Raw genomic sequence first — 114504 nt, forward strand, 5'->3', positions numbered from 1 at the left:
CGCCGCCGGCGTTGGCGCCGAGTCTCACGCCGGTCACGGGTTGGCCGTCGGCGCCCACGACCGTGTTGTGGATGGTTGGCGCGCTGATGTCGAGGGCGTGGCCGGCGCTCAGGTGCGCATCGGCACCGGGGCCGACGGCGTAGGTGAGCCAGCCGGGCATGTGCCCGCTGCCCAGCGCGAGCGTATCGGTCAGCGTCTGGCTGCCGTAGCTCATCCACGGGCCGTCGATCCATTCGCGATGGGGATCGTTCACCAGTTGCTGCGTCGCCGATTGGTCGTCGAGGGTGGTGAGGACCGTGCCGGTGGGCACCCAGGCGATGTTCTGCACGGTGTCGGGGCCGACGGCGCCGCCGCCCGCGTTGCCATCCTGGCCGTTGATGATCAGGTCGTTGCCGGCGGCGATCGTCGATTTATCGTTGAGCACCGAACCGTGGAGCGTGATGCTGCCACCGGCCAGCAGGCGACTTTCGGCGCTGGTGGCGGTGATGTGCGTGACGGACGTCAGGGTGGTGGTGTAGACGCCCTGGAAGGTGTCGGGGTAGCCCACGCCATGGGGATAGCCGGCGCAACGCTGGGTGTCGGTGCTGGCGTTGAGGTGGTCGCAGAAGGCGTGGGCGAGGTCGGCTTCCTGGCCGTCGATGACCTGGCTGGCGTCGACGTAGGGCGGCCGGTGGGTGGGATCGGTGTCGTTCCACAGATAGCGCGCGAGCGTCGTGGTGAGGGTGTTGTGGGCTTGTTCTTCCGGCGTGAGGTCATACACGTCCGTCTGGAACACCCGCCGCTGGTTGGTGAACTGGTTCGTGGCGATGACGATATCGCCGCCGGCTTCGATGTCGCCGGAGCGGTTGGTGACCGAATCGCTGCGCGTACCGGCGGCATCGGCGGCGAGGGTGAGGTCGCCCAGGCTGTAGAGCAGGGCGTCGCGGTTGAGCAGGTCGCCGCTGACGTAGAGGTTGAGCTGGGTGACGGCGGCGATCAGGCCGCTTTGATAGGGGGTGTTGTCGGTGGCCGTGCCGAGGTCGGCGCCGTTGGTGAGGGTCCTCGCATGTACCGTGATGGCATTGCCGATCACGGTGCCGGTGTTGGTGAGGTCGCCGGCGTTGAGCGTGACGGTGTCGCCTTCGATGCGGCCTTCGTTGGTTTGGGTGGCGGCGGTGAGGGTGGTGGTGGCGCTGTTGATCGCGGCGCCCGCCTGGTTGTCGAGGCTGTTGGCGGTGAGGGTCAGCGCACCCGCGCTTTGCAGGGTGGCGCCCGCGGCGTTGGTGAAGGCGCCGCCGAGGGTGACGGTGAAGTCGTTGTTGGCGAACAGGGTGTTGCCGGCCGGGTTAATGTAGTCGCCCGCCAGGGCGAGCGAGAGGTCGTTGCCGGCGCGCAAACGGCCCACGCCATCGAAGTGACCCAACTGCGCGGCGACGTCATGGTTGGACGCGAGATCGCCGCCGTCGTTGTGCACGGTGTCCAGGGTGAGGGTGAGATCGCCGCCCGCGCCGATCGAGCCGTGGGTGTTGTCCAGCGTGGCGGTGGCGGTGGTCCAGGTCAGGTGGCCGGCGCTGTAGAGCGTGCCGCTGTTATTGCTGAGCGCGTCGCTTTGCAGCGCGAAGCTGCCGCCGCTGACCAGGGTGCCCCCTGCGTTGACGACTTGCGCGGCGTTGAGCGTGACGTCGCCCTGGCCGCCCAGTGTGCCGCGGGTATTGTCGAGGCTACCGGTCACGTTGACGGTGGTCGTGCCGTTATCGGTATTGGCGATACGGCCGCCCTGGTTGCTGAGCGATGCGGCGTCGAGCGTCAGCGTGGCGTCGCCCTGGCCGGTACCGGCTTCGAGCGCGCCGTTGTCATTGGCCAGCGCGCCGCCGAGGTGGGCGTTGAGGCTTCCTTGCGCGTGCATGGCCCCCGTGTTGCTCGCATCGCCTTGCGTGGTGAGGGTCAGGTCGCTGCCGGCATAGACCTGTCCGGCGTTGCTGAGCGTGCCGGCATGGAGATGGACAGCGGCGTTGCTGCCGAGGAAGCCACCGATACCGTTGGTGAGCGCTTGCCAGACCGTAAGATCGAGGTTGCCATCCAGCGCCTTGATCTGGCCGTTGCCGTTATCGAGCGTGTTGGCGATCAGTTGCGCCTGATGGGCTTGCAGCACACCGTTTGGATTGATGAGCGATCCGGTGAATTGCCCTTGCAGACGCTGGGCCACCACCGTGCCGCCGGTGTTGTCGAGATCACTGCCGGCAAGCGTCGCGTTGCCCGCCACGCTGAGCGTGCCGTCCTGGTTGCGGGCTGTTCGCGCGGTGAGGGCGAGGTCGCCATTGCCGAGGATTTGCCCTTGATCGTTGGTGAGCGTACCGGTGGTGATCGCCAGCGTGCCGGTGCCCGCCTGCTCGATCGCCCCGCCGGTGTTGTCGATGGCATGGGCGTTGATGGCGACGGTATCGGCATTCGCTATCCAGGTGCCGTGCGTGTTATCCAGCAGGCCGCCGATCCGCACGCTCATCGGGCCGCTGCCGGTTTGCATCACGCTGCCGTAGGCGTTGCGCCAATCGCCCGCCGCTTGCGCATCGAGCTGGGCGGCTTGCAGCGTGCCGCCGCTGTTGTCCACGGTGCCGGCGCTGTGCACGGTGAGCGCACCGTCCGTGGCGAGGGTGGCCTTCGCGTGATCGATATCGCCCGCGGTGCTGACGAGGGCGACGTCACCGCCGGCGCGGGTTTGCGCCCCGGACAGGTCCAGCGCGCTGCCTTGCAGGGTGATCGCGCCGCTGGCGAGATGGCTGCCGGTGGACGACAGCGCACCGGCCGTGACGACGCTCAACGCCGCGTTACCCTGCAGGGTGCCGTCGCGGGCGACACCGGCACCCAGCGTGCCGGTGGAGGCCAGTTGCTGCGCGCGCACGCTGGCCTCGTTGGCGGCGGCGATCACGCCGGCATGACTCACCGCGCCGGCGCTTTGCATCGCAAGGTCGCCGCCGCTGTAGACGGTGCCGGTGTTGGTGATGTCGCCGGTACTTTGCACGGTCATGCTGCCGGCCGATTGCAGCGCGCCGCTGTTGTTCAAGGCGCTGCCGGTGAGGGCGAGGTGGCCGGCCGAAGAGGTGGTGCCGGTCAATTGCAGCTGGCCGGCTTCATCGATGGTGAAGTCGCCGCTTTGCGTGGCCAGTTCGCCGGCATTGCGCATGCCCAGGCCCGCTTCGGTGCCGATCAGGTGGATGGTGTTGGCGTACATGCCGCCCAGCGTGGCCACGTCGATGCTTACCGTCGGCGCCTCGCCGGTGCCCGCTATCGCCTGCGTGGACAGATCGCTATAGCCGACCTGGTTGGCGCCGGTGATGACGTTGAGGTGATGGGCCCACACCTTGCCGCTGACGCTGAGGCTGCGCGTGATCAGGTCAAGGCGATCGATGTGGGAGGCATTCAAGCCCTCGCCGTCGATGCGGATGTGGCCGCCACCGGTGCGCAGCCCGCTGAGCGATCCATCGGCGCCGAAGCTGGGCGTACCGGTGGTCAACGTCGCACGGTTCGTGTTGATGAAGCCGCCGCCGTTGACCGAAATCCCGTTGGGATTGGCGATGATGACATCGGCCGCCTGGCCGGCCACTTCCGTATAGCCGCGCAGGGAGGTGGGCTGGAGCGAGGTGACTTCGTTGACGATCACCTTTGCCGCCTGGCCGGCCCGGTAGTGGGGATTGCCGACGATATAGCCGCCCAATTGCGTGGCCGAGACGCCGGCGGCGTTGTTGAGGATCAGGCCCTGTTTGTCGACGTTGAACTGCTGGTAGGGGTTATGCGACACGCCCGCCGCCGAAGGCGCCACGAGGTTCACCACCGGCACGCCGTTGCCGGCCGCACCGATGCCGGGGCGGTGCGCGCCGGCGTTGGGGTCGGCGACGACCTGGGCCTGCACGGTCCACGGCGAGCCCAGCAGGGCGGCGATCACAGCGGCACTGAGTGCGCGCCGGGAAAGGGAGAACGAGGAAGCCTGCGTAAAGGGGCGGTGCATGCTGTCTGTCCTTGACGGTAGGGCCGGCGTTGCTCGTGACCGGAGCGCTTATCCCCCATGGATAAGCCCGCATCATCCAAGACCTGCGGCGTCGTTTGTCTCGCATCGGCTTGCCATACCCCGCGCAAGCCGTGGGTCAACACCATAGTGGCAACCACGGTTGCTGACGCACGCCTGACAGAAAGATAGACGTTACTTACATACGCTTGAGAGTTCTGCTGGCAACCAGGCTTGTGCGGTGCATGACGGCGCACGGAGTGGTTGCTCATGGCACGTGTTGAACGGCCTGGAACGCCGCACACATGCGCTTTCCGGCATTCGCGACTTAGTCGGAGCAGCCACGGTGTGCGTCGCGAATCGCTTGCAACAGCGTTCTCCCAGCATCGGCGAGGCAGCCCTCGTTGCGAATCACCATGCTGCCTGCGGGTGTCGGATAAGCGTGCATGCGGATCAGGCGTTCGGCGATATCCGCTTCGCTTTCCCGCCCGCGCGCCGCGAGCCGGCGGGCGATGGCTTGCGCACCGGCGGTGATCAGCACCGGCGTCAAGGCGGGAAAGCGCTGGCATGCCTGCGGGTATGCACCACGCGAACCGTTCACCAGCACATCGGCACCGCGGGCCAGCCAATGCGTGACTTCGCTGCCGATGCCGTAGTGCAGTCCGTGCGCCTGCCAGGTGAGCGCGAACAGGCCGCGCTGTTCGCGCCATTGGAATTCCAGCTCGCTCAATGCCAGGTGGTTCTCGCCGCCTGCCTGCGCGGGACGGGTGATGTAACGATGCGCGCACAGCACGCCATGGGCGAGGCCGTGTTCGCGTACCCAGCCAAGCACGCTGTCCTTGCCGGCGCCGGACGGGCCCATGACGTAATACAGGCAGCCCGCGCTCATGTCGTGCGTCCCAGCGGCACACGCTCGACCGGTTCGAACGCCGCGCCGGGTTCGCGTTCGCGGCAGAGGGTAAGCGCGTCGATATGCGCGCCGTGCAGCGACGCCAGCCTGGGTGAAAGCCATTCCCGCAGCGCTTGTTCTTCGATGCTGTCGGCAGGCGCCGACAAGGTCATGTGGAAACGATAGCGATCGAGCACATAGGGATAACCGAACTGGCGAAACAGTGCGAGCTCGACTTCATCCAGCCCGGTCGCCCGACGCTGCCATGCCGATGCATCCAGTGGCGCACGCAGTGGCGCCAGGCTGCGCACGCAACGTTCGGCCAGCGCCGACATGGAGCCCGTATCCGTCGAGGGACGCAAGGCAAGAAAGCCAGCCAGGCGCTTGAGCCGCAAGGACAGCAGGAAGGGCGCGGACTGGTGCGCGATATCGACGACGCGCTGGCGAAAGGCATCGTAACCCACGCCGTCGACCAGCGCGCCGGGCGCCACGATTGTCGCGTGCCATCCGTAGCGCCGCACTGCCGCCAGCAAACTGTTGAAGCGCCCCGGCGCAATGCCCGGTATGCATGCGGTAGCCAGCCACTCGCGGCCGAAGGCAGCCAGCTCGCTGTCCGCGGCGGGGCAGTAATACACGGCGTAACGCATCAATGATCCGCCATCAGCACGAGTTGCACCCAGTCGCCGGAGAAGCGCGTGATGCCATATTGCACCGGCGCGCCACGCGGATCGGCATTGATCGACTGTACGTAAAGCACTGGCCGGTTCGCCGCCTGCTTCATCAAGCGCGCGGTGGTCGGATCGGGCAGGCGTGCGGACACGCGGGTGTGCTTGCGCTCATAGTCGGTTACGCCGAACTCGCTGAGCGTGCGCGTCACCGATTGGGTACGCCGATAGACCGATGGCAGGCCGGTGAAGCGCGCAGCCGGAAAATAGGCGGTGCTGTAGTCGACGATGTGTCCGTCGGCACGGCTCAGCGTTTCGATGCGATAGGCATATTCGTGGCGGTTCAGCCCCAGTGCCTGCGCTACCTGCGGCGGCGGTATCTCGCGGGCGTCCTCCAGGTATTCGATATCGGCCTCGACATTGAGGTTGCGCATGTTCTGGGTAAAGCGGGTGCGCCGGCTGATCGGATAATCCAGCGTGTGCTCTTGCACGAAAGTACCGCGGCCCTGTTCGGTGCGGACCAGGTTGCGCTGTTCCAGCGCGGCGATGGCACGGCGCACGGTGTGCCGGTTGACGTTGAAACGTCCGGCCAATTCTTGCGCGGAAGGCAGCTGTTCGCCCTGGCGCAGCAGTCCCTTGAGGATGTCCGCCGCGAGGATGCCGCTGATCTGGCTCCACAAGGCAACACCCCGTCCTCGTTCGATCTCGCTCATACCGCGTCCTCAACCTGTCTATTCGCCGTCATGGCAGCGGCACGGAGGCCTGCTGGAATGGTTTCCCGACGGGCGTCCCCGCACGCCCGGGTCTGTCTAGATAACTAGACATTTGTGACAAGCCTAGGAACACCCATGGACACCTCCCCTCACTTGGCGCGCGCGCAATGGATGTCGCTGCTGGCGCAGGCCGATCCGGCCGAGCTGGCCGCGGCGATGGGCGCCTTCGCGCCGTCCGCCGACGCGGCCTGGCTGCGACCCGCGCAAACCGGCCTCTACATGCTGCGCTGCCGCATCGGCGGCAGCGGCCCGCAGTTCAATGTCGGCGAGGTTACGGTCACCCGCTGCAGCGTGCAGCTTGGCCAGCACATCGGCCATGCCTGGGTGCGCGGCAGTCATTCGCGCCACGCCGAACTGGCGGCCCTCGCCGATGCGTTGCTGCAGGATCCCGCCCGGCACGCACACCTGCGCATGCAGGTGATCGAGCCGCTGCGCCGTTCGCTGCACGCGCGCCGTGACGCGGCCAGCCGCAAGGCGGCCGCGAGCAAGGTGGAATTCTTTACCGTGGTGCGGGGCGAGTGATGCTGGCCGCCTTTGCCGATCCGGTCTTCGACAGCCAGCGCGTCTTCCGCCAATTGCTGCAGGCGATGGCACGCCCGGCCCTGCCACGCGCGCTGCCGGTGCTGCCGCCCGCGCCCGCGCCGGTAACCTCGGCCGCGATGGCAATCGTGCTCACGCTGTGTGATGCCACCACTTGCATATGGCTGCAGCAGCCGTCCGACGAGGTAGCGCGCCACCTGCGCTTCCATGCCGGCGTGAAGCTGGTGGACAACCCGCAAGACGCCGACTTCGCATTGATTACCGATCCCATGGCGATGCCGCCGCTGGCCGCCTTTGCACGTGGCGAGCTGCGTTATCCGGATCGTTCCGCCAGCCTGATCGTGCAATTGCCCGGCTTTCGTGGCGACGCGGGCCTGCGCTTTGCCGGCCCGGGCATTCCCGATATCCGCACGCTAGCCCCCACCGGCTTGTCCGCGAACTTCTGGACGCAACGCGCCGCGCTGTCGGCGCAGTTGCCGCTGGGGATCGACTTGTATTTCGTCACGGCGGAACACGTGGCGGCGCTGCCGCGCACCACCCGCTGGCTGGAGGACTGAATGTACGTAGCCGTGAAAGGCGGCGAGCAGGCGATCGCCCGTTCGCTGGAACTGTTGGCCGAGGCGCGACGCGGCGATGTCGCCGTGCCCGCGCTCGAACTCGCGCAGATTCGCGAGCAGTTGCGCCTGGGCGTGGCCCGCGTGATGCAGGAAGGCTCGCTGTACGACGAAGAACTGGCCGCCCTGGCAATCCGGCAGGCCGCGGGTGACATGCTGGAAGCGATTTTCCTGTTGCGTGCCTATCGCACCACCCTGCCGCGCTTCGGATACAGCCAGCCGCTGGACACCACCGCGATGCGAGTGCGGCGCCGCGTATCGGGCACATTCAAGGATATTCCTGGCGGCCAGGTATTGGGGCCGACCTACGACTACACCCAGCGCCTGCTCGATTTCGATGCCCGCCAGCCGGCGCAGGTCGCCTGCGCCGATGCGCCGTTGCCGGCGAACATGCCGCGCGTGCTGGATTTGCTCGATGCCGAAGCACTGATCGAACCCATCGAGCCAGGCAACGATCCCGAACCGATCGACTTGACCCGCGAACCGCTGACGTTCCCGGCCGATCGCGCCGCCCGTTTGCAAAACCTCGCGCGCGGTGACGAAGGCTTCTTGCTCGGCATGGCCTATTCCACCCAGCGCGGTTATGCCGAGAGCCACCCATTTGCCGGCGAGATCCGCATGGGCGAGGTAGACGTGTGGGTATGTCCCGAAGAACTGGGCTTTGCGATCGAGATCGGCAGCATCACGCTCACCGAATGCCAGATGATCAACCAGTTCCAGGGCGGCAACGGCGTGCCGCCGCAATTCACGCGCGGCTATGGCCTGGCCATGGGCGAAGGCGAGCGCAAGGCCATGGCGATGGCACTGGTGGATCGTGCCCTGCGTTGCGATGAGTTGGCCGAGTCCAACGATGCTCCGGCGCAAAACCAGGAATTCGTGCTGTCGCATTCGGACAGCGTGGAAGCCTCCGGCTTCGTGCAGCATTTGAAGCTGCCGCATTACGTGGACTTCCAGGCGGAACTGTCGCTGTTGCGCACGCTGGCCGCGCGGCATCACGAGGACACGGATGACACGCCGCTTTGCAAGCACGGAGGCGCGCGCCCATGAACCGACATTACAACTTCGCTTTCCTGGACGAAGACACCAAGCGCATGCTGCGCCGCGCACTGTTGAAAGCCGTGGCGATTCCCGGCTACCAGGTGCCGTTTGGCAGCCGCGAGATGCCGCTGCCTTATGGCTGGGGCACCGGCGGCATCCAGGTGACCGCGGCCCTGCTCGGCCCCGACGATGTGTTGAAGGTGATCGACCAAGGTGCGGACGACACGACCAATGCGGTGAATATCCGCCGATTTTTCGCGCGTGTCGCCGGCGTGGCCACCACCGAACGTACCGCCGACGCCACCCTGGTCCAGACCCGCCACCGCATTCCTGAAACACAGCTGCGGGATGATCAGATTCTGGTGTTCCAGGTGCCCGAGCCCGAACCGTTGCGCACCCTGGAACCCCGCGAAGCCGAGACGCGCACCCTGCACGCCCTGGCCGACTACGGACTCATGCACGTGAAGTTGTACGAAGACATTGCCCAATACGGACACATCGCCACCAGTTATGACTATCCGGTCATGGTTGACGGACGGTTTCTGACCTCGCCGTCGCCGATTCCGAAGTTCGACAATCCCAAGCTGGATAACTCGCCCGCCTTGATGTTGTTCGGCGCGGGGCGCGAGAAACGCCTGTACGCGATTCCGCCCTACACGCGCGTGGAAAGCCTGGCTTTTGACGATCATCCGTTCGAGATCCAGCGCTGGGAACATCAATGCGAACTGTGCGGTTCGAACGAAAGCTATCTGGATGAAGTGGTCGTCGACGATCGCGGCAAGCGCATATTCGTCTGCTCCGACACTGATTTTTGCGGTAGCCGCCGCACGGAGGCTCAACCATGAGCGCGCTGAAATCTGCCGCCTCTCCCCTGTGGGGAGAGGGTCGGAGTGAGGGGCTGGTGCTCGCGGCATCGCCTAATAACGCAGCGGGTGCAGCTTTGGCAGTTGCGCGATCTAGATGGTCGCGAACAAGTGTTTCCCGCTCCGCTCGACCCCTCACCCCAGCCCTCTCCCCAGAGGAGAGAGGGGATAAGGGCAGCGTCTGTTACCAACCATTCCTGCGCAATACGAGGTCCGCATGAGCGCGCTGCTGCAAGTACGCGGCCTTAGCCGCCATTACGGGCAACGCATCGGCTGCGAGGATGTCAGCTTCGATCTGCATCCGGGCGAGTTGCTGTGCATTGTCGGCGAGTCGGGTTCGGGCAAATCCACCTTGCTCAATACGATCGCCGCGCAATTGGCGCCCACTGCGGGCAGCGTGCGTTATCGCCAGCGCAATGGCGAGTGGCTGGCACTGGAAAGCCTGGACGACGCCGGCCGCCGGCACCTGGTGCGCGAGGAATGGGGCTTCGTAACGCAGAATCCGCGCGATGGCCTGCGACTGAATGTGAGTGCCGGCGCCAATGTCGCCGAACGCCTGATGGCCCTTGGCATGCGCCATTACGGCCAATTGCGCGGCATCGCGCGCGGCTGGCTGGAACGTGTGGAGATCGATGCCCATCGCATCGACGATGCGCCCGCCGGATTTTCCGGCGGCATGCAACAGCGCCTGCAGATTGCGCGCGCACTGGTAACCCAGCCACGGCTGGTGTTCATGGACGAGCCGACCGCCGGCCTCGATGTCTCGGTGCAGGCACGTATTCTCGATCTGCTGCGCCGGCTGGTGAACGAGCTGGGCCTGGCTGCGGTGATGGTGACGCATGACCTGGCCGTGGCGCGGCTGCTCGCCGCGCGCACGATGGTGATGCAGGGTGGCCGCGTGGTCGAGACCGGCCTCACCGACCAAATTCTCGATGACCCGCAACACCCCTACACGCAATTGCTCGTTTCTTCGGTGCTGACCACATGACTGCCGCCCTGATGCTGGAACTGCGCGACCTCAGCAAGTCGTTTGAACTTCATCACCAGCATGGCGCGCGCCTGAACGTGCTGCATGGGTTGAACCTGCGCCTGCACGCGGGCGAATGCGTGGTGCTTGCGGGGCCCTCCGGCGCCGGCAAAAGCACCTTGCTGCGGGTGATCTACGCCAATTACCGGCCGAGCTACGGCGCGGTGCATGTGCGTCACGATCATCGCTGGCTCGATCTGGCCAAGGCCACGCCGCATGAAGTGCTGGAAGTGCGTCGCCGCACGCTGGGGTACGTCAGCCAGTTCCTGCGCGTGATTCCGCGCGTGCCCGCGCTGGATATCGTGGCCGAACCATTGCTGCAGACCGGTGCGCAGCCGCAGGAAGCACGGCAGCGCGCGGGGGAGCTGCTGCGCCGCTTGAACGTGCCCGAACGCTTGTGGCATCTGCCGCCCGGCACGTTTTCCGGCGGCGAGCAGCAGCGCGTGAATATTGCGCGTGGCCTGATCGTGCAGCGCCCGGTGTTGCTGCTGGACGAGCCGACCGCATCACTGGATGCGGACAATCGCGTGGTGGTAGCGCAGCTGCTGGCCGAAGCGCGCGCAGGCGGTTCGGCCGTACTCGGTATTTTCCACGACGAGGACATGCGCGATCGCGTCGCCACGCGCCTGTATCCGATGCAAGCGCTGGAAGCTGCCTGAGCGGCGCGCTCCATCTGTCCCCATCAAGCCCTCTCTGCATCGAGATGACCATGAATGATTTAGCTCTGACCAATGCACGCATCGTGCTCGACGATAGCGTCATGCACGGCACCCTGATCGCCCGCAACGGCCTGATCCGGCGCGTGGAGGAAGGCTCCACGCAGGCGCCCGGCGCCATCGATTGCGACGGCGATTATCTGGTTCCCGGGCTGGTCGAGTTGCATACGGACAATCTGGAAAAGCATCTGATGCCGCGCGCCGGGGTGATCTGGCCGTCGATCCCGGCGGTGCTGACGCATGATGCGCAAGTCGTAGCGGCCGGCATCACGACGGTATTCGATGCGCTCTCGGTCGGCGACCTGGAAGAAGAAAGCGTGCGCATCGAAACCTTGCGCAGTACCTACGATGCCATTCTGCAAGGCCAGGGCAGCGGCGCGCTGCGTGCCGATCACTGGATCCACCTGCGCTGCGAGCTGGCCTATCCGCGCCTGATGACGGCACTGGAGCCGCTGATGGACCACGCCAGCGTGCGGTTGCTTTCGTTGATGGACCATACGCCCGGCCAGCGCCAATACCGTGACCTGGCGCAGTACCGCAAGTATTACAGCAAGCATCATATGAGCTGGACCGAAGACGAATTCGCCGAAGTGGTGAAGCGCCGAACCGAGCAGCAGGCCAAGTACAGCGCCGCGCATGAGCAGGCGGTACTCAGCCTGTCGCGGGGTCGCAACGTGGTCCTGGCCAGTCATGACGACACCGACGTCCGGCAGGTGGAACACGCGCATCGCATCGGGGTCACGATTTCGGAATTTCCCACGACGCACGAAGCGGCGGATGCGGCACATGCGCGTGGCTTGAGGACAGTCATGGGCGCGCCGAACGTGGTGCGCGGCGGTTCGCACTCGGGCAATGTCGCGGCACTGGAGCTGGCGCGCACGGATCGTCTGGACATGTTGTCGTCCGATTACGTGCCGGCGAGCCTGCTGCATGGGGCATTCCTGCTGCACACGCAGGCGGGCTGGTCGATGCCGCGGGCGATGGCGACCGTAAGTCGCAATCCGGCCAGGGCGCTTGGTTTTGAAGACCGCGGACAACTGCAGCCCGGCATGCGCGCCGATGTCGTGCGCGTGCGTGCGATGGGCGATCTGCCGATCGTGCGCAATGTGTGGGTCAACGGGCAGCGTTCGTTCTGATACCCGCGGTTGGTGAGCCCCCTCGTACCTGTGGGCCAGGCCTGTTCGCAGCAGGCTGGCGTCGCCGTGGCGTGGCGGCGTCCGGCCAGCCCGTAGAGATAGCGCGCAAGCCACGCGCATTCATCGCGGCCGCAGGAACAGCGCGCCGTGTCGCACGGACATGCGAGTAGACAAGTCCGTCTAGACAAGCGACCGGGAATGTCACATTCGCGAAGGCAATGCGTCATGTCGGCACAACGTGGATGCAATCAGCTTTGGTTGAAATGGCAGGTGCCGTTCTTTGCAAGGCGCGCCGAGGGGAGCGCCTGTACCTATCCATGCCACAGGGCCTTGTTTATGACCGTGCTCAGCAATCGGCTACGTATTGCGCAGCCTTTCGTTCTTCCGGCGCATGCGCAAACCCATGACTCCATCACCGCCAACAACACCCACGCCGCTGCCTTCGGCGTCCGTGGCTGACGCCGCACGTGGCGACACCCGGCTACCGCCCATCTGGAGAGAGAGCTTTGAAAATCAATAAGATTGCCTTCGCGGTGCTGACAGCGCTCGTCGCGGCTCGCGCTACGCATGCCGCCGACGACAACAGCCCGACTGCCAACACGCCCGCGGCGGCCTCGCCGGCCGCCAGCGCGTCCAATGCCAGCACGCTCGGCACGGTGACGGTGACGGCACAACACACCGTGCAGGATGTCCAGGACGTGCCGATCACGGTCCAGGCGTTCACCGGCACCACGTTGCAGCAGTTGAACATCACGTCGTTCGATGACCTGATCAAGTACTTGCCGAATGTGACGTTCGCCGCGAACGGCCCGGGCCAGGGCAACATCTACATGCGCGGCCTGAGTACCGGCTTCCTTGGCAACCAGTCCAGCGCCACCATCGCGCCGTTCCCGAACGTGGCCGTCTACCTGGATGATCAGTCCATGCAATTCCCGGCGCGCAACCTCGATATCTATATGGTCGATATGGATCGCGTCGAAGTGCTCGAGGGTCCGCAAGGGACACTGTTCGGCGGCGGCGCCGAGGCCGGTGCCGTGCGCTACATCACCAACCAGCCGAACCTCAACCGGGTCAGCGGCAGCGCCGAAGCGAGCACCGGCGTCACCGCCGGCGGCGGTCCGAACAATTCGGCCAATGCGGTACTGAACCTGCCGATCATTCCCGGTACGTTCGCCGTGCGTGGCGTGATCTATAACGATCACCAGGGCGGTTACATCGACAACGTACCGAGCACGTTCACGCGCCAGCCCACTGATGGCGGCGGTGCCATGGCGCCCTACGTGGCGGCTGGCGGCACGTCGGTCGCCAACAATTATTCCGTGGCGCAGAGCAACTGGAATCCGGTCGATACCCAAGGCGCCCGCCTGTCCGGATTATGGAAGATCAACGACGACTGGGACTTCCTGATTGCCGAGAGCTACCAGAACATGGATGCGAACGGCCAGTCCTCGACCTATCCGATCGGTGCCGATGGCCAGACGCTAGGCACCCATCAGATCACCGCGTTCGTGCCGGCCTGGAATAATGACCATTTCACCAATACCGCCTGGACCTTGAACGGGCAGATCGGCGACCTGTCGCTGGTCTACGCCGGCGGCTATACCAACCGCCGCATCAGCGAGCAGCAGGATTACACCAACTACGCGCGCAGCGCTGGCGGCATGTATTACCAATGCACCGGCACGCCGGCCGGGATCTCCAGCGCCGGCAAGCCGACCTGCTATTCGCCGGCCGGTTACTGGAATGACCACGTCAGCAGCAGCCACCAGAGCCATGAGTTGCGCCTGAGCACGCCGGAAGACGATCGCTTGCGTTTCATCGGCGGCTTGTATTACGAGGACTTCAACATCGACGACCACATGGCCTTCGATTACTTGACCATTCCGTCGTGCACACCGGGAAATCTCGCGGTCGCGCTAACCGGTGGCGCACCCTGTGTTGCGAACGCGCAGGCCTCGCCGGGTGTCAACATGCCCGCCGGCACGGCGTTCGGCGAAAACGCGCAGCGCGGCTACAAGCAGGAAGCGGCGTTCGGCTCGATGTCCTATGACATCCTTCCGGATGTGCTGACCGCGACGGTCGGCACCCGTTATTACCATTACTCGGAGTGGCAGACCGGTACCGAGTTCTATACCACCAGCGCCCAGGTGAACGTGCCCAACGGCACTTACGTCGGCGATGACACGGCCATGGATTATCACAAGACGTACCATGGCTTCAAAAGCCGCGCCAACCTGCTGTGGCATATCACGCCGGACATGATGGTGTATTACACCTTCTCGCAGGGCTTCCGTCCGGGTGGTTTCAACCGCACGTCCTCGGGTGTGGCGAAGCTCGATGGCGAGCCGCAGTACCAGAAGCCGATCAGCTACGCGCCCGATACGCTGACCAACAACGAACTCGGCTTCAAAGGCACGTTCCTCGACGACCGCGTGCTGTTCAACGCTTCGCTCTATGACATGCGTTGGGACAACGTGCAGATGCAGTTCTTCAATCCGCTGGTGCTGGGTAACACCACCTTCGCGGTCAACGGTCCCAACTACAAGGTGCAAGGCCTGGAGCTGCAATGGCAGGCGCGCATTACCGATGGCCTGTCCGTGATCGGCGCGGGGTCGCTCAATCACGCCAAGCAGACCAACTCGCCGTGCCTGATCAACAATATCCCGGGCTCGGCCGGCTATAACTCGTGCATCGTCGAAACCGGCGCCATAGGCGACGTAACCTCGTTCGCCAACCCGTTCGGCAACGTCGGCAGCACGCCGGCCTTCTCGCCCCGCTCGCAGTACAACCTGCGCCTGCGCTATGACTGGACCTTCGGCGCCAACTACAAGGCGTTCTGGCAGGTCGGCGCAAATCGTACCGGCTCGATGTACAACCAGCCGGCTACTTACCCGAGCGGCGCGGGCGTGACGGATATCACCACGGTGGAACTGCGTTACCTGCAGGCCAGCTATACCACGGTGGATGCCTCGATCGGCGTGGCCAGGGACAACTGGGACGTGTCGCTGTACGGCACCAACTTGAACAACAGCCATGCCAGCGTGTTTACGTCCTCGGCCGAGTTCATCGAGTCGCAGGTACCGATTCGTCCGCGCGTGCTGGGAGTGAAAGTAGGCTACAAGTTCTAAGCATTCGGCCCGGTACAAAGTCCAGGCACATAGAACGGGGTGGGCCACGCGCCCACCTCCATTTGATGGTTCCCGTTATCCGCATGAACGCCATGGCAACCGATTCCACTACCGCGCCGCTGGAGCGGCGCATCCGACGTGTCCATCAGTTGCATGCGGACGGGCAGCATGCGCAAGCCTTGCAAGCCGTCCAGAGCTTGGCGGCGGAGGCGCCTGACCATGTCGAGGTGCTCTACCTCATGGCGCGCAGCCAGCGATACCTGGGGCAGATCGATGACGCGCTGCATACGCTGGCGCGCCTGGAGCAGGTCCGTCCTCACTACAGTCGCCTGCATGAAGAGCGCGGCCATTGCCATGTGGTGCGGCGCGATGCGCCGCGCGCGATCGACGCGCTGCTGCGTGCGGTCAACATCAATCCGGCGTTGCCTTCGAGCTGGAAGCTGCTCGAAGGCCTGTATCGCATGACCGGCGATGACGCCAACGCGGCGATGGCTGCCTCGCATGTCGCCACGCTCAAGCGCCTGGCGCCCGAGGTCGTGCGCGCGACCGGCCATTTTTCGGACGGCGAGCTTGAACCCGCCGAGCAGATCATCCGTGCCTATCTGCTCAAGGCCGGCAACGATGTGGAAGCGATGCGCCTGCTTGCCCGGATCGGGCTGGCGCGCGATGTGCTGGAGGATGCCCAGGTCCTGCTCGAAGCCGTGCTGCGGATCGTCCCGGATTATCGGGCGGCACGCTACGACTATGCGTGCGTGCTGCTTGAGCGGCATCTGTACCGGCACGCCTGCGAGGAAGCGGAGAAACTGCTTGCCGTTGAGCCCGATCAGCTCGACTACCAGGCGCTGTATGCCAGCGCCAGCGTCGGCTTGGGCGAACACGACCGCGCCATTTCGCTGTACCGGCAACTCCTGCAAAAAATGCCCGATGGCGCGGACTTGCATCTGTCGCTGGCCCATTCGCTGAAGACGCAAGGCAAGCAGGCCGAAGCCATCGAGGCGTATCGCAACGCTATCGCGGCACGTGCGGATTTCGGCGATGCGTACTGGAGCCTGGCCAACCTCAAGACCTACCGCTTCAGCGATGATGAGATTGCCCGCATGCGCACGGCGGAAGCGGCATCTGCCACGCAAGCCGTGGATCGCTGCCATTTGTGTTTCGCACTCGGCAAGGCGTTCGAAGATCGCGGCGATTACGCCGAGTCGTGGCGCTATTACAGCCAGGGCAACGCGCTTAAGCGTGCCCAGAGCCGGTACCGTGCCGAAATCATCGAGATCAACACGCGCAAGCAGATCGAAGTCTGCACGCGGGAGTTCTTCGCCAGCCGCGCTGGCACCGGCGATCCCGGCCCGGACCCGATTTTCATCGTCGGTCTGCCGCGTTCCGGCTCCACGTTGATCGAACAGATACTGGCATCGCATTCGTGCGTCGAGGGCACGCATGAGCTGGGCGAGATTCCGCGCATGGTGCTTGACCTGCAAGGACGGCAACCTGATTTCGACCATCCGCGTTATCCAGGAGTGCTGGCGGACCTGACGCCCGGGGAACTGCTGGAACTGGGTAAAAAATACTTACGCGATACCCGCATCTATCGTGGCGACAAACCGTACTTCATCGACAAGATGCCGAACAACTTCCGGCATCTGGGGCTGATCCGGCTGATCCTGCCGAACGCGAAGATCATCGATGCCCGGCGCGAACCGGTCGCCTGCTGTTTCAGCAACCTCAAGCAGCTCTTCGCCACGGGCCAGGAATTTACCTATAGCGTCGAGGACATCGCCCGTTACTACCGCACGTATCTCGATGCGATGGAACATTGGGACCAGGTGCTTCCGGGCCGGATCCTGCGCGTCCAGCATGAGGATGTCGTCGACGATCTGGAAGGCAGCGTGCGGCGCATCCTCGATTTTTGCGGACTGCCTTTCGAGACTTCCTGCCTCGAGTTCCACCAGACCGCGCGCAGCGTGCGCACGGCCAGTTCCGAGCAGGTGCGCCGTCCGATCTTTCGCGATGGGCTCGATCAATGGACCCGATTCGAACCGTGGCTGGGGCCGCTCAAGGAGGCCCTCGGCGACGCGCGGCAGCGCTATCGCTGAGCTTTCGCACCGGGCTGGCGCGCACAACGCTACCGTTTCATCGCAGCGAATGCTTGTCTTCGTCATAATTTCGATATATCTTTTCGCCGCACATTTAGATATATCGGAGTTATATCATGCACAGACACCACCTGTTCCACCGGTTCATGCATCGCCATCATGGCGCGCGCGACATGGGCTGGGACGAGGGCAGCGGCTTCGACGGCGAGGCTTACGCATTCCACGGCCGGCGCGGCGGACGCCATGGTCCATTCGGCCCTCACGATGGCGACGTGTTCAACGATTGGAATGGCTTGCAGGGCGGCGGCCGGCGCGGCGGCGGGCGCATGCTCGGACATGGCGACCTGAAGTTGCTGTTGCTCGCCCTGATCGAGCAGCAACCGCGCCATGGTTACGAATTGATCCGCACCATCGAAGAAATGTTCCATGGGCATTACTCGCCCAGTCCCGGCGCGGTCTATCCCACGCTGACCATGCTGGAAGAGCTCGGTCACGCATCGGTGGTCAATGAGCAGGGTGGCCGCAAGCTGTATGCCATCACTGACGAAGGCCGCGCCTTCCTTGAGGAAAACCGTGCCGCGGTCAATGCGATGACCGAGCGCACCAGGCACACCGCCCGCTTGATCGCCAAGCTGTCGCTGCCGATGTCGGTGCGCAAGGCGATGCATGCGCTCAAGCATGCCGTGCTGATGCGCGGAGCCGATTGGAACAAAGCCGAAGCGCAGCGGGTGGCGACCATCCTTGAACGTGCCGCTGCGGATATCGCAACAGGCCGGGCGGATGAAAGCTGAGGCGATCGAGGAAGTATTCGGCGATTGGCAGCAACGCTGCAAGGCACAGGGCCTGACGCTGACGGTGTCGCGCCGGGCCATGCTGCGCGCATGCGTGGAAGCGCAAGCGGCCTGTGATGCCGTGTCGCTGCTGGTCGCGGCACAGCGTTACCATCCTGGCGTCAGCATCGGTTCGGTCTACCGTTTCCTGCGCGAACTTAACCGGCGCGGCTTGCTGCAAGCGCAGGCACAACCACACGCGCGCACGCTATGGCAGTTACGCCATCCAGCTTCAACAGATGCTGCGCAAGACGCCGGCGATATTCGCCGCCTGCTATTGCAGGTACAGGATTTGCTGCACGCGCTGGAACATAGGGGTCTGCACGAGCAGACTGACGCTGGCGGCGCATTGCCTGCGCCGGATGCTGGCCATGGCGATGCCGCTTACACCTTGCTGCAAGGCATAGCTGCCCAGTTCGGCTATCGGCTGCTCGCTGCGCCGCGCACTTCGGTTCAATCCTCTTTCGACAAGGTTCGGGCATGACTGAGCATATCCATCACACGCTTCGTCACGCGACAAAGTTGCGCACGATCGACGTGCACAGCACGAAGCGCATGACGCCGCATATGCAGCGCATTGTTTTTACCGGCACCGAGCTGCACGGATTTTTCAGCGCCGCACCTGACGATCACGTCAAGCTGTTTTTCCCGAACGCAGACGGCGAACTCGTACTGCCGACGCTCGGGCCGAACGGCCCGGAGTTTGCGGCTGGCTTGTCGCCATCGCCAGCGCGCGATTACACGCCGCGCGACTACGATCGGCAGCGCAATGCATTGACTATCGATTTCGTGATCCACGGCGATGGCCCCGCATCGACGTGGGCGGAGCGGGCGCAGCCGGGACAACGCATCGGCCTGGGCGGTCCGCGCGGGTCGTTCATGCCCGCCCGCGACTTCGATCACTACGTACTGATCGGCGACGAAACGGCGTTGCCGGCAATCGGTCGGCAACTGGACGAGTGGCCGGCCGGCATGAACGTATACGTCATCGTTGAGATCGCGGAAAAGGCCGATCGCCTGCCGCTCGGTTCCCAGGCGGATTTCCACGTCACCTGGCTGGAACGCGACGGCACGCCGGCCGGGCAAAGTACGTTGCTGGAACAGGCGCTTCGCCAATGGCCCTTTCCGCCGGGAGATACCTTCTATTGGATTGCGGCCGAATCGCATCGCACCCGCGCGATGCGCAAGTACCTATCCGACGAGCGGCACATCCCTTCCGACTGGATTCGCGCCAAGGGTTATTGGAAGTCTGCCGATGCGCAAGATCGAGATGACTGATCGAGTGTTCAGTCCAAGGGCCCGGCCATGATCAGCTGGTCGACTGGATAGCCGCGTTGCCGCGCGCGTTCGAGCAATTCGGAAAAGCGCATGCGCGACATTGCCGGCGTGCGGGAAAGAATCCATAGATATTTGCGGCTCGGACCGCCGACCACGGCCCATCGATAGCCGGGATCGAGATCGATCACCCAGTAATCCGCCCACACCCACGGTATCCACGCCAACCAATCCGGCGCGAAGCGTACTTTCAGGGCGCCAGGTTCTCCGTCCACGCCGCGTGCGACGCCGTCGGAGTGGTCCATCGCGCCGTCTTTCCTGCGGCACGCATTGCGCACGTAGATGGTTCCGTCGGGGTTCTTGCCATACGTGGCGGTGATGTTGTCCGCGCACTGCCGCTGGAAGAACATCGGCAAATGCGCGATCTCGTGCCATTGGCCCGCGTAGCGATCGAGATCGAGCGCGGGCACCGGACGATTCGGCAGCGATACCACCGCTTGCGGTGCGGCGACAGCCATCGAGGCGAGCGTCATGAACAGCATATCGCTATCTCCATTGCCTTTGGGCTAGCGTGCTGGCGATGCTGTTGTAGTGCCGTGGGTTTGTCGTCACGCCAGGGTGAAGCCCTCCCCCGCGTTGCGCTGGGGAGGGGTGATGGCGGCTTACGGCGCCGGGTTGGGCTTGACCCATGTTTCGAACAGTTCGTCGATGCGGCGATATTCGTCGTACCAGGAATCGGCATGCTCGAATTCGTGGCGTTCCAGCGGATAGACCGAGATCCAGAAATTCTTCTTGTGCAGTTCGACGAAGCGCTCGTACAGGCGCAGCGAATCGCTGGCCAGCACGTTGTCGTCGATCAGGCCATGATTGATCAAGAGCGGATCGCGCAGGTTGGCGGCGTATGCGATCGGCGAGCTGATCTTGTACGCCTCCGGATCGAGTTGCGGATCGTTGAGGATGTTGGCGGTGTATTGATCGTTGTAAGTGCTCCAGTCCGCCGGTGGGCGCTGCGCGGCGCCGGCGGCGAATTCGCCCGGCGCGCGCAACAGCGCCATTTCGGTCATGAAGCCGCCATAGCTGCCGCCGTAGATGCCTACGCGCTTCGGATCGACGCCATGGTTCTTCACCAGCCATGCCTTGCCGTCGAGCAGGTCTTCCAGTTCGGGATGGCCCATCTGGCGATAGATGGCCGTGCGCCAGGCACTGCCGTAGCCTTGCGAGGCGCGGTAGTCCAGATCGAGCACCACATAGCCTTGCTGCACCAGCAGGTTATTGAATAGCTGTTCGTGCTGGTAATAAGTGGCCGATTCGGTCACGTCCTGCAAGTAGCCGGCACCGTGCACGAAAATCACCGCCGGGCGCGATGCCGCCGCATCGTTCTCGCCGGCCGGCCCGTAATACTTGGCATAGATCACGCCGGCGCCGTGCGAGGACGGCACTTGGACGATCTTCGGCGCGATCCAGGCGTGCGCGGTGAACGCCGGTTTCATGGTGTGGGTGAGTTCGCGCGGCGTGCCGCCCTGCGCACTCTGCACGGCCAGCTGCGGCTGTATGTAGGCGGAGGAGTGCAGCACGGCCAGCCGCGTGTCGTCTGGCGACAGGACGAACTGGTCCATGCCGCCGTACTGCGTCACGCGGCTCAGCGCGCCGCCGTCCGAGGGAACGCGGTAGACGTCATAGCTGTAAGGGGCGGTGCGATTGGTGCGCAGGTAGAACCATTTGCCGTCGCTGGAAAGTTGCGGCTCGCTGACTTCGAACTTGCCCGACGTCAGCGCTTTCGCCGCGCCATCCACCGGTTTCACATAAAGCTGCGAGTAGCCGCTTTCCTCGCTCAGGTACCACAGCGTGCGGTTGTCCTTGAGCCAGCCCAGGTCGTTGAAGATCCAGTTGATCCAGGCATCGTTGTGCAGGCGATGCTGGGGCACCAGCACGTGCTTGCTGAAATCGAGCGTGGCGATCCAGCGGTCCTTGCTGTCGATGGACAGGAATTCCAGCGCGGCGTTGCGGCCATCGTCGCTCCACACGATGCCGGCGCTGCCGCTGTCCATGCTGTACATCGTCACCGGGCGCACGTCCGGTGCCTTCAATGCCCTGGCTTCGTCGTCCTTGCCGGCCTGTTCGAGCGCGGCGACGGTCTTGGCGCGAATCGCCTTGAGCGGATCGTCCTTGATGCCAGGCAGGTTGTCGGTGGCAATCGGATAGGACTTGTGCGCGGCCAGGTCAAGCAGCCAGATCGACTGCGGCGCGGGATCGTTACGGCCTACGTAGGTGCGCGCGTCTTCGGTTTCGGTATAGCCCGAATCGGTAACGTAGTGGATTACATACGGCGCCTTGCCGTCGTCGTGATGCGCTGGCTGCGTGACCAGCAACATCCAGTGGCCGTCCGGCGACAGTTCGGTATCCACCGGCTGTATCTTGTCGCCCAGATAGAACGGCTGCGGTGCGCGGGTGGGATCGGCGGCGGCCAGTTCCTGCTGATTGGCGTGCTGGGCATCCTTTTCCTGCTTGTTCTCGCGCAGCTCCTTGAACAGGTCCAGTTGCTGCTGTTCGAGCGTATCGGGTTTCCTGGCCTGCGGATCGTCGGTGAATTTCAACACCGCGGCGGGCGAAGTCACACCGCTGGCGAGGTCGTAGACATACCAGTTGTTGCTCTCGCGAAATTGCAGCGAGCGGCCGTCGGCGGAAAAGCGCGGCGCCGACTCCGGCTGCGGGCTGCGCGTGACCTGGGTGCGGCGGCCGCTGCCCAGGTCGACCAGGAACACGTCGCCATGCAGGATATACGCCGCATGCCGGTGCGCGCGGTCGTAGACCGCCGGCCCTTCCGCCTGCGCCCTGCTTGCAGCGTCGAGCAGCATGCCCTGGCCGGTGGCCGGATCGACGCGATACAGGTCGTGCACCTCGCTGCCGTCACGCTTGAGGCTGTAGTAAAGATCACGGCCATCCACGCTCCAGTACGGGTTCTCCACCGCATGGCCCATCCAGTCCGGATCGGCCATGATGGTTTCCAGGTCGAGCGGTCGCGTGCCCGATGCGGTTTGTGCCGCCGCTGGCAAGGTGGCAAGGGCGATGAGGCCGGCGAGCAGCAATCGGCGCATGGTGGATGGCTTCCTGGTCGAAACCGACCAGCATAGCCAAGCAGGTGAAGCTGGCAAGCGCCATGGGTCCCGTTCCATCCGGCGCCTGGCGCGCGTTAACCTGGGCGACCGGCCGCATGTGTCGTGCGGCGCCGAACCATGGATATCCGCCCATGCACCTGTTTCCCCGTTGCCTGCCTGTGCTTGCCCTGGGCGCCGCCGTCGCCGCGCATGCGGCCGTCGCATCGAAACCGCCTGCTTCGCCGGCGCATCCGGCATCCAGCAGCTTGCATGGCACGACGGTCGATGATCCTTATCGCTGGCTGGAAAACCCGCAGGACCCGGCGGTGCAGGCGTGGATCAAGGCGCAGAACGAACACACCGATGCGGTGCTGGCGGCGATGCCCGATGGCAAGGCGATGAATGCGCGCGTGCAGCAGCTGGCGATTACCTCGACCACGCGGTCCTCGCCAGAGTTGGCGGGCGGCACCTTGTTCTATATGCAGGAAACACCGCCGCAACCGCAGCCGCAGTTGATGGCGCAGGCATGGCCTGGTGGCAAGGCGCGCGTGCTGGTCGATCTCAACGCCGGCGACGGTAATACCGCGATCACCGGTTACTGGCCTTCGCCCAGCGGGCGCTATCTCGCCTACGGCACTGCCGAGGGCGGCAGCGAATTGACCACGCTGCACGTGCTCGACGTCGCCACCGGCAAAGTGATGGGCGATGCGCTGCCTTATGCCGGTGGCGGTACCACGCCACAAGGCGTGGCCTGGGATGCGGACGAGCACGGCTTCACCTATGTGCGCTTTCCCTTGCCGCCAGCGGGCGACGAAGTGCGACAGTTCGATGCGACGCTGGTGCATCACGCGCTCGGCCAGGACGGGGCTGGCGACAGCGTGGTGTTCGGCCAGGGCTATTCCAAGGTCGCCGAATATCGCCTGCTCAGCTCACCCGGCGCCACGCAGCTGGCCGTGCTCGCCAATATCGGCGACGGTGGCCCGGCCGAGGTGTATCTGCGCGAAGGCACGCATTGGAACAAGGTGCTGGGCGCCGACGCGAACGTGCGTTCGGCGGCATGGGTGGGCCAGCGGCTGTTCGTGACCAGCTTTGCCGATGCGCCGCGCGGCAAGCTGCTGGCTGTCGACGCGCAAGGCCACGTCGCTACCGTGCTTGCGCAACGTGCCGGCGCATTGCAGGACGTCGTGCCGATCGCCGAGGGTTTCCTGGTGACGCGCAGCTGGGGTCCGGATGGGTGGGTGGAGCAATACGATCAGCGAGGCAGCCTGGTGCGCCGCCTGCCGCTGCCGCAGCAAGGCATCGGCATCGAAGGTATCGCCGGCGAACAAGGCCAGCGGCATGCGCTGATCGCCTATGGCGGCTGGACCCTGCCGGCGCGCTGGGCAGACTACGATGCGAAGACCGGCAACCTGCATACCGTCTTCCAAGTGACGCCCGCCGCTGATTACGGCAAGGTCGAGATGCATCGTATCGACGGGGTTTCGAAAGACGGCACCAAGATTCCGGTAACGGTGTTGTCCCTGCGCGGTATCACGCCCAACGGCCGACGTCCGGCCATTCTCTACAGCTATGGCGGTTTCGATATTCCGATCGTGCCGCATTTCATCGGCCCGGAGCTGGCATGGCTTGAACGCGGCGGCGTGCTGGCGTTCGCGAACATCCGTGGCGGCAACGAGGACGGCCAGGATTGGCACGCCCAGGGCCAGAAACTGCACAAGCAGAACGTGTTCGACGATTTCCACGCCGCGGCGCTGGCGCTGTTCGATACGCATTGGACCGACCGCGAGCATCTGGGCATTCTCGGCGGCAGCAACGGCGGACTGCTGATGGGGGCGTCGCTGGTACAGCATCCGGGCGACTATCGCGCGGTGGTGTCGATGGTGGGCATCTACGACATGATCCGGCATGAAACGGATTTCGCCAATGGCGCTTACAACGTCAGCGAATACGGCAGCGTAAGCGATCCGGCGCAGTTCAAGGCCACGCTGGCCTATTCGCCGTTGCAGAACGTGAAGCCACGCACCGCGTATCCGGCGGTGTTGATGACCACCGGCGCCAATGATCCGCGCGTCGCCCCCTGGCAGTCGCGCAAGTTCACGGCGGCGCTGCAGAACGCCACCACATCCGATCAGCCGATCCTGCTGCTGACGCGCATGAATGCCGGGCACGGCATCGGTGCGCCGTTTAGCCAGCGAGTCGGGAACACGGCGATCATGCTGACCTTCTTCGCACAGGAACTGGGTTTGCCGCAGCAGTGAGGATCGGCCTGGCCCTTACTCTCCCTGCGAGGAGGGGCCAGGCGACCGGCGCTGGGCGAAGCATGGCCGATCCGGCTGTTACGATGCGGGTCCGTCTCCCCTCCCCGATCGCCCATGAGCCTGCTCCCGACTGTCGAAAACGAAACCGCCGCCGATCCCGTCTATAGCGTTATCTGGCTGCATGGCCTGGGCGCGGATGGGCATGATTTCGCGCCGATCGTGCCGGAACTGGTATCGCCGCAGTGGCCAGCGATCCGCTTCGTGTTTCCGCACGCACCGGTGCGCCCGGTGACGATCAACAACGGCATGGCCATGCGCGCCTGGTACGACATCTACGGCTTTGACTTGCTGTCGCGCCAGGATGAAGCCGGCACGCGCGAATCCATTGCCCAGGTGGAGGCCTTGATCGCCCGCGAGCAGGAACGCGGTGTGCCCGGCGAACGGATCCTGCTGGCCGGCTTTTCCCAGGGGGGCGCGATCGCCCTGGCGGCCGGCCTGCGCCATGCGCAGCAGCTTGCGGGCATCGTGGCGCTTTCCACCTATCTGCCCATGGCCGGTTCGCTTGCTGCCGAGCGCAGCGCCGGTAATGCCTCCACGCCGATTTTCTGGGGACATGGCTCGTTTGACCCGGTCGTGGCACTGCAGCGCGGGATCGAATCGCGCGCCGCCTTGGAAGCGCTGGGCTACCAGGTCGACTGGCATACCTATCCGATGGCGCACGCGGTGTGCCCGGATGAGATCGCCGACTTGCGCCGCTGGATCGAGCAACGGCTGCGCTGAAAGCTGTCCGGCCTGCGGGCATACTGACGCGCATGCCAGATCCCGCCGCCAAAGCCTCCGCCCAGCCGCATGATCCATTGCCGGATTTCTGCAGCTTGCCGGTGATTTCCGCGCTGCTGGTGGTTGGCGCATTGTGCGTAACGCTCGCATGGCTGGCACCGGAGAGCACGCGCGGCTGGCGGGGCTACAGCGTCGGCATGCTGTTCGTGGAATGGCTGGCGACGTTGATTGGCGTGGCGCTATGCACGCTGCGTCCGTGGCTGCTGCGCCTGCCGGGTTTACTGCCTTATGCGGGCGTATGGCTGGCCATGGTGCTGATCGTGACCGTAGGCAGTTTCCTGGCACAGTGGATGGATCGCATGCTGGCGATGCAGCTGATCACTTCCGCGTCCAACGCCTTCGTCCGCGACAATGCGGCGATCGCCGCCTTGCTCGGTGCGGCGATGCTTCGTTATTTCTACGTGCTGGCGCAATGGCAGTCGCGCCTGGCCGCGGTGGCGCACGCGAAAGTCGAGGCCTTGCAGGCACGGATTCGCCCGCACTTCCTGTTCAACAGCATGAATACCGTGGCGGCGCTGGTGCGCCTGGACCCGCAGGCGGCGGAACGCACGGTCGAGAACCTGTCCGAACTGTTCCGCGCCGCGCTCGGCCAGGACGACACCCACAGCGGCACGCTAGGCGAAGAATTGCAGCTGGTTGATCGCTACCTGGCGATCGAGCAACTGCGCCTGGGCGAACGCCTGCGAGTCCGGCGCGAGCTGGACGATTTGCCGATGGAGGCCTCGCTGCCGCTGCTGCTGCTGCAACCATTGGTCGAAAATGCCGTGCGGCACGGCGTCCAGCCGCTGCGCGACGGCGGAGAAGTGATCCTGCGTGGCACGCGCGACGCCAACATGATGCTGATCGCGATCGACAATCCGCTCGCCGACCAGCCCGCCATGGGCGGCAGCGGCCACGGCTTGAACAATGTGCGCCAGCGCGTCGCCTATCACTACGGCCCGCGCGCGCGCATGGAAGCTGGACCGCGTGCTGGACGCTTCGTGGTGAAACTGCACCTGCCCATAGAGGTACGTCATGCGCGTGATGATCGTCGATGACGAACCGCTCGCGCGCGCGCGCCTGGCGGCGTTGCTGCAGGAATGCGAGAACGTGGAGCTGGTCGGCAGCGTGGGCGACAGCGAAGCAGCCTTGAGCGCGCTGTCCGAGGCACATCCTGACTTGCTGCTGCTGGACATCAACATGCCCGGGCTGGATGGCAAGGCACTGGCCGCGAGACTTGCCCATCGTACCCGGCCACAGATCGTGTTTTGCACGGCCTACGAAGCGCATGCCGTGCATGCATTCGATCTCGGCGCCGTCGATTATCTGCTCAAGCCGGTACGGGTGGAGCGCCTGCGTGATGCGCTCCGGCGCGTGCGCCAGCGCCTGGAAGCGCAGCCACGCGAACCCGCCGGCTGGCTGCATGCGCGGGTGCGTGGCGAGCCGATCCGCATGGCGCTCGACGAGGTGGTGTACTTGCTGGCGGAAGAAAAATACGTGGTGGCGCACCGTAGCGGCGATGCACTGCTGCTGGACGATTCGCTGCGCCAGCTGGAAGAAACCTACCCCCAGCAACTGATCCGCCTGCATCGCAATTGCCTGGTGCCCGCGCATCGCCTGATCGGGTTGAAAACGCTGCCCGATGGCCGCGTGCTGGCACGGCTGGCCGGCACCGAGTTCAGCCCCGAAGTAAGCCGGCGCAACCTTCCGAATCTGCGCAAGCTGCTGCGCGTGGGCTGAGCGGTGCGACAATACCGTCATCCCCATTCCTGGAATCGCCATGTCGCCTACTGCCCTGCGCATCGCCACCCGCAAGAGCGCGCTTGCCTTGTGGCAGGCGGAACACGTTGCGGGCTTGCTGCGCGCCGCACATCCGGGACTTCGCGTGGAACTGGTGCCGCTCTCCACGCGCGGCGATGAAATTCTCGACAAGCCGCTGGCGTCCGTTGGCGGCAAGGGCCTGTTCCTGAAAGAGCTCGAGGTGGCGATGTTGGAGGGCCGCGCCGAACTGGCGGTGCATTCGCTAAAAGACGTGCCTGCGGAATTGGAACCGGGCTTCACCCTGCCCGCCATGTTGCCGCGCGCGGATGCCGCGGATGCGTTCGTGAGCAACGATCATGCCGGACTTGCCACGTTGCCACACGGGGCAAGGGTAGGCACTTCTTCGCTGCGCCGGCAGGCTCAGCTGCGCGCCATGCGGCCTGACCTTACTTTGCTGGACCTGCGCGGCAATGTCGGTACCCGCCTGCAAAAGCTCGATGCCGGTCATTACGATGCCATCGTGCTCGCCTGTGCAGGCCTGGAACGCCTGGGCTTGCACGATCGCATCCGCGCTCGCTTGAGTGCACCTTCCTGGTTACCCGCGCCCGGCCAGGCAGCGATTGCCATCGAAGCATGTGCCGACCATGCCGCGATACTTGAATTACTGGCCGTGCTGGACGATGCCGAAACACGGCAGGCGGTTACCGCCGAGCGTGCGATGAACCATGCCCTTGGCGGCAGTTGCACGGTTCCGGTCGGCGCATGGTGCACTGTCACCGAGCATGGACTGCACCTGCGTGGCATGGTGGGTGACGTTGCGAGCGGACGCCTGTTGATTGCGGAAGCAGCTGGTGACAGCGCCGAGCCAGTGCCCTTGGGCAAGCAAGTCGCTGAACTCTTGTTCGCCCAAGGTGCCGCGGCCTTTCTCGGAAGCTGAGTGCGCAAGACCGGCGGGTTATACGTCCGCCGGTCTTCATCATCTCACGCCGCGTACCTAGAACTTCTGGCTGTATTGCACGTAGAAGTAACGATCAAGATCGAACTGCGGGTTGTAGGGTGGACTGCCGGTGCCGGAAAAGGACACGTTGTAGTAGTACGGCCCTTTCTTGTTGAAGATGTTGTTTACCCCCACGGAGAGGGTGGCATCCCACGGTGTCTTGTAGCGAAGCTGCGCGTCGTTGAAGGTTGCCGAACCTTTTTGCGCCATACCTTGGCCGGGGAAAACCGGATTGGGATAGTTCGGATTGTCGCATTCGACACCGACATCCCAGCAACTGTCCTTAAGGCCGGAATAATAGCGTACCGTCCAGCTCGCACCGAACTGCTTGTAATCCCAATCCACTTGCGTATTGGAGCGTATGCGATACAAGGCTTGCGTGCCGTTCATCCAGCCGGCCAGGTTTTTCATTGTTGAACCGGGACCATTGCTGGTTTGATACTTGCTCAGATAGTTGCCGTCAACACCAATGCGGAACTGGCCGAACGATGTGGTGGGCAGGCGATAATGGATGCCGAAGTCAAATCCACTGGTACTGGCGGCACCCAGATTTACGGGGCCTTCGTTCAATGAGGTGATGAGACCGGTACTGCTGCGGGTAATGTTCTTGCAGTAGTCGGCGAGATTGTCGACATAGCAGTAGTTCAGGATATCGCTGGCGTCGAGATAGGTGATCGCCTGTTTTAAGCGAATATCATAGAAATCCAGCGTGATATCCAGACCATCGACATAGTGCGGACTGTAGACCAGACCCAGGGTACGTGTGCTGGAGGTTTCCGGCTTCAGTTTTGGATTGGAGACCTGGGTAAAGGGAATGGTTGTCTGTCCACCGCCACCATTGACGGGTCCAGCTTGACTCACCTGCCGATAGCCCTCCGGTACGCCAGCGGCCGCACAAGATGCCGCCACCTTTGCATTGCTCGCCGCAGTACCGTAGATGCTGTCGCATGGATCCAGGAAGCTTTCAAAGCTTTGCGCATTGCCACCATAAAGGTCCTGCAACGCCGGTGCACGGAAGCCCTTCGCGTAGGTGCCCCGCAGCAAGAGGTCGGTGATAGGCCGCCAGCGCAGGCTGTATTTGTTGTTAGTGGTGCTACCGAAGTTGCTGTAATACGAATAACGGCTGGCGACGTTGATGCCCAACTCCTGTGCGCCGGGCAGGTCACGCAGTAGCGGCACGTCCAATTCCAGATAGGCTTCGTTTACGTAATAGCGACCCTTGCTAGGATCGCTCGCGAGATTGGTGGTCTCGCCCGCCGAATCGGGCCCATAGGGTTGGAAGTAGCCTTTTTCGCGACGATGTTCCAGGCCGCCAGCGATATTGACCGTGCCGCCTGGCAAATCGAACAGGCCGCCGCCGGTGTTTACACTGACGTCATCGGTTTGGCTTTGCTGTCGTGCCGTACCCACAGAATTGAGGTACGGCCACAATGAGGAAGGCGTATAGCCGGGACCAGCCAGCACGTTCCACGGCACGCAGCCGGTGGCGCGCGCAGCAGCATCGGCGCACGCGAGTTGCCCGTTGATCAGTGCAGTTGGACCGATCGCATTGAGAACATTGGGCAAATACAGATTGCCGGTGGTGATCTGGCGGAGCTTGGTTTGCGAAAAAGTATAGTTGGCATCCCAACTCCAATCGTGATGGAGGAAGTTGAAATAGCCCTGAGCGCCAAGATCCACGTGTGCCAATCGGGAATTGGCCCAGGTGATGCGCGGTAATTCGACGGTACGCCGCATGAACTCGGTTTCATAACCGGGGAAGGGGTTATAGGCGTTACTCGGGTCAATGACCAGGTTGGCGGTGCTTATACCCGATGTCGAAAGCGGATAGCCCGCCAACTGACTGCTGGTATCGCGGGTACTGTAGGACGCTGTGCCGGTCAACGTGATGTCGTCCGTCAGCTTGTAGCGTTCCTGCGCAAACAGGGTTTTCAGCTTGGAACCAGCACGGAAGGTCGTGTCCTGGTTGGTGTTGTACAGGTCTGCCGGATTACTGTTGTAAATATGGTAATTGCCGATATCGCCGGTGTCCGCGTTGCCGTGGTTGATCACGTACTGGTTTGGTGTCCACTTTCCTTGATCGTTATATGCGCCAGCTCCCTCCGTGCCGGCAGCGCGGGGATCGATCACGCGCCCCCAAGGCCCCGAACCCAGGCCGGTGATGGGATGGCGCGGGCCATAACCATAGCGAGTGATGGCGCGTGTCCGATCCCACATCGGCGATTGGTCCTGATAGGAGGCGCTGATAATGGTGGAGGACTTGGACGTGCTGTGCCCCCAGGTGAAGTCGGCATTTTTCTGCTGGCCGTCGCCCTGTTGGTTCGATCCGTAATAGACGTTGGCCTCGGCGCCTTCGAATTTTTCGCGGGTGATGATGTTGACCACGCCCGCGATGGCATCGGAACCGTAAACGGACGAGGCGCCGTCCTTCAATATGTCGATGCGTTCGACCATGGAGGTCGGAATCGTCGACAAATCGGTCAGGCCTGAAAGGCTTGTGCTCCAACGATGGCCATTGACCAGCACCAGCGTGCGGTTGGAACCCAGGTTGCGGATATCGACGTAGCGGCCACCGACATCCATGCCGCTGGACAATGTGTCCTGCGGAGTGATGTCGGGCGTGCCGATGGAAGTCAGGCTCGCCAGCACATCGTTCAAATTGGTCAGGCCCGTCGCCTTGATCGCCTGGCGGTCCATGGTGAAGACAGGCTGCGATGTCTCCACGTCCACGCTGCGGATATGCGAACCGGTAACCGTGATGGCGTCAAGCCGCTTGGCGTTACCCGCGTTGGCCTGGTCACTGGATGCCTGGCTGGCGTCCTGCGCCGACGCCGTCCATGTACAGGCTATCAGCGCTGCGGCAATGGCCGACGCCATCAAAGTTTTTGTCTTCATGTCTACGTGCTGCTCCTGCTGTTCCCCATCGCCAGCGCTTGGCTGGTATTCGACTTTTTACGAATGGCGCGCCGAGTTCTGCGAGAAGTCGGCACGCCGCGAATCGCCAGGCCACGGAGCAATCGGCGTAGCGAATGTCCGGCAAGTGATGGCGTTCGGTAAGTTTTTCGTAACGGCGCAGGAGCAGCTAGCAGCAAATACCCGTATAGCGAGTGATCCAAAACTGACACTGGCGAAGGGGAACACTTTGCACGCGGCAATAAAACCGGATGAAAGGAGTGGCGGCCTAGCTCGCAAGCGTGCCCGGAGCAATGTCCGTAGACCACGGCAGAGCTGCGGCGATCATCCAGCAGTACAACAATCCAGCAGTACGACAGTGAATTGTCTAGGTATTGACGCTCGCCCTACATCAACGACAAGGCGCGCGTATCGTCACTAGCCGGCGTTCAAGTCCAAGGCAGCCTTGATGCAACTCAACGGCAAGAACATGTTGGCCGAGCGGGTCCGGCAATGCACCTGGGCTGGCGTACATAAAAAAACCCCTCCGTATTCGGAGGGGTCTGGGTTGACGTCGATGCGCGAGCGACAGCGCTATCAGAGGTTGTAGACGAGATTGGTAGTAGTCAGCGTGTCGGTACGACGGATGCCTGGCAGTACTTCGCTGTTGTGGCGCACCTGGAAGCCGACCTTGATCGAGAGCTTCTTGGTCATGCTGACCGCGAGACCGGCATCGTTCTGCAAGTAGGTGTTCTTGCTGCCCGCTTCCATCAGGAAAGTGTCGTCGAACGCGGTGTTGTCGGTGAGTCGATATTTGTAAGTCACCAGGCCGCGCGCCACCACTTCGCTCTGGCGCGACGCGATATATGGCACGGTGATGCCGTTGATCACGACGTTGCCCGTGGCGGGCTGATATTCGGTATAGCCGGGGCCGATTTCGAAGGAAAGTTGGGTGCGATCGGTTTTCAGCGCCATGTAGCCATAGCCGATCGAGACCGTACCCTGCCAGCGGTTGGCGGCGAAGTCGTCATGGTCGTAGCGGCCAGCAGCCACGATGTAGCTGCGCGGGTCGAGCTTGTAGCCGGCCGACGCGCCGAAATCATAGCGATCCGCGGTGGTATCGAATTGCTTGGCGGTGCTGCCGTTGGGATTGGTTATCGTCACCTGGCCCTTGGAGCGCAACGCATCCAGGAAGAAGTTGTTCTTCCATTGGTCGGTCTCCTGGTTCAAGGTGAGCTTTGCGTTGACGTTCTGCGACCGCGAGTTGCCGGTGGTCGATGCGAAGCCTACCTCGCCCGAGCCGGTCCAGTTCCCCGAGCTGGTCTGCGTACCGGAAGAAGTGTCCTGGGCCTGGGCGGTGAATGTGACCAGGGTGGCAAGCGCCAGGCCAGTCATCAGGATGTTTTTCATCGCTCGTCGTCCTACACGTTAAAAAGCCGTTGAGCGCGCCACTTTAACGGTACGGCTTGAATGCTTAGTGAATATTTAGAACGATCCTAAACCCGTTAACGTTCTTCTTGTGCGGCGGACTGCGAGAGCGCGAAACGTGTCAGCGCGAAATCGTAAAGCCATAATTCCAGGCTTTTGCCGACGACACAGGCCGACGCGGCGCCCAAGGAAAGCCAGCGTCCTGCGGGAAACACCGGAACCAGCAGCAGGCTCAGGCAAGGCACTGCCCAGATCAGCACGGCGGCAAGGAAGCGCCGCGATTGCAAGCCATAGGCGCGCTGGCGGTATTGGCCGAGGCTGGGTTCGCGCAAGGATTGCCAGCCAAGCCCGTCCACCAGGCCCAGCAGCATGGCCATCAGCAGCAGCCCGATCGCCCAGGGCCATGGCTCTACCGCATCGCCGGTGAGATTCGCCTGGAAGATGACACAGACCCATAACCACAGCCCGCCGCCATACCAGGCCGACAGCACGCGGCTCACCGGCAATTGCATCGCCACCCCGGCCTGGCACGCGAGCCGGCGGGTGCGGTAGCCGTAGGCGCTGGTTACCAGGCAGGACAGGCTGCAGAACATCAATGCCATGCTGAGCAGGCGTGTGGCCCAGAACGCTTCGTCGCCCCGCACCAACCCGGCCAAGCCCAGCATGGGCAGGTAAGTGGCCAGCGCCAGCAGGGCTTCGCGGGTAGGTCGGTGTGCCGCTCCGATGCGCCAGCCGTGCCATTCGGGCATCACCCGCAGGCGCAGGCAGGCGGCGAGCAAACCGGCGCTGACGAACACACAGCCCAAGGCCAGCGGCACCAGCGCATCACCCCGCCCGGCACTGTAAATGCCCAGCGCCAGCGCCAGGCCAAGCAGCATCCACAGCCCATAGCCGCACAGGGCCAGGACTTCCAACAGCATAGGCGCCAGCCCCATCGAAGGGGTTTGCAGGTCGCCGCTAACCGATTGCGGTGGAGGAGACGATATATCCATGGGACCGGGGAAAGTCCGCACGCACGCTTGCGGGCGTCACGTAGCATGCTCATGCTACACAAATCCCATTGCCGAACGTCGAGATGGACCGCTACGAGCGCATTCTTACCCTGCACCGCCTGCTGAAGTCGGCCCATTACCCGGTGCCACTGCCCAGGCTGATGGACGAGCTTGAGTGTTCGCGGGCCACGCTGTACCGCGACATCGCCTTTTTGCGCGATGCGCTGGGCGCGCCGATCGAGAGCGCCGGCGGCGAACATGCCGCCTTCCGCTATGAAGCCACCGAGGGCCAGCGCTTCGAGCTGCCCGGCTTGTGGCTGACGTCAGACGAACTGGCCGCGCTGCTGGCGTTGAACGAACTGATCGGACGCAATGGCCCCGGAGTGCTGGCCGGCGCGCTGGCTCCGTTCAAGACCCGCATCGAACACTTGCTGTCCGACCGCGCCAGCGGCAAGGCGCTGCCGGTGGAGCGCATCCGCGTGATTCCGTGGGGCGAACGCAAGCTTGACCAGCAGGCTTTCCGGATTACCGCGGGTGCAGTGCTGGATCGCCGGCAACTGCGATTCCTGTACCGTGCGCGCACCACCAATAACGAAAGCCGCCGCACGGTTTCGCCGCAACGGCTCACGCACTATCGCGACAATTGGTACCTGGATGCCTGGGACCATGATCGCGAAGCGCTGCGCAGCTTCGCGGTGGATCGCATCGCCGAACCCCATACGCTGGAAGCGGCTGCCGTCGACGTGGCGGAGAACGAGCTCAACGACCTGCTGGCATCGAGCTACGGCATCTTCGCCGGCAAACCGAAGGCGTGGGCAACCATCCGCTTTTCCTCGCACGCCGCGCGCTGGGTAGCCGACGAGCATTGGCATTCGCAGCAGAAAGGCACATGGCTGTCGGACGGGCGATATGAGCTGCAACTGCCCTATTCCAACTCGCGCGAGCTGCTGATGGATGTGCTCAAGTATGGGCCCGACGCGGAAATCGTCGCGCCGCTGCCGCTGCGCGAAGAGATGAAGATCATGCTGCAGCTGGCGCTGGGCGGCTATCAGTGAACGGGTCATAGCGAGCCACCTCATGCCGGCAACACCATCAACGGACATCCGCTCGCAAACCGCTCACGAGGAATCGGTCCGCAAACCGACCGTCGCGCTGGCGCTTGGAGCCGGCGGCGCGAAAGGGCTGGCGCACATCGGTGCGATCGAAGAGCTTGAAGCAAACGGCTTCCAGATCGTTGCCATTGCCGGTTGCTCGATCGGCGCGCTGATCGGCGGCATCCATGCCACCGGCAAGCTCGACGTTTATCGCGACTGGGTCTGCTCGTTGGACAAGTTCGACGTGCTGAAACTGGTCGACTGGTCGTTTTCCTTCGCCGGCGGCGGGTTGATCAAGGGCGAGAAGATCATCGGTGCGATGCTGGATTTGATCGGCGACGTGCGCATCGAGGAATTGCCGATCGCCTTTACCGCCGTGGCTACCGATATCGAGCGCGAGCGCGAAGTCTGGCTGACGCGCGGCTCGCTGTTCGATGCGGTCCGCGCATCGATCGCCATCCCGACCCTGTTCCGGCCGCATGCCATCGAGGGACGCTTGCTGGTGGATGGCGCGCTGCTCAATCCGGTTCCCGTGACGCCGCTGATCCGCGAGCCGGCCGACTACGTGGTCGCGGTCAGTATCGACGGCCCTGCCGAAACCAACGTTCCCGTGGAGATTTCCGCTGGCGAGCCAAAGCGCGGCCTTGGCCACCTGCTGGGACGCCTGCTTCCGGGTAGTAGCTCGGCGAAAGCCGACGAAACCAAGGCGCGCGAACCAGGCGCGCTGGAATTGCTGGGGCAATCCATGGACCTGATGCAGGCCAATCTCTCGCGCTTGCGGCTGGCCGCGTACCAGCCGGATATCCTGGTGCAACTGGCGCGCAATGTATCGACCGCCTATGAGTTCTATCGCGCACGCGAATTGATCGAACTGGGTCGCGAAAAAACCCGGCAGGCGATCGAAGCATGGAAGCACACCCATCGCTAGGGCATGCCTTGCGTGCACGCTTAGCGCAGGCCGTTGGCCTTCATCCAATTGTCGAGATACATCTTCAGCGCCACCGCCTGGTTATGTTCCTCGTCGCTCGCGCTGTAGAGCAAGGTAAGGCGATGCCGCTCGGCCTGGGTGACCAGTGGTTGCCAGAAGATTTTGCGCGCATCCAATTCGCTGGCATAGCGATGACGGAAACCTTCCCAGCGGGAGGGTTCGTGGCCGAACCATCGACGCAACGCCGTAGTGGGCGCCAGTTCGCGGGCCCAGATATCCAGTGCGGCATCTTCTTTCTTGAGGCCGCGCGGCCATACGCGATCGACCAGCACGCGATAGCCGTCCGATTTGGCCGCGGGCTCGTAGACACGTTTGACGGCAATACTCACGGACGGTCTCCCGCACGGCGCTACGGCCGCCAAGCATACGCCGCGGACATATATAGCCGACGTGATGCCGCTCAGAGTTCTTCGACGCGCGTCACCTTGGCGCGACGCATCAGCCACGCGACTCCGCGCAAATCGGCAACACCGACCCAGAGACGGTCGAGCATGCCGTACTTGGAAGTACCGGCGGTGCGCGGGCGATGGCCGACCGGTACGCTCTGGCTGCGATAGCCGGCACGTTTCACCAGCGCCGGCAAGTAGCGATGCATGTGATCGAAGTACGGCAAGCGCAGGAATACATCGCGCTCGAACAGTTTCAAGCCGCAGCCGGTATCGGGTGTGTCATCGCGCAACATGCGCGAACGCACCGCATTGGCGACCTTGGACGAAATGCGCTTGTTGAAGCTGTCCCGGCGGGTGGTGCGCCAGCCGGCAAAAAGCTTGACCTCCGGTTGCGCATCCGCGCGTGCGGCGAGCAGCCTGGGAATATCGGCCGGATCGTTCTGGCCGTCGCCATCGAGCGTGGCGATCCACGGCGCGCGCGCGGCACGGACCCCATTCCACACGGCCGTGCTCTGGCCGCTGCGGCTGACGTGATGCAACACGCGCAACTCTGGATAGCTGGCCTTTTGCGCGTTCAGGACCGCGCGGCTGTCGTCGCTGGAATCGTCGTCGACGTAGACGATCTCGAATTCCAGCTTGCCACGCAGCGCGGCGGCGATTTCGGCAAGCAGCGGCGGAATGTTGTCGCGTTCGTTGAAAACAGGCACGACCACGGAGAGCTGAGGCATGAATGAGGCCTTCCAATACAAATCGGTATGAACGGGCGATGTATTTTTCGCCCGCCATGCCGGCATACACCGGCATACAGTGTTCCTACCATGCAAAGCATTCGAAACGATGTCGTGTGCGTTACACGGGATACTTCACGATCCAGGCGGCGGCAGGGCGGCCACGGTCTAGCGCATCTTGCCCAGGATCCCTTCCAGCTCGTCGTTGCTGTGGTAATGGATCACCAGTTTGCCGCGTCCGCCACGGCCGTGCGCGACTTCCACTTTGGTGGCGAAGCGTTCGGCCAGCTCGCGCTCCAGCGCATCCACATTAGGGTCCCGCGCCGGCGCGCTTTTGGCTTTGCCCTTGGGCGCGGTCTGCGCCTTGCGCGCGGCGTCTTCGAGTTCGCGCACGCTCCAGTTGTTGCGTGCCGCTTCCAGCGCCAGCGCCTCCGCATCGCGTTCGGGCAAGGTGAGCAGGCAACGGGCATGGCCCATTTCCAGTTTGCCGTCATCGAGCAAGCGCTTGATCGAGGCCGGCAGTTCGATCAGGCGCAGCATGTTGGATACCGCGGCGCGCGAACGGCCTACCGCGTCGGCAGCTTGTTGGTGAGTGAGGTCGAAATCGTCGATCAAGCGCTTGATGGCGTCGGCTTCTTCCAGCGGCGTGAGGTCCTGGCGCTGGATGTTTTCGATCAGCGCCATGGCCGGCACGGCGACTTCGGGAACGTCCTTCACCAGTGCCGGAATATCGCTGAGCTGGGCGCGCTGCGCGGCACGCCAGCGGCGTTCGCCGGCGATCAATTCATAGCTGTTTTTGCCGATTGCCCGCACGACCACGGGCTGGATCAAGCCTTGCGCCTTGATTGAAGCGGCCAGTTCGTCCAGTGCTTCGTCATTCCAGTGGCGACGCGGCTGGTATTTGCCGGGCTGGATGTACTGGATCGGCAAGCTGCGCAGTTCGCCTTCCTGTTCGATCACCGATGGCGTACCGGCATCGCCGCCGCCCAGCAGGGCGTCGAGCCCGCGTCCCAGTCCGCGTTTCTTCGGGGCTGCCATGCTTACTCCTGATCCAGATGTGAGGCTTCCAGCGATTCCTCGGGCGCATTGCCGTGCATGGCGTGCAGCGCCGCCACCGCCGCCTGCGAACCACGCTCGCGGCGGATGATCTCGCCGGCCAGCCCGATGTATGCAATGGCGCCGCGCGAACTGCGGTCGTACAGATGGATGGGCTGGCCGTGGCTGGGGGCTTCGGCCAGGCGCACGTTGCGCGGGATGATCGAGCGCAGCACCTTGTCGCCGAAATGCTGGGTGAGCTGCGCGGAGACTTCGTTGCCGAGGTTGTTGCGCACGTCATACATGGTGCGCAGCAGGCCTTCGATCTCCAGTTGCGGATTGAGGTGCTGGCGCACGGCCTTTACCGTGTCGAGCAGGCTGGAAAGACCTTCCAGCGCGAAATACTCGCACTGCACCGGAATCAGCAGGCCATGGGCGGCGGTGAGCGCGTTGACGGTGAGCAGGTGCAGGGTCGGCGGACAGTCGACCAGGATGATGTCGTATTTGGGTGCGATCTTCGCCAGCTGTTCCTTGAGCCGGTTTTCGCGCGCAAGCGCATCCATCAGCTTCAGTTCGGCCGCGGTGAGGTCGCCATTGCCCGGCAGCAGGTCGTAGTGTGCTTCGGTGGCAACGATGACCTGCTCGATCGGTGCTTCGCCCAGCAGCACTTCGCAGCCATTGGGAGTGGCCTCGTGCTTATTCACGCCGGATGCCATGGTCGCGTTGCCCTGCGGGTCCAGATCGACCAGCAACACTTTGCGCTTCGCCGCGGCGAGCGCCGCGGCGAGGTTGACAGCGGTCGTGGTTTTGCCGACGCCACCCTTCTGGTTGGCGACAGCGATGATACGGGCCATGTCTCGTCCGGTACCGTGCGTGTTCGAAAGGACGGCTAGATTAGCAGGATGTGGGCTGTAACCTGGAAAAACCGGGCATGCCGGTGGACTTCAGGGCAGCTTTACTGGCTGGTGGCGCGGCGGCCGAGCACGACCAGGTGGCGCTCCGCCGATTCCAGCCCGGGTACCTTGAGGGCGTGCATGCGGCGCACCTCGAAGGCAGCCGGCACGCCAGGCAACTCGTCGTCCGGCGCCTTGCCTTTCATCGCCAGCCAGATGCCGTGCGGCGCCAGCAGATGCCCGCCCCAGCCCAGCATGTCGGCGAGGCTGGCGAACGCCCGGGCGGTGATGCAGTCGAACTGGCCCTGCACTTCCTCCACGCGCGATTGCACGGCGCGCACGCCTTCCAGCTTCAACGCGCGGATCGCCTCGCGCAGGAAGCGCACCTTCTTGCCATTGGAATCGACCAGCAGGATCTGCCGGCCGGGCGCCGCGATCGCCAGCGGAATACCCGGAAGACCCGGGCCGGTACCCAGGTCCGCAAGGGTTTCGCCCTGCAGGTAGGGCAGGATGGTCAATGCATCAAGCAGGTGGCGGGTGACCATTTCGGCCGGATCGCGGACGGCCGTGAGGTTGTACGTCGCGTTCCAGCGCTCCAGCAAGGCAAGGTAATCGAGCAGGCGTGGCACTGCATCGGCCGGCAGCGCCACTCCGAGCGCATCGATGCCCTGTTCAAGTCGGACTTGCAGGACGGCGCGATCGGTCATGGAACGTTCCTTCGGGACAGGCCGCGCAGTATCGGCGCGGATGCTCCCGGATGCCAGAATCGAGTAAAAAAAGAAGACCCGCCGTAGCGGGTCGATGCTTTCAGGATCCCCTGGACCGGTGCTTCTCGGGCAGCCTGGCCAGTTCGTATTTTGCTCAGGCTGCTTCCAGTTCCACGCGCGTGACCATGACGCCGCGTTCGCGCAGATGGCTGTTGAGGTTGGACTTGAGGCGGGCGGCTACTTCGCGACGTTGTTCATCGCCGGCTTCCACCTCGGCATGCAGAGCGTCGAGTACGCGGTTGCGGATCAGCTGGTCGGCCTGCTCGATCACCGCATCGGCACGCTCCGGCTCCAGCACCTGCCAATAGACCGTTCCATGCATGGGCTTGGTTTCCACCAGCGAAGCATCGAAGCTCAAGGTGCGGCCGCCAAGATCGATGCGATGACCGACACGGTCCAGCAACGGCAACACGACGTGGGTTCCGGGCTGCAGCAGCCGCACGGGCTTGCCGTGGCGGTAGAGACTGTGGACCTGTCCTGTCGGCACGCGCTTCACGGCAACCGCCGCGAAGGCGCATACCAGCATGATCAATGTAAGGGTCAGGACGGTCATGGTCTTTTAAAACAACCTGTTATGGTTTATTTCTGAAAGTTTTACGAAGCATCATTGTACAGGCACATGAAGCCGCTTGGATTAATCTTTATTTAACGACGAAAAAGTAGCCCGGGCCATCTTGCTCTCGAGCAGCAGACTTAACAATTGCCAGCATCGACCCTGAGCATCAGTCGTGCCACCGCCCCTGAAAGAAAACGCCCCACCGATATCGCTATCGGCAGGGCGGCGGATGGACTGAAGCGGCCGGTCTAGAACTTGCCGGCACGGAAATCGGCAATGGCCTGGTGGATCTGCTCCGGCGTATTCATGACGAACGGGCCGTAGCGCGCGACGGGCTCCTGCAGGGGCCGGCCGGCCACCAACAGCACGCGGGCCGGGGTTTCGCGACCGGCGATGCGCACGCTGCCACCCTGGGACAGCACCGCCAGCTCGCTGCGCGAAAGCGTTTCGCCGCCAACCTGGGCATCGCTGCCGTCAAAGACGTAAGCGAAGGCGTGGTGCTCCTGCGGCAAGGGAATATCGATTCCGGCGCCCGCCTCGACCGCAATATCCAGGTAGACCGGGGCAGTGGCGATACCCGCTACCGGACCGCTGGCGTCACCCAGGGTGCCGGCGATGACCTTTACCGTCACCCCGTCAGCGGGACGAACAACCGGTATCCGCTCCGGACCGATGTCCTGGTAGCGCGGTGCAGTCATCTTGTCCCCGGACGGCAGGTTCACCCACAGCTGGAAACCCCACATCAGGCCATTTTCCTGCTGCGGCATTTCCGAATGCAGGATGCCGCGTCCGGCGGTCATCCATTGCACGCTGCCCGGGGTGAGGTTGCCACGATTGCCGTGGTTATCACCATGCTGCATGTGGCCGGCCAGCATGTAGGTGACGGTTTCGAAACCGCGATGCGGATGCTCGGGAAAACCGGCGATGTAATCGCCCGCCTGGTCGGAGCGGAATTCGTCCAGCAACAGGAAAGGGTCGAGCATGTCCAGCCCAGGCTGGCCGATGATGCGCTTGAGCTTGACGCCCGCCCCGTCGGATGTGTCGATGCCGCGAATGCGGCGAAGAATGCGGCGCTCGGTCATGCCATGCTCCGATAGAAGGTCTGCGCCACATGATGGTTGCGCTACGCCGCACACCCAAGCAGAGCAAAGTGAACGGAGTGTTTCCCGCATCCACGCAGTTCGATCGGCAGGCCAGGGAGCTGGCCTCCGATGCCCTGTTCTTTGTTTAGTGCACCCAGTGCCCGCTGCGCTGGCGGGGTGGTGCCGCATGGTCATTACTGGTATCGCCGGTTTGGTTGAAAGCGTCGATTTCCGCCTCGGTGGCCGGATGTTCGTACCAATAATGGCTAACGGCCCCGAGCACCGCGGGCAGTTGCGCCAGGCACTCGTCGTATTCCTCGTCGCTAAGCTTCTCGAATTCGGTTTCCGCGCTCAGGATGCCTTCGTCGACGGCCAGTGCCATGACTGGCCCGAGCATTTCCATCAGCGATGGATCGTCGGCCAGGCGCTTTTCCCACAGTCCTGCACGCAGGTCGATGCCGCGACTGAAACCTTCGCACCAGCCTGCGGCCGACAGCATGGGACCGGTATCGGTATCCATCTCGCCAAGGATCGGCTCGTAAGCATCGACATCGAGCTCGGCGCTGATCGAATCATTAAGCTTGGCCAGCAGCGCCAACATGCGGTTGCCTTCCGCTTCATCGGCAAACGGCTCATGCAACACTTCAGGCAGCCATTCTTCGGGAAGCACTTGCACGGGCCCGACGGAAAGCGCGCTCAGCAGGCCATGCACGCCATCGAGCAGCAAATGACCGTCCCGGGCATGCAGGCGCAGATAGTTGTCGAGCTCGTCGAGCTCGTTGTCGTCCAGGGAACTGGGCCAGTCGGTCTTGATGTCGCTCATCGTTATCAAATATCCAGGTCTACCGTGACCGGGGTGTGGTCGGAAGGTCGCTCCCAGCGACGCGGTTCGCGGTCGATAGTGGCCGTTCTGGCCGATGATTTCAGGGCATCGCCAAGCAGGATCAAGTCAATGCGCAGGCCCATGTTGCGCCGGAACGCGCCCTGCCGGTAGTCCCACCAGCTGTAGTGGCCGGCATCGGCTTCGAACAGCCGGAAACTATCGTGCAGGCCCAGCGCGGTGATCGCTTTGAGGGCAGCCCGTTCCGGCGGCGAGCACAGCACCTCTTCGCCCCAGCCGGCGGGGTCGTAGACGTCGCGATCGTCCGGCGCAATGTTGAAATCACCGAGCACCACCAGCTTCGGATGCCGCTGGATCTCTTGTGCAAGAAAGTCGCGGACTCGTTCCAGCCAGTGCAGCTTGTAGATGTATTTCTCGTCGCCTACGGCCTTGCCATTGACAACGTAGAGATCCACCACTCGCACGCCGCCGACAGTGGCCGCCAGGACGCGCCGCTGCGGGTCGTCCAGGCCGGGAACATCGGTAAGTATGTCGTCGAAACGCAGGCCGGTGTCATTGCGCGCCAGGATGGCTACGCCGTTGTAAGTCTTCTGTCCGGCATACACCGCCTGGTAGCCGGCGGCGGCCAGTTCGTCGACCGGGAACTTGGCGTCCTCCAGTTTGGTTTCCTGCAAGGCCACTACATCCGGCCGCGCATCAGCAAGCCACTGGGTGAGGTGTGGCATGCGCACCTTCAGCGAGTTTACGTTCCATGAGGCGATTTTCATGCCGGAATTGTAAGCGATGCCGGTGACGGCGACCGCCAGGAATCTTGGTCCACGCACTTTCAGAGCACATGCGCTGGACCGCCGGGATTGCCAAGCCAACACACGCGAGGAACCGGGCCCATGCCCTGCCGCGATGCATCCAGCTGCCGTGCTCGCATCACCCAGGGAAAGCTGGCGCGCTATGCCGGCTGCCGCGCACTTGAGTCCGCTATGAAACGCTTCGCCCTAGGCCATCGCATCCTGCTTCAGGAAACGGTTGCTGTCCTGCGCGGGTGGCCTCACTTGTAGGAAGGCATAGGTGATCGCCGTTGGCGCAGCATCAAGCACTGGGCGCATTCCTTGCTGCCATGGACAATGCCTTCATGCACATGGGCATGGACCCATTGAACTGTTAGCGTTAGGGGCTTCCCGTACCTGCGGAACACCCGCCATGCCCAAGACACCCCACCTGTTGCTGCCATTGCTGGCGGCCCTGCTCGCTCCCGCGGCGTTTGCCGACGCGCCAAACGCCACTGATCCGCGAATCAGCACACTACTTACCCAGCTAGGCAAGGTGCGTGACATCGATGCAGTGGCGTTATCGCCGGATGGGCAACAACTGGCCTGGGTGGTGGAGACGAATGACAAACCGGGCATCATGTTGGCCGATGCGCACGGTCAGCACGCGCACCGTATCGGCCTGGCCACCAAGCCGGGCGACTGCAGCGAATATGGCCTGGCTTGGGCGCCGGATTCGCACCGCCTCGCATTTCTTTCCAATTGCGCCAGTTCGCGCGCCGGCATAGGCGGCAAGCAGCCGGATGTGTATGTGCTGGACACGCAAGGCCAGGACCAACCCGTGCGCCTATCTTCCGGCCTGCGCGGCTATGTGCATGCACTGGAATGGTCGCCGGACGGCAAGACCGTGGCCATGCTCTATGTGGAAGGCGCCACCCGCCGCGCCAGCGCAGTCGCGGCAGCGAAGCCCGCGATTGGCGAGATCGGGGTAGAAGGTATCGAAGTACAACGTGTTGCCACGCTCCCCGCGCAAGGTGGCTCACTGCAGCAAGTCACGCCAGCAGGCAGCTATGTCTACGAATTCAGTTGGGCACCCGATAGCCAGGGCATCGCCTACGTGGCAGCACCGGCACCCGGCGACAACAACTGGTGGATTGCGCAGCTGTACGTGCAGCCAGTACAACCCGGCGCGCCGCGCACGGCACTGGTCGATCCCGCGACCGTAAGCGGATCCCTACATGGATTGCAGATCGCATTGCCGCGCTGGTCGCCGGATGGTTCGCGCATTGCTTTCATCGGCGGACTGATGAGCGATGAGGGCTCGACCGGTGGCGATATCTACAGCGTGCCTGCCCGTGGCGGCGCCCCGATCAATCTTACCCCCGGTATCCGCGTGTCACCGTCCTGGTTCAGCTGGAGTGGGCCGGACTCCATGCTGGTCGACCAAGTGCACGATGGCCAAGCCGAGGTGGCGCATTACACGCTCAGGGACAACCATGCGCAACAGCAGCGCGTGCTGTTTACGGTACCCGGTTACATCGGTGATGGAACGGCACTGCTGGCGCTCTCCCTGTCGGCTGATCATCGTTATCTTGCTTTTAGCGGATCGTCTTTCGAAACGGCGCCGGAAGTCTACGCCGGTCCACTCGACGGTCAGGCTCCCGCCCCGGTCACCACGATCAACGCCGATCTGAAGCCAAGCTGGGGCAAGGCCACGTCGGTGGAATGGGACAACGAGGGTTTCCATGTACAGGGATGGCTGCTGTATCCCGCTCATTACGATTCCCATAAACACTATCCGATGATCGTCAATATCCACGGCGGTCCGTCGGCGGCCGTCCTGCAGCATTGGCCCTCGGTGGGTTACGGCGCCGTGCCTTTTTCCACGCTCGGATATTTCGTGTTCATGCCCAATCCGCGTGGCAGCTTCGGCGGGGGCGAGGCGTTCGTGCAGGCTAATCGCAAGGATTTCGGCTATGGCGATTTGCGCGACACGCTTGCCGGCGTGGATGCGGTCGAAAAGATGGTGCCAGTGGACGACCATCGGCTTGGCCTGACCGGCTGGAGCTACGGTGGCTTCATGAGCATGTTCGTGCCGACCCAGACACAACGTTTCCGCGCCGTGGTGGCGGGTGCAGGCATCGCCAATTGGCAGAGCTACTACGGCCAGAACTTGATCGACCAATGGATGATCCCGTTCTTCGGCTCATCCGTGTATGACGATCCAGCAGTCTATGCGAAAAGCTCGGCCATCAACTTCATCAAGAAAGTAAAGACGCCAACGCTGATCGTAGTGGGCGAGCGCGACGCGGAATGTCCCGCACCGCAATCATTTGAATATTGGCATGCATTGCGTGCGCTGGGCGTGCCCACCTCGCTGGTGGTGTACGCCAACGAAGGCCATCATTTCTATAACCCGGCCAACCAGCGCGATGTTCTGCAGCGTGCGTTGAACTGGTTCGAGAAATATTTGCCCGCCGGGCAGTAAGCGCTCCGCAGATCTTCCGTCCGCGCAGCCACGCCGGGCGGAAGATTCAAAACAGTTTGCCTGCAGTGATTGCCTGCGTGGCGGTGGCGTGAAGCATCCCATTGCAGTCGGCCTTCTTTTCGAAGCCGTGATGCTGCCTTCACTATGTTTCTACCGCACGAATTCCAAGATGCATAGGTCGTGTTGTTGCGGCATGCACACTTCCTGTGGAAGGCGAACCTAGCGATGCGGACAAGCACGGTTCTTGCAACATACGATTCGCGCGATGCAGACGATATCTGCCTCTCACGCCGGCGTTTCCTCGTGTTGACGGCCTCCACACTACCCGTACTGCTTCTTGGCGGGTGCACGACTTCGCGTTCCGCCCCCACAACAAAGTATTTCACCGCTGGCGAAATGCGCTTTGTTCGTGCTGCGGTAGCCCGACTGATACCCGCGGATGAACTGGGCCCAGGCGCATTGGAAGCTGGAGTCGCAGAGTTCATCGATAGCCAATTAGCCGGAAGCTTCGGGCGGGCCTCTAGCTGGTATATGGAAGGGCCCTGGCAACTGGGAACGGAGCAACAGGGCTATCAGCTCTCGCTGACACCCTCCGAGCTCTATCGCAGCGCCATTCCGTTCGTTGAGGCACATTGCAGGCAACTTTACGGCGCCATCTTTGCGGTATTGCCGTCTTCGAAGCAGGATGACGTCCTGCATGCGCTGGAAAAGGGAAACGTGCCCATGACGGGTATTCCCAAGGACACTTTCTTTGAAGCCCTGCTGCAGAACACCATGGAAGGCTTTTTTGCCGATCCCATCTATGGTGGCAACCGCGATTTCATCGGTTGGAAATTGATCGGATTTCCAGGGCCCCGGTACAACTACCTCGAAGAAATCGGCAAGTTTGGCCAACCTTATAACCAACCTTTCGTGAGTTTGGGCGGCCGCGTTCCCAAGGTAGAAGCATGACGCCGGACAAGCGCATGCCCGCTGTCGATGTGGTCCTGGTTGGATTCGGCTGGACCGCATCGATCCTTGCGCAGGAATTGACCAACGCAGGCCTACAAGTGCTTGCGTTGGAGCGAGGTGCATTTCGCGACACCGTGCCAGATTTTTCTACGGCGCAAATACAGGACGAGTTGCGCTATGCGGTGCGCAAGCAAGGGTTCGAGCAAACTGCACGCGAGACGCTGACGTTCCGAAACACGACCAGCCAAGTTGCATTGCCGATGCGAAAGCTAGGGTCCTTCTTGCCTGCCGCCGGTGTCGGGGGTGCGGGCGTGCATTGGAACGGACAGAACTGGCGATTCCTTCCCACGGATTTTGTCGCGCGTAGCCATACCGAACAGCGCTACGGTAAAAAATTCATACCGCCAGGCATGAACTTGCAAGATTGGGGCGTCACCTACGATGAGATGGAGCCTTATTACGACCGCTGGGAATATCTATGCGGCATTTCTGGGCAAGCTGGCAATATCGGCGGCAAGATTCAGCCAGGCGGTAACCCGTTCGAAGGGCCGCGACGCCGCGATTTTCCGCTTCCACCGCTGCGTCGCAGTGCTTCTACCACGTTTTTCGATCAGGCGGCCAAGGAACTGGGACTGCACCCGTTTCCCTGTCCTGCTGCAAATGCATCGCGCCCCTACGTTAATTCGCTGGGCGTACAAATGGGACAATGCACCTTCTGTGGCTTTTGCGAGTGGTTCGGTTGCGGCAATTACTCCAAGGCGAGCCCGCAGACCACCATTTTGCCGGTGCTGTTGAAGAAGCCAAACTTCAGCTTCCGCACCTATTGCGACGTTACACGTATCAACACTGACTCCACCGGAAAGAAAGCCACTGGCGTAACGTATGTCGGTGCCGACGGCAAGGTATACGAGCAGCCTGCAAATATCGTCGCCTTGTGCGCATTCGCATATCACAACGCACACCTATTACTGCTGTCGAAGATCGGCAAACCCTATGATCCCGGCACCGGCCAGGGAGTGGTCGGTCGCAACTATGCCTATCAAATGAGCAGTACCATTGGCGTAACGTTCAAAGACATTATCAATCCTTTCATGGGCGCCGGTGCCCTCGGACAGGTAGTCGATGACTTCAACGGTGACAATTTCGATCATGGTCCGCTGAATTTTATTGGCGGTGGTTATATCTGCCTGTGGAATACGGGAGGCCGCCCAATCCTGCAGGAGTATCTGCCGGACCAAACACCCAAGTGGGGTTCGGCTTGGAAGAAAGCGGTTCACGAGGATTATCTGCGCTCGACCTGGATCCAGGGACATGGCAGCGTGATGAGCTATCGGTCCAATTATCTTGATCTGGATCCGACCTACACTGACGTCTATGGCAATCCACTATTGCGTCTCACGTTCGACTTTCAGCCGAACGAGCATGCGATGTCCAAATACATCACCGACCAAGGCGCACGCATTGCCCGCGCGATGCCCATCAAGGGACTGAAGGTGGAGCAACGATCGGGCGACTACTCCATCGTGCCGTATCAGACCACGCATAACACGGGCGGCGCTGCCATGGGTACGGATCCGAACACTAGCGTGGTAAACCGCTACCTGCAGTCGTGGGACGTACCCAATCTGTTTGTCCTGGGATCAAGCGTATTCCCGCAAAACCCCGGCTATAACCCGACCGGCACGGTCGGCGCGCTGACCTTCTGGGCAGCAGAGGCCATTCAACGCTATATAAAGAATCCTGGATCGCTGATGTAGCCATGAAACGCATCGCACTCATCGTGGCCATGCTTGCCTGTACGATCGTCCCTTCATTTGCGGCACAAGATCGGCTCGGTTCGCATGACTTCGTCAGTGTGTCGCATGGACGATACCTCGTGAAGGCAGGTGATTGCGAAGCCTGCCATACCGTGCAAGGTGGCGCAGCCTTTGCAGGTGGTCGCCCAGTGCCTACGCCATTTGGCATCATCTATTCCGACAACCTTACGCCCGATCGCGATACCGGTATCGGCACGTGGACGGGCGATGATTTCTACCAGGCGATGCACAATGGAATCGATCGGCAGGGAAAGCATCTGTATCCGGCCTTTCCTTATCCGTGGTTCACCCGGCTCAGCCGATCTGACGTACACGATATCAAGGCTTATCTGGACACCCTGACGCCGGTTCGCCAGGTAGATCGCGAACCGATGTTACCTTGGCCCATCAGTAATCGGCATGCGATGGCGGCATGGAATGCACTTTATTTCCGTGCAGGCACGTATGCTTACCGCGACGACAGATCTCCCCAATGGAATCGCGGAGCATATCTGGTGCAAGGCGCAGGTCACTGTGGCGCATGCCATTCGGACAAGAACATCCTCGGCGCGGCCAATCACAAACATCCCTTACAGGGCGGCTTCGCCGAAAATGTGTATGCACCCAATCTGGGCCAGGGTGAAGAAGATGGTCTCAGCCGATGGAGCGAGCAGGATATCGTCGACTATTTGAAAACGGGGCGTAGCCGGCAAGCCACTGCCGCCGGCCCCATGGCAGAAGCGGTGGAACAGTCCACACAGTACCTCACGCAAGCTGACCTGCAAGCCATCGCGCTTTACTTGAAAGGTGTTGAGGGCCCGAGACCTGACCGAATAGCTGTCCCCGATGCCCATGTCATGCGTGATGGTGCCGGCATTTACGAGGACGAATGCACAGGATGCCATATGGAAGATGGCAACGGCGAATCCAGTGTATTCCCAGCATTGCGTGGTAATAACAGCGTAACCACTTCCGAGCCGGATACCGTTATCGCTACGGTACTGCAAGGCGCGAAGCTGCCCGCAACGAAAAGCTCTCCTACAGCGTTGGCCATGCCTGCCTTTGCAGAAAAACTCGACGACGCGCAGATCGCTGCGCTGGTGACCTATATACGAAACGCATGGGGAAATCGGGCGAGCGCCATATCCACATCGGATGTCAGCTCGCTACGTGAACGATTGAAAAAGTCTCCAGAGTGATGTGCCAGGGAGTTCGCATCCCTTTGCTCGCTCCCAGCGACTGCCGGCTTGTCAGCGCCAATCTCTCGCAGGGCATGCATACTCAGGCTGTGCTTGCTGCGGCCGAGCACGCAATGGCTCTATCTCGGGCCACGCTACGCTTAGCGACGTCCTGCCTGTTGCAGTCGCTGTGCCAGCCATGTTGCCATCGCGGACATCGGATAATTTTGTTCGAGCTGCCGATGCATTTCCTCGAACACGGATGGCGAGATCGTCCAACCCAGCGGCAGCGGGTAATTGCCGGGACAAAGCCGCATATGCCACAGCACGTCGCCCTCACCCGCATCGGTCGGATCGATGCGCAACGCCGCCAATAACCCGGCCCGGGCGAATTCGCCGCGTGCATCGCGCGTATCCAGCAAGGCCACGATCGGCGCCGTGGCCTCGCCATAGTTCGCGCGCTCTGTCGGACTGGGCGTGCGTGGGCATGCCGCCGAATAATACGGCAACGGTTGCTTGGGATCGTGCGCATCGACGAAATCCTGCAAGCTCGGATCGTTGCTGATATGCAGCACCACGAACTGCAACGGCTGCGCCTGCTTCGCAGCGATCTGGCGCAGGCGATGCATCAGTTCACGCAAGGTGGTGGCGCCGGAATTTTCGAAATAACCGCCGTCCACCAGTTGCAACGCGGCCGGTGCCGCCGAAGAGTTGGAGCTGGTGGCGGTCTGCAGCGTGCCGGCGGGGCTCAGGTAGGTGAAACGTGCGCTGTTGAGCGCCACTTCGCTGAGTGGTACGCGCGGATCCAGCCAGTTGGAGGCGTCGTAAGCGGTGGTCCAGGGGCTTTCGGCGAATGGCCGAAATGGATCCTGGATGAATCGCCAGCCTTCCCCAACCGTCGTGCTGTTGAGGAACAGCGCGGGGGCATGGGTGTTTACACGGCCGCTTCTATCTTCATAAAGCTGGGCAAAAGGTTGGGCAAATGCTGCCATTCCTTGTGCTTGTGCAGCCTGTTCCCAGGCGCGCGTCAGCGCCCGGCCACGATCGTCGAACCACGCACCTGGCAACCAACGCTGCGTGAAGTCGACAAACCATGCGTTCGCCATGACCGGTGCGAGGAAATCGTGGTCGAGCATGTTTTCGCTGCGCGCCTGCGCGGCCAGCCCGGTTTGCGGCGCTACCTGCAACGCGGCGACATAGGTAGCCAAGCCAAGGCTTCCGCCTGATACGCCACTTGCCGCAAATAGATATCGCTCGAACTGCGGTTCGCCGCCGTCGGGCGGCAACGATTGATCGACCAGCGCGGTAAACCGGCTCAGTACCATCGCGGTCCACGCAGCGCTGCGCAGGCCACCGCCTTCGGTGGATACCATGATCACGGGACAGGCACGTTGCCGGTTGCAACGGCTTTGCAGCCAGGCCTGGGCATAGTCATCGAAGGCCGGACGCTGGTCGGGAGGTGGAACGCCCGGCCGTTGATGCGTGCTCATGGCCGGATACTGGCGCACGCGGTGATTGTCATTGAGGTGCAGCGCATGCAGGCTCATCGCCAGTACTGCCAGCAAGGTCAGCAGCGGGATACCGCGGCGATCGGCCAGCATGCATAGAAATCCGCCGCTCATGCAGAAGAAACTGCCGGCTATCAGAAGTACGGCCAACGAACCCATGCCGTCGAACTGACGCGGCTGTATCAGCACCAGCACCGTGATCAGCACATTGAGCATCAATACGGCGATAAACAGACTGATCGGTACGGTGCCCAGCACGGTAATCGATTCGGCCCTGGCTTCGGCCGGCGGCACGCCTCCGGCGTGATTTTCTGTCGCAGCCAGCCATTGTTGCCGGCCGATAAAGAAGACGACCATCGCCGCGGCTTCCACCAGCAGGCCGGCGGTGCGCAGATTGCGCCGATGGCATTGCAAATCGGTCGTGCAGGTTGCGTGCGGAATGCTGCGCAATGCCATCAGGTAACCGAACAGCAGCAGCAGGGGTACCAGGATGCCCAGCACGCGAGGTAGCCACTGCCGCAAACCCGCGGCGCGGGGATCCTGCAACGCCGGCCAGCGCGGGTACACCAGCCGGTAGGCGTTATGGGTCGTATACCAGATGGCGAGACCGGCCAGCGCACTGGTGGCAAGCAGGAACAGATAGCGGGTGCTGCTGGGATCCGCCCACATGGCGATCAGGAACAGTTCGCTGGCCTGGTCCACGTTGCTGATCACCAGCGCCGCCAGCAGCAGCACCAACAGTGAAACACGGATGGGCTTGCAATGGTCCAGGCCGATGGCCAGCCAGTCGATGACGGCGCCCAAGAAAGCGAAACGCTTGCGCTGTGGTGCCGATGTGGATGGATTCTGGTCAGCCATCGTTTCCCTCCCTTGGCACGCCTGGTCGATGGTCCATCATAAGATCGGAGGCGTAGCGAGGTGGTGGTGGTGATCATGCTCTCCACATGGACCCGGCATTATGCTCGCCAGTTCTGTACTTGGGATGACGACCACCCGTCATGTGCGGATTGCTCCTGATCACGCCGCTGCTTGCTTGGATGCTGCGCTTCATCCGCCATGGCGCGGGCACGATGGCTGTTCGTTGGCGTTGTCGGCCCATCGTTACAGTGCTGGCCTTTGCGCAGGCTCGTATCGAAATCCCATGCGCAGCCGGAACCGGGGATCAAGCGGCAAGCGCCTGGCGTGGCCCGGGCAAGCCGTCGCAGGATTGATGCCAGAACTTACCTTTGGCAGTTTAGCCACCTAAACGCTACACTCGAGCGGTTGACACGACGCGAAGGTGTCCTGCGGTTTTCACGAGTGTGCTCCCGGTAGACGGTGAGCAGGAGGCAAGCATGTCCAAGGTCTATCCGGTTGATTCCGCATTCGCCGCCAAGGCGCTCATCCGCAAGGCCGACTATGCGCGGCTGTACGCCGAGTCGGTGAAGGATCCCGATGGTTTCTGGGGCCGCATCGGGGAACGCCTGGAATGGTCGAAGAAGCCGACCCGGATCCGCGATGTCTCCTATGATCCCAGAGATCTGCATATTCGCTGGTACGACGACGGACAGCTCAATGTCGCGGCCAATTGCCTGGATCGCCATCTGGCAACCCGGGGCGACAAGACGGCGATCATTTTCGAGGGCGATGATCCGGCTGATTCGCGGCGCATCAGCTATCGCCAGTTGCATGCGGAGGTCTGCAAGTTCGCCAACACACTCAAGCACCTGGGCGTAAGCAAGGGCGATCGCGTGGCGATCTATCTGCCGATGATTCCCGAGGCTGCGGTCGCGATGCTGGCGTGCGCGCGCATCGGCGCGGTGCATTCGGTGGTATTCGGGGGATTCTCGCCCGACTCGCTGGGGGGCCGCATCGCCGATTCCACCGCCAAACTGGTCGTTACGGCCGACGAAGGTGTGCGCGGCGGCAAGAAAATTCCGCTCAAGGCCAATGTCGATGCCGCCCTGGAACGGCCTGGCACCCACAGCGTGGAAACCGTAGTCGTAGTGAGACGGACTGGCGCGGCCGTGCCGATGCAGTCGCCTCGCGACCGCTATTACCACGTGCTGATGGAAGGCCAGTCTGCCGACTGCCCACCGGAACCCATGGATGCCGAGCATCCACTGTTCATCCTGTATACCTCCGGCTCCACCGGCAAGCCGAAGGGTGTACTGCACACATCCGGCGGTTATCTGGTCTATGCCAGTTACACGCATGAACTGGTGTTCGACTTGCGCGAAGACGATGTCTACTGGTGTACCGCCGACGTAGGTTGGGTAACCGGACACAGTTATGTGGTTTACGGCCCGCTCGCCAACGGCGCGACCACCGTGATGTTTGACGGCGTGCCGAACTATCCCGATTTCAGCCGTTTCTGGCAGGTGGTGGATAAGCACAAGGTCAGCCTGTTCTACACCGCACCCACCGCCATCCGCGCGCTGATGCGCGAGGGCGAAGCGCCGGTGAAGAAATGCTCCCGCGCCAGCCTGCGCCTGCTCGGCTCGGTAGGTGAGCCGATCAATCCGGAAGCCTGGGAGTGGTATCACCGCGTAGTGGGCGATGAACGCTGCCCGATCGTGGATACCTGGTGGCAAACCGAAACGGGCGGCATCCTGATTACACCGTTGGCGGGCGCCATCGATGCCAAGCCTGGCTCGGCCACGCTGCCGTTTTTCGGCATCAAGCCCGCGGTGGTGGACGCAAGCGGCACCGTGCTGGAGGGCGCCGCCGAAGGCAATTTGCTGATCACCGATTCCTGGCCTGGCCAGATGCGTACCGTCTATGGCGATCACCAACGTTTTATAGACACCTACTTCAAGGCTTATCCCGGCAACTATTTCACCGGTGACGGCGTGCGTCGTGATCAAGACGGCTATTACTGGATTACCGGCCGCGTCGATGACGTGATCAATGTCTCCGGCCATCGCATCGGCACCGCGGAGGTGGAAAGCGCGCTGGTGTCCCATCCGAAGGTTGCCGAAGCGGCCGTGGTGGGCTGTCCGCATGAAATCAAAGGCCAGGGTATCTACGCCTATGTCACGCTGGTGGCGGGTGAACAGGGCAGCGATGGCTTGCGCAAGGAGCTGGTTGCCTGGGTGCGCAAAGAGATCGGTCCCATTGCTACACCCGATTACATTCAGTGGGCGCCGGGCCTGCCTAAGACTCGTTCGGGCAAGATCATGCGCCGCATCTTGCGCAAGATCGGCGAGAACCAACCCGACCAGCTTGGCGACATTTCCACGCTTGCCGACCCAGGGGTGGTGAAGAGCCTGGTGGATGAGCGTCTGATTCGCTGACTTCTCGGCTCAGCATCCCAAGGCGGGGAATGCCGCGTGCTTGTATCATGCCGCGGCGTTCCGGCAGCATGCCCGGATGCGAACGATCCATCGCCACGAAATCGCCGGGATCGCTTCCGAATTGGACAGCGACACGATCCACGTCTGGCTGCTCGATTACCAAAGATCGACGCGACGTGGGCCGCTGCTTGCTTTGCTCGGTTCGTACTTGGGCTTGCCTGCGGATGACTTGGTTCTGGTGACTGGTGAATACGGGCGTCCCGAACTTTCCCAACCACGGAGTCAGGTTCTCCAGTTCAACTGGTCGCATAGTGCGGACAAGGCAGCTATCGCGATAGCACGCGACGTCGTTCCCGGTATCGATATGGAACGCATCCGCGCTCGGCCGCGTGCAGCGCAGCTCGCCGAACGCTTCTTTCATGCAGAAGAAACGTTGGCGTTGGCGGCGTTGGACGATACGGCGCGCGAACTGGCCTTTTTTCGATTGTGGACGGAAAAGGAAGCCATGCTCAAAGCACTGGGCCGGGGCTTGGCCTTCGGGCTACATCGATTACGGCTTACCGTAGCGCAGGACTCAACGCGCCTGCTCTGGCTGGATGGAGATGATGCAAGCGAATGGCAGATACGGTCACTGGATCTTGCAGCAGGATATGTCGCCAGCCTTGCCTGGCGGGGAAAGCCGAAACAGATCCGCGTCTGGACACTTGCCGGCGGACCATGAACGGCGCACTGTGTCCGGCCCACGAATCAATTCTTGCCATCCATGACCCTGCTCAGCGTCAATCTCAACAAGATCGCCGTATTGCGCAATTCGCGCGGCGGCAGCGAACCGGATATTTCTACCGCTGCGGCAACCTGCATCGAGGCAGGCTGCGGTGGTATTACCGTGCACCCGCGACCGGACATGCGGCACGTCCGTCCGGATGACGTGCGCAGCCTGGCCGCATTGCTGCGTGGGCGCGTGGAGTACAACATCGAGGGAAATCCATTTGCCGGCCCACGCGGTGAATACCCGGGATTGATCGCCTTATGCCACGAAGTACGTCCTGCGCAAGTGACGCTGGTGCCTGACAGCGACGGCCAGATCACTTCCGATCACGGCTTTGACCTGATCCAGGATGCCAAACGCCTGCGCCCGTTGGTAGCGGAACTGCGGGAATTGGGTTGTCGCGTAAGTCTGTTCGTCGATCCGGGTGCGGGTGGCTTTGAACACGCCGTGGATATCGGCGTACAACGGATCGAAATCTATACCGGCCCTTATGCGGAAGCATTTGCGGAAGGCGACGCCGCTGCGCAACTGGCCCTATGCGTGGATACCGCGCGCCGCGCGCAGCAGGCTGGCCTGGCGGTCAATGCAGGACACGATCTCAGCCAGGCGAATCTGGGCACCTTGCGCGCCGCTATTCCCGGGCTTGCCGAAGTCTCGATTGGCCATGCCCTGATCGGCGAAGCCCTTTATGAGGGGCTGGCCAATACCGTGCGCAATTACCTGCAGATATTGCGCTGACAACGGCCGTCTGGACGGCCATTCGATGGCTACTCGATGCACGCCATGCGTGAAAGCAGAACCCCCGCATAAGCGGGGGTTCTGTGGGTAACGCTGGCAAGCTATACGACTGAACTGTTCCGATTCTGTCGCTGCCGTTACTGCCCGTTGCTATCGGTAAAGCCGATCTTGTTCAGCCCGTAGCTCTTCGCATCAGCCAACACGCGCGCAACGGTCTGATAAGGCACTTCGTCAGCCGCGTCGATCTGCACCTCCGGCTGATCCGCTTCGCTCTTGGTCGCAATGACCGCGATCTGCGTTTTCAGCTGTTGCTCGTCCACCGGAGTATCGTTCCAGTAGAACGCGCCGGACTGATCGATCTTCAAGTGCACCGGTTCCGGCGGATTGCTCGGCGGAATGATGTTCGGATTCGGCTGCGGCAGGTCGATCTTGATCTTGTGCGTCATGATCGGCGCCGTGATCATGAAGATGATCAGCAACACCAGCATCACGTCGACCAGCGGCGTAACGTTGATGTCGGCCATCGGGCCTTTGCCACTTCCACTACTGAATGCCATGGCTCATTACTCCTTGCCGGTCGTCATGAAGCCGACATGGACCATACCCGAGTCCTTGGCGTCACCAAGCACCTTGCGGACTGTCTTGAACTCGGTGTCCTTCGCCGCGCGAATCTGCAATTCGGGTTGTGGCGACATCGACGCAAGAACCACGAATTTCGATTTCAGTTCGGCATCAGAAATCGGATTCTGATCGTCGTTGAGGTACATGCTGCCATCGTCCTTGATGGCCAAATCCACAGGTGGAGTCAGCGGCGGCGTATCCGTGGTCTTCGGATTCGCCGTGGGCAGCTTCACCGTAATACGGTGCGACATCAGTGGAGCGGTGATCATGAAGATGATCAGCAGCACCAACATCACGTCGACCAGCGGCGTGACGTTGATTTCCGACATCGGCGAGCCGGATTCGTTTCCGGAGCTCATCGCCATGGGTCAATCCTCACTTCTGGGTCGGAGCGACGCCTTCGACACGCGCGCCGGTAGCGAAGAAATCGTGCAGGTCATGCGCGAACTCATCGAAGCGGGCGTAGGTCAGGCGGTTCGAACGGGTAAAGAAGTTGTAGGCGAGCACGGCCGGGATAGCGGTGAACAGACCGAACGCGGTCATGATCAACGCTTCACCCACCGGACCGGCCACTGCTTCCATCGAGGCGTTACCGGAGGCTGCAATGCGAATCAAGGCGTGATAAATGCCCCAAACCGTACCAAGCAGACCGATAAAAGGTGCAGACGAACCCACCGTAGCAAGCAGCGTCATACCGCCTTCCAGGCGCAGGCTCTCCCGAGCGACGGCCTGACGCAGAGCACGATCGATGAACTCCGAACGGCTGAGCGATTCTGCGAGACGACCACCACCGGCGGCAGCCTGCTGGTGATGCGCCACCGCAGATGCGGCGTCCAGGGCGATCTTCGAGAAGGGTTCACCCTTGGGCTGAGCTTCCAGCTCGCGAATTGCATCCTGGGTGGAATTATTGGACCAGAAGCCATTGATCACGCCGTCAGCGCGACCGCGGACCATCGAGTTACGGATGGCATTGGCGATGATGAAGTACCAAGAGGCAAAGGACATGATGACGAGCACCACGAAAACAATCCAACCCAAGAAATCGAAATTCTTGAGTAGGTCGTGGAAACCCATTTGCTGCATGGCCATTGCATTGGCGTTGCCACCCAGAGCCGGAGCGGCGGCATCGGAAGCAGGAGTCTGTTGGAACATAAACGCTACCCTTGGAAGTCAAGCGTGAACTGTAACTGTAATAGGTATTACAGCTGATTGAGATTGAAGTTGACGGGTACGCGCACGTAACCTTCAACCTTCTTACCGTTTTTCGTTTCCGCATTGAAGCGCCATTTCTGGGCCGCTTCAATTGCCGCGCGATCCAGTTCGCGGAAGCCGCTGGACTGGTCGACCTTGATGTCCTTCGGCGTGCCATCCACGGCCACCAAAATCAACAATGTCACCGTGCCTTCATGCCGTTGGCGGATGGCCTGCGGCGGATATCTCGGCTGCATACGGCTGTTGTAACTGATGTCCTGGCTTGCCGTGATGTCCGCCGGTGGCGCCGGTGGTGCTGGCGGTGCTGGCGGCGGCGAAGGAGCCGGGTTGGTCGACGCTTCTTCCACGGCCGGCGGTGGTGCTGGCGGTGGCGGAGTCGGCGGCGGTACAACTTGCTTGATGATCTTCGGCGGCGGCTGCTTCGGCGGCTCCGGCGGCGGCGGCGGCGGTGGTGGTGGTGGTGGTGGCGGTTCGATGAAATTAACCTGCACGGTCTTTTCTTTCTGAACTTCCGCCGTCTTCGGGGGGGCCATTGGCGCGATCAGTATGAGGAAAGCAAACGCATGCAGCGCAATGGCTACCGCCAACGCCCATGTGCGCCCCCAACTGAACGGCTTAGCGCCGGTATCTTCGTTACTTGAGGCCATCTGTCGCTTTCAATCAGGAGCTAGTCAATTGGAATGACGTGGTCGCAGCACCCTGCGGCAAAGCCGTTCCCAAGAGGGTGACATTTGCCACTGGACAATGCGGGAAAAGTCCAACGGTACAACAGCACATAGCGTTTGTATAGCTTTCGTGTAGGCGATGGATGGCAATCCTTATGGACGTCCATCCGTCCCGCTGATACACACGCCTTAGTGCGGTGATTTTCAGCTGCCTACTCCAGCCTTTTGCAACCAGGCCTTAGCTTGCGCAGCAGTTTCGGGATCCTTCTCCGCGTCCATGACTGCTTCGGCAGCAGCGGCTTTATCCTTTAGGCCGGCATTCGCTTGCGCCAATGCCATGTAGGCTTTGCCCTTATGCTTCACGCCCTTGCTGATGGCCTGTTGCAGCAGCGACTTGGCCGCACTGTATTTGTTATCCATCAACAGCGCCACGCCAGCCTTGTATGAAGGCTCGCCATCGGTAGCAAGCGGGATGGCCTTTTGGTAAGCGGCGGCGGCAGCATCTGCGTCGCCGCCGATCATATGTGCATCGCCCAGCAGCGTGTAGTTTTCGGCGGAAGGCTTTACCGCGCCCTTGCTCATGCCTTCCTCCAGCACCGCCACCGCCTTGCTCGAATCCGGGCCTGGATCCGAAGTCGAGGAATCCTGCGCGGAGTTCATGTAGAGCTTGGCCATCGTCGTATAGTCACCTTCGGTAGTGACCATGCCATTCGTCTTGGCCTGTTCCATCAGCTTGAGTGCATCGGCGTAGTTCTGCGATTGGATATCGAGACTGAGCGCATTGTGGAAGCTGGTCGGATCGGTCGGCGATGCACTGACCTGCTGCTTCGCCAGCGCTGCGGCCTTATCTTTCTGCCCGGAGTCGCTGTAATCGAGCATCAACAGCTGGTTCCAGCGCGGGTCCGGTTTGTTGGTCATCGATTGCGCTTTCTGGATGGCTGCAATCGATTCCGGATATTTTTGCAAACGGTAGTAGGCTTCGCCTTCCAATGCATAGGATTCAGGCGTTTCCTTCTTGCCTTCGGCGCGCCACTTTTCCACGGTGTCGATCGACTGCTGATATTGCGTGTTGAGCAGATAGAACGTGGCGAGCTGGTATTCGAGCTGGAAGTACGCATCGTTTGGCAGTACGCCGTTATCGAGTGCGCGCTTCAGCAGCTCAATGCCACCTGGCAGATCGTTGTTGGTGGCATGGATGCGTGCCAGTCCCTGTAGAGCCATCGCTTGCGCGTATTTGCTCTTGCTACTGTCGACGATCGGCTGCAACAACTGCGTGGCCTTGTCCTTGTCATTGGCTTGCGCAGCATCGAGGCCTTCGTTGAGCGTCTTCTGTTCCTTCGCATCGGTAAGGTCGAGCTTGGGTTCCTTGCGGGTCGCATCGGGATACAGCGGCGCCGCCTTCTGCTGATCGCTCGACGACGAGTTGTCGCTCGCTAGCGCCGGAGTGCTTGCCAACATCAACGCAAAAGCTGCGCCGGCCAGCATCTTCAGGGAAGCGTGTTTCATGGCGTTCCTCAAATGGGAAGAAGTCGGATTTCACACACAAGCTGTGCGGGGGATCACTGAGATTAACCCGAGCCGACTATCGATAACAAGCTGCAATGCGGCATGAAAGGCCCATTTAAATCAATAACTTATGCGAGCGCATCCATACGCCGCCGCATTTTCCTGCTAAAGCGCGGATCGCGCTCGCAGGCAGAATGTTGGGATAGCCGTGAGGAGAGCGTATAGACCCATAGGTCTGTATTAATGCGTTAGCGCAACAATGCAAAACGATCCGGTTACGGCTCCATGCCGTAGCCGGACCGCTGGATCAGATATCCAGGTTCGCGACTTTGAGCGCATTGGCTTCGATGAAATCGCGGCGCGGCTCGACTGCCTCGCCCATCAACATCGAGAACATCTGATCAGCCGCGATAGCATCCTCGACGCCTACCTGCAGCATGCGGCGAGTATCGGGATTGACCGTCGTTTCCCAAAGTTGCTCCGGATTCATTTCGCCCAAGCCCTTGAAGCGCTGGATAGAGCGTCCCTTCTTGGCCTCATCGAGCAGCCAGCTACGCACTTCCGCAAAGCGAAGCACTCCGCGTGAGGCGTTGCCGCGACGAACGACAGCATCGGCCTGGACCAAGCCGGCCAGCTGCTGGCTGGCGGCAAGAATGGGACGAAATTCCGAACCGCTGAAGAAAGGTTGAGGCAACAACCATGTATGGCTTAGCCCATGCTGGTCGCGCACCACTTCGATCGCAGCGGGCTGTTCGCCGTGTGCCGGGCGTAGGGATAGCCGATAACGCGGCTTGCCCAAGCCGCTGGCGGCCAGGTTCAGGGCGATGCCATCGAGCCAGGTCTGCATCGCAGCCGGGTCGTTCCACTGCTCGGCTTCTATCGCCGGATGCTCAAGCATGGCAGTAAGCACGTTCGCGTCGAAGCGGTGGCTCAAACGGCCGATTTGATCCAATGCGCCCTGGTAATCGCGCAAAAGCTTTTCCAGGGCTTCACCGCTGATCGGCGGTGCGTTCGTGGCGTAAATCAGTTCGGCATTATCCACGGCGCTGGAGATCAGGTAGGCGTTGAGCGCCGTGTCATCTTTCAGATAGAGCTCCTGCTTGCCCTGCTTGAGTTTATACAGGGGGGGCAGGCCAATGTAGACGTGCCCGCGCTCGATCAAGTCGGGCATCTGACGGTAGAAAAAGGTGAGCAGCAGGGTACGGATATGCGAACCGTCCACGTCCGCGTCGGTCATGATGATGATGCGGTGATAGCGCAGCTTGTCCGGGTTGTAGTCTTCTTTGCCGATACCGGTGCCCAGCGCCGTAATCAGGGTCCCGACTTCCGCGGACGACAGCATTTTGTCGAAGCGGGCCTTTTCCACATTGAGGATCTTGCCCTTCAACGGCAACACTGCCTGCGTCTTGCGATTGCGGCCTTGCTTGGCTGAGCCACCTGCCGAATCACCCTCGACCAGGAACAATTCGCATAGCGAGGGATCCTTTTCCTGGCAATCGGCCAATTTGCCCGGCAAACCAGCGATATCAAGCGCCCCCTTGCGGCGCGTCATTTCGCGCGCCTTGCGGGCGGCTTCGCGCGCGCGCGCAGCATCAACCACCTTGGAAGCGATCGCCTTCGCTTCGTTCGGATGCTCGAGCAGGAATTCTCCCAGTTTCTCGTAGACGACTTGTTCGACCACGGTCTTTACCTCGGACGAAACGAGTTTGTCCTTGGTCTGGGATGAGAACTTGGGATCGGGCACCTTCACGGACAGCACGGCGATCATGCCTTCGCGCATGTCATCGCCCGACAACGTCACCTTGGCGCTCTTGGCCAGTCCCTCTTTCTCGATGTACGCCTGGATCGCACGTGTCAGTGCAGCGCGAAAACCAGTGAGATGAGTACCACCATCGCGCTGGGGAATGTTGTTGGTGAAGCAGAACATCGTCTCCTGGTAGGAGTCGGTCCATTGCATGGCCAGTTCGACCGTGATGCCGTCCTGTTGCGCACTCAGGCTGATGACGTTCGGATGCAGTGCGGTCTTGAGCTGGGCCAAATGCTGCACAAAGGAACGAATGCCACCTTCGTAGGCGAACGTATCCTGGCGCCCCTCCCCGCGTTCGTCGCGTAGTTCGATCGTGACGCCTGAATTGAGGAAGGCCAATTCGCGCAGACGCTTAGCTAGTACGTCGTAGTGAAATTCAATATGGGTGAATGTCTGCGGGCTCGGCAGGAACCGCACGGTCGTGCCGCGCCGGTCCGAAGGGCCGATCATCTTTACGGGATATAGCGGTTCACCCAGCGAATATTCCTGCTGGTATTCGTGGCCGTCGCGATAAATGGTTAGCCAGAGATGTTCGCTCAGCGCATTCACCACCGATACGCCGACGCCATGCAGGCCACCCGATACCTTGTATGAGTTTGCGTCGAACTTGCCACCGGCGTGCAGTACGGTCATCACTACTTCGGCAGTGGAGCGGCCCTCTTCCGCATGCATATCCACTGGAATACCGCGGCCGTTGTCGATCACGCTGACCGAGCCGTCGTCGTGGATGGTGACAATGACCCGGTCGCAATAACCGGCCAACGCTTCGTCGATGGAGTTATCTACGACTTCGAACACCATGTGATGAAGGCCGGTGCCGTCATCGGTATCGCCGATGTACATGCCGGGGCGCTTGCGCACCGCCTCCAGGCCTTTGAGTACCTTGATGCTGTTCGAATCGTAGGATGCGTTCATGCAATAACCATGTCCAGACGCCGGTAATCCGCCCGGTATGGCGCCAAGGGAGCCGGGCTGGATGCAACCTTGCAATTATAGCAGGGGCGTCAATTGCCCCTGTTCCACGTGGAACACATGTGCCCCAAGCCGACGCAAAGGCTGCGGCAGCTCGGTACCCGTGATCAAGAGCTGGGCCTTGGTTGCCGCCAGACCATCGACTACCGCTGCCTGGTGCCGCTCATCCAGCTCCGACGCGAGGTCGTCGAGGCAAACGATTGGCCATTCACCGCGGCGGGAGGCATCCAACCATGCCTGCGCGAGTACGCAGGCCAGCGCGACGAGCTTTTCCTGTCCCCTGGACAGGTGTTCGCGCCGTGGTGCGTGAGAAAATGAAAGTGTCCAGTCGGCTCGGTGAACGCCGGAACCTGTATGCCCCCTTCCCTGGTCTCTAGTGCGCTGACTACCCAGGACCGAAGCCAGGTCTTCTCCCTCCGGCCACCCTTGACGGTAACGAAGCTCTACTTCTCCAAGTTCCGGCAGAAGCCGTTCGGACTGTTCGCGTAAAAATGGCAGTAGCGCATCGAGATAAGCCTTCCGCCATTGATCAATGGCGGCTCCAGAACGGGCAAGTTCCAGCTCCCAGGGGCTGAACAATTCTTCGTCGAGCGGAGCGCTCGAGCGAAGCAAGCTATTTCGCTGCTTCAGGGCACGTTGATAACGCCGCCAGGCAGGCAAAAAGTCTTGTTCCACGTGGAACACACCCCAATCGAGAAATTGCCGTCGCCCCTCAGCTGCCCCAGCAATCAAGTCATGGGATCCCGGTTCGAAGCACACCACTGCGCACTCTCGAATCAGCTGACCTAGCGATACCGATTGACCATCCAATCGAGATTCCCAACGAGTCCCTGCCCGGCCAAGCCCCAGGCGCGCAATCCTGCCGTCGTCATGGTTGATGGTCGAAAAAACGCCCAATTCGGTAGATTCGCGGCGAAGCAATGCTTCCCGGGCACCACTGCGGAACGATCTTCCGTGTGAAAGCAAGAAAACAGCTTCCAGCACCGAAGTCTTACCGGCGCCATTGGCACCTACCAAAAAGTTGAACCCCGGATGCAAATCGACCGACATTTCGTTGATACAACGGAATCCATGAAGCTGCAGCCGCGCCACCCTCATTGGATTGACATCCCCAAACGAAGACGCCGAAGCATTGAGCTCCGGCGCCGTGATATTCCGAGCACGCTGAAATCGGACATGCGATCACAACCGCAAAGGCATGATCACATGGCGAGATTGCTCATTATCGTCTTCCTGAACGAGACAGCTCGATTGTGCATCGCGAAGGCTCAGGCGAGCTTTCTCACCGCGCAGAGCCGCCAGCGCGTCCAACAAATAGCCAACGTTGAAGCCCACCGTAAGATCGGATACGCCGGTCTCCGCTTCCACCTCTTCGACCGCCTCTTCCTGTTCCGGATTGTGGGCCACGATCCGCAGCTTGTTGGGCGAGAATTCCAGTTTGACGCCTCGGTATTTTTCATTTGAAAGAATGGCCGCACGCTGCAGCGCACCGCGCAACACTTCGCGATCCAGCGTCGCTCTCTTGTCCGCGCCCAACGGAATCACGGCTTCATAATCCGGAAAGCGGCCGTCGATCAATTTGGAAGTGAAGACCACCTGGCCCCGGCGCACCCGAAGATGGTTGCGACCGAATTCGAGATCCACGGAACCATCGCCTGATTCCAGCAAACCAACCAATTCATTGACGCCCTTGCGCGGAATGATGATCTGGCGCCGAGCGGTAACCTTGCTCTCCAGATGCGTTTCTTTTAAGGCAAGGCGATGTCCGTCGGTCGCGACGCAACGTAGCGCATGCTCCTGCAAATCCAGGAGCATGCCATTGAGGTAGTAGCGAACGTCCTGGTTAGCCATTGCAAATGCGGTGCGCTCCATCAAGTCGCGCAATACATCTTCTGGAAGCGTAACGCGCTCGACCAATTCGATCTCGTCGATGGTCGGAAATTCCGTAGCAGGCAGCGTTGCGAGCGTGAAACGACTACGTCCGGCATTCAGCGCGATCCTGTCGCCATTTAGCTTCAGCTCGATCCGCGCCCCATCTGGCAGCGCGCGAACAATGTCGAACAACTTGCGTGCCGGGATGGTGATCTCGCCATCCACCAGCTTCTCGGCCTCGGTAGACGCAATCATTTCCACTTCAAGATCAGTACCCGTGAAAGACAGTGTGCCGTCACTCACGCGAACGAGGAGATTGGCCAATACAGGCAACGTTTGCCGACGCTCGACGACTCCGACCACCTGCTGCAAGGGTTTAAGCAGAGCTTCTCGTTGGATGCTGAATTGCATGTGTGTGCTTTCCCTATACTGCAGTTCTGTTTTTAAAAGAAGAGTAGTGGTTGTAGCAGGTGCGGTGGATAACTTGATAACACAAAATTTTGCTTTAGAAACATTGGGTTAAACGAGTTGCCCCGGTGTCTGGAAGCCCCTGCGTCCGGTGTATTACCAGTGGATAACTTCGGTGTCCCGGAATCGTTCCCTATTATCCACAGGAAACCCTGCTGGTTATCAAGCGCTTATGCAACTTGCGACGATCAGCCGGTCAAGGTACGAATCAGTTGTTCCCAATCCTGCCGCATGCGGGTATCGGTTTCGCAAAGCTTGCGAATGGTGCGGCAGGCATGCAGCACCGTCGTGTGGTCACGGCCACCGAATGCTTCGCCGATTTCGGGCAGGCTGTGCTCGGTCAGTTCTTTCGATAGCGCCATGGCGATCTGGCGAGGGCGAGCCAGCGAGCGCACCCGGCGCTTGGAAAGCAAATCCTGCAAACGTACGCTGAAATAGTCGGCAACGATCTTTTGAATGTTCGGCACGGTGACCGCTTGCGCGTGCGTAGCGAGCAGATCGCGCAAGGTTTCTTCAGCGAAGTCGGTAGTGATTGGCTTGCCGTAGAAATTGGCGCGTGCGGCAAGCGTGTTGAGCGCGCCTTCCAGGTCGCGCACGTTGGAGCGGATGCGCTTGGCCAGCAACATCGCCACGTTCTCGCTGACGGCCACCCCCTTTTCATGCGCCTTCGCCAGCAAGATGGCAGCGCGCGTTTCGAAATCGGGCGGCTCGATCGCCACTGACAAGCCCCAGCCCAGGCGGGATTTAAGACGCGGCTCGAGCTTGTCGACCTCTTTTGGATAACGATCACAGGTCAGGATGATCTGCTGCTTGGATTCGAACAACGCATTGAATGTATGGAAGAATTCTTCCTGCGTTGTGTCTTTCCCCGCAAAGAACTGGATATCGTCGATCAGCAGCGCATCCACCGAGCGAAAGCGACGCTTGAATTCGTCCATGCTTTTGGTGCGCAGAGCTTCGATCATCGAACCGACGAACTGTTCCGAACGCAAATACAGCACCTTGCAGTTCGGATTGTGTTCGCGCATCAGGTTGCCGGCCGCATGCATCAGGTGCGTTTTGCCCAGACCGGTGCCGCCGTACAGCAATAGCGGGTTGTATGCGCGGCCCGGGTTCTGCGCTACCTGCATGGCAGCGGCTTTGCCCAATTGATTGGATTTGCCTTCGACAAACGTCTCGAAGGTGTAGTGCGGATCGAGATTGTGGTTGAAGTTGACCGGCGGTGGTTCAACCGCCGCGACAGGTCGGCTGCCGGGCATCGGCCGCGCATGGGCGGCCGCTATGGCGCTCGACCCTACTTCCAGCCGGACGGCCAGGCTGTGACCTTTCAGCAGTGTCAGCACTGCCTCAATTTGCGGTAAGTAACGGTCGCGAACAGCATCCAACGTGTAGGGATTAGGCGCGTAAAGTTGCAGGCCGTCCGCGTCATCGCGCGCCTGCAGCGGCATCAGCCAGGTGTGCAGGTCTTCGGCGCTCAACTCACCTTCAAGACGCTCCAGACAGCGCCGCCACAGGTCACTCATGGATACTTTCAACCACAGCAGGGGCGCTTTCGCGCAGGGTGGACCGGAGAGTCTAGCAGCACGCACAGGACAACTATCCACACGGATATCCACAAGTTTCCATGCAGCCGGCATTTGACAGGAACAATGCCGGTTCCGCATAATCTCCAATCTTTTTCACCCCTACATTAGGAGGAAGCCATGAAGCGGACCTTCCAGCCCAGCAAGCTCAAGCGCGCCCGCACGCACGGCTTTCGTGCACGCATGGCCACGGCCGATGGTCGCAAGATTCTTAGCGCTCGCCGCGCTAAGGGCCGCAAGCGCCTGATCCCATAAGCGGCATACGCATATGGGCACCGCCGGCCTACCGCGCGAGGCGCGGATCCGCCGAGCTGGTGACTTTGCCGTCTTGCGTCAAGCCAGCGGCCGCCTCGGCGGCCGCTGTTTTTCTGTGCGTTATCGACAGAATGAACTTGGCCATGCCCGGCTTGGGCTGGCTATCTCCAAGCGCGTCTCCAAACGCGCGGTCGAGCGCAATCGCATCAAGCGCCTATTGCGCGAATCGTTCCGTCGCGTTCGCAGCCAGTTACCTCCGCTCGATCTGGTGGTGATGGCCCGAGAACAGGCTGCGGGGGTCCCCGGCGCGGACCTGCTGGCCGAACTCGATGCGCTCTGGCGCAAGCTCCCGCCGTTGAAGCGCGAGGGCGGCACCTCCACAATCGCGTGCTGAACTTCCTTTTTCCCACCTTCCTGGCCCGCTTTAGCGGTGCCTATCGCCGGATCGCTACGCGATGAATCAAACGCGCACCTTCCTCCTGTTCGCCTTGCTGGCTGTCGCTTATCTGCTATGGCAGGCCTGGGACCAGGACTATGCACCGCATCCTCCCGCCGAGGTGGCCGGCACATCAACCGCAACGGTAACCGGCGACGCCACGCCCGCTGCCACGCCAACGATCGCCAACACGGCCGGCACCAGCGAGCCTGTCGCGGCGCAGCTGATCACGGTGACCACCGATGTCCTGCGCCTGACCATCGATACGCGCGGTGGCAGCATCGTTCGCTCGGAGTTGTTGAAGTATCCGGTGACGCCGCGAACGAAGAAGAACCCAGACCCGGCACCGATCCGCTTGCTTGATGACAACGCCAGCGACTATTTCGCTGCACAGAGCGGACTGGTGAGCGCGGATGGCGCGGCGCCCGATCATCGCGCCGTGTTCCAGGCTGCCCAGGCCAGCTATGAACTGTCTTCCGGCCAGGATACGTTGAACGTTGACCTTACCTGGACCGATCCGTCCGGCGTCAAGGTGATCAAGCGCTACACCCTGCATCGTGGCAGCTACGCGATCGATCTGGACCAGCAGATCGACAACGGCAGTGGCAAGTCATGGGATGGCAATGCCTATCGCCAGCTGTTGCGCGTTGATCGTCCGGCGCCCGTATACAGCAACTTCCTGCAACGCATTTCCGACCAGTCGCGCTATGGCTTCTTCGGCGCCGTGTGGTACAGCCCGGAGCAGAAATTCAACAAGCTGCCCTTCGACAAGTTCGAAAAGGAGCCGCTCCAGAACCAGGTCACCGGTGGCTGGGTGGCGATGATGCAGCAATATTTCCTCGGCGCGTGGATACCGCCGACGAAAGAAGCGGACACCTTTTCCACCGCAATGGTGAACGAAACGGGCAATGCACCGCGTTATGTCATTCGTGCCGTCGGTCCGCAGATCAGCATCGCGCCGGGCCAGCAAGCCAGCAGCACCGCCCAGTTGTACGTGGGACCCAAACTGCCTGACGTGATGCAAACCGTCGCGCCCGGACTGGAACTGACGATCGACTACGGCATGCTGAAGATCTTCGCCGAGCCCTTGCACTGGGTATTGGCGCAACTGGACAAGCTCACCGGCAATTGGGGCGTGTCGATCATCCTGCTGGTGCTGCTGATCAACCTGGTCACCTTCAAGTTCACCAATGCGCAATTCGAATCTTCCGCCAAGATGCGCAAGCTCAAGCCGCGCATGGATGCCTTGAAAGAGCGCTACGGTGACGATCGCCAGAAAATGCAGCAGGCGATGATGGAGCTGTACAAGAAGGAGAAGATCAATCCGGCGGCGGGTTGCCTGCCCCTGGTGATCACCATCCCGATCTTCTACGGCCTCTACTATGTGTTGCGCGACAGCGTGGAGCTGCGCCAGGCGCCGTTCTTCGGCTGGATCCACGATCTATCCGCGGCCGACCCGTACTTCGTGCTGCCGGTGCTCTATACCGTCGTGATGCTCGCCCAGCAATGGCTGATGCCGCAAGCCGCCGGCATGGATCCCACCCAGGCCAAGATGATGAAGTTCATGCCGCTGATGTTCGCGGTGATCTTCCTGTTCTTCCCATCGGGACTGGTGCTTTACTACGCGGTTAACGGACTGTCCCGCCTGCTGCAGCAGTGGTGGATCATCCGTCGCAGCGAGGCGACGCAGGCCAAGACCGCTTGACGACCCGCGCGGACGGCCATGCGTCGTCCGCCGCGGCTATGCTGATACGCCATGACTGCACACCAGCCGGACGATGAGACCATAGCCGCGATCGCCAGCGCCGCAGGCGCGGCGGGCGTGGGCGTAGTGCGCGTATCAGGCTCGCGTGTTCCAGCCATCGCACTGACCTTGCTTGGCCGTCTACCGGCACCACGCCATGCCCACTTCGCGGCGTTCCGCGACGCGGGAGGTGCCTTGATCGACCGCGGCCTGTTGCTGCATTTTCCGGCACCGGCCTCCTACACCGGCGAGCACGTGCTTGAACTACAGGGACACGGCAGCGTCGTATTGCTCGATGCCTTGCTGCGACGTGTTTGCGAACTTGGCGCACGCTTGGCGCGACCAGGGGAATTTACCGAGCGGGCTTTCCTCAACGGCAAGCTCGATCTCGCCCAGGCCGAAGCGGTGGCAGACCTGATCGCCGCAAGATCCGAAGCCGGCGCACGCGCCGCGATGCAATCGATGGAGGGCGTGTTTTCGCGCAAGGTCGATGCCCTGCTCCAGGCCTTGGTCGGGTTGCGGGTACATATCGAAGCGGCGATCGATTTTCCCGAGGAAGAAATCGATTTCCTCGCCGATCCCGCCATAACGCGGCAGCTGGAAAACTTGCGCGCGCAACTAGCGGATCTGTTACACGAAGCGCAGCGCGGCGTGCGATTGAACGATGGACTGCGCGTGGCTATCGTCGGTCGGCCCAATGCCGGCAAATCCAGCTTGCTCAATGCACTGGCCGGCAGCGAACGCGCCATCGTCACCGATATCGCCGGTACGACCCGCGACGTCCTGCGCGAAAGCATCAACCTCGGCGGCATCACGCTGGAACTGGCCGATACGGCAGGGCTGCGCGATACCCATGATCCGGTGGAACGCGAAGGCGTGCGTCGTGCGCACAGCGAACGCGAGCGTGCCGATGTCGTGGTTCTGGTCACCGATGAGCAACACGTGCAGGCCGATGCGGCATGGCTGCGCGGTCTGCCGACTGCCGTCGAACACGTCATCGTCATCAATAAAATTGATCTCGGCAGCGCCCTGCCGCGCGTCGAATGGCGTGGCAGGGATCATTGGCTATGGCTTTCCGTGAAATCCGGCGCCGGCCTGGAAGCGTTGCGCGAGCACCTGAAGCAATTGGCCGGCGCCGGCAGTGGAGAAGGTGCTTTCAGCGCGCGCCGCCGTCACGTATTTGCCCTGGAAAGAGTCCGTGGACAGTTGGAGCACGCTGCTCGCATGCTTATCGACACTCGTGCGGGCGAACTCGCCGCCGAAGAATTGCGCCAGGCCCAGCAAGCCCTCGGCGAAATCACCGGCACTTACACCAGCGATGATTTGCTGGGAGCGATCTTCAGCTCGTTTTGCATCGGCAAATAATCAATCACGCTGCCGTGCCAGCAGCGCATCGACTTCGGCGAGACGTGGCATGCCGCCACGTGCACCCAACTTCGTAACCGAAAGGGCCGCTGCCGCGCACGCCTTGCGCACCGCGGTGGCCAAACCTTCTTGCAGAAAGACGGCCAGGGCTGCGTTGAATGTATCGCCGGCGCCGGTGCTGTCCACGGCTTCCACCGCAAACCCTGGTTCGTGCTGCGGTTCGCCATCGTCACGAAACCACGCTCCTTCAGCGCCCCGCGTGAGCACTACCGGACAAGGCGCGCGGCGCATCAGTTCGTGGAAATCCGCGGAAGGATCGGCGTCCAGCAATAGCGCCAGTTCGTGTTGGTTCGGCGTGATGTAGCGGGCGAGCTGCAACCATTTCACGGGCAGCGTTTGTGCCGGCGCCGGATTGAGAATGACCGGTACGCCTTGCCGATGTGCCGTGTGCAGCGTTGCCTCCACCGTTTCCAGCGGGATTTCCATTTGCACCAGCACCGCATCTGCCGCGGCGATGAGGTCGCTGGCATTCGCGATATGGGTAGGCGTGAGCCGGGCATTGGCGCCAGGGACCACGATGATCTGGTTTTCGCCCCCGGATACCGTGATCGACGCGGTCCCGCTGCTGCAGTCCGGTATGCGCGCAAGGTATTCGCATCCGATGCCTTCCATCGCCAGCGTTTCACCCAGGGGTTGCGCAAAGGCATCGTCACCCACCGCACCCACCATGTGTACCTCGGCGCCCAGCCGTGCGGCGGCGACGGCCTGGTTGCCGCCCTTGCCGCCGTGCATGGATAAAAAGCGCTCGCCGAGCAACGTCTCGCCTGGGGCCGGAAACCGCGTCGCTACGGTAACCAGATCCATGTTGATGCTGCCGACGACGACGAGACGAGTCATGGTGCTCCCACGAGAATGCAAAACGATAATGGCCGTGAGAGTAAAGGCAGCAGCGTTGCGGCGGTAGCTTGCAAACGATGCGTAGCGGCGCAAGTCCGCTACGCATGGACAACAGACGATCAGTTACCGCCGTTGTTGGATGCATCGTCCGGGTTGCCGGAAGGCGGGCTGGATCCATCATGCCCGTGCTGCCAGCGATCCTTCATGTTCTGCTTCATGGCAGCGTATTGCGTTTGCTGCTCGGGCGTCAGCACTGCATTGATCTGTGAAGCGGCTTCCTGCTGAATGGCATGTAGCCTGGCGCGACGGTCCTGCTGCGAGAGCGACGTATCGCCGCGCGCGGCCGCGGCCTGCTGTTGATGGTTTTGCAGGATCGCCACGATCTTGGCGGACTGATCGGCGTTGAGGCCCAGTCGCTTGGTAAGCCGGGCCGCCTGTTTCTGTGGATCAGGCGCAAAATGTTGCGGACCGGCCGAAGAGGAATCTGCCGCGCCGGGCGCGCTGTCCTGTGCCCCGGCAACTGGCGCTAGGGCAAGAGTGCTGAGCGCCAGGCTCAGCAAGGCAAAACGCGAGGCGAAGATACGCATGCGGTTCTCCAGGTTCGTAAGTGAAGCATCTGCCGATGACCGGCAGGATTGGAAACGGCGCAAGCGATAGGTCGTTTACCGCAGGCTGCATGGGAATTTCAAAAAAGGAGCCTTGAAACGCCATGCCGCCACCCCGACGCATGGAGTTTCCGCGATGGAGTCTTCTCATGATCGAGCTGCATTACTGGCCTACGCCGAACGGCCACAAGATCACGTTGTTCCTGGAAGAAGCCGGCGTGCCCTATACCATCAAGCCGGTAAACATCGGCAAGGGCGAGCAATTCGAACCGGCGTTCCTGAAAATCGCGCCCAACAACCGGATGCCGGCGATTGTCGATACGGCGCCGGCCGACGGTGGCGCGGCCATCAGTGTGTTCGAGTCGGGCGCCATCCTTCATTATCTGGCGGAGAAGACGGGGCATTTCCTGCCCACGGACTTGCGTGAGCGCACCACGGTCATGGAATGGCTGTTCTGGCAGGTCGGTGGGCTTGGGCCAATGCTGGGCCAAAACCACCACTTCAACCGTTATGCGCCGGAAAAGATTCCCTATGCGATCGACCGCTATGTTCGCGAAACGCAGCGTCTTTATGGCGTGCTGAACAAGCGGCTGGAGGGCCGGGATTTCATCGTGGGCCGGGATTACACCATCGCGGACATGGCGGCTTACCCATGGACTGTTTCGCACGAAGACCAGGGCATACAGCTGGCGGATTTTCCGCATCTTAAAGGCTGGTTCGAACGCATCCGTGATCGTCCGGCGACCAAGCGTGCCTACGCCATCGGCGACACCGTCAAGGACAAGCGTGACGCGCGCACGGATGAGGAAGCTCGTCGCCACCTGTTCGGTCGCTGATATCCCGACGAAGAAGCCCGCCTTGCGGCGGGCTTCATGATGATGACTTGTCAGTGGGCCCGGCCGACCCCGGAATCGCCCTGCAACAACGGAGGCGGAGCGCCGGCGACCGCCAGCAACGATTGCGCGTAGCCGTCTTCCATGGTCACCGTGGAGACTTCGTCCCAGGCAAAGAAGGAAGGTTCGCGCAGCCACTCGGCATCCGGCGTGATTTCCTGGAGGTTGAAACCTTCCTCTTCCATGCTGACCAGACGGCCGATGTAGCAGACTTCCGACTCGTCTTCGCTGTCCACGTGCACGCCGATTACCGGCGCCATCGTGCTGGCGGCCTGCACCACCTCGCGGATGCTGTCCAGCGGGAAGCCGCGTGGCGGATGGGGTATCAGGTTTTTCAACGTCAAGGCCTTTTCCATGAAAGGCTGGTGCTTGTCCGGCGCTTCCAGTTCGCTGATGTCGCGATGGCGCATCACATACATGCCGTCGTAGGTGATGCCGTCACCGACGACCCACAACAGGAAAAATTCCCGACCCACGCTACCCACGTAACCGCAGAAGCTGCCGTGTTCGAGTTCGCCGCGCCATAACCGCACCAGCTGCTGCTTCTGTTGCGCCTCGCGAAGCTGCGCACGCTGGCCGGTGGTTTTCAGTTCAATGATCGTACCCATGGAAAACATTTTACCAGAGGGGGTCCGGTCGCTTTGTTTACAGCCCGCTAAGTGCTGACGATGGGCTAAATTTCCTTTTATTAACAAAGATTTATGCGGAATACCCCGGATTAGAGAATGTAGCGGCTCAGGTCTTCATCCTTGACCAGGCCGCCAAGGTTTTTATCGACATATTCGGCGTTGATCAGGTAATTTTCACCGGATTTATCGGCAGCTTCATAGGAAATGCGCTCCAGCAGCCGTTCCATCACCGTATGCAATCGGCGGGCACCGATGTTCTCGGTTCGCTCGTTCACCTGATAGGCGACCTCGGCCAAGCGGTCGATACCGGATTCCTCGAACTTCAGGGTCACGCCCTCGGTACCCAGCAGCGCGACGTACTGTTTGGTGAGCGCGTTGTGCGGCTCGCGCAAGATCCGTTTGAAGTCCTCTACCGATAGTGCGGACAGTTCCACGCGAATCGGCAGGCGGCCCTGCAACTCCGGAATCAGGTCCGACGGCTTGGCCAGCGAGAACGCGCCCGAGGCAATGAAGAGCATGTGGTCGGTCTTGATCGGGCCGTACTTGGTCGACACCGTCGAACCTTCCACCAGCGGCAGCAGGTCGCGCTGCACCCCTTCGCGGCTGACGCCCGCCCCGCCCCATTCGGAACGCTGCGCGACTTTGTCGATCTCGTCGATGAACACGATGCCGTTCTGCTCGGCAGCCTCCATCGCCTGGGCGCGCACTTCCTCGTCATTGAGCAGGCGCGAGGCTTCTTCCTCGATCAGCAATGGACGCGCGGCCCTGATGGCCAGCTTGCGCTTCTGGGTCTTGCCGCCACCGAGGTTCTGGAACATCTGGCGCAGCTGCTGACCCATTTCCTCCATGCCGGGTGGCGACATGATCTCCACGCCTACGTTCATGTTTACATCGAGTTCGATCTCGCGATCGTCCAGCGCACCCTCGCGCAACTGCTTGCGGAGTTTCTGGCGGGTATCGCTGTCGATCGAGGTGACGGGTGCGGGATCGTGGCTCCAGTCGTTCGGTGCTTGCCGGCGCGGCAGCAGCGCGTCGAGAATGCGGTCTTCCGCACTGTCCTCAGCCTGTGTGCGCACACGCTTCATGGCCTGCTCGCGAGTGAGTTTGTAGGCCACGTCGGCGAGATCGCGCACGATCGATTCCACGTCTTTGCCAACATACCCGACCTCGGTGAACTTGGTCGCTTCCACTTTCACGAACGGCGCATTGGCCAGGGTGGCAAGGCGGCGCGCGATTTCGGTCTTGCCCACGCCGGTGGGGCCGATCATCAGGATGTTCTTCGGCGTCACCTCTTCGCGCAACGCCGGTTCCAGCTGCATGCGACGCCAGCGGTTGCGCAGCGCGATGGCAACGGCGCGCTTGGCGTCATGCTGGCCGATGATGTAGCGATCGAGTTCGTTGACGATTTCGCGGGGAGTGAGTTCGGACATGGGTCGGGGGAACCGGGAAGTGAATCGGGCATGGAAAGAGCAAGCAGACCGGCGCAGGGCGCTCCAACGCCGGGCCTTCGATCAAAGCTCTTCGATGGTGGTGTTGTGGTTGGTGTAGATGCAGATGTCGCCCGCGATCTTCAATGCGCGCTCCACGATGGCGCGTGCATCGAGTTCGGTGTTCTCCATCAGCGCCAGCGCAGCTGACTGCGCGTAAGGACCGCCGGAACCGATGGCAATCAGGCCGTGCTCGGGTTCGAGCACATCGCCATTGCCGGAGATCAGCAGCGAGGCTTCCTTGTCAGCCACGGCCAGCATGGCTTCAAGCCGGCCGAGGCGGCGGTCGGTGCGCCATTCCTTGGCCATTTCCACGGCGGCACGGGTAAGGTTGCCGCTGTGCTTGTCCAGCTTTTGCTCGAACAGTTCGAACAGCGTGAACGCATCGGCGGTGGCCCCGGCAAAGCCGGCCAGGACATCGCCCTTGCCGAGCCGGCGGATCTTGCGCGCATTGGCCTTCATCACGGTATTGCCCAGCGTGACTTGTCCATCCCCGCCGATGACGATGCGGCCGTGCCGGCGCACCGAGACGATGGTGGTGGCGTGGAACGATTCCATGGATATCTCCGCGTGGGTACGAGTGCTTCACGTGGGGACAGCAGCGAAACGGTTCAATGGATGGCCGGAAAAACCGTGGACTTAACCGGTCATGGCGTGCCATCGCTTGAATCGCTGCGTCCGGCGCGCTTGCGTGCCCGGGGATGCGCCGCGTCATAGACCTTGGCCAGGTGCTGGAAATCGAGATGGGTATAGATCTGCGTGGTGGCGATGTCGGCGTGGCCCAGCAGCTCCTGCACCGCGCGCAGATCACCGGACGATTCCAGCATGTGGCTGGCGAACGTATGCCGCAGCAGATGCGGATGCACATGCTTGGCGAAGCCCTGGCGCAGGGCGAGCGTCTTCATGCGTGCCTGCACCGTGCGGGGGCTGATGGGGGCACCGTTACGGCCGCGAAATACCGGCGATGACGGCTCCCGCTCTTGTGCGTCGCCCAGCGCGCGCAGCGCCGCCACGGCGTGCCGTCCCACCGGTACGATGCGCGTCTTGCGGCCCTTGCCCAGGACACGCACTTCGCCGGCTTCCAGATCCAGATCCAGCCAATGCAGACCGACCAGTTCCGACAGGCGCAGGCCGGACGAGTAGAACAGCTCCAGCATCGCGCGATCGCGCACACCTAGCCCATCATCGCCGCCGTCGCCCTCCACCAGCGCGGCGGCTTCGTCCACGTCCAATACCTGCGGCAACTTGCGATGTACTTTGGGACCGCGCACGCTGGCGAGCGGGTCGTGCGTGAGCAAACCTTCGCGGGTCAACTGCCGGAACAAACTGCGGCAGGAGGAAAGCAGGCGCTGCAGGCTCTTCGGCGACAAGCCCATGCGGTGCTCGGTCGCGATGAATGTGCGCATGCGATGCGGGTGAAGCTGCTCGAACGACGTAATCTGTTGCGCTTCCATGTAGCGCAACAGCTTGCCCAGGTCCCGGCGATAACCGTCGATGGTATGGGGCGACGCCTTTCGTTCCTGACTTAAACGATTCAGCCATGCATCGATCTGGCCTTGTGCTTCCACGCGCGTGTTCAGATGCCGTCCTGCAGGTGCGCCAAGGCTGCGGCGAGCGTCGCGGCGATCATCTTCAGGAACATGGTGCCCATGCCGGGCTGGAAGTGATCCGGGTCGTGGCTGCCGATCGCCAACAGGCCCAGATCGCCAAGCGGCATCACCGCAGCGGAGCGAACTTCCGACGCATGCTGGCCGAACAGCCGCTGCAGGCGTTCAGCCGACAGCCGGCCCGAAATGGGCTCGTGATGGGCAAGGAAATCGGTGAATTCCGGCATGGCGCCGCGACCGCCTGGTTCGCATAGCAGCCAATCCGCCGGCGGCAGACTGAGGCTGCCGAACAACACCAGGCGAACTTGGTCGGTGCCGAAATCCTCCGACAGCCTGGCGACCACCGCGCGTGCAGCGACGGCGGGCGTATGGGCGCGCAAGACAGCGAGATTGAGATCATGCACACGCTGCATCAGGCGTTCGTTTTCGGCGGCGATCGCCGCCAGTTCGCCAAGCTTGCGCTCCAGGTCGCTGTTCTTCTCGCGCAGCGCTTGCAGCTGGTAGGCGGCCAGCGAAGCCACCGCGCCCTGCTCGCGTGGCAGGGTCAGCAGCGTCGCCAGTTCGGGATAGTCGCTGAGAAAACCCGGATGCCGACGCAGGTAGGCGGCGACGTCACCGGCTTTCAATGTGTCATCGAGCAGGGCATTGGTCATGCGCGAAACCTCGAGCCGAAAACAGGGGTCGGCCAACTGTCAGGTCCGAGTGTGCGATGGACGCGCCCGCGCATCAATCACCGCGTGACTGATCCAGCCATTCGCCTTCGAAGACAAAGGCGGCCGGTCCGGTCATCCACAGCCGTTCGCCAGGGCCGGCCCAGTCGATCTGCAGGCTGCCGCCCGGCAGGTCGACCTGCACGCACGCCTCGACTTCGCCTTGCTGGCGCAGAACCGCCATCGCCGCACAGGCGCCGGTGCCGCACGCTTGCGTCCATCCCGCGCCGCGCTCATGCACGCGCAGGCGCACGTGCCGTGCACTGAGCCTGTGCACGAAGCCGGCATTGACGCCCTCAGCAAACCGAGCGTGCCTGGTCAGCGCCGGACCGAGCCTTTCCAGCGCCGGTGCCTGGAGATCGCCCACTGCGACCACGGCATGCGGATTGCCCATCGACACGGCGCCGATTTCCAGCGGCTGGCCGTCGACATCCAGCATGTAGCGATCCCGGCCTTGCGGCGCATCAAAGGGCAGCCTTGCGGGTTCGAACACCGGCTCGCCCATGTCCACCGTTACGCAATGGGCGTCGACCAGACGCACGGTTACCGGTCCGGACGGACTCTGCACCTGTGCTGCTGCGCCCAGCTCCAGTTCGCCCGCGCGATGGAGCCAGGCCGCGACACAGCGCACGCCATTGCCACATTGTCCCGAAGGCGAGCCGTCCGAGTTCCAGATGCCGTAATAAAACGCGCTGGTGCCATCGCGCGCAGGCTCCACGCTCAACAATTGGTCGAAGCCGATGCCGGTGTGGCGGTCGGCCATGGCGCGGATCAGCGCCGGATCCAGCGCAAGCGCCCGGTCGCGGCTGTCGATGACGGCAAAATCATTGCCGCTGCCATGCATCTTGGAAAAACGCAAAGTCATGCCGTGCGCCGCGCGATCAGCTTCCATGCAACGGTTCGGTGGTGACGCTGCTCGAACTGGCTGGCGCCTCCGTCGTGCCCGCATGCGCGGGTGCGTGGGCAGTCGCGGCATGAGCGGGCACGGGCTTGGCCGCCTGCGTTGGCGGCACGTAATACAACGGGCCTTTGTTGCCGCAGCCGGAAAGCGCGACGAAGGCGAGGCAGGCCGGCAGCAGCAGGATCGATCGGCGCATGGTGCAACATCCTGGGGAATCGGCCGCAGTATAGCCAAGCGGTCAGGGCGACACCGTTTATCATGCACGCCTGGCCGCAAGGGATATGCGGAGTTCGGGAGTGCCTCATGAACTGGAATGAATTGTTACGTCTGCCGGCCACCCTGCTGGGTATCCTGGCTGCGCTGGTCCTGTTGTTCGCCTTGTTCCAGCTGCTGGCCGCGCGCCAGCGGGTGCATGAGCGACGGCATCTGGCTGCGGGCGGCCACACGCTGCTGCTGCTGATCTTCATCACACTAGGCGTGTTGCTGGCCGGCATGGCGGTTTCCCTACGCGGCTATCGCTTCCTCAGCGAAGAAGAACCGGTCGTGCAGATCGACTCGCGCATCCTGTCGCCGCAGCGCTGGGCGCTGACCTTGACCTGGCCGGACGGCGCCACCCGCGACGTAATGCTCGCCGGCGACGATTTCCAGGTCGATGCCGTGGTCCTGAAATGGCAGCTGCCGGCCATGCTGGCAGGGCTGCCGCCGCTGTATCGGCTCGATCGCGTCTCCGGGCGTTATGACGATGCCAACCAGGAAATGCATGCTCCACGCACGGTGATCGATTTCAGCCAGGCCGGCCAGGGCGACTTGCTCGATCTGAAAAAGCAGTTCCCGCGCTGGCTGCCGGAAGTGGATACGGTCTTCGGCAGCGGCGCGTTCCTGCCGCTGGTCGACGGCGGTCATTACGCCGTGGGCTTGATGCGCAGCGGTGCCCTGGTGGCGCGACCGGACGATGCGACCGCGCAACGCATCGGGCAGCCGCTGGGAGACTGAGCCGACGCGCGAAGCCGCTGGCGGCTGGCGTGGACGCTTGTCAAGCGAGCGTTTTTTCGTAGCGGAACGCATCCGAACCGTCTTCGTAGAAGCCTTTCGCGACAGACCCAATGCGGCGATAGCCCAGGCCTTCATACAGACGGATGGCATTGGCGTTGTCGGTGCGCACCTCCAGCCGCAGGGCCTGGCAACGGCGTTGGCGAGCCGCGGCTTCGGCCGCGTCGACCAGCGCCGTGCCCACGCCCTTGCCACGCGCTTCCGGCAGGCTGGCGATCGAGTAAAGCCGCGCCACGCGGCTGCCCTTGCGGAAGAACACCAGCGCCGTGCCCAGGAAACGGCGGCGGTTGGCGCTGGCGACCAGCACGCGCGCCGAATCGCTGTCCAGATGCCGGCGGAACTGCGCACGGCTGACCCGGTCGCTGTCGAAAGTAGCTTGCTCCAGCGCGACCAGGTCATCCAGGTCGGAAAGTTCGGCGCGGCGCACCCGCACGGCGGCGGTGGCTGGCGATGGGGTCATCGGGGTTCTCGTCGGCAAGCGCCGGGTGCGGGCCGGTCGCGTTTCGAAATCAGCGCGGCACTCTAGTGCACCGCGCGCGGGAAAGCATCCCGCCGAAGTCATCCGCGTCGCGTCCGCAGGTATTCGCGCGCCACGCATTTAGTTCTGCTTCAGTGCCTGCCCTTGTGCACCTCGCCGAGGTGCAAGACACTGCCGCCTTGCGCTGCGCCGCCTCGTTCCCCTACGCGACGACGTCTCTTCTGCCGGTCTACTGAGGTGTCATGACCCGACTCGTCATCGTCGTCGAGAAAGCTTCCGATTGGGGCTCCTATTATCCGTCCGTCGACGTCGTTACCGCGATGGATTACCTGCGCGAACCGGTGGGCGGCGACGATGAGCGCACCCATGTCATCAACCTCTGCCGCAGCTACAAATACCTGGGTACGGGTTACTACGTATCCTTGCTGGCCGAGGCGCGCGGACACCGCGTGATGCCATCGGTGCGCACGGTAAACGACCTGCGCCGCCGCTCGCTCTACGGCCTGGCCATCGACGACCTCAACGCCAAGCTCGCCCATTTCTTGCCCGCGGGCGGTCGTGACACGACCGATTTCGGCATCCTGATGTACTTTGGCGAGACCGCCTACCCTGCGCTGCAAGACCTGGCGCGGCAGGTGTTCGAAATGTATCCATGCCCTTTGCTGCGCATCGAATTCGAGCGCGAACGGGTATGGCAGATCAGCTCGATCAAACCGGTGGGGCTGCATACGCTGGACGACGCGCAAGAAGACGCCTTCGCCACCGAATTGGATCGCTTTTCCAAGAAACTGTGGCGCAAGCCCCGTGCCAGGCGGCTGTACCGTTATGACCTGGCGATGTTGGTCGATCCCAACGAAGCGATGCCGCCATCGAACAAGAAGGCGCTGAAATCCTTCATTGGTGCCGGCAAGGAATTGGGCATCGAAGTCGATCCGATCGGCAAGAACGATTACCAGCGCCTGGCCGAATACGACGGGCTGTTCATTCGCGAAACCACCGCCAGCGACAACCACACCTACAGTTTCGCGCATCGCGCCGAGCGCGAGGGCATGGTGGTGATCGACGATCCCAGCTCGATCCTGCGCTGCACGAACAAGATCTTTCTCAACGATTTGATGGTGTCGCGCAAACTGGCCGTGCCACGCACCGAAATTCTGTATCGCGACGACACCAAGGGTTTGCGCGAGGTCGCCGGCAAGCTCGGCTATCCGCTGGTGCTGAAGATTCCCGATGGCTCTTTCTCGCGCGGCGTGGTCAAGGTGGAAAGCGAGGACCAGCTCGAGAAGGCCGCTGGCGAGCTATTCCAGCACAGCGCGCTGCTGCTGGTGCAGGAATTCGTGTATACCGAGTTCGACTGGCGCATTGGCGTGTTGAATCGCGAGCCGCTGTATGCGTGCAAGTACTACATGTCGCGCGGCCATTGGCAGATCTACAACCATGGCGCCAAGGGCACGGCCAAATCGGGCGGCTTCGAGACCATTCCGGCCCGCGATGCGCCGGCTGAAGTGGTCAAGCTGGCGCTCAAGGCCACCAGTGCGGTGGGCGATGGCCTGTACGGCGTGGACCTGAAGCAGGTAGGCGACAAGCCGGTGGTGATCGAAGTGAACGACAATCCATCGATCGACGCGGGCGTGGAAGATAAGTACCTGGGCGAAGACCTGTACCTGCGCATCATGCAGGAATTCCTGCGCCGCATGGAGCGCAAGCGACTGGGTATCAACGCCTAGGCGGAAAGGCTCAAAGGCCGTAGGGATTTTCCGGCCTGCCCTTCCATGGGCAGGCCGGAATAAGCTGCGCGTTCCCTCGCGCAAGCCGCCGATCGCGACCACTCCTGTATCGATCGACGGACGTTCCCTGGGCGCGGCACTCCGGCCGCACCGGCTCCACTGCCAGGCGGATAAGAGAACCGGGCCTTCAGTGCCAGATCAACGGATGCGCGTTGCGGCGGCGTGGCCTGCGCAAGCGCCACAACTGGCGAAACAGATCCGGCTGCAGTGTCAGCGCCACCGCGAGCGGCGCCCATAGCAACCAGAACAGCGGCGCCCAGCCGAGCAACTCGGTATGCGCCGGCACCAGCGTGCTGGTCAGCAGCAGTCCGCCGGCCAGCAGCCACAGCAAGGCAAGGGCAAGCAGCCGCGAACGACGGTCGACATCGGTAGCTTCTGGGCGCATGGAAGACTCCGGAGCAGGCGATGGGCCAAGCTTGCGCGGCGGCGGTCTCATAGCTTGCGATGACCTGATTTTGCGCTGCCACCTGCGGCCTGGAGCCGCCGAGCGCTTCGAACACCTACAATAAAAAGCCTACGCAGGAGCCGCGCATGTCCTCACCCTTGCAGTTCGCCGTCTTTGGCCACCCGATCGCGCACAGCCTCTCGCCGCCGATCCATCAGGCCTTCGCGCGGCAATTCGGCATCGAACTGGCTTATCGCACCATCGACGCCCCGCCCTCCACCTTCGCGGACGCGGTGAAGCACTTTTTCGACCACGAAGGCGGTCGCGGCGCGAACGTCACCCTGCCGCACAAGGCCGCCGCGTTTGCGCTGGCGGACGAACACACGCAAGCCGCCGCACGTGTGGGCACGGCCAACGTACTGACGCGGCGCCCCGATGGCGGCCTGGTCGCGCACAACACGGATGGTGCCGGCATGGTGCGCGACCTCACCGAACGTCACGGCATCGACCTGCGTGGGCATGACACGTTGATGCTCGGTGCTGGCGGCGCGGCGCGGGGCGTTGCCTGGTCGCTGTTCGATGCGGGCGTGGCCACGCTTACCATCGTCAACCGCACGCCCGCGGCGGCGGACGCATTGGCCGATGCGATCGGCGAGCCGGCGCGCGTGCACACGCGCTACTGGGAAGAACTTGGCAACATCGGCAGCTACGACCTGATCGTCAATGCCACCTCGGCCGGCACGCTCGGCCAGTCGTTTACCTTGCCGTTTTCGCTGGCCGCCTCGCGCGCGCTTTGCTACGACCTCGGCTATGGCAAATCCGCCGTCGGCTTTCTCGCCTGGGCGCGCGCAGCCAACGCGCTGTACGCCTATGACGGCCTGGGCATGTTGATCGAGACCGCCGCCGATGCGTTCGAACTGTGGCACGGCAAGCGGCCCGACACCGAACCGGTCTACCAGTCGCTTCGCGCGCAGGGTTCGTGACATGGGCCTGCGTTGCCGTGCCGGCTGCGGAGCTTGCTGCATCGCGCCGTCCATCAGCTCATCCATTCCTGGCATGCCGCACGGCAAGCCCGCCGGGATCCGCTGTATCCAGCTGACCGCCGACAACCGTTGCGCGCTATTCGGCGACCCGCGTCGTCCGGCAGTGTGCGCCCGTCTGCAGGCCGAGCCGGCCATGTGCGGCGACGATAGCCAACGCGCGTTGCAGTGGCTGGCGCGACTGGAAGCCGCTGCCCGCGCCGCCTGAGCTGCCAGTTTGGCATTTCCAATACCGGCTCATGCTAGCGTGGTCGGACAGGGGGCATCACTTGCGGGGAGTTGAGCAATGTTGCCGATGGGGCGTTTCAGTCAGTGCCTGGCCGCAGCCGGGCTTTCGTTGTTTTTTGCCGGGGTGGCGCAAGCGGCGCCGGCCAGCAGCAATCCGGTCGGTTCGGCCAATGTGACCGTCGCCGATCCAACCGTGCCGCGTCCGCCGGGCCAGCCGTGCGTGGTACAGCTTTTCAGCAATGACACCTTCGATGATTTCAGTCCGCGGCCTTACAGCTATGCGCCGCCTGCGGGCTGCGGTACGCATTGGTCCAAGGTGGTGCTGGAGGCGGATTTCTCGGTGACCGCCGGGGTCCAGTACGACCGCACTGCCACCTTGTTCCTTGGCGGCGTCAACCTCTACTTCGGCACCACCCAGGAGCCCGCTTCTGATCTTGCACCAAGCTGGCACGTGGAGCGCGACCTGACCGACTACAGCGCCCTGTTCCGCAATCCGGCCCAGGGACAGGCGCTTATCGGCAATATCGTCAACAGCACCTATACCGGTGTGATCCATGGCAGCGCCCGGCTGCTGTTCTATCCGGCGTCCGTGCTGGCGCCCGCCGCCGCGGTGCCCGATGCGGTGTACCCGCTTGGCAGCGATCCGATCGGCAGCACGGTCGAGCTGGATAATTCCAGCAGCCAGCTGGCGGCCACGCTCAGCCTGCCACGCAATGTGGAGCGCGCCTACCTGGATGTCTTCACGCAAAGCCAGAATGCCGACGAGTTCTGGTACACCTGCGTGCCAGACGCCTACACCAGTGAAACGGGCGAGTGCGGCGGCGGCAATTTCCGTGAAGCCGAAATCAGTATCGACGGGCAGCCCGCCGGCGTAGCGCCGGTATATCCGTGGATCTACACCGGCGGCGTCGATCTTTTCATCTGGAAGCCCACGCCCGGCGTGCAGACACTCAACTTCATGCCCTACCGCGTCGACCTGACGCCGTTCGCCGGCATCCTTAGCAACGGCTCGCCGCATACGGTTGCGGTCAGCGTGCAAGGTGCCAACAACTACTTTTCCGCCACCGCCAGCCTGCTGGTCTACCAGGATGCCCGCGCCAAGCAGGTCAGCGGACAAGTGCTGCGCAATACGCTGGCCAACCAGCCGCCGACGCCGACCATCGGCAGCACGCTCAGCCAGGATCCGTCTGGCGATGTCACCGGCGATATCACCACCAACCTGAGCCGCCATTTCGTAATCGAAGGCTACGTCAATACCTCGCATGGCCGCGTGGATACCACGGTGAACCAGACGGTGGTATTCGCCGACACGCAAGGCTTTACGATCAATCCCACCACCTACGACCAGACCAGCGACCAGCTGACCACGGTGGAGGGCAGCAGCCGCAGCACGATCGGCGCATTGGTCAGCGGCGAGTTCGACGAAAGTTTCAGTTACCCGCTGCACGTGGAATCCAATCAGGCGGTGGTGGCGAATGGCAATTCCACCATCCTGACCACGATCCGCCAGGGTTACGACCAACACACGGCATTGAGCATCGAAGGACTGAAGCTGTACTCGGCCGATGTGCACAATCAGGTCGAGGGCGTCGATACGCTGGACCTGGATGCCAGCTACGACATCCTCGGCCACAGCGGCCAGCAGACCACGCAGGAGTTTGCGTTCAAGGATTCACTGGGTGGTTGCTATCGCAGCAGTGTCAGTTCAGCGAACAACGTGGTCACCGCCTATACCAGCGGGAAGGGCTGCCCGGGGCAGCGTAACCGAGTGTTCTGGTTCAGCCATCCGGATGGTTCGCCTTACCTCGGCGACACGTTGCTGGGCTGGTAATGCATGGCCGATGCCTCCTCGGATAGTCCGGGGAGGCGTCGCCATGTTAGTTTTGTCGGTATATGACAGAGCACTTCGCTCGATGGAGTCCCTACCGATATGCGTACACGTCTGCTTGCCCTCACCGTCCTTGGCATGGCCGTCGCCCTTGCCGGATGCCATCACGGCGGCGCGCGTCCGGACGGTACACGAGTCGACAAGGGCGGCGTAACCAACGTGGCTTCGTTCGAGTCCTTCATCGCCACGCATCCCACCGCGGCTCAGTTCAAGGCGTTGTACCCAGGCGTGCAACTGATGCTTCCGGGCACGATCAGCACGATGGAAATTCGCTACGACAACAGCCGCTTTTTCCCGGAGCTGGATAAGGACGGCCGCATCGTTGGCGGCGATTTCCACTAAGTCGCGAGGGCACTGTCATATTCGATGGCCCGGGTCATTGGGCTGACACATTGCATGATTAAGCTGGCGCGGTAGCGGCAGCCGCCCTGATCCCCGGACGGCTGCATTTCCATGCAATGCAGCGCGGGTCAGCATGCCTCCTTCCCCTTCCACCACACCGCACCGGCGCGGATTGCTCTTTGTCGCATCGGCCGCGATCGTTGCGATCGCCGGTGGCGGATTCTGGTTGGCGCATGCGTCGATAAGTGGCCAACCGGCCGGTCATGCCGCCAATGACGGCAGCGATGTCGGCGTGATGATGGGCCTGGCCGACACGGCCTATCGCGATCAGCACCTGATCGCTCCGGTCGGCAGCAACGTCTACGAGTTCTACTTCAGCGTGTTGCAGCTCGACCCGAATAACGCGGTGGCCCAGCAACGCCTGCACGATGCGTTCAAGCCGGCCTGCGACGTCGTGGAAAACACCATCAACGCGGGCGACCTCGACGAGGCGCAGCGCGAACTTTCCCTGCTGCGCATGTACGACCCGCGCAACTACAAGCTCGCCCTGCTCGGTGGCGTGCTCGATGCGCAGCGCGTGATCGAGCGCCGCCGTCATGAAGCCGAGGCGGCGCGGATCCAGGCAGCAGGCGGATAAATACAAGAAGGCGGCTAAGCTTATACGCGCGTGGGACTGCTAAACAGAGGCTTCCGACATGATACCCATCACCTCAGCTTCGAATTGACGCTGCGTTATACCTGCATTCTTAATATCAGGCAGATGCCAGGACCGCACAATAGCTCCTCCATGCAATAACAAAGCATCAGAGCAAAATTCGTAAACGACATCTATTGCATGTGTCGCCATGATCACGGTTTTCGAACCTTCTCGGACAAGCTCGTCCATAACCTGCTTAAGGTGCCACGCGCTCATCGGATCGAGTCCATTGATAGACTCATCCAGCACTAGGACAGAAGGATTACCTATCAAAGCACCCAGAATCCCGATTTTTTTACGTGTGCCATACGAGTAACGGCCGATGGTCTCATTTAGCCATGGCTCGACGTGAAACGCCTTGATCAATCGATCGGATAAATCGTTCGGCAGCGCGTTGCGGATGGAGGCCATTAATTCTAGAAACTGAAGTCCGGTAAGTTCTTTAGGTAGCTCGCTTGAGTCCAGCGCATAACCAAACTGCGATTTCGCTCGAACAGGATCTAAGCTAAGGCTGACCCCATTAATGGAAATATCCCCTTCTTTGAACGGGACTTGGCCTGTAATAGCTCTCAGAAGAGTGCTTTTGCCACAACCGTTTGCACCCAGAACTCCCACCCAGCTGCCAGACCCACAACACAAGCTAACATTTTTCAGCACCTCATGCTCACCGTATGAAACCGAAATATCGGCGGCTACGATAAGATTAGATGCAGACATAACGTTCACGCCCCAGCCGATAAAGCAATGCTGCGATTACAGGGAACGACAGCAAACCAAAAATACCAACTACTTGTATGGACATGGCAAGTAGTAAAGTCGCCGACAAATACATTAAATTTCCTCTTAATCTTGATTTTCTAGAAGTCGCCAGACAGAGAGCAAATAGAGCATTGGCCGCTATGAGGATAGCCGCCATTATCATCATAACGATGGGTGAGGCCGGTCGTATCAAAAGACCGACGAAAGCGAACATCAGGTATACGATCAGAGAAACAATCAACGGTGTTTTGATCGATACAGCTAATAGCGTTGAGAAGTCGATAGGGCTAGTAACGACCGATGGATTATTCCATGGCTCGAGGCTAAATATAACCATGAACATCATGTGCGAAAAAAGAGCGCCAGCTGCAACAGTGGCGAGATCCGTTTCGTAGCAGAAGTCTACTAGTGTTGCACTACCAAGGACCAACAACCCATAAACCCAGTACATTGCAAGATTCCGCGTTGCGAATGCAAGACGATATTGCCATTTTCCCAGCCACTTGCCACGGCGATGTTCCAAGAAAGAAAAATTTAGTGATTTATGATCTTTAAATATTGATGCAGACTGATCATTCGTTACGAATGATGCGGACGACGCCCAGAAAATTATCCCGGAATTAAAGGAAAGCAGGTTATGTTCGCGGATATAGCGCATAATTTGTCGACGGTGATGTTCAACACCAGAAAAACTTCCGCTTACAGCAGAAAAAAACCAAATTAGAAAGACGTATAGGGCACGAAAAGCAGGGATGGTTCCGTAAGCAATAGCCGCCACGATTCCCAAGGCAGTAAGATTAAAAAGGTAATTTCGCAATGCAAAGAAAAATGAGGCGGACGCACGTTGCTCGTCACTAATCTCCAATGCATTCGTCCACTGACCATAACATCGCGTTATCGCGTGTCGAATTGATTGGCTAGTAATGTGATGCATGGCGAAAAAAAATATGGCGCCAGAATACCATGCGAGCAGCTCTAATTGATCGGCGCTAAGTCTTCTGAGCTGGTTACAGACGGCAAAAAAAATCGCGAAGGTTGCAAGCGCAAAAATGAAAAATAGCATGAAGCGGTAAGACCTTCCGCCCGGCTCTGTTGACCAACGCTTAAGTGTATTTTTGAGTGCAAGCTGATCTGCGCGAACTAACGGATTGCCGGATTGCAAAAAAATATTCAACTTCAACAATCTCCCAATATTCCTTTTGCCTTAGTTCGCAGCACTAGAATAGAGAACAGCTACAACCACCACTCCTACACAGAGCGGCCCTCCGACGGCATCCGATTCGCCAACAGAATGAATGGGATTTTCAAGATCAACGATTAGTGTACTTACATTGTTCATGTAATTTCTCTCTCGTTTAAAGGGCATAACTCCGCGCCACCTGTTCTGTAATGAAAACCATTGCTTTACAGTGAGCGAGATGTCACCGGCATGCACGCGCCCTCGAATACGTGCAATTTTCTAGGACTCCAAAAGTAAGTCGATATGGCTCAAGAGAAGTTTAGTTTGATGATCTGGGCGGACACCCAGCTTTGCGTACAAATTCTCCATTAAATCTGGACGGCCTGTCGCAATTCCATTAATGGCCTCTCGCCTAGTCCTAATATTATTATCCTTAACGGCGATATCGATTAAGATTTCAAACGTTTCGTCATTTCCAATTAATGAAGCCAGTTCAACTAGCTTGGCCCTGCGAGAAACGAGACCCTCTTTCGGGTAACCTATAATGCGTCCAGTTTGTTCGTTAAAGAAGTACTGCTCGGCATTTAGATCGTGTCCATTGAGGCACATCAAATTTAGGGATATGGAGAGTTCTGGAGGAGGGAATTGCGTGTGTACGTCTCTGTACGCTCGATAGATCATTACCTTTCCGATTGGAAGGGTTGTCTCTTCCAGGAAATTTAACTCTACAAATTCATCGAGATCTCCGGTAATGAGATCAGGATCCACTTCTAGAATGCGAGTCGTATATCCGGGTCCAAAGTAGCCACAGGTCACAAAATCAAATGAATGATTATGCGACATTAAGTAAGAATATAATTCGGCTTCTCGGCTCCTTTTTGAGTCGTCAATTTGAGTTTTTGGCCAAATATTGCCTCGTATATAGCAGTCTCGAGTTCGACCAAAAATGAACGACTGCGGTGTATAAGCCAATCTCTGCGTTTTATCGAGGAAGCCCCGCACGGCATCGTTCAAGGCGTTCTGGACCAAGCCTTGATTTAGAGCGAGCCGTGCAAGTTGATGGCCGGATTCCACGATGCTTTCAAAGTCTCGAACATCTACAAATCGATCGATGTATTCGATATATTCTTCGAGCGATAAGATGGAGCACGGGGAAGTCTCTAATGTGATAGCCATCAGCTCACCGCCTTGTCGATGTTTGCAATTGAACGCTTGGCTGCATTTCGAACATCCGGATGTACATCCACAAGAGCTGCTCGAATGAGCTCTATCGCTTTCGTTGGTGAAAGCCGCGCAAGGTTCTTGATGGCAGACCATCGAACAAAATGAACGGGATGCTGCGCAAGTTCTTCTAACAGAAGCGAGCTGCATGCTCCGCCAATTGCACCAATGGCGCTTGTCAGTGACACGAGCTCCGAGCTATCAATTTGTCCAGCGAACGCCTCTTCCGCTTTTAGGCTTTTGCGGTTGAACTTCCATTGCAACGTTAAGGGCAGGTGAGCATAAAGCCGTAAAGTTGCGGAAGGCCGATTAACTGAAACGTCTAATGCATGCATTCGACCATCTATGCATGCCAATCCTTTTGGGGGCATTTCGATGGTATGGCTTTGTCCGAGTTGCGCCTCTTTTTGGAATTGATCATTAATATAATTTTTCGGGAGTTCATATAAAAGGTAAGAGTACGCAACGTCGCCTAAGTTTCTGATAAGGCCGACGTGCGGGAACGAATAGATGCCTGATGCTTGATTGTCGTATATGGTCAGCCTGAGCGTCCAGGTCTTTCCAGATGTCAATGTCACACCTGTGTCTAACCATCTTGGATCGTCGGCTTTGGGGCCACTGATAAGATGTTTTAGCGATTTATTTATAAATTGCTCAATCGCGCCACTGTCACAGAGATCACATAAGGTGGCTTTGCAGCTAAAAATCCAGCTTGGATCATATGGATTATCACAATCGATTTTGCTTTCGATTGTTGTATGAAAATCCTGTATGCCGAGTTTCTTGGATATGGGAGCTGTCATGCAAATTCTCGTCCCTTAGGGTCGAAAATGATAATTTCGCAAGATCACCGCTCAGTCCATCCGTTAGATGGCTATTTTTAATGTAAGTAATGGCCGAGTAATCGATATCTGATCCCTGAAGCAGGGTGAGTGAAGGATGACTACTTTCTTTCAGTTTGACTACAAACAGATCAATGACGATGTTATGAGGCCAGGATTTGACCCGCTAAAAACGGCGTTCAGCGGTTGCGCCACTATTGGCCTGCGTTTAGCCCGATTTGACAGATATAGCCATCTTTCAGGCGCACGTAGTGATCGGCCGAATAGCGCAACTGCTCGATCTGCCTATCGGTAAGCTTTCGCACACATCGCGCCGGATTGCCCAGCCATAGCTCGCCTTCGCCAACCACCTTGCCCGGCGGCACCAGGCTGCCGGCGCCGACGAAACCGTGTTTCCTTACCACCGCGCCATCGAGCACGGTGGCGTGCATGCCGATCAGGCAGTAATCCTCGATCGTGCAGGCGTGGACAACCGCGCCGTGGCCGATCGTGACGCCTTCGCCGACGATGGTAGGAAATCCGCCCGGCGAGTACAGGCCGTCATGCGTAACGTGCACTACGGCGCCATCCTGCACATTGCTGCGCGCGCCGATGCGGATGTAGTGGACGTCGCCGCGCAAGACCGCGCCGGGCCAGATCGATACGTCGTCGCCGAGCACCACGTCGCCGATCACGGTGGCGGCCGGATCGACATAGGCGCGAGCGCCGAGGGTGGGCACGATGCCCTTGAAACTGCGCAAAGGATTCATGCGTCCATTCTAGGGCCTGTTCATGCTGTTCGCGTGGCCTGCGCCGATAGCGGTTTGCCCGCCAGACAAGCAAGAGCGAGGGGCGTGTACGTCGCTACACGAACGATTGATGACGCACTCCGGCGGGCAAACACCCGGCCTGTCGGGTTAGCGTGGCGTGGCCGCCATGCGCTGGCGCGCAGTTTGCCTTGGCAGCCAGCAAACCTGCACCGAGCGCTACCATCTGAGCGCCACGCACGCTAACGCGGCCACGCGAATAGAGCATCCCTAGCCTTCGACCGCAGCGTCCGCGTCCTTGCACGGCAGCGTGGACTGCTCGCGCGCTTCCAGCACGCGCAAGGTTTCCCGGTAGCCGGAATCCACGGCCAGCTGCCAATCGCGCCAGTCGAGCATGCCGACATGTTCCAGTGGCGGAGTAATCAGCAGATCCGCGCGTTCGCGGCAATGTTCGCCGGTCGCCTCGCTGTTGACCATCGCGGCACGGGTCAACGTGGACACCAGGCCGGGCCAGCCGGTGCCGCGGCGCTGGCGCCACCACAGCCGCCACCAGGGCGGCGTGGCGAACTCCTCGGCCTGGGCGCGCAATGCGATATCCGCGCGAATGCTTACCGCGGTGATATGCGCGACACCATCCTGCGCCATCACATCGGTAGGCAGGTTGTCGACCAGGGCGCCGTCCACATAGACATGCCCATGGTGCAGCACGGGCGGCAAGATGCCGGGTATCGAGCTCGTCGCACGCAACCACAGCCAAAGCGGCCCGTGCCGATGCACAACCCGGCCCTCGCCCGAAAGGTTGGTCGAGACGCAGAAGAACGGCCGTTCCAGGTCTTCGATATCGATGGCGCCGAACGCCTGCCGCAGCATGATCGCCGCGCGCCGGCCACGGGTCAGCGCGACCATTGGCAACGTCCAGTCCGACAGCGGCTTGCCGCGCACGAAGGCTTCGTAATAGACGCGCATCATCTGCTCGATGCTCCACAGGTTGGCCACGCCTGCACCGATGATGGCGCCGATGCTGGTGCCACCGATCGCGTCGAAGTCATGACCGGCCTCGCGCAACGCACGCAACGCGCCCAGGTGTGCCAGGCCACGCGCGCCGCCGCCGGCCAATACCAGGCCGCGGGCATGGCCGCTGATCAGTCGCGCAATCCGGGGAATGTCGCCTTCGCCGCAGATGTGGTGATGCTGCAGTTCGCCGCTGAATGGTGCGCGCCAGCGCCGGGCCGCTCCATGCAGGACCCGATGTGCGGGATGGATCAGCAGCAGATGGCGCGGACGGTGCCGCACGCGCGCCGGATGTCCCGGCGCGGCCTCGGGCCAGGGACGTGCCGGTTGCGCCGCCAGCGCGGGCAGCAACAGCACATCGGCCTGGCGCAGGCAGCGCAGCCGCCATGAAGCATCGCCGTTGTCGTCCAGGTAGATCACGAAACGCACGTGCGCCTCGCGCTCGGCAAACCAATCGCTGCCGCGGCTGGCGCCGTGCTCGGCATCGACCACCATGCAACTGCCGTAGGCTTCCAGCGCCTGCGCCAACTGGATCGCCAGGCCGCGCACCGGCACGTCGCGATCGACCGGCAAGATCGCGAAGGTGCGTGGCTTGTCCGGCAGTTCGACATGTCGCTCGCGACGTATCAGCCGATCCATCGCCTGTCGCGCGACGCCGAGCATGGCGCGCGGATGGCGCTCGACCAGATGCTCGAAGACCTCGCGATCCAGCCGCAACAATTCGCAATCGCGCAGGGCCCGCACGCTGTAACGCAAAGCCTCGCCACTGAGCAGGCCGATCTCGCCCACGCAATCGTCCGCGGAAACCTGGCGCACCAGGTCGGCCGGCCCATCGAACACGCCCAGGCTGCCGCTGCGCAGCAGGTACAGCGCCTCGGCCACTTCGCCGGCCTTGAACAGGTATTGTCCACCGGGCAGGCAGATCCAGCGCAGATGCGCGGCCAGCGTCGCGCGTTGCGCATCGTCCAGCAGCGCAAACAGCGGGATGCGGCCGATCAGGGCGGCAGTGTCGTCGGGCAGCATGCGCGCGATAGTACGACGCCGGCGATGACACCCGATGCATCCACGCTCCCCCGCTTGATTTCGGTGCATGCCGCCAGCACGCTGTCGGTCCTGAAGGAGTTTTCCATGAACCAAGACAACCCCCTGCTCGCCGATACCGCGCTGCCGCCGTTTTCCCGGATCAAGCCGGAGGATGTGGCGCCGGCCATCGATGCCCTGCTGGCCGAAAGCCGTGCCGGCCTGGCCGCGTTGACCGTGCCCGGCGCACCACGCGATTTCGTTGCCGTGATGCTGCCCCAGGAACGGCTGGAACAGCGCATTGCCCAAGCGTGGTCGCCGGTCTCGCATCTGCATTCGGTGGCCGACAGCGAAGCATTGCGCAGCGTGTACGCCCCGGCCGAGGAAAAACTCACCGACCATGCGATCGAAGTCGGGCAGAACCGCGATCTCTACGCGGCGGTGCAAGCCGTCGCGGATGCACCGGCGTTCGCCACGCTGTCCCCTGCCCAGAAGGCCCTGGTCGAACATGCCCTGCGCGATTTCCGGCTGTCCGGGGTGGCGCTGGAAGAACTGGCGCGTTCGCGCTTCCGCGAAATCGGCGTGGAACTGAGCAAGCTTTCCACTGAATTTTCCAACGCCGTGCTCGATGCTACCGACGCCTGGCATGAACACATCACCGACGAACGCGACCTGGCCGGCATCCCGGAATCCGGCCGCGCGGTGCTGCGCCAATATGCCAAGGAGCAGGAGCTGGACGGCTATCTCGTTACGCTCAAGCAACCCAGCGTGCAGGCGGTGATGACCTACGCCGACAACCGTAGCTTGCGCGAGCGCGTCTACTGGGCCTACCAGACACGCGCGTCCGACCAGGGACCGCATGCCGGCAAATACGACAACACCGTGCGCATCGAGAAAATCATGGCCTTGCGCCATGAAGCGGCACAGCTGCTCGGCTTTGCCAACGCTGCGCAGGAATCGCTGGCCACCAAGATGGCCGGTGCCCCCGACGACGTGCTGGCGTTCCTGCGCGATCTTGCCGCGCGCGCCCGGCCGGTAGCGCAACAGGAACTTGCCGCGTTGCGCGATTTCGCCTCGGCCGAACTCCAGCTGGACAATCTCGAATCCTGGGACGTGGCCTACGCTTCCGAAAAATTGCGCCAGCAGCAGTACGCGCTGGACGAGGAACAGCTCAAGCCGTATTTCCCCTTGCCCGCGGTCATCGATGGGCTGTTCGGCCTGGTACACAAGCTCTACGGCATTACCTTGACGCCACGCGAAGGCGTCGACGTATGGCATCCGGATGTGCGCTACTACGACGTGACCGACGCCGATGGCCGGGTCTTTGCCGGTGCCTACATCGATCTTTACGCGCGCAGCGGCAAGCGCGGCGGTGCGTGGATGGACGTGTGCCGCGCGCGCTTCGACGACGGCAGCCGGTTGCAGTTGCCGGTGGCCTACCTGACCTGCAATTTCGCGCCGCCGACGGAAGGGCGCCCCGCGCTGCTTACGCACGATGACGCACTGACCCTGTTCCATGAATTCGGCCATGGTTTCCACCACTTGCTGACCGAAGTGCCGCTGCCCTCGGTCGGCGGCATCGATGGCGTGGAATGGGATGCGGTGGAATTGCCCAGCCAGTTCATGGAGAACTTTGGCTGGAACCGCGAAGCACTGGATCTGTTCGCCCGGCATTGGCAAACCGGCGAGCGCCTGCCGGACGAATTGTTCGAGCGCATGCTCGCGGCCCGCCATTTCCACGCCGGCCTGTTCCTCGTGCGTCAGCTGGAGTTCGCCCTGTTCGACTTCCTGCTGCACCTGGAGTACGACCCCGCCAAGGGCGCTCGCACGCTCGAAGTGCTGGAACAAGCGCGTTGCGAAGTGGCCGTACTGCACCCGCCGGCCTGGCAGCGCTTTCCGCATGCCTTCAGCCACATCTTCGCCGGCGGCTACGCCGCGGGCTACTACAGCTACCTGTGGGCGGAACTGCTCAGCGCGGATGCGTTCGGGGCGTTCGAAGAAGGCGCGGTCAACGGCGGCAGCGTGATCAACCCGGCCACCGGCGAGCGCTTCCGGCGCGAAATCCTGGCCGTGGGCGCCAGCCGCCCGGCGCTGGAAAGTTTCGTCGCCTTCCGCGGCCGCAAGCCGGAGCCGGAAGCATTGCTGCGCAGCCACGGCCTGGCCTAGCGCCTGTTGGCACGATTCGCATAGCCGCGTTAGCGTTGGCTGTCATGGCGGCCACGCAACGCTATAACCCGGGCCAGCGTCGTTGGCTCGCCCAGACGGCGTCATCCCTCGGTCGTGTATGGACGTCATGCACGCCCTTCCTGCTCTGGCGAGCCAGCAGCTTCCGCCGCAGGCCACGCGAACCGTGCGAGCAGCCCTGGGGAAACCAGGATAAAAGGCACCGCGCCAACCATGACGGCGCTCCTGCGCTCGTCGGAAGCGAGGCGCGCTCCTATGCAACACCAAACAGGTTCACAATCGCTTCGGCGCCGTCCTGCCAGGATCGGCGAGGCGATGTCCGCTTATCGAATCGACACACACTGTGGACCGGGGAGAGTCTGCTGATGAATGCGATCACGCACCTGGCGCCGGAATGGCACAACTGGATCCGTGAAAACCTGGCGCGCGGCTGTGCGCCGCAGTCGCTGATCGAAGACATGGTACGCAACCGCTTCGATCCGGTTTTCGCGCGCGCCGCGGTCAACGGCGTGATGACCAGCAACGGCCCTGTCGCGGCACCACTGGAAGTGCAACCCAAGGCTGCCAGCGGTTACGTTTACGAAACGCCGCGCCTTCACGCCGGTAACCTGATCCGAACCTCCGATCGCGAGGTGCGCGTGGTCATGCGCGTCAACCGTCCGCTCATCGCGGTACTCGATGGCGTGCTGAGCGAAGACGAGTGCGACGAACTCATCCGCCGCTCCGCCGACAAGATGCGTCGTTCCACTACCGTCGACCCGATCAGCGGCAAGCATGAAGTGATCGCCGACCGCAGCAGCGAAGGCACCTTCTTCGCCCTCAACGCGGATCCTTTCATCGCCCGCCTCGACCGCCGCATCTCGGAAGTGATGAACTGGCCCGTCGATCACGGCGAGGGGTTGCAGATCTTGCATTACGGCATCGGCGGCGAATACAAGCCGCACTTCGATTACTTTCCGCCCGAAGAACCCGGCAGCCACGTGCAAATGACCATCGGCGGCCAACGCATCTCCACCATGGTGATGTACTTGAACGAAGTGGAGGCAGGTGGCACCACCATCTTTCCGGAAATCGGCCTGGAAGTGGTGCCCAAGAAAGGTTCGGCCGTCTATTTCGAATACACCAATAGCCAAAACCAGCTCGATCGCCTCACCTTGCACGGCGGTTCGCCAGTAACCCGTGGCGAAAAATGGATCGTTACGAAGTGGATGCGGCAGCGGCGTTATGGCGAAGTTACCGCCGCGCCTGCAGCGTCGGCAGCAACCGGATAAGTACTGCCACGCTAGACCGTGCGCTGCGGTTCGTGCCACAGAATATGACTGCGAGGCTGGCTAGGCTCTGGAAGGATCAGGGGGCTGAAATACCACTGGAGGACAAGGCCATGTCAGCAGCTGTCGATGGATGTGTCAGTCGGTATAGGTCCTTTTCCAAAACTGCGCTTTGCTGGCCTGCGTTCGCCACGGCCATGGTCCTGGCGGGAACAGGCGTATTGCAGGCCCAGGAAAGCCCAGGTTGTACCGATACATCTCGCACGTGTGTCATCGCCGCGGCGACCACTTATCTCAACGCGCTCGTTTCACATAACGCGGCCCAGGTACTCCTCGCGGCAGGCGCTACCCGCACGGAAAACGGCGTAGACACGGGCGATAGCGGTGCACAGATCGCCAACGACCTGCAGACCAATCCGCAATTCCTGCTTATCAGCGGTATCCGCGATGTGCGCTGGTTTGTCGATGGCGATAACGCCATGGCCCTCTATCTCATCGACACCGCGGTACCGCTGACTGGCGTGCATGTCGCCACGGTGCATATTGCCGAACGCTTTCAAGTCGATAATGGCCTGATTACGCAGATCGAGGCGTTCTACTGCACGCATCCGGGCCTGACCGAAGAAACGGAGCGAATGCCATCCGCGGTGACGCTTTTCAGCGAGCAATGTTTCGGAGCCGTCTTGCCGGGCGGCTGACAGGCACTAACGTGCGACGTATTCGCGATCAGCTTTTCGAGGTAGAGCATGCGCCGGCCAAGCCGGCGCATGCATCGCTCAAGCTTGCGCTCCGTCCGCCATCAAGTGGTAACGGGTGGCGACTTCGACTTCCTGCTTCGAGCCCAGGAATACGGGTACGCGCTGGTGTAGTCCAGTGGGTTGCAGTTCGAGGATGCGTTCGCGGCCGGTGGTGGCGGCGCCACCCGCCTGCTCGATGATCAAGGCCATCGGGTTCGCTTCGTACATCAGCCGCAGCTTGCCGCCCTTGGCCTTGATCTTGGCGTCGAGTGGATAAAAGAACACGCCGCCGCGGGTGACGATGCGATGCACGTCGGCAACCATCGAAGCGACCCAGCGCATATTGAAATCCTTGCCGCGCGGGCCGTCCTTGCCGGCCAGCAATTCGCCGATGTAGCGCTGCATCGGCGCTTCCCAGTGGCGCTGGTTGGACATGTTGATGGCGAACTCGCCGGTTTCTTCCGGGATGCGGATATCGCGGCGGCTGAGCAGGAAACTGCCTACTTCGCGGTCCAGCGTGAACTCGTGCGTGCCATGGCCGAAGCTGAGCACCAGCAGGGTTGCCGGACCGTAGACCACGTAACCGGCGGCGAGCTGGGTGGTGCCGGGTTGCAGGAAGTGCTCCATCTTCGGTTCGGTAACGCCATCCGGGCAGCGCAATACGGAAAAGATGGTGCCGACCGAGATGTTCACGTCGATGTTCGAACTGCCGTCCAGCGGATCGAACAACAGCAGGTGATTGCCCTTCGGGTACATGTCGGGAATCGGCTGCGGATCTTCCATTTCCTCCGACGCGCAGGCTGCCAGGTGGCCGCCCCAGGCGTTGGCTTCCAGCAGGATCTCGTTGGAGATCACATCCAGCTTCTTCTGCGCTTCGCCTTGCACATTGTCGCTGCCGGCGTTGCCCAGCACGCCGCCGAGCGCGCCCTTGTTGGTGGCTACCGCAATGCGCTTGCAGGCGCGCGCGACCACTTCGATCAACAGGGATAGTTCGGCGTTGACGCGGCCGGCGCGGCGCTCCTCGATCAGGAACTGGATCAGCGAAATGGGCTTCATGGCGAACCTGCTGGCAAAGGGACCGCCATTTTCCCGGCTCCGCCTTACAGAAACCAGTCACATGCCCGAAACAGCCGCCACGCTGCTGCTGACAACACGCTGGCAGCAGCGGACGCGCAAGCTCACATCATCGGATAAGGAGGAACGATCATGCGCGACAGGGTTTTTGTGCTGGTTTTCGATGGCGTTGCGGACTGGCAGGTGGCGTTGGCTCTGGCCGAGATTCGCCGCCCCGGGGAGTGGGAAGTGCGCACAGTCGGTTTCACCGGCGAACCGGTGACGACGATGAGCGGACTGCGGGTGATGCCCGATGACCGCGTGGATGGGCTCGACCTGGGCACCGCGGCCATGTTGGTGTTGCCTGGCGGGCACCTGTGGCTGCCCAGGCAGATCGAGCAGGTCGCGGTGCTGGCGCGCAGCGTCCACGCGGCCGGTGCACCCGTGGCGGCTATCGACGAGGGCGTGCTGGCGCTGGCCCGTGCCGGATTGATCGATGATTGCCGTCATACCGGCAACTGGCCGGGGCAGATCGGCCGCGAGGTACCCGGATATGCGGGCCACGAACAGTATGACGCCCAGGTACTTGCGGTCAGCGACGGCGGCGTGATCACTGCCAGCCATCTGGGCAGCATCGAATTCGCGCGCGAAATCATCCACACGCTGGATCTTTACAGCCGCAGCGATCGGGAACATTGGTACCGCCTGTTCAAGCAAGCCGTTCCGCCGCCGTGGTTCGCCACGGAAAACGCCGAAGTGATCGAGGCCGCCTGAGGTATCCGCCATGAACCATTTCATCCATCGCGTTTTGGCTGCCTATCGACCGATGTACCTGCGAGGGTTGCTCATGGACGGCCAGTACCACCTGCCGGCGCCGCCGGAAAAGCCGCCAGCGAAAGGCAAGCTCATCGAACTGACGCCAGCCTTCGAGCCATCCCGTCGCCGCGTAGTGCTGGCAGCCGCAACGGCCGTGGCCGCGGGCCTGTGCGCAATACCGGATCTGCCGGGCAGTGTCGAAACGAAGAACGATTCCGACAGCGGTCAATGATCGCGATTTCTTATTCACCTGCGGAAAGCCATCATGCGAAAGGTCTATCAAGGCAGTTGCCATTGCGGTGCGCAAAGATCGAGGATACCGATCGCGCCAAAGGAACGGGGCGCTGCCATGGTTCGATCTGCACCAAGACGCGGCAATGGGACGTGATGGTCAGGCCCGATGCGTTTCGCCCGGGCCAGCGGCGAAGGCGATCTCTCCGATGATCCATTCGGCTCCCGCAGCATGCATCAGCTGTCCTGCCGGTCGCACGACAACGGGTCAGCCACGCCGGCTGAACCACGACCTCTGTAACGCCGCGTGGAGATAGCACGCATGAACCGGAAGATCACATTTTTCCATGCGCCCAACAGTCGCTCCGGCGGTACACTGGCGCTGCTTGAGGAACTGGGCGCCGATTATGAGCTCCATCTGCTCAATCTCAAGAGCGGCGAACAGCGCGAAGCCGCCTATACGGCCATCAATCCGATGGGCAAAGTGCCGGCGATCCGCCATGGCGATGCGCTGGTCACCGAGCAGCCAGCGGTATTCCTGTATCTGGCCGACCTTTATGCGGAAGCCGGACTCGCTCCGGCTATCGGCGAGCCACTGCGCGGTCCCTATCTTCGCTGGATGGTCTATTACGGTTCGTCCTTCGAGCCGGCCATCGTCGATCGCTCGCTGCAACGCGAACCGGCGGCCCCGTCCACCTCGCCCTACGGCAGCTGGGAAGACGTCGTGCACACGCTCAGTGCGCAGCTTGCCACGGGACCTTACATGCTCGGCCGGCGTTTCACCGCCGTCGACGTGTTGTGGGGCAGCGCCCTGCACTGGATCACGTTGTTCAAGCTGATACCGGAGACGCCGCAGATACGCGCCTATATCGATCGCGTGATCATGCGTCCGGCCATGCAGCGCGCGGCGGCCAAGGATGCCGAATTCAAAGCGCAGCAAGGAGGTTAAGTGGACGTGGGCGAGGCGAGGGTCATGCGCGCAGCCGGCTTGCCGATGGCTGTCGCAGGCATCGCGACCGGCGCGCATGACTTTGGACGCTGGCTCGCGCCGGCTGCCTGGGTGATCATGTACCGATGCGCCGCGCCGATCGCCTCTTTCTCATCATCAACGCCCTGCGCGGCCGCCGCACCGCGCTGCAAGCGCGCCAACTCGCCGAAACATTGGGCGTATCGCTGCGCACGGTCTACCGCGACGTGGCGGACCTGCAGCTCTCTGGCGTGCCGATCGAGGGCGAGGCTGGCGTGGGCTACGTGCTGCGCAAGGGCTCGGACATTCCGCCGCTGATGTTTACCGCCGACGAACTCGAATCGTTGGTGGTCGGCACGCGCTTCGTTCGCGCCTTTGCCGGCGAGAAGCTGGCCGCCGGCGCCCAGGCGGCACTGGTGAAGATCGAAGCGGTGCTGCCGCCCGAGCTGCGCGAGCGTTCCTCGCGCACGCGGATCTATGCGCCGATCTGGCGCGATGAGGCGTCGGTCGCCTTCGCCGCGCTCATCGACCAGCTGCATGCCTCGATCGGAGCGCAGCAGGTATTGCGGCTGCTCTATCGCGATGAACTGGGCCGCGAAAGCGAGCGCGAAGTGGAACCGCTGTGCCTGGCCTTCTGGGGCGGTGCCTGGACGCTTGGTACCTGGTGCCGCCTGCGTCGCGATTTCCGTAACTTCCGCCCGGATCGCATTGGACGTGTGGAGCAGACCGGCGAGATATTCGACAGTCCCGCGGATCGCAACCTCGCCTCGTATCTGCAAGCCATGCGCGGGTATTACTCGGGCCTCGAATAAGGCGATTGTCCTGCCGGCGAGTTGCCGGCCTTCCGGTAAGCTGTGCCTGATCAGGGGCACAGGCTGCTTGGCACTAACCCGTTTACAGCGATCTCGTCGATGGCATGCGTCCGCGCCTTGCTGCTGCGTGCGCGGCAAGACCCAGCTTTCGCCACAGGCACTGGCTAACGGGAGCGTGGAAGATGGCGGGTCGGCGTCCGATCGCCCCATCCATGACGGAGCACCAAGCATCGTGAACATCGCACTACGCATCGGATCCATCGCGCTGGGCATGGCCCTCGCCCTACCGGCCCTGGCACAGCAGCATGCGGACGCGCGCTTCAGGCAGATCTACCAGCAGGAATGGGCCTGGCGCACGGGGCAGGCAGGCATCAGCGCGTCGGGCGAATCGCAGCCCAACAACGGGCGGCTGGACCAGGTCGATGCGAAAAGCCAGCAGCAGCGGCTGGACTACTGGCAAAAAGTCATGCGCCAGCTCGATGCGATCGACGTACAACAACTTACACCTGCCGACCAGGTGAACTATGCGGTCTATCGCGAACAGATCCGCAACTTCATCGCCGACCAGCAATTCAAGCAATGGCAGATGCCGTTCAACAGCGACTCGGCGTTCTGGAGCGAACTCGATGACGATCTCGGGGAAGATGCCCTGCATAGCGAAACGGATTATCGCCATTACGTCGATCGCCTCAGCCAGGTACCGGCCTATTTCGACCAGCAGATCGCCAATATGCGCGCAGGCCTCAAGCGTGGCTTCAGCGTGCCGCGCGCGGTGCTGACGGGGCGTGATGTATCGATTGCCGCCGTGGCCGGGCTGAAGGATCCGACGCAAGCCAGTTTCTACGCCCCGTTGCAGCATATGCCCTCGACCATCCCGGCCGCGACCGCCGCGGCGATCCAGGCCGACGCGCGCCAAAAAATCAGCCGCGATGTGATTCCCGCCTACGCGAAGCTGCTCACTTTTTTCCGCAACGAGTACGTACCGCAGGCGCGCACGACGTTGGCCGCGGAGGCCCTGCCCGATGGCAAGGCCTACTATCGCCAGCAGATCCGTGAATACACCACGCTCGATCTGGCCCCCGATGCCATCCACGCGATCGGCTTGCGACAGGTCGACACGATCCACGCGCAAATGCTGCAAACCATGCGCGAAACCGGCTTCAAGGGCAGCTTTGCCGAGTTCCTGCATTTCCTGCGCACCGATCCGCAGTTCTACGCCAAGAACCCGCAGGAATTGCTCGACCGCACGGCCTGGGTGGCCAAGGAAGTGGACGGCCAGGTCGGCAAGTTCTTCGGCCACCTGCCGCGTGAGCGCTTCACGATCGAACCGGTGCCGGCGGACATCGCGCCTTATTACACATCGGGCCGCGGCGGCCCGGACGTCTATCTGGTCAACACCTACGACCTGCCCTCGCGTCCGCTCTACAACATGCCGGCGCTGACTTTGCATGAATCGTATCCAGGGCATGCATTGCAGCTGGAGCTGGCGGAAGAGGACCAAAGCCAGCCGGCCTTCCGCCGCAACGGCTATATCTCCGCCTACGGCGAGGGCTGGGGCTTGTATTCGGAATACCTGGGCAACGAAATGGGCATCTATAAGACGCCCTACCAGCGTTTCGGCTATCTCACCTACCAGATGTGGCGCGCCTGTCGGCTGGTGGTCGATACCGGCATTCACCACCTTGGCTGGACGCGCCAGCAAGCGATCGATTACATGACCGAAAACACGGCGTTATCCGATCGCGAAATCGCCAACGAAGTGGATCGCTACATCAGCTGGCCGGGACAGGCGTTGTCCTATGAACTCGGCTATCTGAAATTGCTGGAGCTGCGCGCGCGCGCAGAGCAAGCGCTTGGATCGAGATTCGATATTCGCGCTTTCCACGACACCGTTCTTTCGACCGGCTCGGTGCCCTTGCCGGTGCTGGAGCAGCGCATCGATCGCTTTATCGCCGAAGGTGGACCGGAGCCCAACTATGGACACGAGCACGCCGACACCGCGGAACCCAAGGCGGCCATGCCGTAACGATGGACGTGCCTGGCTGGCGCGTCCGGCATGCGATGTCTAAGGATGGCGAAGCCGAGGCTGGCCGGCTGGAAGCGCGCATGCCAGCCCGATTGGCGAAAACTTCACCTGTGAAGTATTATGCGCCAAAGCTTTATTGGGAGAGCGGCCATGCCAGTCCATGCCTTGCCCCGCACCACCCCTGTTGAAGAATTGGGCGGCCCTGCCCTGCGCACCTTCTTCAAGCTGGCCGAACGCTGGCAGCTGCGCATCGCCGAACAGCGCAAGCTGCTGGGCGATCCGCCGGAATCCACGTTCTACAAATGGAAGCGGCAGCAGGACGGCGTGTTGGCACGCGACACGCTGGAACGCATCAGTTACCTGCTGGGCATCTACAAGGCGCTACAGATCCTGTTTCCGGATCCCGAGCAGGCAGACGCCTGGCTGCATAAGCCCAACCAAGCGGCGTTGTTCGGTGGCCATTCCGCGCTGGAGCGCATGCTGTCGGGCAACGTCGGCGACCTGTACGTAGTGCGCCAGTACCTGGATGCGCAGCGCGGCTGGAACTGAAACCTCCGTCGCAACCGGCGAGAACCTGTTCCAGCAATATCCACAGCCGAACAGGGAAGAACTTTACGCGCGGCTGGTGCCACGGACCCATCATGCCTATCGACTTGCCCCCTCTTCGACGCATCCGCTGGAGCCAGGCCTACCGCATCGTGCCGAGCCGTTTTCCGCCGGCCGGGTTGTTCGACCGCATTGCCGATCCCGCCGACCTGGAGGCCGTGTTTGCCATCGAGGCGCTGACCAATCCGCGCCTGCGCGAAGAGGCGGACAGCATGCGGCTGGTACCGAAGGATCGCCGCGTCAGTGGCCCGGGTTCGACACCGGTCATGGCCGCCTTCACCCATCTCAATCCGGAAGGCAGCCGCTTTTCCGACGGTAGCTGGGGCGTGTTCTATGCCGCGCACAGCGTGATCACCGCGGTGGAAGAAACGGTGTACCACCGCGAGCGTTTTCTTGCCGCCACGGCCGAGCCGGCCTGCGATATCGAAATGCGCTGCTATCGCACCAGCATTGATTGCAAGCTGCACGATATTCGCGGCGGCTGGCCGCAGGTGCACGACCCGGAGAGCTATGCGGCCAGCGTGAAGCTTGCGCGCACGCTGCGCGAACAGGCTTCCAACGGCATCGTCTACGACAGCGTGCGCCACGGCGGCGGTGAATGCCTGGCGGCGTTCTATCCGGATGTGGTCGCGCCCTGCGTCCAGGCACACCACCTGATCTATCGCTGGGACGGCCAGCGCATCGCGCAGGTCTTAGAGGTCAGCGAACTCAAACGCAGCTGACCAGCGCATGGCTGCGGCCTCTGGTCCAGCACGCTGGTGCGACGATCGTGCCCAGGCATGCTTCGAAGCGGCCTTTGGATACGGGCCGCCGCCATGCAAGTCCGATTGCGCAGGCTATGATCGGTTAATGAGCCCTTACAGCTGGCGAATGCGGCCACGGCTTCGCCTAATCTCCGTACCCACCTGACACCGACAGGTACATCATGAAAATCCTGCTATCGCTAATGCTTGCCCTGGCCTCGTGCGCCGCTTGCGCGGGGAGCGGCCACGCGCAATGGAACGCGGCGATTGCCGCCTTCGAGGCTTCCGATCGTGCCGACCCGCCGCCGCAACATGCCGTGCTGTTCATTGGCAGTTCGTCGATCGAGCACTGGAAATCGGTGGCGGCGGACTTTCCGGAAGTGAAGGTAATCAACCGCGGTTTCGGCGGCTCGGAACTGAGCGATTCCACTTACTTTGCCGACCGCATCGTGGCGCCTTATCATCCGCGCGCCATCGTGATGTACGCCGGCGACAACGATCTGTGGGACGGGCATAGCCCCGAACAGGTGCGCGACGACTTTGCCGCCTTCGTGCGCAAGGCACGCGCGGTCGATCCCGGCGTGCCGATCGCCTTCATCGCGATCAAGCCGAGCGTGGCGCGCAAGGCGTTGCTGTCCCAGATCCGGCAAGCCAACCGGTTGGTGCGCGCTTACGCGGCAACCCAGCACAACGTGGCATACCTGGATGTGTTCACGCCGATGCTGGGGCCGGATGGCCAGCCGCAGGCGAAATGGTTCGGCGATGACGGCCTGCATATGAATCGCAGCGGTTATGCGCTGTGGATCGGCATCATCAGGCCGTGGGTGGATGCGCACGGGCGATAAGCGGGCTTGTCGTTCCGGCTGGCACCGACGGCAAGCGCCAGCAGGAAACGACGGGGCTTACGCATCCGCATTGCTGGCAAAACCTTCGCGCGTGCCGCGGTTGAATACGCGGTCCTTGTCGAGCACCTCGGCGGCGGCATGCGCGGAAGCCTGCTTGAGGCTGGCATAGAGCGGCGTGAAATCCGGCCGCGTCGCCTCGAACAGCTGCTCGAAGCTGTCGATCACGAAATAGGTCTGCTGGTAAGTATCGATGCGGTAGCGCGTGTTCATCACGCGCTCCAGACCAAAGCCAATGCGATTGGGCGCGGGTGAATCCAGGCAGTAGATCGACTCGCCTTTCGAACTGACGATGCCTGCGCCGTAAATGCGCAGGCCTTCATCGGTGTTGATCAGGCCGAATTCCACCGTATACCAGTACAGCCGCGTCAGGTTCATCAACGCTTCGGGGCCGATGCCGAAGGCTTTCATGCCGCCACGGCCATAGGCCTGCATGTAGTCGGCGAAGATCGGGTTGAGCAGCAACGGCACGTGGCCGAACAGATCGTGGAACAGGTCGGGTTCGCTCAGGTAATCCAGCTGGTCGGGTTTGCGGATCCACCAGCTCACCGGGAAGCGGCGGTTAGCCAGGTGATCGAAGAACACCTCGTCCGGCAGCAGGCCCTCGACCGCGACCAGTTCCCAGCCGGTGGCCTTGCCGAGCACCTGGTTGAGGTCGCTGAACTTGGGAATGCCGCCGTCGCCCAAGCCGAACCGTTCCACGCCGGCCAGGAATTCCCTGCATGCGCGCCCGGGCAACAGTTCGCGCTGGCGCTTGTACAGCGTGTCCCACACCTCATGATCGGTACGGCTGTAGTCGGACCACGGTTGCTCCACCACGCCGGTGGCATAGACCGGCACGTAGCCGCGATCGGTCTGCTGGTGTTCGATCTTGCGTGGCGTGTTGGTATCCATCGATGGCTCCGGCATTGCGCATGACGCCCAACGAAGGGCGATCACAACAGAATAGGGTCTTTGCCCCGCAAAGAGCTTGCTTTATTGCGTGAAAAACCTGGGCAAGTGCAATATTCGTGCGATATTGGCGCAAACTACCGAGGTATCGTGCATGGCCGAGCTGGATCGTACCGACCTGCGTATGCTTGCCGTGCTGCAGGGCGAAGGGCGCATTACCAATGCCGAACTGGCCGAGCGGGTGAACCTGTCGCCGTCCGCCTGCCTGCGCCGCCTGCAGCGGCTGGAAAGCGAAGGCATCCTCACCGGCTATAGCGCGCAGGTCGATCCGGAAGCGGTGGGCTTGGGCCTGCAGGCGTTCGTGCGCGTGCAGCTGAGCAAGCACGAGAGCGAGGCGATCGAGCGCTTCGTGGCGCAACTGAACGGATGGGACGAGGTGGTGGCTTGCTATGCGCTTACCGGCGACATGGACTACCTGATGCACATTTATGTCGCAGACTTGCAGCATTTCTCGCGCTTCCTGCTGGACCGGTTGCTCAACGCCTCGGGCGTGGCCGACGTGAACTCCAGCTTCGTGCTGCGCACCGTCAAGCGCTCGGCGGCCTTGCCCTTGTCGCAGCTGGAACGATGAAAAGGTCCGGATGCCGAGGACAGGGCGGCAAGTTCTTGCAGCCCTTGCAAGCCGCGCGGCGTCTGCCAAAGATCGTATGCCGACAAATGCGGGACGCCGCCGCGCGGACGGACTGCCGACTCGCGCCTGATTAACGTTAAACTAACTGCACTGATGAGTATCGAAGCCGTTTCTCCCCCGGACCGCGACCTGCTACGCCCGCTACGTTACCTGTGGCGGGTGCCATGGTTGCTCGTACATATCGTGCTCGGCATCATGCTGTGCGGGTTCGTCCTTACCTGGAACCGCCACGTGGTGATGAAGAACGGGCGCGAGCCGTTCACCCACCGCATGATCCGCGCCTGGTCCACCGGGCTGATGCGCATCTTCGGGTTGCGCTCGGTGCGGATCGGGCAGCCGCTGCCCGACGCGGCGCTGTTCGTCGCCAATCACACCTCGTGGATCGACATCGAGCTGCTGCATAGCCAGCGCGCCGCCTGCTTCGTGGCCAAGGCGGAAATCGCCAGCTGGCCGCTGGTCGGATGGCTGGCGGCCAGCGGCGGCACGATTTTCCACCGCCGCGGCAGTAACCACTCGCTCGCCGCAGTGATGCAGGTCATGGTGGAACGGCTGCGCGAAGGCCGTTCAGTGGCAGTGTTTCCGGAAGGCGGCACCGGCCACGACGGCGTGCTCAAGGTTTTCCATGCGCGCATCTTCCAGGCCGCGCTGGATGCCCAGGTGCCGGTGCAACCGGTGGCGTTGCGTTTCGCTCGCGACGGCAAGCGGCTGATCGATGCGGGCTTTCGCCAGCACGAGAATTTCATGCAGAACTTCTTGCGCATGCTGGGCGGCGCGCCGATGGATGCCGAGGTGCACTTCCTGGAACCGGTGCCGACCCATGCGGATGGTCGCCGCCGCATGGCCGACCTGGCACGTGAACGCATTGCCGCGGCGCTTGAGGACAAACCTGCATGACCTTGCCGCAAGGACGCGACTTCCGCCCGCCCTGGCCGCTGACCAGCGGTCATATCCAAACCATGCTTTCCTCCAGCGGCCTACGGCGCAAGCTGCTTCCGGCGCATGCCTACCGCGTGCTGGAAGGCGCCGAGACGGTCATGGTGGATGGCGGTGACGGCGTGCGATTGACTGGTGCCTTCACCGCGCAGCAAGGCCGTCCTTCCGCGCGCGGCCTGGCCGTGCTCTTCCATGGCTGGGAAGGCAGCGTCGATTCTACCTACGTGCTGCAGACGGGAAGCCGCCTGCTGGCCGAGGGCTGGGATGTCTTCCGGCTCAATTTTCGCGATCACGGCGACAGCCATGCGCTGAATGAAGCACTGTTCCATTCTTGCCGCATCGACGAAGTCGTAAACGCGGTGGACGATATTGCGCGGCGCTGGCCGTCGCGCGCGATGGCGCTGGCGGGATTCTCGCTCGGCGGCAATTTCGCGCTGCGCGTCGCGATGCAGGCGCCCGCGCGAGGCATTCCACTTCATTACGCGCTGGCGGTCTGTCCGATCATCGATCCCGGCGAGGGCCTGTTCTCGCTGGAAGAAACGGCGCCATGGTTTTACCAGGCGTACTTCATGAATAAATGGCGGCGCTCGTTGCGCGCCAAGCAGGCCGCGTTCCCGCATCGCGAATATTTCGAATTGCAGGAACTGAAGCAAAGTCTGCGCGGCCTGACCGAAGCGCTGGTGCTGCGCCACACCGACTTCGGTTCGCTGGAGGCCTATCTGGATGGCTATTCGGTAGCCGGGCGCACACTGATGGGCATGCAGATTCCCGCCAGCATCCTCACCGCCCGCGACGATCCGGTCATCCCGGTGGACGCTTTCGAGAAATTGGACCTGCCCGCCAACGTCGAGCTGGATATCGCCAGCTACGGCGGCCACTGTGGCTTCATCCGCGGCTGGGACATGACCAGTTTCTGCGACGACTACATCGCGGCTCGCTTCAACGCGATGGCAGGTTGAACTCGCGGCGCGGGCGGCCGGGAACAGAGCAGGGCATCGGTACAATCCCCAGAGCATCGAGCCATCGCCGAGTCGAGGCCGCGTATGCCGTGCTGAAGGAACGGCGAAGAGGCAAGGGCGGCGTCTGCTGGCAACGCGATGCTCTTCGATGGCGGCGGCAATACGAAAGGTTGCGGTCCGTCCTTGCTCAATCGGCCGGCACGCAGCGCCCGTTTGCCCACGCGCGCAAGGTCGCCACTTGTTCGTGCATCAATACCGATAACGGCCTGGTCGCCTGCAGTGCATGGAGCAGGATCGCCTGGTCCAGCGCGCGGCCATCGCCGGCCGCATCGTAAAGCGCGCTGACCACGGCCTGCTCGATTTCCGCGCCCGAAAAACCATCGCTGGCTTCGGTCAGTGCGTGGAGATCGAACGATTCCACGTCCAGCTTGCGCCGCTTCAGATGCATGGCAAAGATGGCCGCGCGCACCTCGTCCCTGGGCAGGTCCACAAAAAAGATTTCGTCGAACCGTCCTTTGCGCAACAGTTCGGCCGGTAATTCGTCGACGGCGTTGGCCGTGGCGACCACGAACACCTTGGCCTTGCGTTCGGCCATCCAGGTCAGCAAATAGCCGAGTACGCGGCGGGACACGCCGCCATCATCGCCGCCGCCGGCCAGGCCTTTCTCGATCTCGTCGATCCACAGCACGCACGGCGCCAGCACTTCGCAGCTGGTCAGCGCTTCACGCAGGTTCCTTTCTGTCTCGCCCTGGTACTTGTCGTACAACGCGCCGAAATCCAGTCGTATCAGCGGCACGCCGAAGCCGCCGGCGATGGCCTTGGACGCCAGGCTCTTGCCGCAACCCTGCACACCGAGCAACAGCACGCCCTTGGGCGGATCGAGCGCCGGCGTAGGGCTGGGATCGAGGAATACCGCGCGGCGTCGCTGCACCCAGTCGCGCACATGGCTTATGCCGGCCACGTCGGAAAAGCTGGCTGTCGCATATTCGTAATGCAACAGGCCGGAGCGATTGAGCAAGTCAAATTTGGCCTGCATCAATTCAGGCAGGTCGTGCGCGTTGAGCGCGCCATCGTTGTAGATCAACTTGCGCACGATGCGGCGCGCATCCGGCGCGGTCAGTCCCAGCAGGTTGCGGACGATGGTGCGCGCCGCATCGTTATCCACTTCAAGCGGACGATTGTTCTCGCGCTGCCACGCCACCGCCTCGCCGCGCATGATGCCGGCGAGTTCCTTGACATCGGGCAATGCCAGCGACACGCGCGTGGCCAGGGCATCGAGCTCCTGCGGCAACTCCACTTTTGCACCGACCAGCACCAGCGTATGCGCGGCCGAACGCTGGCGCTGCACGATCTCGCGCATTTGCCGCAGGGTCATCGCGTATTGCAAGCATGCTTGAAAATCGAATAGCAGATAGATGCCGCGCTGCTCCGTTTCGCGGATCGCAGTAAGCGTGGCGGTAGCATCGGGGGCGACCGGCTGGTCGCGTGGACCGTTGAAATCAAGGCGTTCCAGCCCTTCCGTAAGCGTCCAGCGCCAAAGCGGATAGAGCGCCTGGGCGATGACATGGCGAAAGCATTCGATGACGCGCTGCTCGTCGACTGTCTCGATCACCAGCAAAGGTGTTGCCGCACGCACCAGCGTGCTCAGATCATCCAGTTGGCTCATGCATGTCCTCCGCCAGCCGGCTACGTTACCAGAGCCTGTCACGGCCGGATCATCGCCGGCACGCTATGCTCGACGGAAGCCGCCGCCTGCCACGCACTGACGGGCGGACGCTGGCTTGTACCGGCGCGTGCCGGCCCCCAATTGATGCACTTTCCTGGCGCACGGAGACTTATCCCATGCAGTTACGCAGCGACAACTTCCAGCACGGCAAGCCGATTCCGCCGACGTTCGCGTTCGGCAAACCCGGCCAGCCGATGGCGCTGTCGGATAACCACAGCCCGCATCTGGCCTGGAAAGATGCGCCGGCCGGTACGCGCTCTTTCGTGCTTACCTGCATCGACAACGATGTGCCCAGCAAGCCCGACGACGTCAACAAGGAGGGCCGCGTGGTGCCAGCCGATCTGCCGCGCGTGGAATTCGTGCACTGGCTGATGGCGAACATTCCGCCCGAATGCGGCGAGCTGGCCGAAGGCGCCTGCAGCGACGAGATAACGCCGCGCGGGAAAAAGCAGCCATTCGGACCACCGGGCAGCGTGCAAGGCGTCAACAGCTACACCGATTGGTTCGCCGGCGACATACAGATGGAAGGCACGTACCTCGGCTACGACGGCCCGTGCCCGCCATGGAACGATTCGCTGGTGCATCACTACCATTTCTGTATCTATGCGCTCGACACGGCGATCCTTTCGCTGCAACCAGGGTTCTCGCTCCAAGAGCTGCGCGAAGCCATGAAAGGCCATGTGCTGGCCGAAGCCGGGCTCACTGGCACCTATAGCCTCAATGCCAACGTGCCGGCATGAAGTGGTGCCGCGACGACGCGGACGTGAAATGTGAGTCGCGATGATCCTTCTTCACGCTGAGACGGCGCTGCATGTGGCACATGGAATACAGGGGCGTGCAGCAGGACGTCCCCCGGTTCAGGAGGAGCGTCGTCATGCTGCATTACGCCCTGGTATTCCTAGTCATCGCGGTTATTGCCGCGCTGCTCGGCTTCACCGGCATCGCCGGTACCGCTGCGTGGATCGCCAAGGTGTTATTCGTGCTGTTCCTGATCCTGGCAGTGATTGCGTTCTTTCGGCGAGCCAGCTGAACGGCGCGGTGACGGTTCAGCCAGCAGAGCGGCAAACCGCTAGAGTGAAGACTTGCAATCGGAGAACATCATGAACAAAGAAGTCCAGGCCCAGGAAAATGGCGTGCAGAACGATATCCACGGGCGTATCGATCAAGGTGCCGAGCGCGTCAAACAGGCCACCTCCGACGCAGTGGCCACCAGCAAGGAAAAATTCGAGCGCGCAGCCGACCACGTCGAAGAGCGCGTGCATCACGCCACCGACAAAGCGGCCCATGCCGCCAATCGCGCCACGGATAAAGTATCGGAAGCCACCGAACGCGGTCGCGCCGCCTATGACCAGGCCAGGGATCGCGCCGATGAGTGGCTGGATGAAGTACGCGAATATGTGCGCGAGAAGCCGGTACAGGCCGTGGGTATTGCGCTCGGTGCAGGCTGGTTGCTTGGCCGCATCCTTCGGCGCTGATCCTTTTCACATCTTGAGCACGGGAGCGGGCGATGCATGATGCCGTGCGCGATAACGAAGCGGCCGGGCCATCCGAGCCGGCCAGCCATCCGAAGCCAGGAGGCGTGTTCGATGAACTCGGGCAACTGGCGCGTGCGGTGCGCAACCTGTTCGGGGCCCAATTGCATTTGCTGGCCGCCGAGTTGGGATTGGCGCGCAGCGCGGTGTCCTGGATGCTGGCCGCGGGCCTCGCGGCCACGATCGCCGGCGTCGGGCTGGGCCTGACCCTCCTGGGATTGATCGGCCTGCTGCTGGCCAAATGGCTGCATTCGTGGATCCTCGCCTTCGCGGTGCTGGCGGCCCTGGAGGCGCTTTCCCTGCTCGGCGCGATCATATTGTTCCGCCGCTGCATGCACTGGATGAGTCTGCCCGCCACCCGCCAGGAGTGGCGGGCGATCGTGCGCGATACGATGCGCAAAGCCGAGCAGGACGTAAACCGCGGCGAGGGGGAGGGTTGAGGTGAGCTTATTCAAGCAGCTGGAAAAAGTTCGCAAGGCGCGCGCGCGCGTCGCCATGCATCGCAGCGACATGGCCGCGCCGGCCGCTGCATTGCTCGAACGCGGCCATCGGCACCCGCTGGCCACCGTCGCCACCGCGGCAGGCGCGGGCTTTGCGCTCGGCAGCCTTGGCGTCGGGCCGTTGCGTGTGCCTGGCCTGGCGTCGGCGCTCACTACCGGGCTTGCGGAAATCGTGGCGCACGGCACCCGCCTGATCGCCGAACTGGGCATGGACGACAGCGGCAACGACAGCGACAACAGCGATACATGAGCGCCATCGAACCCGCGGTGTTGCCGGGCAACGCGCTGGCGGAAGGCACACCCGTGCCGCGAGGGAACGCGGCGGCGCCCCCTTCGGCGACGATCAGCAAGGAAGTGAAGCAGGCCACACGTGGCGTATACCGGCTGCGCGGCCACATGCGCGCGATACGCATGACGCTCAACGCATTGCTGATCCTGGCCCTGCTCTATACCGTCACCTTGGTCAAGGCCTTGGTGATTCCTCTGGTGCTGGCCGCGTTTATCGGGCTGGCCTTGAATCCCATCGTATCGCGCGCCAAGCGCCACCACATTCCACGTTGGCTAGGTGCCAGCGTGCTGATGACTACGTTGCTTGCCGGCATCGGCGCGGGCATCGCCCTGCTTGCCCAGCCGGCGCTCATCTGGCTGCACAGCGCGCCGTCGCAGATCCGCAGCTTCATTCCCAAGCTCGAACATTTCACCCGCCCGCTCGAGGCGGCAGGGCGGGCGACCCAGACCCTGGTGAACGGCCATCCGGCACGGCTGGACAACGCGCAGAACCCCGGCGACGTCGCGATCAGCGCGTGGGATGTACTGGCGAACGCCCCGAAAGCGCTGGCGGCGGTGCTTACCGTATTGCTGCTGGTGTTCTTCTTCCTGATCTACGGCGACTTGATCCTGCGCCGGCTGGTGGAGATTGCGCCGAACTTCGGCTACAAGCGCCACGCGGTAAGCATCGTGCGCGGCATCCAGACCGAGGTATCGCGCTACATCCTCACCACGGTGGTAATCAACGCGACCCTCGGCGCGATCACGGCCGGCATGCTGTACCTGCTGCATATGCCCGATCCGCTGCTGTGGGGCACGATCGCCATGTTCGCCAATTTCATTCCCTATGTCGGCGCGATCGTCACCACCACCACGTTGCTGTTCGTTGGGCTGATCCATTTTGAAGCGCTGCCGCAAGCGCTGTTGCCGGCGTTCTGCTTCGCCTGCGTCACAGCGGTCGAAGGCAACCTGATCACGCCGATGATCCTCGGGCGGCGCATGCGCGTCAGCCCCATCGCAATCCTCATCTGGCTGCTGATCTGGGGCTGGCTATGGGGCGTTCCCGGTGCGCTGCTGGCGGTGCCGATGCTGACCAGCACCAAGCTCATCGCCGAACGGGTGCGCGGCTGGGAATGGTTTGCGCGAATGGTGCAGCGTTAGCGTTGCCATTTGGCCGTCCTTCCGGCTAGGCCGGAAGGACGACACGTTCCCGATACGATTGTCGTATCAACCGTTGGGAGCAAGAGCCGCGGCAACTTGCGAGCATTGCACATCGCCGCATGCCTGCCATCCGCCGCCCAGCGCCTTGTAGAGCGCCACGGCCCGCGTATCGATCGCGCTCTCCGATTGCGCCAGATCGTCGTCGGCAGCCAATTGCACCCGTTCGGCATCCAGCAGTTCCAGATAACCGGTAGCGCCTTCCCGGTAACGGATCCGCGCCAGCTCGGCGGCGCGTTTGCTCTGCTCGCTCTGCGCGATCAATTGCTCGATGCGCGCATGCTCGGCGTTGTACGCCACCACGGCGTTATCGATATCTTCGATCGCCTGCAAAACGGTCCGTTGGTAGTCTGCCTTGGCCTCGTCGGCGCGGGCTTCGCTCGCATGCAGGTTGGACCGCACGCGCTCTACATTCAGGCCGTTCCAGGTGATGCTCGGGCCGAACGAGAAGGCGCGCGAGGCCGGGCCGCCGAAATCGTTGCTTTGCCCGGCGAGGAAACCGAGGAAGCCGCCCAGCGCGATATGCGGAAAGAAATCCGCCTTGGCCACGCCGATCCGGGCGGTAGCTGCCGCATAGTGCCGTTCGGCCGTGCGCACGTCGGGACGGCGCGACAGCGCGTCGCCCGCATCGCCGATCGGCAGCACGCTGGCGATCGGTTTGAACGTGGCCGGCGATACGTCTACATCCAGCTCGCCCGGACGCTCGCCGAGCAGCACCGCAAGCCGGTATGCGTAGGCATGGGCCTGCGTATCGAGCACGGGCAATTGCGCCTTGGCGGCGCTGAGCTGGGCGCTGGCACTGGCGACATCCTGCTCGGATGCCGTGCCGATCTGCGCGCGGGCCTGGATCAGCTTCAGCGTGTCGGCCTGGTTGGCAATGTTGCG

Annotated in this window: 108 protein-coding genes (1 of these 108 only partly in view); 59 read left to right on the top strand and 49 right to left on the bottom strand. The window is 62.0% G+C overall.

Translation table 11 applies throughout. The annotated features are described in order from the left end of the window. The 4 genes from ISP15_RS03950 to phnF form a co-directional block, all read right to left on the bottom strand. Window positions 1–3982 (bottom strand): two-partner secretion domain-containing protein (locus ISP15_RS03950; RefSeq protein ID WP_404545366.1); only part of this gene is annotated, 3982 nt, incomplete at its 3' end. A gap of 325 nt (window positions 3983–4307) precedes the next feature. Further along, window positions 4308–4868, bottom strand: coding sequence for a phosphonate metabolism protein/1,5-bisphosphokinase (PRPP-forming) PhnN (gene phnN / locus ISP15_RS03955; protein WP_404545368.1), 561 nt, complete (start codon window positions 4866–4868; stop codon window positions 4308–4310). Next, window positions 4865–5515, bottom strand: a complete 651-nt coding sequence (locus tag ISP15_RS03960) for a DUF1045 domain-containing protein (RefSeq protein WP_404545370.1) — start codon at window positions 5513–5515, stop codon at window positions 4865–4867. Before ISP15_RS03960 ends, phnN begins: the two co-directional genes overlap by 4 nt. After that, window positions 5515–6246 carry a phosphonate metabolism transcriptional regulator PhnF gene (gene phnF / locus ISP15_RS03965; RefSeq protein ID WP_404545372.1) on the bottom strand — a complete coding sequence of 244 codons (732 nt, stop codon included), beginning with the start codon at window positions 6244–6246 and terminating at the stop codon, window positions 5515–5517. Before phnF ends, ISP15_RS03960 begins: the two co-directional genes overlap by 1 nt. Window positions 6247–6381: 135 nt before the next feature. Here phnF and phnG point away from each other — a divergent pair, with 135 nt between their 5' ends. The 13 genes from phnG to ISP15_RS04030 all read left to right on the top strand — a co-directional run bounded on the left by phnG (window position 6382) and on the right by ISP15_RS04030 (window position 19569). After that, complete coding sequence (gene phnG, locus ISP15_RS03970) at window positions 6382–6828, top strand: phosphonate C-P lyase system protein PhnG (RefSeq protein WP_404545374.1); 447 nt, start codon at window positions 6382–6384, stop codon at window positions 6826–6828. Beyond that, window positions 6828–7403, top strand: a complete 576-nt coding sequence (phnH, locus tag ISP15_RS03975; RefSeq protein ID WP_404545707.1) for a phosphonate C-P lyase system protein PhnH — start codon at window positions 6828–6830, stop codon at window positions 7401–7403. Before phnG ends, phnH begins: the two co-directional genes overlap by 1 nt. Continuing rightward, the gene (locus ISP15_RS03980) at window positions 7404–8507 is read left to right on the top strand and encodes a carbon-phosphorus lyase complex subunit PhnI (protein ID WP_404545376.1); all 1104 of its coding nucleotides are present in this window, start codon (window positions 7404–7406) and stop codon (window positions 8505–8507) included. Then, on the top strand, window positions 8504–9343 hold the full coding sequence (locus ISP15_RS03985) for an alpha-D-ribose 1-methylphosphonate 5-phosphate C-P-lyase PhnJ (protein WP_404545378.1): 840 nt from the start codon (window positions 8504–8506) through the stop codon (window positions 9341–9343). The genes ISP15_RS03980 and ISP15_RS03985 overlap by 4 nt, the downstream gene beginning before the upstream one ends. A gap of 235 nt (window positions 9344–9578) precedes the next feature. Beyond that, window positions 9579–10349 (top strand): phosphonate C-P lyase system protein PhnK, encoded by a 771-nt coding sequence (gene phnK, locus ISP15_RS03990; RefSeq protein ID WP_404545379.1) that lies wholly within the window; start codon window positions 9579–9581, stop codon window positions 10347–10349. Then, window positions 10346–11047, top strand: coding sequence for a phosphonate C-P lyase system protein PhnL (gene phnL, locus ISP15_RS03995; RefSeq protein WP_404545381.1), 702 nt, complete (start codon window positions 10346–10348; stop codon window positions 11045–11047). The genes phnK and phnL overlap by 4 nt, the downstream gene beginning before the upstream one ends. 50 nt (window positions 11048–11097) lie before the next feature. Beyond that, the gene (locus tag ISP15_RS04000) at window positions 11098–12240 is read left to right on the top strand and encodes an alpha-D-ribose 1-methylphosphonate 5-triphosphate diphosphatase (RefSeq protein WP_404545382.1); all 1143 of its coding nucleotides are present in this window, start codon (window positions 11098–11100) and stop codon (window positions 12238–12240) included. A 225-nt stretch (window positions 12241–12465) separates the two neighbouring features. Beyond that, the gene (locus ISP15_RS04005) at window positions 12466–12699 is read left to right on the top strand and encodes a hypothetical protein (protein WP_404545384.1); all 234 of its coding nucleotides are present in this window, start codon (window positions 12466–12468) and stop codon (window positions 12697–12699) included. Window positions 12700–12746: 47 nt separating this feature from the next. Then, on the top strand, window positions 12747–15368 hold the full coding sequence (locus ISP15_RS04010; protein ID WP_404545386.1) for a TonB-dependent receptor: 2622 nt from the start codon (window positions 12747–12749) through the stop codon (window positions 15366–15368). A 92-nt stretch (window positions 15369–15460) separates the two neighbouring features. After that, the gene (locus ISP15_RS04015) at window positions 15461–17461 is read left to right on the top strand and encodes a tetratricopeptide repeat-containing sulfotransferase family protein (protein ID WP_404545388.1); all 2001 of its coding nucleotides are present in this window, start codon (window positions 15461–15463) and stop codon (window positions 17459–17461) included. A 116-nt stretch (window positions 17462–17577) separates the two neighbouring features. Beyond that, entirely contained in the window at window positions 17578–18252 is a 675-nt protein-coding gene (locus ISP15_RS04020) for a PadR family transcriptional regulator (protein WP_404545390.1), read from the top strand. Beyond that, entirely contained in the window at window positions 18242–18775 is a 534-nt protein-coding gene (locus tag ISP15_RS04025) for a hypothetical protein (protein WP_404545392.1), read from the top strand. Before ISP15_RS04020 ends, ISP15_RS04025 begins: the two co-directional genes overlap by 11 nt. Beyond that, window positions 18772–19569, top strand: a complete 798-nt coding sequence (locus ISP15_RS04030) for a siderophore-interacting protein (protein ID WP_404545395.1) — start codon at window positions 18772–18774, stop codon at window positions 19567–19569. The genes ISP15_RS04025 and ISP15_RS04030 overlap by 4 nt, the downstream gene beginning before the upstream one ends. Before the next feature lie 8 nt (window positions 19570–19577). Here the strand turns inward: ISP15_RS04030 and ISP15_RS04035 are convergent, their stop codons facing one another. After that, the gene (locus tag ISP15_RS04035; protein ID WP_404545397.1) at window positions 19578–20108 is read right to left on the bottom strand and encodes a lipocalin family protein; all 531 of its coding nucleotides are present in this window, start codon (window positions 20106–20108) and stop codon (window positions 19578–19580) included. A 120-nt stretch (window positions 20109–20228) separates the two neighbouring features. Beyond that, window positions 20229–22661, bottom strand: a complete 2433-nt coding sequence (locus ISP15_RS04040; RefSeq protein WP_404545399.1) for a S9 family peptidase — start codon at window positions 22659–22661, stop codon at window positions 20229–20231. A 152-nt stretch (window positions 22662–22813) separates the two neighbouring features. On the opposite strand from ISP15_RS04040, the gene ISP15_RS04045 reads away from it, so the two are divergent. The 5 genes from ISP15_RS04045 (at window position 22814) to hemC (ending at window position 28436) form a co-directional block, all read left to right on the top strand. Next, window positions 22814–24919, top strand: coding sequence for a prolyl oligopeptidase family serine peptidase (locus ISP15_RS04045; RefSeq protein ID WP_404545400.1), 2106 nt, complete (start codon window positions 22814–22816; stop codon window positions 24917–24919). Window positions 24920–25033: 114 nt separating this feature from the next. Then, window positions 25034–25699, top strand: coding sequence for an alpha/beta hydrolase (locus ISP15_RS04050; protein ID WP_404545401.1), 666 nt, complete (start codon window positions 25034–25036; stop codon window positions 25697–25699). Window positions 25700–25731: 32 nt separating this feature from the next. After that, the gene (locus ISP15_RS04055) at window positions 25732–26796 is read left to right on the top strand and encodes a sensor histidine kinase (protein ID WP_404545402.1); all 1065 of its coding nucleotides are present in this window, start codon (window positions 25732–25734) and stop codon (window positions 26794–26796) included. Beyond that, the gene (locus ISP15_RS04060; protein ID WP_404545404.1) at window positions 26774–27478 is read left to right on the top strand and encodes a LytR/AlgR family response regulator transcription factor; all 705 of its coding nucleotides are present in this window, start codon (window positions 26774–26776) and stop codon (window positions 27476–27478) included. The genes ISP15_RS04055 and ISP15_RS04060 overlap by 23 nt, the downstream gene beginning before the upstream one ends. 40 nt (window positions 27479–27518) lie before the next feature. Then, a complete protein-coding gene (hemC, locus tag ISP15_RS04065) occupies window positions 27519–28436 on the top strand; it encodes a hydroxymethylbilane synthase (protein WP_404545406.1) in 918 nt (305 codons plus the stop codon). A gap of 57 nt (window positions 28437–28493) precedes the next feature. On the opposite strand, the gene ISP15_RS04070 is transcribed toward hemC, so the two are convergent. The 3 genes from ISP15_RS04070 to ISP15_RS04080 all read right to left on the bottom strand — a co-directional run bounded on the left by ISP15_RS04070 (window position 28494) and on the right by ISP15_RS04080 (window position 33736). Then, window positions 28494–31391, bottom strand: a complete 2898-nt coding sequence (locus ISP15_RS04070; protein ID WP_404545408.1) for a TonB-dependent receptor domain-containing protein — start codon at window positions 31389–31391, stop codon at window positions 28494–28496. A 594-nt stretch (window positions 31392–31985) separates the two neighbouring features. Next, entirely contained in the window at window positions 31986–32798 is an 813-nt protein-coding gene (locus ISP15_RS04075; protein WP_404545409.1) for a DUF481 domain-containing protein, read from the bottom strand. A 95-nt stretch (window positions 32799–32893) separates the two neighbouring features. Next, entirely contained in the window at window positions 32894–33736 is an 843-nt protein-coding gene (locus ISP15_RS04080; RefSeq protein ID WP_404545411.1) for a hypothetical protein, read from the bottom strand. 155 nt (window positions 33737–33891) lie between these two features. Here ISP15_RS04080 and ISP15_RS04085 point away from each other — a divergent pair, with 155 nt between their 5' ends. Then, complete coding sequence (locus ISP15_RS04085; RefSeq protein ID WP_404545413.1) at window positions 33892–34863, top strand: helix-turn-helix transcriptional regulator; 972 nt, start codon at window positions 33892–33894, stop codon at window positions 34861–34863. Between the two features lie 22 nt (window positions 34864–34885). Next, window positions 34886–35830: a patatin-like phospholipase family protein gene (locus ISP15_RS04090; protein WP_404545415.1), complete on the top strand. Its 945-nt coding sequence runs from the start codon at window positions 34886–34888 to the stop codon at window positions 35828–35830. 20 nt (window positions 35831–35850) lie between these two features. Here the strand turns inward: ISP15_RS04090 and ISP15_RS04095 are convergent, their stop codons facing one another. The 9 genes from ISP15_RS04095 to xth form a co-directional block, all read right to left on the bottom strand. Next, on the bottom strand, window positions 35851–36219 hold the full coding sequence (locus ISP15_RS04095; RefSeq protein ID WP_404545417.1) for a DUF488 domain-containing protein: 369 nt from the start codon (window positions 36217–36219) through the stop codon (window positions 35851–35853). A gap of 71 nt (window positions 36220–36290) precedes the next feature. Further along, window positions 36291–37007, bottom strand: a complete 717-nt coding sequence (locus ISP15_RS04100; protein ID WP_404545419.1) for a glycosyltransferase — start codon at window positions 37005–37007, stop codon at window positions 36291–36293. 168 nt (window positions 37008–37175) lie between these two features. Continuing rightward, a complete protein-coding gene (locus ISP15_RS04105; protein WP_404545420.1) occupies window positions 37176–38045 on the bottom strand; it encodes a ParB/RepB/Spo0J family partition protein in 870 nt (289 codons plus the stop codon). 2 nt (window positions 38046–38047) lie between these two features. Then, window positions 38048–38896, bottom strand: coding sequence for a ParA family protein (locus ISP15_RS04110; protein WP_404545422.1), 849 nt, complete (start codon window positions 38894–38896; stop codon window positions 38048–38050). A 101-nt stretch (window positions 38897–38997) separates the two neighbouring features. After that, on the bottom strand, window positions 38998–39642 hold the full coding sequence (gene rsmG, locus ISP15_RS04115) for a 16S rRNA (guanine(527)-N(7))-methyltransferase RsmG (protein ID WP_404545424.1): 645 nt from the start codon (window positions 39640–39642) through the stop codon (window positions 38998–39000). Window positions 39643–39796: 154 nt separating this feature from the next. Continuing rightward, window positions 39797–40255, bottom strand: coding sequence for an SPFH domain-containing protein (locus ISP15_RS04120; protein WP_404545426.1), 459 nt, complete (start codon window positions 40253–40255; stop codon window positions 39797–39799). Window positions 40256–40506: 251 nt separating this feature from the next. Continuing rightward, the gene (locus ISP15_RS04125; RefSeq protein WP_404545428.1) at window positions 40507–41340 is read right to left on the bottom strand and encodes a pirin family protein; all 834 of its coding nucleotides are present in this window, start codon (window positions 41338–41340) and stop codon (window positions 40507–40509) included. Window positions 41341–41485: 145 nt separating this feature from the next. After that, a complete protein-coding gene (locus ISP15_RS04130) occupies window positions 41486–42163 on the bottom strand; it encodes a YecA/YgfB family protein (protein ID WP_404545430.1) in 678 nt (225 codons plus the stop codon). 5 nt (window positions 42164–42168) lie between these two features. Continuing rightward, window positions 42169–42948 (bottom strand): exodeoxyribonuclease III, encoded by a 780-nt coding sequence (xth, locus tag ISP15_RS04135; protein ID WP_404545432.1) that lies wholly within the window; start codon window positions 42946–42948, stop codon window positions 42169–42171. A 430-nt stretch (window positions 42949–43378) separates the two neighbouring features. Here xth and ISP15_RS04140 point away from each other — a divergent pair, with 430 nt between their 5' ends. The 4 genes from ISP15_RS04140 (at window position 43379) to ISP15_RS04155 (ending at window position 49379) form a co-directional block, all read left to right on the top strand. Then, window positions 43379–45433 carry a prolyl oligopeptidase family serine peptidase gene (locus ISP15_RS04140; RefSeq protein WP_404545434.1) on the top strand — a complete coding sequence of 685 codons (2055 nt, stop codon included), beginning with the start codon at window positions 43379–43381 and terminating at the stop codon, window positions 45431–45433. A gap of 180 nt (window positions 45434–45613) precedes the next feature. Next, window positions 45614–46384, top strand: coding sequence for a gluconate 2-dehydrogenase subunit 3 family protein (locus ISP15_RS04145; RefSeq protein ID WP_404545438.1), 771 nt, complete (start codon window positions 45614–45616; stop codon window positions 46382–46384). Further along, window positions 46381–48141: a GMC family oxidoreductase gene (locus ISP15_RS04150; protein WP_404545440.1), complete on the top strand. Its 1761-nt coding sequence runs from the start codon at window positions 46381–46383 to the stop codon at window positions 48139–48141. Before ISP15_RS04145 ends, ISP15_RS04150 begins: the two co-directional genes overlap by 4 nt. Before the next feature lie 2 nt (window positions 48142–48143). Continuing rightward, entirely contained in the window at window positions 48144–49379 is a 1236-nt protein-coding gene (locus ISP15_RS04155; protein WP_404545442.1) for a c-type cytochrome, read from the top strand. Between the two features lie 140 nt (window positions 49380–49519). On the opposite strand, the gene ISP15_RS04160 is transcribed toward ISP15_RS04155, so the two are convergent. After that, complete coding sequence (locus ISP15_RS04160; protein WP_404545443.1) at window positions 49520–51724, bottom strand: hypothetical protein; 2205 nt, start codon at window positions 51722–51724, stop codon at window positions 49520–49522. Between the two features lie 476 nt (window positions 51725–52200). Here ISP15_RS04160 and acs point away from each other — a divergent pair, with 476 nt between their 5' ends. The 3 genes from acs (at window position 52201) to ISP15_RS04175 (ending at window position 55648) form a co-directional block, all read left to right on the top strand. Further along, on the top strand, window positions 52201–54141 hold the full coding sequence (acs, locus tag ISP15_RS04165) for an acetate--CoA ligase (protein WP_404545445.1): 1941 nt from the start codon (window positions 52201–52203) through the stop codon (window positions 54139–54141). Window positions 54142–54217: 76 nt separating this feature from the next. Beyond that, window positions 54218–54862 (top strand): 4'-phosphopantetheinyl transferase family protein, encoded by a 645-nt coding sequence (locus ISP15_RS04170; RefSeq protein ID WP_404545446.1) that lies wholly within the window; start codon window positions 54218–54220, stop codon window positions 54860–54862. A 42-nt stretch (window positions 54863–54904) separates the two neighbouring features. After that, a complete protein-coding gene (locus ISP15_RS04175; RefSeq protein WP_404545709.1) occupies window positions 54905–55648 on the top strand; it encodes a pyridoxine 5'-phosphate synthase in 744 nt (247 codons plus the stop codon). Between the two features lie 137 nt (window positions 55649–55785). Here the strand turns inward: ISP15_RS04175 and ISP15_RS04180 are convergent, their stop codons facing one another. The 9 genes from ISP15_RS04180 to dnaA all read right to left on the bottom strand — a co-directional run bounded on the left by ISP15_RS04180 (window position 55786) and on the right by dnaA (window position 66294). After that, the gene (locus tag ISP15_RS04180) at window positions 55786–56205 is read right to left on the bottom strand and encodes an ExbD/TolR family protein (RefSeq protein ID WP_404545448.1); all 420 of its coding nucleotides are present in this window, start codon (window positions 56203–56205) and stop codon (window positions 55786–55788) included. A gap of 6 nt (window positions 56206–56211) precedes the next feature. After that, window positions 56212–56634, bottom strand: coding sequence for an ExbD/TolR family protein (locus ISP15_RS04185; protein WP_404545449.1), 423 nt, complete (start codon window positions 56632–56634; stop codon window positions 56212–56214). A gap of 10 nt (window positions 56635–56644) precedes the next feature. Then, window positions 56645–57421 carry a MotA/TolQ/ExbB proton channel family protein gene (locus tag ISP15_RS04190; RefSeq protein ID WP_404545451.1) on the bottom strand — a complete coding sequence of 259 codons (777 nt, stop codon included), beginning with the start codon at window positions 57419–57421 and terminating at the stop codon, window positions 56645–56647. 47 nt (window positions 57422–57468) lie between these two features. After that, window positions 57469–58128: an energy transducer TonB gene (locus ISP15_RS04195; RefSeq protein WP_404545453.1), complete on the bottom strand. Its 660-nt coding sequence runs from the start codon at window positions 58126–58128 to the stop codon at window positions 57469–57471. Between the two features lie 222 nt (window positions 58129–58350). Further along, window positions 58351–59652, bottom strand: a complete 1302-nt coding sequence (locus ISP15_RS04200) for a tetratricopeptide repeat protein (protein WP_404545455.1) — start codon at window positions 59650–59652, stop codon at window positions 58351–58353. A 307-nt stretch (window positions 59653–59959) separates the two neighbouring features. Beyond that, window positions 59960–62374 (bottom strand): DNA topoisomerase (ATP-hydrolyzing) subunit B, encoded by a 2415-nt coding sequence (gyrB, locus tag ISP15_RS04205; RefSeq protein ID WP_404545457.1) that lies wholly within the window; start codon window positions 62372–62374, stop codon window positions 59960–59962. 75 nt (window positions 62375–62449) lie between these two features. Then, window positions 62450–63529 carry a DNA replication/repair protein RecF gene (recF, locus tag ISP15_RS04210; RefSeq protein ID WP_404545459.1) on the bottom strand — a complete coding sequence of 360 codons (1080 nt, stop codon included), beginning with the start codon at window positions 63527–63529 and terminating at the stop codon, window positions 62450–62452. An 84-nt stretch (window positions 63530–63613) separates the two neighbouring features. Beyond that, window positions 63614–64714, bottom strand: a complete 1101-nt coding sequence (gene dnaN, locus ISP15_RS04215) for a DNA polymerase III subunit beta (protein WP_404545460.1) — start codon at window positions 64712–64714, stop codon at window positions 63614–63616. 245 nt (window positions 64715–64959) lie between these two features. Further along, a complete protein-coding gene (gene dnaA, locus ISP15_RS04220; RefSeq protein ID WP_404545461.1) occupies window positions 64960–66294 on the bottom strand; it encodes a chromosomal replication initiator protein DnaA in 1335 nt (444 codons plus the stop codon). Between the two features lie 180 nt (window positions 66295–66474). On the opposite strand from dnaA, the gene rpmH reads away from it, so the two are divergent. From rpmH to mnmE, 4 genes are all read left to right on the top strand, one after another. Then, window positions 66475–66609, top strand: a complete 135-nt coding sequence (gene rpmH, locus ISP15_RS04225; RefSeq protein WP_049621303.1) for a 50S ribosomal protein L34 — start codon at window positions 66475–66477, stop codon at window positions 66607–66609. A 13-nt stretch (window positions 66610–66622) separates the two neighbouring features. Beyond that, the gene (gene rnpA, locus ISP15_RS04230) at window positions 66623–67003 is read left to right on the top strand and encodes a ribonuclease P protein component (protein ID WP_404545464.1); all 381 of its coding nucleotides are present in this window, start codon (window positions 66623–66625) and stop codon (window positions 67001–67003) included. A 61-nt stretch (window positions 67004–67064) separates the two neighbouring features. Next, window positions 67065–68750, top strand: coding sequence for a membrane protein insertase YidC (gene yidC, locus ISP15_RS04235; RefSeq protein ID WP_404545465.1), 1686 nt, complete (start codon window positions 67065–67067; stop codon window positions 68748–68750). A gap of 51 nt (window positions 68751–68801) precedes the next feature. Further along, window positions 68802–70154, top strand: a complete 1353-nt coding sequence (gene mnmE, locus ISP15_RS04240; RefSeq protein ID WP_404545467.1) for a tRNA uridine-5-carboxymethylaminomethyl(34) synthesis GTPase MnmE — start codon at window positions 68802–68804, stop codon at window positions 70152–70154. On the opposite strand, the gene rbsK is transcribed toward mnmE, so the two are convergent. Further along, window positions 70155–71051, bottom strand: coding sequence for a ribokinase (gene rbsK, locus ISP15_RS04245; RefSeq protein ID WP_404545469.1), 897 nt, complete (start codon window positions 71049–71051; stop codon window positions 70155–70157). It abuts the gene before it with no gap. 119 nt (window positions 71052–71170) lie between these two features. Next, entirely contained in the window at window positions 71171–71638 is a 468-nt protein-coding gene (locus tag ISP15_RS04250; protein WP_404545471.1) for a hypothetical protein, read from the bottom strand. 167 nt (window positions 71639–71805) lie between these two features. On the opposite strand from ISP15_RS04250, the gene ISP15_RS04255 reads away from it, so the two are divergent. After that, window positions 71806–72492 (top strand): glutathione binding-like protein, encoded by a 687-nt coding sequence (locus ISP15_RS04255; RefSeq protein ID WP_404545473.1) that lies wholly within the window; start codon window positions 71806–71808, stop codon window positions 72490–72492. Window positions 72493–72542: 50 nt separating this feature from the next. On the opposite strand, the gene ISP15_RS04260 is transcribed toward ISP15_RS04255, so the two are convergent. The 7 genes from ISP15_RS04260 to lptM form a co-directional block, all read right to left on the bottom strand. Beyond that, complete coding sequence (locus ISP15_RS04260) at window positions 72543–73157, bottom strand: hypothetical protein (RefSeq protein WP_404545475.1); 615 nt, start codon at window positions 73155–73157, stop codon at window positions 72543–72545. 110 nt (window positions 73158–73267) lie between these two features. Next, complete coding sequence (gene hslU, locus ISP15_RS04265; protein WP_404545477.1) at window positions 73268–74608, bottom strand: ATP-dependent protease ATPase subunit HslU; 1341 nt, start codon at window positions 74606–74608, stop codon at window positions 73268–73270. A gap of 81 nt (window positions 74609–74689) precedes the next feature. Next, window positions 74690–75223, bottom strand: a complete 534-nt coding sequence (gene hslV, locus ISP15_RS04270) for an ATP-dependent protease subunit HslV (RefSeq protein ID WP_404545479.1) — start codon at window positions 75221–75223, stop codon at window positions 74690–74692. 89 nt (window positions 75224–75312) lie between these two features. Next, window positions 75313–76233, bottom strand: coding sequence for a tyrosine recombinase XerC (gene xerC / locus ISP15_RS04275; protein ID WP_404545481.1), 921 nt, complete (start codon window positions 76231–76233; stop codon window positions 75313–75315). 8 nt (window positions 76234–76241) lie between these two features. Beyond that, window positions 76242–76925: a DUF484 family protein gene (locus ISP15_RS04280; RefSeq protein WP_404545482.1), complete on the bottom strand. Its 684-nt coding sequence runs from the start codon at window positions 76923–76925 to the stop codon at window positions 76242–76244. Window positions 76926–76998: 73 nt separating this feature from the next. Continuing rightward, window positions 76999–77847, bottom strand: a complete 849-nt coding sequence (dapF, locus tag ISP15_RS04285; RefSeq protein ID WP_404545710.1) for a diaminopimelate epimerase — start codon at window positions 77845–77847, stop codon at window positions 76999–77001. 16 nt (window positions 77848–77863) lie between these two features. Continuing rightward, the gene (gene lptM / locus ISP15_RS04290; RefSeq protein ID WP_404545484.1) at window positions 77864–78079 is read right to left on the bottom strand and encodes an LPS translocon maturation chaperone LptM; all 216 of its coding nucleotides are present in this window, start codon (window positions 78077–78079) and stop codon (window positions 77864–77866) included. A gap of 107 nt (window positions 78080–78186) precedes the next feature. Here lptM and ISP15_RS04295 point away from each other — a divergent pair, with 107 nt between their 5' ends. Then, a complete protein-coding gene (locus tag ISP15_RS04295; RefSeq protein ID WP_404545486.1) occupies window positions 78187–78876 on the top strand; it encodes a hypothetical protein in 690 nt (229 codons plus the stop codon). 40 nt (window positions 78877–78916) lie between these two features. Here the strand turns inward: ISP15_RS04295 and ISP15_RS04300 are convergent, their stop codons facing one another. Next, window positions 78917–79393: a GNAT family N-acetyltransferase gene (locus ISP15_RS04300; protein ID WP_404545488.1), complete on the bottom strand. Its 477-nt coding sequence runs from the start codon at window positions 79391–79393 to the stop codon at window positions 78917–78919. Window positions 79394–79653: 260 nt separating this feature from the next. Between ISP15_RS04300 and ISP15_RS04305 the strand changes: the two genes are divergently transcribed. Next, entirely contained in the window at window positions 79654–81138 is a 1485-nt protein-coding gene (locus tag ISP15_RS04305) for a RimK family protein (protein WP_404545490.1), read from the top strand. Window positions 81139–81325: 187 nt separating this feature from the next. Here ISP15_RS04305 and ISP15_RS04310 read toward each other — a convergent pair whose 3' ends face one another. Then, window positions 81326–81583, bottom strand: a complete 258-nt coding sequence (locus ISP15_RS04310; protein ID WP_404545492.1) for a hypothetical protein — start codon at window positions 81581–81583, stop codon at window positions 81326–81328. A gap of 146 nt (window positions 81584–81729) precedes the next feature. Between ISP15_RS04310 and aroE the strand changes: the two genes are divergently transcribed. The 5 genes from aroE to ISP15_RS04335 all read left to right on the top strand — a co-directional run bounded on the left by aroE (window position 81730) and on the right by ISP15_RS04335 (window position 85718). Continuing rightward, window positions 81730–82566: a shikimate dehydrogenase gene (gene aroE, locus ISP15_RS04315; protein ID WP_404545493.1), complete on the top strand. Its 837-nt coding sequence runs from the start codon at window positions 81730–81732 to the stop codon at window positions 82564–82566. 1 nt (window position 82567) lies between these two features. Next, window positions 82568–82831, top strand: a complete 264-nt coding sequence (locus ISP15_RS04320; protein WP_449757813.1) for a YkgJ family cysteine cluster protein — start codon at window positions 82568–82570, stop codon at window positions 82829–82831. 78 nt (window positions 82832–82909) lie between these two features. Continuing rightward, window positions 82910–84682 (top strand): peptide-N4-asparagine amidase, encoded by a 1773-nt coding sequence (locus ISP15_RS04325; RefSeq protein ID WP_404545494.1) that lies wholly within the window; start codon window positions 82910–82912, stop codon window positions 84680–84682. A 99-nt stretch (window positions 84683–84781) separates the two neighbouring features. Further along, a complete protein-coding gene (locus ISP15_RS04330; protein ID WP_404545495.1) occupies window positions 84782–85081 on the top strand; it encodes a hypothetical protein in 300 nt (99 codons plus the stop codon). Window positions 85082–85214: 133 nt separating this feature from the next. Then, window positions 85215–85718: a hypothetical protein gene (locus tag ISP15_RS04335; RefSeq protein ID WP_404545496.1), complete on the top strand. Its 504-nt coding sequence runs from the start codon at window positions 85215–85217 to the stop codon at window positions 85716–85718. Window positions 85719–85757: 39 nt separating this feature from the next. Here the strand turns inward: ISP15_RS04335 and ISP15_RS04340 are convergent, their stop codons facing one another. The 6 genes from ISP15_RS04340 to ISP15_RS04365 form a co-directional block, all read right to left on the bottom strand. Then, the gene (locus tag ISP15_RS04340) at window positions 85758–86495 is read right to left on the bottom strand and encodes an ABC transporter ATP-binding protein (protein WP_404545498.1); all 738 of its coding nucleotides are present in this window, start codon (window positions 86493–86495) and stop codon (window positions 85758–85760) included. Next, window positions 86482–87711, bottom strand: coding sequence for a hypothetical protein (locus ISP15_RS04345; protein WP_404545500.1), 1230 nt, complete (start codon window positions 87709–87711; stop codon window positions 86482–86484). The genes ISP15_RS04340 and ISP15_RS04345 overlap by 14 nt, the downstream gene beginning before the upstream one ends. 285 nt (window positions 87712–87996) lie before the next feature. Further along, complete coding sequence (locus ISP15_RS04350; protein ID WP_404545501.1) at window positions 87997–88893, bottom strand: hypothetical protein; 897 nt, start codon at window positions 88891–88893, stop codon at window positions 87997–87999. Beyond that, a complete protein-coding gene (locus tag ISP15_RS04355; protein WP_404545502.1) occupies window positions 88893–89741 on the bottom strand; it encodes a HEAT repeat domain-containing protein in 849 nt (282 codons plus the stop codon). The genes ISP15_RS04350 and ISP15_RS04355 overlap by 1 nt, the downstream gene beginning before the upstream one ends. Window positions 89742–89974: 233 nt before the next feature. Continuing rightward, a complete protein-coding gene (locus ISP15_RS04360) occupies window positions 89975–90529 on the bottom strand; it encodes a gamma carbonic anhydrase family protein (RefSeq protein WP_404545503.1) in 555 nt (184 codons plus the stop codon). A gap of 267 nt (window positions 90530–90796) precedes the next feature. Continuing rightward, window positions 90797–92560 carry a patatin-like phospholipase family protein gene (locus tag ISP15_RS04365; protein WP_404545505.1) on the bottom strand — a complete coding sequence of 588 codons (1764 nt, stop codon included), beginning with the start codon at window positions 92558–92560 and terminating at the stop codon, window positions 90797–90799. A gap of 105 nt (window positions 92561–92665) precedes the next feature. Here ISP15_RS04365 and ISP15_RS04370 point away from each other — a divergent pair, with 105 nt between their 5' ends. The 3 genes from ISP15_RS04370 (at window position 92666) to ISP15_RS04380 (ending at window position 96707) form a co-directional block, all read left to right on the top strand. Next, window positions 92666–94723 carry a M3 family metallopeptidase gene (locus ISP15_RS04370; protein ID WP_404545506.1) on the top strand — a complete coding sequence of 686 codons (2058 nt, stop codon included), beginning with the start codon at window positions 92666–92668 and terminating at the stop codon, window positions 94721–94723. Between the two features lie 383 nt (window positions 94724–95106). Beyond that, window positions 95107–96012, top strand: a complete 906-nt coding sequence (locus ISP15_RS04375; protein WP_404545507.1) for a 2OG-Fe(II) oxygenase — start codon at window positions 95107–95109, stop codon at window positions 96010–96012. Between the two features lie 194 nt (window positions 96013–96206). Beyond that, a complete protein-coding gene (locus tag ISP15_RS04380; RefSeq protein ID WP_404545508.1) occupies window positions 96207–96707 on the top strand; it encodes a nuclear transport factor 2-like protein in 501 nt (166 codons plus the stop codon). Between the two features lie 78 nt (window positions 96708–96785). Here ISP15_RS04380 and ISP15_RS04385 read toward each other — a convergent pair whose 3' ends face one another. After that, window positions 96786–97802: a class 1 fructose-bisphosphatase gene (locus ISP15_RS04385; protein ID WP_404545510.1), complete on the bottom strand. Its 1017-nt coding sequence runs from the start codon at window positions 97800–97802 to the stop codon at window positions 96786–96788. Between the two features lie 150 nt (window positions 97803–97952). Here ISP15_RS04385 and ISP15_RS04390 point away from each other — a divergent pair, with 150 nt between their 5' ends. The 8 genes from ISP15_RS04390 to ISP15_RS04425 all read left to right on the top strand — a co-directional run bounded on the left by ISP15_RS04390 (window position 97953) and on the right by ISP15_RS04425 (window position 104845). Beyond that, window positions 97953–98573 carry a DJ-1/PfpI family protein gene (locus ISP15_RS04390; RefSeq protein ID WP_404545512.1) on the top strand — a complete coding sequence of 207 codons (621 nt, stop codon included), beginning with the start codon at window positions 97953–97955 and terminating at the stop codon, window positions 98571–98573. Window positions 98574–98583: 10 nt separating this feature from the next. Beyond that, window positions 98584–98847: a hypothetical protein gene (locus tag ISP15_RS04395; RefSeq protein WP_404545514.1), complete on the top strand. Its 264-nt coding sequence runs from the start codon at window positions 98584–98586 to the stop codon at window positions 98845–98847. Window positions 98848–99168: 321 nt separating this feature from the next. Next, window positions 99169–99795: a glutathione S-transferase family protein gene (locus ISP15_RS04400; protein WP_404545516.1), complete on the top strand. Its 627-nt coding sequence runs from the start codon at window positions 99169–99171 to the stop codon at window positions 99793–99795. Between the two features lie 125 nt (window positions 99796–99920). Continuing rightward, window positions 99921–100625, top strand: coding sequence for a helix-turn-helix transcriptional regulator (locus tag ISP15_RS04405; RefSeq protein ID WP_404545518.1), 705 nt, complete (start codon window positions 99921–99923; stop codon window positions 100623–100625). 271 nt (window positions 100626–100896) lie between these two features. Beyond that, complete coding sequence (locus tag ISP15_RS04410; protein WP_404545716.1) at window positions 100897–102651, top strand: DUF885 domain-containing protein; 1755 nt, start codon at window positions 100897–100899, stop codon at window positions 102649–102651. Window positions 102652–102801: 150 nt separating this feature from the next. Continuing rightward, window positions 102802–103200, top strand: a complete 399-nt coding sequence (locus tag ISP15_RS04415) for an MbcA/ParS/Xre antitoxin family protein (RefSeq protein WP_404545519.1) — start codon at window positions 102802–102804, stop codon at window positions 103198–103200. Between the two features lie 92 nt (window positions 103201–103292). After that, window positions 103293–103979, top strand: coding sequence for an RES family NAD+ phosphorylase (locus ISP15_RS04420; protein ID WP_404545520.1), 687 nt, complete (start codon window positions 103293–103295; stop codon window positions 103977–103979). 203 nt (window positions 103980–104182) lie between these two features. Then, window positions 104183–104845, top strand: coding sequence for an SGNH/GDSL hydrolase family protein (locus ISP15_RS04425; protein WP_404545521.1), 663 nt, complete (start codon window positions 104183–104185; stop codon window positions 104843–104845). A 57-nt stretch (window positions 104846–104902) separates the two neighbouring features. Here ISP15_RS04425 and phhA read toward each other — a convergent pair whose 3' ends face one another. Beyond that, window positions 104903–105796, bottom strand: coding sequence for a phenylalanine 4-monooxygenase (gene phhA / locus ISP15_RS04430; RefSeq protein ID WP_404545523.1), 894 nt, complete (start codon window positions 105794–105796; stop codon window positions 104903–104905). Between the two features lie 151 nt (window positions 105797–105947). On the opposite strand from phhA, the gene ISP15_RS04435 reads away from it, so the two are divergent. The 3 genes from ISP15_RS04435 (at window position 105948) to ISP15_RS04445 (ending at window position 108376) form a co-directional block, all read left to right on the top strand. Continuing rightward, entirely contained in the window at window positions 105948–106424 is a 477-nt protein-coding gene (locus ISP15_RS04435) for an Lrp/AsnC family transcriptional regulator (RefSeq protein ID WP_404545525.1), read from the top strand. 153 nt (window positions 106425–106577) lie between these two features. Continuing rightward, entirely contained in the window at window positions 106578–107378 is an 801-nt protein-coding gene (locus ISP15_RS04440; protein ID WP_404545527.1) for a lysophospholipid acyltransferase family protein, read from the top strand. Continuing rightward, window positions 107375–108376 carry a YheT family hydrolase gene (locus tag ISP15_RS04445; protein ID WP_404545529.1) on the top strand — a complete coding sequence of 334 codons (1002 nt, stop codon included), beginning with the start codon at window positions 107375–107377 and terminating at the stop codon, window positions 108374–108376. Before ISP15_RS04440 ends, ISP15_RS04445 begins: the two co-directional genes overlap by 4 nt. A 187-nt stretch (window positions 108377–108563) precedes the next feature. Here ISP15_RS04445 and ISP15_RS04450 read toward each other — a convergent pair whose 3' ends face one another. Then, the gene (locus ISP15_RS04450; protein ID WP_404545531.1) at window positions 108564–110042 is read right to left on the bottom strand and encodes an AAA family ATPase; all 1479 of its coding nucleotides are present in this window, start codon (window positions 110040–110042) and stop codon (window positions 108564–108566) included. Window positions 110043–110218: 176 nt separating this feature from the next. On the opposite strand from ISP15_RS04450, the gene ISP15_RS04455 reads away from it, so the two are divergent. The 6 genes from ISP15_RS04455 to ISP15_RS04480 all read left to right on the top strand — a co-directional run bounded on the left by ISP15_RS04455 (window position 110219) and on the right by ISP15_RS04480 (window position 113562). Then, entirely contained in the window at window positions 110219–110842 is a 624-nt protein-coding gene (locus tag ISP15_RS04455; RefSeq protein ID WP_404545533.1) for a YbhB/YbcL family Raf kinase inhibitor-like protein, read from the top strand. A 134-nt stretch (window positions 110843–110976) separates the two neighbouring features. Then, entirely contained in the window at window positions 110977–111132 is a 156-nt protein-coding gene (locus tag ISP15_RS04460) for a DUF1328 domain-containing protein (RefSeq protein ID WP_188794089.1), read from the top strand. A 70-nt stretch (window positions 111133–111202) separates the two neighbouring features. Next, entirely contained in the window at window positions 111203–111577 is a 375-nt protein-coding gene (locus ISP15_RS04465) for a DUF883 family protein (RefSeq protein WP_404545535.1), read from the top strand. Window positions 111578–111609: 32 nt separating this feature from the next. Further along, complete coding sequence (locus ISP15_RS04470) at window positions 111610–112074, top strand: ABC transporter ATP-binding protein (RefSeq protein WP_404545537.1); 465 nt, start codon at window positions 111610–111612, stop codon at window positions 112072–112074. 1 nt (window position 112075) lies between these two features. Then, window positions 112076–112384, top strand: a complete 309-nt coding sequence (locus tag ISP15_RS04475; protein ID WP_404545539.1) for a hypothetical protein — start codon at window positions 112076–112078, stop codon at window positions 112382–112384. Beyond that, window positions 112381–113562 carry an AI-2E family transporter gene (locus ISP15_RS04480; RefSeq protein ID WP_404545541.1) on the top strand — a complete coding sequence of 394 codons (1182 nt, stop codon included), beginning with the start codon at window positions 112381–112383 and terminating at the stop codon, window positions 113560–113562. The genes ISP15_RS04475 and ISP15_RS04480 overlap by 4 nt, the downstream gene beginning before the upstream one ends. Window positions 113563–113628: 66 nt before the next feature. Here ISP15_RS04480 and ISP15_RS04485 read toward each other — a convergent pair whose 3' ends face one another. Next, window positions 113629–114504, bottom strand: partial view of an efflux transporter outer membrane subunit gene (locus ISP15_RS04485; RefSeq protein WP_404545543.1) — the 3' portion only. The gene runs 570 nt beyond the window's last position; the window shows 876 of its 1446 coding nt (coding positions 571–1446); its start codon lies beyond the right edge, outside the window; its stop codon occupies window positions 113629–113631.

Source organism: Dyella jejuensis (genome assembly GCF_044904675.1).
Classification (GTDB): domain Bacteria; phylum Pseudomonadota; class Gammaproteobacteria; order Xanthomonadales; family Rhodanobacteraceae; genus Dyella_B; species Dyella_B jejuensis.

Bases quoted from the DNA above. Each gene is read 5' to 3' on its own strand.
- phhA (WP_404545523.1), bottom strand. From the start codon at position 105,796: ATGGATACCAACACGCCACGCAAGATCGAACACCAGCAGACCGATCGC.
- ISP15_RS04140 (WP_404545434.1), top strand. From the start codon at position 43,379: ATGCCCAAGACACCCCACCTGTTGCTGCCATTGCTGGCGGCCCTGCTC.
- ISP15_RS04380 (WP_404545508.1), top strand. From the start codon at position 96,207: ATGGTCCTGGCGGGAACAGGCGTATTGCAGGCCCAGGAAAGCCCAGGT.
- ISP15_RS04390 (WP_404545512.1), top strand. From the start codon at position 97,953: ATGCGCGACAGGGTTTTTGTGCTGGTTTTCGATGGCGTTGCGGACTGG.
- ISP15_RS04185 (WP_404545449.1), bottom strand. From the start codon at position 56,634: ATGGCGATGAGCTCCGGAAACGAATCCGGCTCGCCGATGTCGGAAATC.
- ISP15_RS04325 (WP_404545494.1), top strand. From the start codon at position 82,910: ATGTTGCCGATGGGGCGTTTCAGTCAGTGCCTGGCCGCAGCCGGGCTT.
- ISP15_RS04400 (WP_404545516.1), top strand. From the start codon at position 99,169: ATGAACCGGAAGATCACATTTTTCCATGCGCCCAACAGTCGCTCCGGC.
- ISP15_RS04405 (WP_404545518.1), top strand. From the start codon at position 99,921: ATGCGCCGCGCCGATCGCCTCTTTCTCATCATCAACGCCCTGCGCGGC.
- phnN (WP_404545368.1), bottom strand. From the start codon at position 4,868: ATGAGCGCGGGCTGCCTGTATTACGTCATGGGCCCGTCCGGCGCCGGC.
- ISP15_RS04470 (WP_404545537.1), top strand. From the start codon at position 111,610: ATGCATGATGCCGTGCGCGATAACGAAGCGGCCGGGCCATCCGAGCCG.
- ISP15_RS04300 (WP_404545488.1), bottom strand. From the start codon at position 79,393: ATGACCCCATCGCCAGCCACCGCCGCCGTGCGGGTGCGCCGCGCCGAA.
- ISP15_RS04480 (WP_404545541.1), top strand. From the start codon at position 112,381: ATGAGCGCCATCGAACCCGCGGTGTTGCCGGGCAACGCGCTGGCGGAA.
- hslU (WP_404545477.1), bottom strand. From the start codon at position 74,608: ATGTCCGAACTCACTCCCCGCGAAATCGTCAACGAACTCGATCGCTAC.
- ISP15_RS04070 (WP_404545408.1), bottom strand. From the start codon at position 31,391: ATGAAGACAAAAACTTTGATGGCGTCGGCCATTGCCGCAGCGCTGATA.
- ISP15_RS04005 (WP_404545384.1), top strand. From the start codon at position 12,466: ATGTCGGCACAACGTGGATGCAATCAGCTTTGGTTGAAATGGCAGGTG.
- ISP15_RS04330 (WP_404545495.1), top strand. From the start codon at position 84,782: ATGCGTACACGTCTGCTTGCCCTCACCGTCCTTGGCATGGCCGTCGCC.
- gyrB (WP_404545457.1), bottom strand. From the start codon at position 62,374: ATGAACGCATCCTACGATTCGAACAGCATCAAGGTACTCAAAGGCCTG.
- lptM (WP_404545484.1), bottom strand. From the start codon at position 78,079: ATGCGCCGATCGATCCTGCTGCTGCCGGCCTGCCTCGCCTTCGTCGCG.
- rnpA (WP_404545464.1), top strand. From the start codon at position 66,623: ATGGGCACCGCCGGCCTACCGCGCGAGGCGCGGATCCGCCGAGCTGGT.
- ISP15_RS04395 (WP_404545514.1), top strand. From the start codon at position 98,584: ATGAACCATTTCATCCATCGCGTTTTGGCTGCCTATCGACCGATGTAC.
- phnH (WP_404545707.1), top strand. From the start codon at position 6,828: ATGCTGGCCGCCTTTGCCGATCCGGTCTTCGACAGCCAGCGCGTCTTC.
- rbsK (WP_404545469.1), bottom strand. From the start codon at position 71,051: ATGACTCGTCTCGTCGTCGTCGGCAGCATCAACATGGATCTGGTTACC.
- ISP15_RS04100 (WP_404545419.1), bottom strand. From the start codon at position 37,007: ATGCCTCAGCTCTCCGTGGTCGTGCCTGTTTTCAACGAACGCGACAAC.
- rpmH (WP_049621303.1), top strand. From the start codon at position 66,475: ATGAAGCGGACCTTCCAGCCCAGCAAGCTCAAGCGCGCCCGCACGCAC.
- ISP15_RS04375 (WP_404545507.1), top strand. From the start codon at position 95,107: ATGAATGCGATCACGCACCTGGCGCCGGAATGGCACAACTGGATCCGT.
- ISP15_RS04420 (WP_404545520.1), top strand. From the start codon at position 103,293: ATGCCTATCGACTTGCCCCCTCTTCGACGCATCCGCTGGAGCCAGGCC.
- hemC (WP_404545406.1), top strand. From the start codon at position 27,519: ATGTCGCCTACTGCCCTGCGCATCGCCACCCGCAAGAGCGCGCTTGCC.
- ISP15_RS04125 (WP_404545428.1), bottom strand. From the start codon at position 41,340: ATGACCGAGCGCCGCATTCTTCGCCGCATTCGCGGCATCGACACATCC.
- ISP15_RS04170 (WP_404545446.1), top strand. From the start codon at position 54,218: ATGCGAACGATCCATCGCCACGAAATCGCCGGGATCGCTTCCGAATTG.
- ISP15_RS04015 (WP_404545388.1), top strand. From the start codon at position 15,461: ATGGCAACCGATTCCACTACCGCGCCGCTGGAGCGGCGCATCCGACGT.
- recF (WP_404545459.1), bottom strand. From the start codon at position 63,529: ATGAGGGTGGCGCGGCTGCAGCTTCATGGATTCCGTTGTATCAACGAA.
- rsmG (WP_404545424.1), bottom strand. From the start codon at position 39,642: ATGACCGATCGCGCCGTCCTGCAAGTCCGACTTGAACAGGGCATCGAT.
- dapF (WP_404545710.1), bottom strand. From the start codon at position 77,847: ATGACTTTGCGTTTTTCCAAGATGCATGGCAGCGGCAATGATTTTGCC.
- hslV (WP_404545479.1), bottom strand. From the start codon at position 75,223: ATGGAATCGTTCCACGCCACCACCATCGTCTCGGTGCGCCGGCACGGC.
- ISP15_RS04460 (WP_188794089.1), top strand. From the start codon at position 110,977: ATGCTGCATTACGCCCTGGTATTCCTAGTCATCGCGGTTATTGCCGCG.
- ISP15_RS04035 (WP_404545397.1), bottom strand. From the start codon at position 20,108: ATGCTGTTCATGACGCTCGCCTCGATGGCTGTCGCCGCACCGCAAGCG.
- dnaA (WP_404545461.1), bottom strand. From the start codon at position 66,294: ATGAGTGACCTGTGGCGGCGCTGTCTGGAGCGTCTTGAAGGTGAGTTG.
- ISP15_RS04200 (WP_404545455.1), bottom strand. From the start codon at position 59,652: ATGAAACACGCTTCCCTGAAGATGCTGGCCGGCGCAGCTTTTGCGTTG.
- ISP15_RS04020 (WP_404545390.1), top strand. From the start codon at position 17,578: ATGCACAGACACCACCTGTTCCACCGGTTCATGCATCGCCATCATGGC.
- ISP15_RS04340 (WP_404545498.1), bottom strand. From the start codon at position 86,495: ATGTCTGCATCTAATCTTATCGTAGCCGCCGATATTTCGGTTTCATAC.
- ISP15_RS04160 (WP_404545443.1), bottom strand. From the start codon at position 51,724: ATGGCTGACCAGAATCCATCCACATCGGCACCACAGCGCAAGCGTTTC.
- ISP15_RS04455 (WP_404545533.1), top strand. From the start codon at position 110,219: ATGCAGTTACGCAGCGACAACTTCCAGCACGGCAAGCCGATTCCGCCG.
- ISP15_RS04445 (WP_404545529.1), top strand. From the start codon at position 107,375: ATGACCTTGCCGCAAGGACGCGACTTCCGCCCGCCCTGGCCGCTGACC.
- ISP15_RS04150 (WP_404545440.1), top strand. From the start codon at position 46,381: ATGACGCCGGACAAGCGCATGCCCGCTGTCGATGTGGTCCTGGTTGGA.
- phnF (WP_404545372.1), bottom strand. From the start codon at position 6,246: ATGAGCGAGATCGAACGAGGACGGGGTGTTGCCTTGTGGAGCCAGATC.
- ISP15_RS04295 (WP_404545486.1), top strand. From the start codon at position 78,187: ATGAACTGGAATGAATTGTTACGTCTGCCGGCCACCCTGCTGGGTATC.
- phnG (WP_404545374.1), top strand. From the start codon at position 6,382: ATGGACACCTCCCCTCACTTGGCGCGCGCGCAATGGATGTCGCTGCTG.
- ISP15_RS04085 (WP_404545413.1), top strand. From the start codon at position 33,892: ATGGACCGCTACGAGCGCATTCTTACCCTGCACCGCCTGCTGAAGTCG.
- ISP15_RS04110 (WP_404545422.1), bottom strand. From the start codon at position 38,896: ATGGCCCGTATCATCGCTGTCGCCAACCAGAAGGGTGGCGTCGGCAAA.
- ISP15_RS04090 (WP_404545415.1), top strand. From the start codon at position 34,886: ATGCCGGCAACACCATCAACGGACATCCGCTCGCAAACCGCTCACGAG.
- ISP15_RS04175 (WP_404545709.1), top strand. From the start codon at position 54,905: ATGACCCTGCTCAGCGTCAATCTCAACAAGATCGCCGTATTGCGCAAT.
- ISP15_RS04250 (WP_404545471.1), bottom strand. From the start codon at position 71,638: ATGCGTATCTTCGCCTCGCGTTTTGCCTTGCTGAGCCTGGCGCTCAGC.
- ISP15_RS04120 (WP_404545426.1), bottom strand. From the start codon at position 40,255: ATGACCGTCCTGACCCTTACATTGATCATGCTGGTATGCGCCTTCGCG.
- ISP15_RS04305 (WP_404545490.1), top strand. From the start codon at position 79,654: ATGACCCGACTCGTCATCGTCGTCGAGAAAGCTTCCGATTGGGGCTCC.
- ISP15_RS03980 (WP_404545376.1), top strand. From the start codon at position 7,404: ATGTACGTAGCCGTGAAAGGCGGCGAGCAGGCGATCGCCCGTTCGCTG.
- ISP15_RS04130 (WP_404545430.1), bottom strand. From the start codon at position 42,163: ATGAGCGACATCAAGACCGACTGGCCCAGTTCCCTGGACGACAACGAG.
- ISP15_RS03960 (WP_404545370.1), bottom strand. From the start codon at position 5,515: ATGCGTTACGCCGTGTATTACTGCCCCGCCGCGGACAGCGAGCTGGCT.
- ISP15_RS04060 (WP_404545404.1), top strand. From the start codon at position 26,774: ATGCGCGTGATGATCGTCGATGACGAACCGCTCGCGCGCGCGCGCCTG.
- ISP15_RS04435 (WP_404545525.1), top strand. From the start codon at position 105,948: ATGGCCGAGCTGGATCGTACCGACCTGCGTATGCTTGCCGTGCTGCAG.
- ISP15_RS04355 (WP_404545502.1), bottom strand. From the start codon at position 89,741: ATGACAGCTCCCATATCCAAGAAACTCGGCATACAGGATTTTCATACA.
- ISP15_RS04190 (WP_404545451.1), bottom strand. From the start codon at position 57,421: ATGTTCCAACAGACTCCTGCTTCCGATGCCGCCGCTCCGGCTCTGGGT.
- ISP15_RS04025 (WP_404545392.1), top strand. From the start codon at position 18,242: ATGAAAGCTGAGGCGATCGAGGAAGTATTCGGCGATTGGCAGCAACGC.
- ISP15_RS04195 (WP_404545453.1), bottom strand. From the start codon at position 58,128: ATGGCCTCAAGTAACGAAGATACCGGCGCTAAGCCGTTCAGTTGGGGG.
- ISP15_RS04350 (WP_404545501.1), bottom strand. From the start codon at position 88,893: ATGGCTATCACATTAGAGACTTCCCCGTGCTCCATCTTATCGCTCGAA.
- ISP15_RS04365 (WP_404545505.1), bottom strand. From the start codon at position 92,560: ATGCTGCCCGACGACACTGCCGCCCTGATCGGCCGCATCCCGCTGTTT.
- phnL (WP_404545381.1), top strand. From the start codon at position 10,346: ATGACTGCCGCCCTGATGCTGGAACTGCGCGACCTCAGCAAGTCGTTT.
- ISP15_RS04280 (WP_404545482.1), bottom strand. From the start codon at position 76,925: ATGACCAATGCCCTGCTCGATGACACATTGAAAGCCGGTGACGTCGCC.
- ISP15_RS04180 (WP_404545448.1), bottom strand. From the start codon at position 56,205: ATGGCATTCAGTAGTGGAAGTGGCAAAGGCCCGATGGCCGACATCAAC.
- ISP15_RS04055 (WP_404545402.1), top strand. From the start codon at position 25,732: ATGCCAGATCCCGCCGCCAAAGCCTCCGCCCAGCCGCATGATCCATTG.
- ISP15_RS04465 (WP_404545535.1), top strand. From the start codon at position 111,203: ATGAACAAAGAAGTCCAGGCCCAGGAAAATGGCGTGCAGAACGATATC.
- xth (WP_404545432.1), bottom strand. From the start codon at position 42,948: ATGAAAATCGCCTCATGGAACGTAAACTCGCTGAAGGTGCGCATGCCA.
- ISP15_RS04425 (WP_404545521.1), top strand. From the start codon at position 104,183: ATGAAAATCCTGCTATCGCTAATGCTTGCCCTGGCCTCGTGCGCCGCT.
- ISP15_RS04320 (WP_449757813.1), top strand. From the start codon at position 82,568: ATGGGCCTGCGTTGCCGTGCCGGCTGCGGAGCTTGCTGCATCGCGCCG.
- ISP15_RS04080 (WP_404545411.1), bottom strand. From the start codon at position 33,736: ATGCTGTTGGAAGTCCTGGCCCTGTGCGGCTATGGGCTGTGGATGCTG.
- ISP15_RS04415 (WP_404545519.1), top strand. From the start codon at position 102,802: ATGCCAGTCCATGCCTTGCCCCGCACCACCCCTGTTGAAGAATTGGGC.
- ISP15_RS03985 (WP_404545378.1), top strand. From the start codon at position 8,504: ATGAACCGACATTACAACTTCGCTTTCCTGGACGAAGACACCAAGCGC.
- ISP15_RS04335 (WP_404545496.1), top strand. From the start codon at position 85,215: ATGCCTCCTTCCCCTTCCACCACACCGCACCGGCGCGGATTGCTCTTT.
- ISP15_RS04310 (WP_404545492.1), bottom strand. From the start codon at position 81,583: ATGCGCCCAGAAGCTACCGATGTCGACCGTCGTTCGCGGCTGCTTGCC.
- ISP15_RS04040 (WP_404545399.1), bottom strand. From the start codon at position 22,661: ATGCGCCGATTGCTGCTCGCCGGCCTCATCGCCCTTGCCACCTTGCCA.
- mnmE (WP_404545467.1), top strand. From the start codon at position 68,802: ATGACTGCACACCAGCCGGACGATGAGACCATAGCCGCGATCGCCAGC.
- ISP15_RS04360 (WP_404545503.1), bottom strand. From the start codon at position 90,529: ATGAATCCTTTGCGCAGTTTCAAGGGCATCGTGCCCACCCTCGGCGCT.
- ISP15_RS04410 (WP_404545716.1), top strand. From the start codon at position 100,897: ATGGCCCTCGCCCTACCGGCCCTGGCACAGCAGCATGCGGACGCGCGC.
- ISP15_RS04075 (WP_404545409.1), bottom strand. From the start codon at position 32,798: ATGAAAAACATCCTGATGACTGGCCTGGCGCTTGCCACCCTGGTCACA.
- phnK (WP_404545379.1), top strand. From the start codon at position 9,579: ATGAGCGCGCTGCTGCAAGTACGCGGCCTTAGCCGCCATTACGGGCAA.
- ISP15_RS04260 (WP_404545475.1), bottom strand. From the start codon at position 73,157: ATGGGTACGATCATTGAACTGAAAACCACCGGCCAGCGTGCGCAGCTT.
- ISP15_RS04255 (WP_404545473.1), top strand. From the start codon at position 71,806: ATGATCGAGCTGCATTACTGGCCTACGCCGAACGGCCACAAGATCACG.
- ISP15_RS04105 (WP_404545420.1), bottom strand. From the start codon at position 38,045: ATGGCAGCCCCGAAGAAACGCGGACTGGGACGCGGGCTCGACGCCCTG.
- yidC (WP_404545465.1), top strand. From the start codon at position 67,065: ATGAATCAAACGCGCACCTTCCTCCTGTTCGCCTTGCTGGCTGTCGCT.
- ISP15_RS04155 (WP_404545442.1), top strand. From the start codon at position 48,144: ATGAAACGCATCGCACTCATCGTGGCCATGCTTGCCTGTACGATCGTC.
- ISP15_RS04440 (WP_404545527.1), top strand. From the start codon at position 106,578: ATGAGTATCGAAGCCGTTTCTCCCCCGGACCGCGACCTGCTACGCCCG.
- ISP15_RS04385 (WP_404545510.1), bottom strand. From the start codon at position 97,802: ATGAAGCCCATTTCGCTGATCCAGTTCCTGATCGAGGAGCGCCGCGCC.
- aroE (WP_404545493.1), top strand. From the start codon at position 81,730: ATGTCCTCACCCTTGCAGTTCGCCGTCTTTGGCCACCCGATCGCGCAC.
- acs (WP_404545445.1), top strand. From the start codon at position 52,201: ATGTCCAAGGTCTATCCGGTTGATTCCGCATTCGCCGCCAAGGCGCTC.
- ISP15_RS04450 (WP_404545531.1), bottom strand. From the start codon at position 110,042: ATGAGCCAACTGGATGATCTGAGCACGCTGGTGCGTGCGGCAACACCT.
- ISP15_RS04030 (WP_404545395.1), top strand. From the start codon at position 18,772: ATGACTGAGCATATCCATCACACGCTTCGTCACGCGACAAAGTTGCGC.
- dnaN (WP_404545460.1), bottom strand. From the start codon at position 64,714: ATGCAATTCAGCATCCAACGAGAAGCTCTGCTTAAACCCTTGCAGCAG.
- ISP15_RS04050 (WP_404545401.1), top strand. From the start codon at position 25,034: ATGAGCCTGCTCCCGACTGTCGAAAACGAAACCGCCGCCGATCCCGTC.
- ISP15_RS04000 (WP_404545382.1), top strand. From the start codon at position 11,098: ATGAATGATTTAGCTCTGACCAATGCACGCATCGTGCTCGACGATAGC.
- ISP15_RS04045 (WP_404545400.1), top strand. From the start codon at position 22,814: ATGCACCTGTTTCCCCGTTGCCTGCCTGTGCTTGCCCTGGGCGCCGCC.
- ISP15_RS04370 (WP_404545506.1), top strand. From the start codon at position 92,666: ATGAACCAAGACAACCCCCTGCTCGCCGATACCGCGCTGCCGCCGTTT.